103 protein-coding genes, 1 rRNA gene and 8 pseudogenes (2 of these 112 only partly in view) are annotated in these 112,672 nt (G+C 72.6%); 36 read left to right on the top strand and 76 right to left on the bottom strand.

What is annotated here, in order from left to right:
* Positions 1–197, bottom strand: partial view of an alpha-ketoglutarate-dependent dioxygenase AlkB gene (locus DRB89_RS35200; RefSeq protein ID WP_112452770.1) — the 5' end (the start) only. It extends 430 nt beyond the left edge of the window; the window shows 197 of its 627 coding nt (coding positions 1–197); it begins with the start codon at positions 195–197; its stop codon lies off the left edge, out of view.
* 171 nt (positions 198–368) lie between these two features.
* On the opposite strand from DRB89_RS35200, the gene DRB89_RS35195 reads away from it, so the two are divergent.
* Positions 369–1,181 (top strand): Cof-type HAD-IIB family hydrolase, encoded by an 813-nt coding sequence (locus DRB89_RS35195; protein WP_112452810.1) that lies wholly within the window; start codon positions 369–371, stop codon positions 1,179–1,181.
* Between the two features lie 7 nt (positions 1,182–1,188).
* On the opposite strand, the pseudogene DRB89_RS35190 reads toward DRB89_RS35195, so the two are convergent.
* Positions 1,189–4,116: pseudogene (locus tag DRB89_RS35190) on the bottom strand (carbohydrate binding domain-containing protein); the annotation flags it as partial.
* Positions 4,117–4,564: 448 nt separating this feature from the next.
* Positions 4,565–5,431, bottom strand: a pseudogene (locus tag DRB89_RS43930) (lytic transglycosylase domain-containing protein); the annotation flags it as partial.
* 185 nt (positions 5,432–5,616) lie between these two features.
* Between DRB89_RS43930 and DRB89_RS35180 the strand changes: the two are divergent.
* Entirely contained in the window at positions 5,617–6,507 is an 891-nt protein-coding gene (locus DRB89_RS35180; RefSeq protein ID WP_112449754.1) for a DUF4184 family protein, read from the top strand.
* A 38-nt stretch (positions 6,508–6,545) separates the two neighbouring features.
* Here DRB89_RS35180 and polA read toward each other — a convergent pair whose 3' ends face one another.
* Positions 6,546–9,269, bottom strand: a complete 2,724-nt coding sequence (gene polA, locus DRB89_RS35175) for a DNA polymerase I (RefSeq protein WP_112449755.1) — start codon at positions 9,267–9,269, stop codon at positions 6,546–6,548.
* A gap of 141 nt (positions 9,270–9,410) precedes the next feature.
* Between polA and DRB89_RS35170 the strand changes: the two genes are divergently transcribed.
* Both DRB89_RS35170 and DRB89_RS35165 read left to right on the top strand, forming a co-directional pair.
* Complete coding sequence (locus tag DRB89_RS35170; protein WP_112453591.1) at positions 9,411–11,699, top strand: FdhF/YdeP family oxidoreductase; 2,289 nt, start codon at positions 9,411–9,413, stop codon at positions 11,697–11,699.
* A gap of 63 nt (positions 11,700–11,762) precedes the next feature.
* Positions 11,763–12,251, top strand: a complete 489-nt coding sequence (locus DRB89_RS35165; protein WP_112449756.1) for a hotdog fold thioesterase — start codon at positions 11,763–11,765, stop codon at positions 12,249–12,251.
* 398 nt (positions 12,252–12,649) lie between these two features.
* On the opposite strand, the gene DRB89_RS35155 is transcribed toward DRB89_RS35165, so the two are convergent.
* The 8 genes and pseudogenes from DRB89_RS35155 to DRB89_RS35120 all read right to left on the bottom strand — a co-directional run.
* Positions 12,650–13,636: a lysophospholipid acyltransferase family protein gene (locus tag DRB89_RS35155; RefSeq protein WP_112449466.1), complete on the bottom strand. Its 987-nt coding sequence runs from the start codon at positions 13,634–13,636 to the stop codon at positions 12,650–12,652.
* Complete coding sequence (locus tag DRB89_RS35150; RefSeq protein WP_112453534.1) at positions 13,636–14,727, bottom strand: NAD-dependent epimerase/dehydratase family protein; 1,092 nt, start codon at positions 14,725–14,727, stop codon at positions 13,636–13,638. The genes DRB89_RS35155 and DRB89_RS35150 overlap by 1 nt, the downstream gene beginning before the upstream one ends.
* Before the next feature lie 95 nt (positions 14,728–14,822).
* A complete protein-coding gene (locus tag DRB89_RS35145) occupies positions 14,823–14,921 on the bottom strand; it encodes an AURKAIP1/COX24 domain-containing protein (protein ID WP_003948845.1) in 99 nt (32 codons plus the stop codon).
* Positions 14,922–15,083: 162 nt separating this feature from the next.
* A complete protein-coding gene (locus tag DRB89_RS35140) occupies positions 15,084–15,293 on the bottom strand; it encodes a helix-turn-helix domain-containing protein (protein ID WP_162688852.1) in 210 nt (69 codons plus the stop codon).
* A gap of 114 nt (positions 15,294–15,407) precedes the next feature.
* Positions 15,408–16,238 (bottom strand): phosphatase, encoded by an 831-nt coding sequence (locus tag DRB89_RS35135; RefSeq protein ID WP_112453533.1) that lies wholly within the window; start codon positions 16,236–16,238, stop codon positions 15,408–15,410.
* 104 nt (positions 16,239–16,342) lie between these two features.
* Positions 16,343–17,512 carry an acetoin utilization protein AcuC gene (locus tag DRB89_RS35130; RefSeq protein ID WP_112449464.1) on the bottom strand — a complete coding sequence of 390 codons (1,170 nt, stop codon included), beginning with the start codon at positions 17,510–17,512 and terminating at the stop codon, positions 16,343–16,345.
* The gene (locus DRB89_RS35125) at positions 17,463–18,683 is read right to left on the bottom strand and encodes an MFS transporter (RefSeq protein WP_112449463.1); all 1,221 of its coding nucleotides are present in this window, start codon (positions 18,681–18,683) and stop codon (positions 17,463–17,465) included. The genes DRB89_RS35130 and DRB89_RS35125 overlap by 50 nt, the downstream gene beginning before the upstream one ends.
* A 149-nt stretch (positions 18,684–18,832) precedes the next feature.
* A pseudogene (locus DRB89_RS35120) lies at positions 18,833–19,471 on the bottom strand (HAD family hydrolase); the annotation flags it as partial.
* Positions 19,472–19,748: 277 nt separating this feature from the next.
* Between DRB89_RS35120 and DRB89_RS35115 the strand changes: the two are divergent.
* Together DRB89_RS35115 and DRB89_RS35110 are read left to right on the top strand one after the other, a co-directional pair.
* Complete coding sequence (locus tag DRB89_RS35115; protein WP_112453532.1) at positions 19,749–20,075, top strand: GYD domain-containing protein; 327 nt, start codon at positions 19,749–19,751, stop codon at positions 20,073–20,075.
* A gap of 55 nt (positions 20,076–20,130) precedes the next feature.
* Positions 20,131–20,466 carry a hypothetical protein gene (locus DRB89_RS35110; protein ID WP_112449461.1) on the top strand — a complete coding sequence of 112 codons (336 nt, stop codon included), beginning with the start codon at positions 20,131–20,133 and terminating at the stop codon, positions 20,464–20,466.
* Between the two features lie 117 nt (positions 20,467–20,583).
* On the opposite strand, the gene rrf is transcribed toward DRB89_RS35110, so the two are convergent.
* The 7 genes from rrf to DRB89_RS43355 form a co-directional block, all read right to left on the bottom strand.
* Positions 20,584–20,701 (bottom strand): 5S ribosomal RNA (gene rrf, locus DRB89_RS35105).
* 174 nt (positions 20,702–20,875) lie between these two features.
* On the bottom strand, positions 20,876–22,588 hold the full coding sequence (locus tag DRB89_RS35100; protein ID WP_112452072.1) for a PQQ-binding-like beta-propeller repeat protein: 1,713 nt from the start codon (positions 22,586–22,588) through the stop codon (positions 20,876–20,878).
* Between the two features lie 153 nt (positions 22,589–22,741).
* Positions 22,742–24,541, bottom strand: a complete 1,800-nt coding sequence (locus tag DRB89_RS35095; RefSeq protein WP_112452071.1) for an ABC-F family ATP-binding cassette domain-containing protein — start codon at positions 24,539–24,541, stop codon at positions 22,742–22,744.
* 28 nt (positions 24,542–24,569) lie between these two features.
* Positions 24,570–25,925 (bottom strand): acyltransferase family protein, encoded by a 1,356-nt coding sequence (locus tag DRB89_RS35090; protein WP_112452070.1) that lies wholly within the window; start codon positions 25,923–25,925, stop codon positions 24,570–24,572.
* A gap of 47 nt (positions 25,926–25,972) precedes the next feature.
* Positions 25,973–26,872, bottom strand: a complete 900-nt coding sequence (locus DRB89_RS35085) for a 4-(cytidine 5'-diphospho)-2-C-methyl-D-erythritol kinase (RefSeq protein WP_112452069.1) — start codon at positions 26,870–26,872, stop codon at positions 25,973–25,975.
* The gene (gene rsmA / locus DRB89_RS35080; RefSeq protein WP_112454120.1) at positions 26,869–27,708 is read right to left on the bottom strand and encodes a 16S rRNA (adenine(1518)-N(6)/adenine(1519)-N(6))-dimethyltransferase RsmA; all 840 of its coding nucleotides are present in this window, start codon (positions 27,706–27,708) and stop codon (positions 26,869–26,871) included. Before rsmA ends, DRB89_RS35085 begins: the two co-directional genes overlap by 4 nt.
* A 107-nt stretch (positions 27,709–27,815) precedes the next feature.
* Entirely contained in the window at positions 27,816–28,805 is a 990-nt protein-coding gene (locus DRB89_RS43355; RefSeq protein ID WP_239516907.1) for a resuscitation-promoting factor, read from the bottom strand.
* Here DRB89_RS43355 and DRB89_RS45265 point away from each other — a divergent pair.
* Entirely contained in the window at positions 28,719–30,722 is a 2,004-nt protein-coding gene (locus tag DRB89_RS45265; protein WP_343234852.1) for a tRNA dimethylallyltransferase, read from the top strand. The genes DRB89_RS43355 and DRB89_RS45265 overlap by 87 nt on opposite strands.
* Here DRB89_RS45265 and DRB89_RS45260 read toward each other — a convergent pair.
* The 8 genes and pseudogenes from DRB89_RS45260 to DRB89_RS35020 all read right to left on the bottom strand — a co-directional run.
* Positions 30,696–31,061, bottom strand: a pseudogene (locus DRB89_RS45260) (primosome assembly protein PriA); the annotation flags it as partial. The gene DRB89_RS45265 and the pseudogene DRB89_RS45260 sit on opposite strands and share 27 nt — an antisense overlap.
* Before the next feature lie 205 nt (positions 31,062–31,266).
* Positions 31,267–32,475 carry a methionine adenosyltransferase gene (gene metK, locus DRB89_RS35050; protein WP_112452488.1) on the bottom strand — a complete coding sequence of 403 codons (1,209 nt, stop codon included), beginning with the start codon at positions 32,473–32,475 and terminating at the stop codon, positions 31,267–31,269.
* Positions 32,476–32,670: 195 nt separating this feature from the next.
* Positions 32,671–33,900, bottom strand: a complete 1,230-nt coding sequence (coaBC, locus tag DRB89_RS35045; protein ID WP_112452487.1) for a bifunctional phosphopantothenoylcysteine decarboxylase/phosphopantothenate--cysteine ligase CoaBC — start codon at positions 33,898–33,900, stop codon at positions 32,671–32,673.
* A gap of 134 nt (positions 33,901–34,034) precedes the next feature.
* The gene (gene rpoZ, locus DRB89_RS35040) at positions 34,035–34,307 is read right to left on the bottom strand and encodes a DNA-directed RNA polymerase subunit omega (RefSeq protein WP_004948662.1); all 273 of its coding nucleotides are present in this window, start codon (positions 34,305–34,307) and stop codon (positions 34,035–34,037) included.
* Positions 34,308–34,376: 69 nt separating this feature from the next.
* Positions 34,377–34,940, bottom strand: a complete 564-nt coding sequence (gene gmk, locus DRB89_RS35035; RefSeq protein WP_112452486.1) for a guanylate kinase — start codon at positions 34,938–34,940, stop codon at positions 34,377–34,379.
* 61 nt (positions 34,941–35,001) lie between these two features.
* Positions 35,002–35,325: an integration host factor gene (locus DRB89_RS35030; protein ID WP_112452485.1), complete on the bottom strand. Its 324-nt coding sequence runs from the start codon at positions 35,323–35,325 to the stop codon at positions 35,002–35,004.
* Positions 35,326–35,570: 245 nt separating this feature from the next.
* The gene (locus tag DRB89_RS35025) at positions 35,571–36,527 is read right to left on the bottom strand and encodes a dihydroorotate dehydrogenase (protein WP_239516499.1); all 957 of its coding nucleotides are present in this window, start codon (positions 36,525–36,527) and stop codon (positions 35,571–35,573) included.
* Entirely contained in the window at positions 36,524–37,288 is a 765-nt protein-coding gene (locus DRB89_RS35020) for a dihydroorotate dehydrogenase electron transfer subunit (RefSeq protein WP_239516497.1), read from the bottom strand. Before DRB89_RS35020 ends, DRB89_RS35025 begins: the two co-directional genes overlap by 4 nt.
* Positions 37,289–37,371: 83 nt before the next feature.
* On the opposite strand from DRB89_RS35020, the gene DRB89_RS46120 reads away from it, so the two are divergent.
* Positions 37,372–37,560 carry an LAETG motif-containing sortase-dependent surface protein gene (locus DRB89_RS46120; RefSeq protein WP_275435600.1) on the top strand — a complete coding sequence of 63 codons (189 nt, stop codon included), beginning with the start codon at positions 37,372–37,374 and terminating at the stop codon, positions 37,558–37,560.
* 63 nt (positions 37,561–37,623) lie between these two features.
* On the opposite strand, the gene DRB89_RS35015 is transcribed toward DRB89_RS46120, so the two are convergent.
* Both DRB89_RS35015 and cobC read right to left on the bottom strand, forming a co-directional pair.
* A complete protein-coding gene (locus tag DRB89_RS35015) occupies positions 37,624–38,910 on the bottom strand; it encodes a CapA family protein (RefSeq protein ID WP_239516495.1) in 1,287 nt (428 codons plus the stop codon).
* A 163-nt stretch (positions 38,911–39,073) separates the two neighbouring features.
* Positions 39,074–40,498, bottom strand: a complete 1,425-nt coding sequence (gene cobC, locus DRB89_RS35010; RefSeq protein ID WP_239516494.1) for an Rv2231c family pyridoxal phosphate-dependent protein CobC — start codon at positions 40,496–40,498, stop codon at positions 39,074–39,076.
* A gap of 165 nt (positions 40,499–40,663) precedes the next feature.
* On the opposite strand from cobC, the gene DRB89_RS35005 reads away from it, so the two are divergent.
* Entirely contained in the window at positions 40,664–41,461 is a 798-nt protein-coding gene (locus DRB89_RS35005) for a ZIP family metal transporter (protein ID WP_112453496.1), read from the top strand.
* Between the two features lie 59 nt (positions 41,462–41,520).
* Here the strand turns inward: DRB89_RS35005 and DRB89_RS35000 are convergent, their stop codons facing one another.
* The 13 genes from DRB89_RS35000 to DRB89_RS34940 all read right to left on the bottom strand — a co-directional run bounded on the left by DRB89_RS35000 (position 41,521) and on the right by DRB89_RS34940 (position 54,135).
* Entirely contained in the window at positions 41,521–43,023 is a 1,503-nt protein-coding gene (locus DRB89_RS35000) for a cobyrinate a,c-diamide synthase (protein WP_112449282.1), read from the bottom strand.
* Positions 43,017–43,616 carry a cob(I)yrinic acid a,c-diamide adenosyltransferase gene (gene cobO / locus DRB89_RS34995; RefSeq protein WP_112449281.1) on the bottom strand — a complete coding sequence of 200 codons (600 nt, stop codon included), beginning with the start codon at positions 43,614–43,616 and terminating at the stop codon, positions 43,017–43,019. The genes DRB89_RS35000 and cobO overlap by 7 nt, the downstream gene beginning before the upstream one ends.
* Positions 43,616–45,784, bottom strand: coding sequence for a putative cobaltochelatase (locus tag DRB89_RS34990; protein ID WP_112449280.1), 2,169 nt, complete (start codon positions 45,782–45,784; stop codon positions 43,616–43,618). Before DRB89_RS34990 ends, cobO begins: the two co-directional genes overlap by 1 nt.
* A 150-nt stretch (positions 45,785–45,934) precedes the next feature.
* Positions 45,935–46,678, bottom strand: coding sequence for a DUF317 domain-containing protein (locus DRB89_RS43350; RefSeq protein ID WP_162688851.1), 744 nt, complete (start codon positions 46,676–46,678; stop codon positions 45,935–45,937).
* Entirely contained in the window at positions 46,675–47,316 is a 642-nt protein-coding gene (locus DRB89_RS34980; RefSeq protein WP_112452154.1) for a hypothetical protein, read from the bottom strand. The genes DRB89_RS43350 and DRB89_RS34980 overlap by 4 nt, the downstream gene beginning before the upstream one ends.
* A gap of 107 nt (positions 47,317–47,423) precedes the next feature.
* A complete protein-coding gene (locus tag DRB89_RS34975; RefSeq protein WP_112452153.1) occupies positions 47,424–48,320 on the bottom strand; it encodes a hypothetical protein in 897 nt (298 codons plus the stop codon).
* Between the two features lie 119 nt (positions 48,321–48,439).
* Positions 48,440–50,233, bottom strand: coding sequence for a type IV secretory system conjugative DNA transfer family protein (locus tag DRB89_RS34970; protein ID WP_112452152.1), 1,794 nt, complete (start codon positions 50,231–50,233; stop codon positions 48,440–48,442).
* 34 nt (positions 50,234–50,267) lie between these two features.
* Positions 50,268–50,852, bottom strand: coding sequence for a hypothetical protein (locus tag DRB89_RS43925; protein ID WP_204357901.1), 585 nt, complete (start codon positions 50,850–50,852; stop codon positions 50,268–50,270).
* Positions 50,853–50,887: 35 nt separating this feature from the next.
* Positions 50,888–51,544: a DUF317 domain-containing protein gene (locus DRB89_RS34960; RefSeq protein ID WP_112452151.1), complete on the bottom strand. Its 657-nt coding sequence runs from the start codon at positions 51,542–51,544 to the stop codon at positions 50,888–50,890.
* Positions 51,545–51,753: 209 nt separating this feature from the next.
* A complete protein-coding gene (locus DRB89_RS34955) occupies positions 51,754–52,413 on the bottom strand; it encodes a DUF317 domain-containing protein (protein ID WP_239516493.1) in 660 nt (219 codons plus the stop codon).
* Between the two features lie 161 nt (positions 52,414–52,574).
* The gene (locus DRB89_RS34950) at positions 52,575–52,922 is read right to left on the bottom strand and encodes a hypothetical protein (RefSeq protein ID WP_112452150.1); all 348 of its coding nucleotides are present in this window, start codon (positions 52,920–52,922) and stop codon (positions 52,575–52,577) included.
* A 35-nt stretch (positions 52,923–52,957) separates the two neighbouring features.
* Positions 52,958–53,764: a DUF317 domain-containing protein gene (locus tag DRB89_RS34945; RefSeq protein ID WP_112452149.1), complete on the bottom strand. Its 807-nt coding sequence runs from the start codon at positions 53,762–53,764 to the stop codon at positions 52,958–52,960.
* Positions 53,761–54,135: a hypothetical protein gene (locus tag DRB89_RS34940; RefSeq protein WP_112452148.1), complete on the bottom strand. Its 375-nt coding sequence runs from the start codon at positions 54,133–54,135 to the stop codon at positions 53,761–53,763. Before DRB89_RS34940 ends, DRB89_RS34945 begins: the two co-directional genes overlap by 4 nt.
* A 209-nt stretch (positions 54,136–54,344) precedes the next feature.
* Between DRB89_RS34940 and DRB89_RS34935 the strand changes: the two genes are divergently transcribed.
* Complete coding sequence (locus DRB89_RS34935) at positions 54,345–55,166, top strand: pentapeptide repeat-containing protein (RefSeq protein WP_112463574.1); 822 nt, start codon at positions 54,345–54,347, stop codon at positions 55,164–55,166.
* Between the two features lie 195 nt (positions 55,167–55,361).
* Positions 55,362–55,670, top strand: coding sequence for a hypothetical protein (locus tag DRB89_RS34930; RefSeq protein WP_112452161.1), 309 nt, complete (start codon positions 55,362–55,364; stop codon positions 55,668–55,670).
* Between the two features lie 182 nt (positions 55,671–55,852).
* Here the strand turns inward: DRB89_RS34930 and DRB89_RS34925 are convergent, their stop codons facing one another.
* Positions 55,853–56,431 (bottom strand): hypothetical protein, encoded by a 579-nt coding sequence (locus DRB89_RS34925; protein ID WP_112452162.1) that lies wholly within the window; start codon positions 56,429–56,431, stop codon positions 55,853–55,855.
* Positions 56,432–56,840: 409 nt separating this feature from the next.
* On the opposite strand from DRB89_RS34925, the gene DRB89_RS34920 reads away from it, so the two are divergent.
* The 6 genes and pseudogenes from DRB89_RS34920 to DRB89_RS45255 form a co-directional block, all read left to right on the top strand.
* Entirely contained in the window at positions 56,841–57,149 is a 309-nt protein-coding gene (locus tag DRB89_RS34920; RefSeq protein WP_112452163.1) for a hypothetical protein, read from the top strand.
* An 84-nt stretch (positions 57,150–57,233) separates the two neighbouring features.
* Complete coding sequence (locus DRB89_RS34915) at positions 57,234–58,073, top strand: hypothetical protein (RefSeq protein WP_112452164.1); 840 nt, start codon at positions 57,234–57,236, stop codon at positions 58,071–58,073.
* On the top strand, positions 58,063–59,376 hold the full coding sequence (locus DRB89_RS34910) for a hypothetical protein (RefSeq protein WP_112452165.1): 1,314 nt from the start codon (positions 58,063–58,065) through the stop codon (positions 59,374–59,376). The genes DRB89_RS34915 and DRB89_RS34910 overlap by 11 nt, the downstream gene beginning before the upstream one ends.
* Entirely contained in the window at positions 59,373–60,935 is a 1,563-nt protein-coding gene (locus DRB89_RS34905) for an SCO6880 family protein (RefSeq protein ID WP_112452166.1), read from the top strand. Before DRB89_RS34910 ends, DRB89_RS34905 begins: the two co-directional genes overlap by 4 nt.
* Before the next feature lie 19 nt (positions 60,936–60,954).
* Positions 60,955–62,370, top strand: a complete 1,416-nt coding sequence (locus DRB89_RS34900) for an ATP-binding protein (RefSeq protein ID WP_112452167.1) — start codon at positions 60,955–60,957, stop codon at positions 62,368–62,370.
* Position 62,371: 1 nt separating this feature from the next.
* Positions 62,372–62,722, top strand: a pseudogene (locus DRB89_RS45255) (type VI secretion protein); the annotation flags it as partial.
* A gap of 235 nt (positions 62,723–62,957) precedes the next feature.
* On the opposite strand, the gene DRB89_RS34890 reads toward DRB89_RS45255, so the two are convergent.
* The 7 genes and pseudogenes from DRB89_RS34890 to DRB89_RS34860 all read right to left on the bottom strand — a co-directional run.
* Positions 62,958–63,542: a rhodanese-like domain-containing protein gene (locus DRB89_RS34890; RefSeq protein WP_112452396.1), complete on the bottom strand. Its 585-nt coding sequence runs from the start codon at positions 63,540–63,542 to the stop codon at positions 62,958–62,960.
* 207 nt (positions 63,543–63,749) lie between these two features.
* A pseudogene (locus DRB89_RS34885) lies at positions 63,750–64,581 on the bottom strand (LLM class flavin-dependent oxidoreductase).
* Complete coding sequence (locus DRB89_RS34880; RefSeq protein WP_112452395.1) at positions 64,578–65,303, bottom strand: GNAT family N-acetyltransferase; 726 nt, start codon at positions 65,301–65,303, stop codon at positions 64,578–64,580. Before DRB89_RS34880 ends, DRB89_RS34885 begins: the two are co-directional and overlap by 4 nt.
* A gap of 54 nt (positions 65,304–65,357) precedes the next feature.
* A complete protein-coding gene (locus DRB89_RS34875) occupies positions 65,358–66,377 on the bottom strand; it encodes a transporter substrate-binding domain-containing protein (protein ID WP_112452394.1) in 1,020 nt (339 codons plus the stop codon).
* Between the two features lie 73 nt (positions 66,378–66,450).
* A complete protein-coding gene (locus tag DRB89_RS34870; protein WP_112452393.1) occupies positions 66,451–67,251 on the bottom strand; it encodes an amino acid ABC transporter ATP-binding protein in 801 nt (266 codons plus the stop codon).
* On the bottom strand, positions 67,248–68,210 hold the full coding sequence (locus DRB89_RS34865) for an amino acid ABC transporter permease (protein ID WP_239516492.1): 963 nt from the start codon (positions 68,208–68,210) through the stop codon (positions 67,248–67,250). The genes DRB89_RS34870 and DRB89_RS34865 overlap by 4 nt, the downstream gene beginning before the upstream one ends.
* 206 nt (positions 68,211–68,416) lie before the next feature.
* Positions 68,417–69,325, bottom strand: a pseudogene (locus tag DRB89_RS34860) (amino acid ABC transporter permease); the annotation flags it as partial.
* 782 nt (positions 69,326–70,107) lie between these two features.
* On the opposite strand from DRB89_RS34860, the gene DRB89_RS34855 reads away from it, so the two are divergent.
* On the top strand, positions 70,108–71,265 hold the full coding sequence (locus DRB89_RS34855; protein WP_112453041.1) for an LLM class flavin-dependent oxidoreductase: 1,158 nt from the start codon (positions 70,108–70,110) through the stop codon (positions 71,263–71,265).
* A 58-nt stretch (positions 71,266–71,323) separates the two neighbouring features.
* Here the strand turns inward: DRB89_RS34855 and DRB89_RS34850 are convergent, their stop codons facing one another.
* The 3 genes from DRB89_RS34850 to DRB89_RS43345 form a co-directional block, all read right to left on the bottom strand.
* The gene (locus DRB89_RS34850; protein WP_112448987.1) at positions 71,324–71,863 is read right to left on the bottom strand and encodes an EF-hand domain-containing protein; all 540 of its coding nucleotides are present in this window, start codon (positions 71,861–71,863) and stop codon (positions 71,324–71,326) included.
* 222 nt (positions 71,864–72,085) lie between these two features.
* The gene (locus DRB89_RS34845) at positions 72,086–72,610 is read right to left on the bottom strand and encodes a GNAT family N-acetyltransferase (RefSeq protein WP_112453438.1); all 525 of its coding nucleotides are present in this window, start codon (positions 72,608–72,610) and stop codon (positions 72,086–72,088) included.
* Positions 72,611–72,719: 109 nt separating this feature from the next.
* The gene (locus tag DRB89_RS43345; protein ID WP_162688850.1) at positions 72,720–72,875 is read right to left on the bottom strand and encodes a hypothetical protein; all 156 of its coding nucleotides are present in this window, start codon (positions 72,873–72,875) and stop codon (positions 72,720–72,722) included.
* 401 nt (positions 72,876–73,276) lie between these two features.
* On the opposite strand from DRB89_RS43345, the gene DRB89_RS34835 reads away from it, so the two are divergent.
* On the top strand, positions 73,277–73,753 hold the full coding sequence (locus DRB89_RS34835) for a hypothetical protein (protein WP_239516490.1): 477 nt from the start codon (positions 73,277–73,279) through the stop codon (positions 73,751–73,753).
* Here DRB89_RS34835 and DRB89_RS34830 read toward each other — a convergent pair.
* Together DRB89_RS34830 and DRB89_RS34825 are read right to left on the bottom strand one after the other, a co-directional pair.
* Entirely contained in the window at positions 73,717–75,030 is a 1,314-nt protein-coding gene (locus tag DRB89_RS34830) for a HAMP domain-containing sensor histidine kinase (protein ID WP_112448985.1), read from the bottom strand. The two genes, DRB89_RS34835 and DRB89_RS34830, sit on opposite strands and share 37 nt — an antisense overlap.
* Positions 75,027–75,689, bottom strand: coding sequence for a response regulator transcription factor (locus DRB89_RS34825; protein WP_112448984.1), 663 nt, complete (start codon positions 75,687–75,689; stop codon positions 75,027–75,029). Before DRB89_RS34825 ends, DRB89_RS34830 begins: the two co-directional genes overlap by 4 nt.
* A gap of 178 nt (positions 75,690–75,867) precedes the next feature.
* On the opposite strand from DRB89_RS34825, the gene DRB89_RS34820 reads away from it, so the two are divergent.
* Both DRB89_RS34820 and DRB89_RS34815 read left to right on the top strand, forming a co-directional pair.
* On the top strand, positions 75,868–77,307 hold the full coding sequence (locus tag DRB89_RS34820; protein ID WP_112448983.1) for an ABC transporter permease: 1,440 nt from the start codon (positions 75,868–75,870) through the stop codon (positions 77,305–77,307).
* A gap of 1 nt (position 77,308) precedes the next feature.
* Positions 77,309–77,983 (top strand): ABC transporter ATP-binding protein, encoded by a 675-nt coding sequence (locus tag DRB89_RS34815; protein ID WP_112448982.1) that lies wholly within the window; start codon positions 77,309–77,311, stop codon positions 77,981–77,983.
* A 35-nt stretch (positions 77,984–78,018) separates the two neighbouring features.
* On the opposite strand, the gene DRB89_RS34810 is transcribed toward DRB89_RS34815, so the two are convergent.
* Entirely contained in the window at positions 78,019–78,477 is a 459-nt protein-coding gene (locus DRB89_RS34810) for a GNAT family N-acetyltransferase (RefSeq protein ID WP_112448981.1), read from the bottom strand.
* A gap of 152 nt (positions 78,478–78,629) precedes the next feature.
* Between DRB89_RS34810 and DRB89_RS34805 the strand changes: the two genes are divergently transcribed.
* Positions 78,630–79,148 (top strand): MarR family transcriptional regulator, encoded by a 519-nt coding sequence (locus tag DRB89_RS34805; protein WP_112448980.1) that lies wholly within the window; start codon positions 78,630–78,632, stop codon positions 79,146–79,148.
* Positions 79,149–79,221: 73 nt separating this feature from the next.
* Here the strand turns inward: DRB89_RS34805 and DRB89_RS34800 are convergent, their stop codons facing one another.
* Positions 79,222–81,966: a glycosyl hydrolase family 28-related protein gene (locus tag DRB89_RS34800; RefSeq protein ID WP_112463572.1), complete on the bottom strand. Its 2,745-nt coding sequence runs from the start codon at positions 81,964–81,966 to the stop codon at positions 79,222–79,224.
* A gap of 234 nt (positions 81,967–82,200) precedes the next feature.
* Between DRB89_RS34800 and DRB89_RS34795 the strand changes: the two genes are divergently transcribed.
* Entirely contained in the window at positions 82,201–83,205 is a 1,005-nt protein-coding gene (locus tag DRB89_RS34795) for a hypothetical protein (protein ID WP_112451267.1), read from the top strand.
* A 116-nt stretch (positions 83,206–83,321) separates the two neighbouring features.
* On the opposite strand, the gene DRB89_RS34790 is transcribed toward DRB89_RS34795, so the two are convergent.
* A complete protein-coding gene (locus tag DRB89_RS34790; protein WP_112451266.1) occupies positions 83,322–84,170 on the bottom strand; it encodes a polysaccharide deacetylase family protein in 849 nt (282 codons plus the stop codon).
* A gap of 321 nt (positions 84,171–84,491) precedes the next feature.
* Between DRB89_RS34790 and DRB89_RS34785 the strand changes: the two genes are divergently transcribed.
* Positions 84,492–84,977, top strand: a complete 486-nt coding sequence (locus DRB89_RS34785) for a DUF2975 domain-containing protein (protein WP_112453842.1) — start codon at positions 84,492–84,494, stop codon at positions 84,975–84,977.
* Positions 84,977–85,198, top strand: a complete 222-nt coding sequence (locus tag DRB89_RS34780; RefSeq protein WP_112451265.1) for a helix-turn-helix transcriptional regulator — start codon at positions 84,977–84,979, stop codon at positions 85,196–85,198. Before DRB89_RS34785 ends, DRB89_RS34780 begins: the two co-directional genes overlap by 1 nt.
* A gap of 33 nt (positions 85,199–85,231) precedes the next feature.
* On the opposite strand, the gene DRB89_RS34775 is transcribed toward DRB89_RS34780, so the two are convergent.
* The 7 genes and pseudogenes from DRB89_RS34775 to DRB89_RS34745 form a co-directional block, all read right to left on the bottom strand.
* A complete protein-coding gene (locus tag DRB89_RS34775) occupies positions 85,232–85,702 on the bottom strand; it encodes a protein kilB (protein WP_112451264.1) in 471 nt (156 codons plus the stop codon).
* A 240-nt stretch (positions 85,703–85,942) separates the two neighbouring features.
* Positions 85,943–86,695 (bottom strand): CAP domain-containing protein, encoded by a 753-nt coding sequence (locus DRB89_RS34770; protein ID WP_112451263.1) that lies wholly within the window; start codon positions 86,693–86,695, stop codon positions 85,943–85,945.
* A 570-nt stretch (positions 86,696–87,265) separates the two neighbouring features.
* Positions 87,266–87,820: an NB-ARC domain-containing protein gene (locus DRB89_RS34765; RefSeq protein ID WP_239516488.1), complete on the bottom strand. Its 555-nt coding sequence runs from the start codon at positions 87,818–87,820 to the stop codon at positions 87,266–87,268.
* A gap of 173 nt (positions 87,821–87,993) precedes the next feature.
* Complete coding sequence (locus DRB89_RS34760; protein ID WP_343234832.1) at positions 87,994–88,203, bottom strand: hypothetical protein; 210 nt, start codon at positions 88,201–88,203, stop codon at positions 87,994–87,996.
* A gap of 166 nt (positions 88,204–88,369) precedes the next feature.
* A pseudogene (locus tag DRB89_RS34755) lies at positions 88,370–89,224 on the bottom strand (glycoside hydrolase family 3 N-terminal domain-containing protein); the annotation flags it as partial.
* 985 nt (positions 89,225–90,209) lie between these two features.
* Complete coding sequence (locus DRB89_RS34750) at positions 90,210–90,665, bottom strand: hypothetical protein (protein ID WP_112452134.1); 456 nt, start codon at positions 90,663–90,665, stop codon at positions 90,210–90,212.
* A gap of 911 nt (positions 90,666–91,576) precedes the next feature.
* Positions 91,577–92,656 carry an RNA ligase (ATP) gene (locus DRB89_RS34745; protein WP_112452135.1) on the bottom strand — a complete coding sequence of 360 codons (1,080 nt, stop codon included), beginning with the start codon at positions 92,654–92,656 and terminating at the stop codon, positions 91,577–91,579.
* A gap of 163 nt (positions 92,657–92,819) precedes the next feature.
* On the opposite strand from DRB89_RS34745, the gene DRB89_RS34740 reads away from it, so the two are divergent.
* Entirely contained in the window at positions 92,820–93,563 is a 744-nt protein-coding gene (locus DRB89_RS34740) for a glucose 1-dehydrogenase (protein ID WP_112452136.1), read from the top strand.
* Between the two features lie 102 nt (positions 93,564–93,665).
* On the top strand, positions 93,666–94,019 hold the full coding sequence (locus DRB89_RS34735; RefSeq protein ID WP_112452137.1) for a VOC family protein: 354 nt from the start codon (positions 93,666–93,668) through the stop codon (positions 94,017–94,019).
* A gap of 42 nt (positions 94,020–94,061) precedes the next feature.
* Here DRB89_RS34735 and DRB89_RS34730 read toward each other — a convergent pair whose 3' ends face one another.
* The 3 genes from DRB89_RS34730 to DRB89_RS34720 form a co-directional block, all read right to left on the bottom strand.
* Positions 94,062–94,796 carry a peptidoglycan-binding domain-containing protein gene (locus DRB89_RS34730; RefSeq protein ID WP_112452138.1) on the bottom strand — a complete coding sequence of 245 codons (735 nt, stop codon included), beginning with the start codon at positions 94,794–94,796 and terminating at the stop codon, positions 94,062–94,064.
* 95 nt (positions 94,797–94,891) lie between these two features.
* Positions 94,892–95,344, bottom strand: coding sequence for a hypothetical protein (locus DRB89_RS34725; protein ID WP_112452139.1), 453 nt, complete (start codon positions 95,342–95,344; stop codon positions 94,892–94,894).
* A 238-nt stretch (positions 95,345–95,582) separates the two neighbouring features.
* Positions 95,583–96,788: an MFS transporter gene (locus DRB89_RS34720; RefSeq protein ID WP_239516487.1), complete on the bottom strand. Its 1,206-nt coding sequence runs from the start codon at positions 96,786–96,788 to the stop codon at positions 95,583–95,585.
* 141 nt (positions 96,789–96,929) lie between these two features.
* Between DRB89_RS34720 and DRB89_RS34715 the strand changes: the two genes are divergently transcribed.
* Positions 96,930–97,766: a hypothetical protein gene (locus DRB89_RS34715; protein WP_112463570.1), complete on the top strand. Its 837-nt coding sequence runs from the start codon at positions 96,930–96,932 to the stop codon at positions 97,764–97,766.
* 32 nt (positions 97,767–97,798) lie between these two features.
* Here the strand turns inward: DRB89_RS34715 and DRB89_RS34710 are convergent, their stop codons facing one another.
* Positions 97,799–98,035, bottom strand: coding sequence for a hypothetical protein (locus DRB89_RS34710; RefSeq protein ID WP_112451634.1), 237 nt, complete (start codon positions 98,033–98,035; stop codon positions 97,799–97,801).
* Between the two features lie 152 nt (positions 98,036–98,187).
* On the opposite strand from DRB89_RS34710, the gene DRB89_RS34705 reads away from it, so the two are divergent.
* Complete coding sequence (locus DRB89_RS34705) at positions 98,188–98,874, top strand: DUF4230 domain-containing protein (RefSeq protein WP_112451635.1); 687 nt, start codon at positions 98,188–98,190, stop codon at positions 98,872–98,874.
* Between the two features lie 48 nt (positions 98,875–98,922).
* Here DRB89_RS34705 and DRB89_RS34700 read toward each other — a convergent pair whose 3' ends face one another.
* Both DRB89_RS34700 and DRB89_RS34695 read right to left on the bottom strand, forming a co-directional pair.
* Positions 98,923–100,035: an ABC transporter substrate-binding protein gene (locus DRB89_RS34700; RefSeq protein WP_112453962.1), complete on the bottom strand. Its 1,113-nt coding sequence runs from the start codon at positions 100,033–100,035 to the stop codon at positions 98,923–98,925.
* A gap of 178 nt (positions 100,036–100,213) precedes the next feature.
* Positions 100,214–100,627, bottom strand: coding sequence for a rodlin (locus DRB89_RS34695; RefSeq protein ID WP_112451636.1), 414 nt, complete (start codon positions 100,625–100,627; stop codon positions 100,214–100,216).
* Positions 100,628–100,931: 304 nt separating this feature from the next.
* Here DRB89_RS34695 and puuE point away from each other — a divergent pair, with 304 nt between their 5' ends.
* Both puuE and DRB89_RS34685 read left to right on the top strand, forming a co-directional pair.
* Complete coding sequence (gene puuE / locus DRB89_RS34690) at positions 100,932–101,843, top strand: allantoinase PuuE (RefSeq protein ID WP_112451637.1); 912 nt, start codon at positions 100,932–100,934, stop codon at positions 101,841–101,843.
* A 291-nt stretch (positions 101,844–102,134) separates the two neighbouring features.
* Entirely contained in the window at positions 102,135–102,644 is a 510-nt protein-coding gene (locus tag DRB89_RS34685) for a hypothetical protein (RefSeq protein WP_112463569.1), read from the top strand.
* Between the two features lie 15 nt (positions 102,645–102,659).
* Here the strand turns inward: DRB89_RS34685 and DRB89_RS34680 are convergent, their stop codons facing one another.
* Positions 102,660–103,349 (bottom strand): DUF4232 domain-containing protein, encoded by a 690-nt coding sequence (locus tag DRB89_RS34680; protein ID WP_112451639.1) that lies wholly within the window; start codon positions 103,347–103,349, stop codon positions 102,660–102,662.
* A 305-nt stretch (positions 103,350–103,654) separates the two neighbouring features.
* On the bottom strand, positions 103,655–104,110 hold the full coding sequence (locus DRB89_RS34675; RefSeq protein ID WP_112463568.1) for a hypothetical protein: 456 nt from the start codon (positions 104,108–104,110) through the stop codon (positions 103,655–103,657).
* A 204-nt stretch (positions 104,111–104,314) separates the two neighbouring features.
* Between DRB89_RS34675 and DRB89_RS43340 the strand changes: the two genes are divergently transcribed.
* Positions 104,315–104,458, top strand: coding sequence for a hypothetical protein (locus DRB89_RS43340; protein WP_162688849.1), 144 nt, complete (start codon positions 104,315–104,317; stop codon positions 104,456–104,458).
* Positions 104,459–104,620: 162 nt separating this feature from the next.
* Here the strand turns inward: DRB89_RS43340 and DRB89_RS34670 are convergent, their stop codons facing one another.
* Together DRB89_RS34670 and DRB89_RS34665 are read right to left on the bottom strand one after the other, a co-directional pair.
* Positions 104,621–105,139: an intradiol ring-cleavage dioxygenase gene (locus DRB89_RS34670; RefSeq protein ID WP_112463915.1), complete on the bottom strand. Its 519-nt coding sequence runs from the start codon at positions 105,137–105,139 to the stop codon at positions 104,621–104,623.
* A 320-nt stretch (positions 105,140–105,459) separates the two neighbouring features.
* Positions 105,460–110,052 (bottom strand): ATP-dependent helicase, encoded by a 4,593-nt coding sequence (locus DRB89_RS34665; protein ID WP_112463567.1) that lies wholly within the window; start codon positions 110,050–110,052, stop codon positions 105,460–105,462.
* Between the two features lie 80 nt (positions 110,053–110,132).
* Between DRB89_RS34665 and DRB89_RS34660 the strand changes: the two genes are divergently transcribed.
* Positions 110,133–110,981, top strand: coding sequence for an AraC family transcriptional regulator (locus DRB89_RS34660; protein WP_112451152.1), 849 nt, complete (start codon positions 110,133–110,135; stop codon positions 110,979–110,981).
* 131 nt (positions 110,982–111,112) lie between these two features.
* Here DRB89_RS34660 and DRB89_RS45250 read toward each other — a convergent pair whose 3' ends face one another.
* Positions 111,113–111,373: a hypothetical protein gene (locus tag DRB89_RS45250; protein WP_112451153.1), complete on the bottom strand. Its 261-nt coding sequence runs from the start codon at positions 111,371–111,373 to the stop codon at positions 111,113–111,115.
* A gap of 38 nt (positions 111,374–111,411) precedes the next feature.
* Between DRB89_RS45250 and DRB89_RS43335 the strand changes: the two genes are divergently transcribed.
* From DRB89_RS43335 to DRB89_RS34640, 3 genes are all read left to right on the top strand, one after another.
* Positions 111,412–111,765: a DUF2716 domain-containing protein gene (locus tag DRB89_RS43335; protein WP_239516486.1), complete on the top strand. Its 354-nt coding sequence runs from the start codon at positions 111,412–111,414 to the stop codon at positions 111,763–111,765.
* Positions 111,766–111,911: 146 nt separating this feature from the next.
* The gene (locus DRB89_RS34645) at positions 111,912–112,616 is read left to right on the top strand and encodes an AzlC family ABC transporter permease (protein ID WP_112451155.1); all 705 of its coding nucleotides are present in this window, start codon (positions 111,912–111,914) and stop codon (positions 112,614–112,616) included.
* On the top strand, positions 112,613–112,672 hold the start of the coding sequence (locus tag DRB89_RS34640) for an AzlD domain-containing protein (protein ID WP_112451156.1). 249 nt of this gene lie beyond the right edge of the window; the window shows 60 of its 309 coding nt (coding positions 1–60); it begins with the start codon at positions 112,613–112,615; its stop codon lies off the right edge, out of view. The genes DRB89_RS34645 and DRB89_RS34640 overlap by 4 nt, the downstream gene beginning before the upstream one ends.

Here is a 112,672-nt window from a genome sequence, read left to right as displayed (position 1 = left end):
TCGTACATCTGCCGCCGCTCGGCGTGCCACGGCACGTCGGCCGCGAGCCGTTCGAACAGCGCGTCGGCGCCCGACAGCCAGCCCGGCCGGTGGTCCACCCAGGCCCCGGCGCCCAGTTCCGTACGCCGCAGGCCCGCCGTCGGGCCGAGCCGGATCTCGTCGCCCTGGTCGAAGAGGGAGCCCTGGAGTGCGTGCATGGGTCCAGCTTAGCGCGCTATTCGAACACACGCTCGATGCCGGTTCGGGGTCGGGGTTCGGGATTCGGGGTGAAGGTCCAAAGATCCCCCCTCCCGGGACTTTGGGCCCGTGGCCGCGGCCCCGGCGTCTGCGAGGTTGGAGGTACCTCGAAGGCCCCCGATCGGAGTTCCGTGACCGCCTGCCTGCCCTACGACCTCATCGCCACCGACCTCGACGGCACCCTCGCCCGCTCCGACCACTCGGTCTCGGACCGCACCATGGCCGCCATCGGCTCGGCGGTCGCGGCGGGCGCCCGACACGTCGTCGTCACCGGCCGGGCCGCCCAGTGGGCGCGGCCCGTGCTGGACGAGATCGGCTACACCGGGCTCGCGGTGTGCGGAAACGGCGGCCAGCTCTACGACGTCGGCGAGCACACGCTGCTCACCTCGGTCTCCCTGGACCGGGACACGGCCGCCCTCGCGCTGGCCCGCGCCGAGGCCCTCGTCGGGCCCCTGGCGCTGGCGGTGACCCCGGACCGGCTGGACGCGCAGGTGCTCGTGGGGCCCGGCTACCGCATGTACGAGGCCACCGAGCCGATGTCGAAGCGGGTCGGGGACCCCGACGAGCTCTGGGCGGACCCGATCAGCCGGGTCTTCGTACAGCACCCGACCCTCGGGGACGACGAGCTGACGGCCGCCGTCCAGGAGGCGGCCGGGGACCTGGTCACGGTCGTACTGGCGGGCAGGGAGTGCATCGAGATCCTGCCGCGCGGACTGTCCAAGGCCACCGGTCTGGCGAGGGCGGCGCAGGCCCTCGGAGCCACGGCGGAGCGGACCATAGCCTTCGGCGACATGCCCAACGACATCCCGATGTTCGGCTGGGCGGGCCACGCGGTGGCGATGGACAACGCCCACGCCGAGCTCAAGGCGGTCGCGGACGAGGTCACCTCGAGCAACGACGAGGACGGCATCGCGGCAGTCCTGGAGCAGTGGCTGCCGCGATGACCGGCGGCTACTTCAGGTAGGGGCCGGCGGCGCCCACCTTGCCGGGTGCGGCGCCCGCACCCGGGAGGTCCAGCACGTAGACGCGCAGGTTGCCCTTGCCGGGAGCGGCGACGGACAGGCTGCCGTCGGTGACGGTCCGCACGTCGCCGGTGACCGTGTCCTTGTACGTGCCGTTGGGGATGCCGGTGTACGAGGCGCCGCCGGTGACGGTGACGACGGCGAAGCTGTCCGTACCGGTGGACGCGTCCGTGTAGCGGCGCTTGAAGGCCATGCCCCCCGAGACTCCCTCGGTGGAGTACTGGCCGCTCTGGAGCGCCGGGACGGCGCGGCGGATCTCGTTCAGCCGCTGGAGGTGTTTGACGAGCGGCGATTCCAGGGTGGCCGCGACGGCTCCGGTGGCGGAGGCGACCTTGGAGAATCCGGAGGCCGTGACCGAGCCCGCGATCTTGTCCCCGTAGTAGGCCCGGCCGGTGGTGGCGAGCGGGCACGTCGGGCCGCAGTCGATCTGCCGGCCGGACTGGAACTCGGTCTCGGAGCCGTAGTACAGGGTCGGGATGCCGCGGAAGGTCCACATCAGGGCCATGTTCTCGGCCCAGGCGTCGGTGCCGCCGGCGTAGCGGGTGGACGATTTGCCGGGGCCGAAGTCGTGGCTGTCGACGTAGACCACGTTGTAGGTCGCGTCGTTGTAGCTGTCGTCGGAGTCCTTGCCGTTCTGGAAGGCGTTGTTCGCGTCCCCGAAGTTCATGTGCATGCGCATGTCGATGACGTTCATGCCGGAGGACATGGCGTGGTCGGGTGCGTGGTAGAGGTTCCCGCTGAGGAAGGCATTGTTGCTGGTGGGCTGTTTGGCCGGGTCGTTGTCGGTGCTGTACTGCTGGACGGCGGCGGTGGCGTCGTCCGCGCTGTACGCCGCGGACTCCTTCCAGGTGTAGTACTGGGCCGACTGGTTGGCCGAGCCGCGGTTCCACTTGTCGTTCACGAAGGAGCCGACCTCGCCGAAGACGAAGAAGTCCTTCGCCTTCTGGGCGCCGAACTGCTGGGCCACCCGGCTCTGGATGGCGGGCAGGAAGCGCCGGTTCCAGGTGACGCGGGGGATGTGCACGGCCGTGTCGACGCGGAAGCCGTCCACGCCCATGTCGATGTACTTGTCGTAGGCCCCGATCAGGTAGTTCTGCACCGCCGGGTTCTCGGTGTTGAAGTCCGCGAGGTCCTCGTGGATCCAGCAGGAACGGGCGTCCTCACCCTCCCAGTTGCCGATCCAGCACGGGTGGAAGAGGGCCTTGGGGAACATGCCCGAAGTGGGGTTCGGCCACTGGCAGTTGTAGATGGTGTAGCCCGCGGCGCTCTTGTACTGGGTGGCCGCGCCCCAGTTGACACAGGTGTTGCCGACGGGCTCGGCGGTCGACCACAGGTCGCCGTTGTAGTACGACTTGCCGCTCTTGGGGTCGACGGTGAGGCCGTCGTACTCGAAGCCGGTCTGCTTCTCGTCGTAGAACCAGGACCACTGCGCGTCGCGCACGCCGTAGACGGTCGGGGTGAACAGGCCCTTGGCACCCCAGCGGGAGCTGTGGTTGTAGACCACGTCCTGGTAGATCTTGACGCCCTTGGCGTGGGCGGCGTTGATGAGGTCCTGGTAGGAGGCTCCGGCCGATTCCAGGCGGGGGTCGACCTTGTAGAAGTCGTAGCCGTGATAGCCGTGGTAGTCGTAGTCGGAGCGGTTGAGGACGACCGGGGTGATCCAGATCGCGGAGAAGCCGAGGGCCTTGACGTAGTCCAGCTTCTCGACGAGCCCCTTGAAGTCCCCCCGGAACATGGGGTCGCCGTTGGCCGCGTTCCCGGACTTCACGTGCTGGCTGCCGCCGCGGTTGTTGGCGGCGTCGCCGTCGTTGAAGCGGGCGGTGAGCACGAAGTAGATCGGGTCCTTGCGGGGGTCGCCTCCCAGCGGCGCCGACCCGGCCGGGGCCGGGGGCCGGGTGCCCGTGGTGGCGGCCGCCCCGGCGGAGGCGGGCGAGAGGTTCCCGGCGGCGTCCACGGCCCTGACCGCGTACGTGTAGGCGGTCCGCTCCTCCAGGCCGGATTCGGTGAGGACGGTGGAGGTGGTGTGGGTGACGGCGGTGCCCTTGGTGCCGCCGGTACGGGTGACCTGGTAGCCGGTCACGCCCCGGTCGTCGGTGGCGGCTTCCCAGGTCACGACCACGGACACGTCGGCGGCGGAGGCCAGGACCCTGGTGGGCGCGGTGGGCGCGGTGGTGTCGGGGACCACCGAGGCGCAGGGATCGGCGGCGTTCGCGGTGACCTTGGTGTCCTTCACGGTGGACAGGCCCGTGCCGAGGGCGTAGTTCCTGCCGTTGTTGTTGTCCCAGGTGCCGTTGCCGTTGTTGAAGGTCGCGGCGAGGCCGGCGGCCGAGCCGAGCGCGACCGTCTTCTTCACCCAGCCCGTGCAGGCCGGGTCCATGCCGGCGCCGGGGGCGGTGGTCCAGGATCCGCCGGTCGGCGCCCAGTGCAGGTTGACGGTCGGCCAGCCGACCGTGGTGGTCGAGTAGTAGACGGTGGCGCTCGCGCCGGTGCCGGTGCCGGTGCCCGGGTCGGGGTCGGGGTCCGTGGTGCAGGGGTCGCTGTGGGCCACGACGCCGTCCTTGACGGTGATCAGGCCGGTGCCCAGGGCGTAGTTCTTGCCCCCGTTGTTGTCCCACGTGCCCTGGCCGTTGTTGAAGGTCGCCTGGAGGCCGGCGGCCGAGCCGAGGCTCACGGTCCGCTTCACCCAGTCGGTGCAGGCGGCTTCCATGCCGGTGCCGGGCACGGCCGTCCAGCTTCCGCCGTCCGGCGCCCAATGCAGGTTGTAGGCGGTCCAGTTGCGGGTCTTGGTGTAGTAGAAGACCGTCGCGGTGCCGTCGGCTGCCGCCGCCTGAGCGGCGGGGGCGGCGGCGGGAGTGGCGCGGGACGGACCTGCGCGGTGCCGGTGCGTCGAACGCGGCGGGGGGCTTGCCGCCGCCCTCCACGGCCCGTACGGCGGCCAGCAGTGCGGCGGCCGTGCCGCTGAGCTTGGCGCCGGCCTCCACGGGGGTCTCGCGCTCGGCCTTGCGGCGGGCGATGCGCTCCCGCTCGATCTTCTGCGCGGCCAGTTCGGCCGCCGCTTCGCTGAGCTGAGGCGTGGCCCCGGCGGCCTCGGCGGACGCCTCCGAGCCCGCGTCCCCGCCGGCCGCCTCCGCCTCAGGGTCGGCCTCCGCCTCAGGGTCGGCCTCCGCCTCAGGGTCGGCCTCGGCCTCAAGGGCCGCCTCCGCCTCAGGGTCGGCCTCCGCCCCCGGCCCCCCGTCGGTTCCGGCTTCGCCCGAGGTGTTCGCCTGGTCCGTCGGCTCGGGCTCCGCCGCCGGGCCCGCGGCTTCGCCGGCTCCGTCCGGGACCTCGTGCGTCCCCTTCAGGTAGTACGTGAACCACGACCGGACCGTCCGCAGGTACGCCGAGGACTGGTTGTACGACAGCACCGCCCGGTCCAGGTCCGCGTCCACCCGCAGGTCCCGCGTGCCGGCGCACAGGTAGCGGCCCGCGGCGAGCGCGGCGTCGTACACGTTGTTGGGGTCGCGCTTTCCGTCGCCGTTGCCGTCCTGGCCCCACGCGGCCCACGTGGACGGGATGAACTGCATCGGCCCGACCGCCCGGTCGTGGCGGGCGTCCCCGTCGTACGCGCCGCCGTCCGTGTCCGAGATGTTCGCGAAGCCGTTGCCGTCGAGCACGGGACCCAGGATCGGCCGCAGCGTCGTACCGGCGGCGTCGACCCGCCCCCCGCGCGCCTGTCCGGACTCGACCTTGCCGATCGCCGCGAGGAGCTGCCAGCGCAGGCCGCATCCGGGGTCGCGTTCGCCGACCGCCTGCTCCGCGCGCCGGTACGCGGCGAGCACGCTCGCCGGTATCCCCTGCGCCCCCTCCGCCCCGCCCATGGCCACGGGTTCGTTGGCGTTGGACCGCGCGTCCGCCGCCGCGCCCTGCGCGGGCGGCGGCGCCGATCCGTCCTCGGAGAGCAGCACGGCCGGCGGCTCGGGGCTCACGAGCGGCGGGAGGGCGGTGAAGTAGGAGGTGTCCCCGGCGGATCCGTCCGCGGCGGGATCCGGTGCGGCGCCCTCGTCCGCCGCGGCCACCGCCGTACGGTGGCCGGCGGCCGGCCCCTGCGAGGCGGTCAACGCGGCGGCCGCCAGGGCGGAGACCAGCACGGCGGCCCCGCCCTTGCGCAGCACCCGCCCGAACCGGCCCGGTATCCGCGCCGTCATCCGAAACCGAGCCGCCATGAGCCGGCCCCCTCCCCCTCGACGTCCGCGTGACCCTACGTCAACTCGCTGCGCGGGGCACGCATCGCGGGTGGGAATTCACGACATCCCCACGCCTCGCGCAGGTCACTCATACTGGACGAACTGATCAAACAGTCCAGTCGAGTCGAGGTGTCATGCCGTTCACTCTCAGCCACGCGGCCGCCGTGCTTCCGGGCCTCCGCAGGACCGGGCGTGCGCGCGGCCCCCTCGTCGCCTCCGCCCTGGTCCTCGGGTCGTTCGCCCCGGACACCTTCTACTTCGCGGACACGATCGTCTCGGGGCTCAGGCCGTACGGCACCTTCACGCACTCCCTGGCAGGCGTCGTGACGGCCGACGCGGTGCTGACGGCCGTCCTCGCGGCGTGCTGGCTGCTGCTGCGCGAACCCCTGATCGCGCTCCTGCCGCGCGGCCGGCGGGGCCGGGTGCACGCCTTCGTCCGGGGCGAGGAGTGGCGCGGGCGCCGACTGCCCGCGCTGGCCCTGTGGTTCTACCTCTCGGCGGTCGCCGGATCCCTCACGCACGTGGTGTGGGACAGTTTCACGCACATCGACCGCTTCGGGACGCGCACGCTCCCGGAGCTGGGCGAACCGCTCGCCTTCGGCCTGCCGCTCTACTCGTACCTGCAGTACGGAACTTCGGCGCTCGCGGCGTGCGCGCTGCTGTGGTTCACGGCGACCGCGCTGCGCCGGCTGCCGGACTCGCCGGCCCCCGCGTCCGTCCCGGTCCTCGGCCGGGCCGAGGTGTGGGGGGCGCTCGCCCTGGTCCTGGTGTGCGTGGCGGTCGGGGTCACGATGCGCGTGCTGCGCTTCTTCACCTTCTTCGACCGGATCCGCACGCCGCTCGACATCATCCCGACCGTCTGCTTCGGCGCGGGCGGCGGCCTCGCCGTGGCCCTGCTGCTGTACGGGGTCCTCGTGCGCCTGCGCCACCGGCGGGGCCCCGGCCTCCCGGACGAGGCCGGGAACACGGCCGGGAACACGGCCGAGGACAAGGACGAGGAGACGCGAACGCCCGTCCCCGCTTAGGCGGGGACGGGCGCTGCCCGGACCGAACGGCGCGGGGATCAGTGCGCGGCGGACTCCCAGTCGGGGCCGACGCCCACGGACACGTCCAGCGGGGCCCGCAGGTCGACGGCGGCGGCCATCTCGCGGCGCACCAGCTCCTCCACCTTCTCGCGCTCGCCGGGGGCGATCTCCAGCACGATTTCGTCGTGGACCTGGAGCAGCATCCGCGACTTCAGGCCGGCCCCGGCGACCGCCTTGTCCACCCGCAGCATCGCGACCTTGACGATGTCGGCGGCGGTGCCCTGGATCGGCGCGTTCAGCGCCATCCGCTCGGCGGCCTCGCGGCGCTGACGGTTGTCGCTGTTGAGGTCCGGCAGGTAGCGGCGGCGACCGAGGATCGTCGCCGTGTAGCCGGTGGCGCGGGCTTCCTCGACGACGCGGCCCAGATAGTCCCGGACCCCGCCGAACCGCTCGAAGAACGTCTCCATCAGGCCGCGGGCCTCGCCGGGCTCGATGTTCAGCTGCTGGGCGAGGCCGAAGGCGGAGAGCCCGTACGCCAGGCCGTAGGACATGGCCTTGATCTTGCGCCGCATCTCGGCATCGACCGCGGACCGCTCGACCCCGAACACCTGGGAGGCGACCGTGGTGTGCAGGTCCTCGCCGGACAGGAACGCTTCGAGCAGGCCCTCGTCCTCGGAGAGGTGCGCCATGACGCGCAGCTCGATCTGGCTGTAGTCGGCGGTCATGAGGGACTCGAAGCCCTCGCCGACGACGAAGCCGCGGCGGATGGCCCGGCCCTCGTCGGTGCGCACCGGCACGTTCTGCAGATTGGGGTCGGTGGAGGACAGCCGGCCGGTCGCGGCGACGGTCTGGCTGAAGCTGGTGTGCACCCGGCCGTCGGCGGCGACCGTCTTGACCAGGCCCTCGACGGTCACGCGCAGTTTGGCCTGCTCCCGGTGACGGAGCATGATCACGGGCAGTTCGTGGTCGGTCTGCGTGGCCAGCCAGGCCAGCGCGTCGGCGTCCGTGGTGTAGCCGGTCTTGGTCTTCTTCGTCTTCGGCAGGTCCAGCTCGCCGAAGAACACCTCCTGGAGCTGCTTGGGCGAGCCGAGGTTGAACTCGTGGCCCACCGCCGCGTGCGCCTCCTTGACCGCCTGCTGCACGGCCGCGGCGAACTGCTGCTCCATCGCCTCGAGGTGGCCCTGGTCGGCGGCGATGCCCGCCCGCTCCATCCGCGCCAGCAGCTCGGAGGTGGGCAGCTCCATGTCGTGGAGCAGCTCGGTTGCGCCCACCTCGGGCAGCTTGACCGCGAAGGCGTCGCCGAGGTCCAGGACGGCGCGGGCCTGCGCCATCAGGGCCTCCGCCTCGGCGGTGTCGTCGGCGCCGAAGGCGAGCTGCCCGTCGGCGGCGGCGGGCGCCAGCTCCCGGTGCAGGTACTCCTGGGACAGCACGTCCAGCGCGAAGGAGCGCCGGCCCGGCTTGACCAGGTAGGCGGCGAGCGCGGTGTCCATGGCGACCCCGGCCAGGGTCCAGCCGTGCTCGGGGAAGACGCGCATCAGGCCCTTGGCGTTGTGCACGACCTTGGGCTTGGAGGCGTCGGCGGCCCACGCGGCGAAGGCCCGGTCGTCGGCCTCGTCCAGCGCGGACGGCTCGAACCAGGCGGCGGCTCCCCCGGCCGAGGCCAGCGCGATCTCGGAGACGTTGCCGCTGCCCAGCGCCCAGCTGTCGACGGTGGAGATGCCGAGCGGGGCGCCCGCGTGGGCCTCCAGCCACGGCGCGAGCTCGCCGGCGCCGAGCACGGAACCGTCCAGCTCGACGGCGGCCGCCGCCGGGGCCGGGGCCTGCTCCTCGGCCGCGCCCGGGTCGACGGCGAGCAGTCGCTCGCGCAGCGAGGCGTTGCGGATCTCCAGTACGTCCAGGACGCCGAGCATCGCCGAGCGGTCGTAGGCGACGCGGGCCAGGTCGGCCGGGGTCTTGGGCAGGGCCACGTCCTTGACCATCTCGGTCAGGACCCGGTTGAGCTTCACGGCGTCCAGGTGGTCGCGGAAGTTCTGCCCGGCCTTGCCCTTGACCTCCTCGGCGCGCTCCACGAGCTCCGCGAACGACCCGAACTGGGTGATCCACTTGGCGGCGGTCTTCTCGCCGACGCCCGGGATGCCGGGGAGGTTGTCGGACGGGTCCCCGCGCAGCGCCGCGAAGTCCGGGTACTGCTGGGGGGTGAGCCCGTACTTCTCCTCGACCTTCTCCGGGGTGAAGCGGGTCAGCTCGGAGACGCCCTTGGTCGGGTAGAGCACGGTGGTGTGCTCGGAGACCAGCTGGAAGGAGTCCCGGTCGCCGGTGACGATCAGCACGTCGAACCCGAGGGCCTCGGCCTGCGTGGCCAGCGTCGCGATCACGTCATCGGCCTCGAAGCCGTCGACCGCGAACCGCGGCACGTTCATCGTGTCGAGGAGCTCGCCGATCAGTTCGACCTGCCCCTTGAACTCGTCGGGGGTCTTGGAGCGGTTCGCCTTGTACTCCGGGAACTCCGCCGAGCGCCACGTCTTGCGGGAGACGTCGAACGCCACCGCGAAGTGCGTGGGCGCCTCGTCGCGCAGCGTGTTCGCCAGCATCGACGCGAACCCGTAGATGGCGTTGGTCGGCTGCCCCGTCGCGGTCGTGAAATTCTCCGCGGGTAGCGCGAAGAACGCCCGGTACGCCAGGGAGTGCCCGTCCATGAGCATCAGGCGGGGGCGGTCCGCTGCGGTCGGCTGGTCGGTCTTCTTCGATGCTGAATCTGCCACGCCCCCGATCCTAGGCGGCCGCGGTGACAATTCCGGCGACGGCGATGTCCGGGGGCCGTGACAGGATCGAGGTGTATCCGCGTTTTCGTGCAGCACTGCCGCTGCGACGCGGGACTGCTCGACTGCTCGAAGGGGAGCGACATGGCGACCAAGCCGCCCGTAGGGGATCCCGTACAGGACGCACCCCAGGTGACGCCCCCCCAGCACGCGGCCGCGGGCCTGCCCGCCATCGTCCACACCATGAAGGTCGCGCAGCAGCAGATGGGCCTGGCCCGCACGGCCCGCACCCTCCTCAAGGTCAACCAGAAGGACGGCTTCGACTGCCCCGGCTGCGCCTGGCCCGAGGGCGACAAGCGGCACACCGCCGAATTCTGCGAGAACGGCGCCAAGGCCGTCGCGGAGGAGGCCACGCTGCGCCGGGTCACCCCCGCGTTCTTCGCCGCGCACCCGCTCGCCGATCTCGCCGCCCGCTCCGGCTACTGGCTGGGCCAGCAGGGCCGGATCACCGAGCCGATGTACCTGCCGCCGGGCGGCGACCGGTACGAGGCCGTGAGCTGGGAGCGGGCCTTCGAGATCATCGCGCAGGAGCTGGGGGCGCTCGGCTCCCCGGACGAGGCCCTCTTCTACACCTCGGGCCGCACCAGCAACGAGGCGGCCTTCCTCTTCCAGCTCTTCGTCCGCGAGTTCGGCACCAACAACCTCCCCGACTGCTCGAACATGTGCCACGAGTCCTCGGGCTCCGCGCTGAACGAGACGATCGGCATCGGCAAGGGCAGCGTCTCCCTCGAAGACCTCCACCAGGCCGACCTGATCATCGTCGCCGGCCAGAACCCGGGCACCAACCACCCGCGCATGCTGACCGCGCTGGAACAGGCCAAATCCGCCGGCGCGAAGATCATCTCGGTGAATCCGCTGCCCGAGGCCGGCATGGAGCGGTTCAAGAACCCGCAGAACCCCTTCGGCATGCTCAAGGGCACCCCCCTCAACGACCTCTTCCTCCAGATCCGCATCGGCGGCGACCAGGCCCTCTTCCGCCTCCTGAACAAGCTCGTCCTGGAGGCCGACGGCGCCACCGACGAGGAGTTCATCCGCGAGCACACCCACGGGTACGAGGAATTCGCGGCCGCCGCCAAGGAAGCCGACTGGGCCGAGACCCTCACCGCCACCGGCCTGACCCGCCCCGAGATCGAGCGCGCCCTGGCCATGGTCCTGGCCTCGAAGCGCACCATCGTCTGCTGGGCCATGGGCCTGACCCAGCACAAGCACTCCGTCGCCACCATCCGCGAAGTGGTCAACCTGCTGCTCCTGCGCGGCGACATCGGCCGCCCCGGCGCCGGCGTCTGCCCCGTGCGCGGCCACTCCAACGTCCAGGGCGACCGCACCATGGGCATCTTCGAACGCCCCGCGCCCGCCTTCCTCGACGCCCTCGACAAGGAATTCGGCATCACCTCGCCCCGCGCGCACGGCTTCGACGTCGTCCGCTCCATCGAGGCCCTGCGCGACGGCGAGGCCAAGGTGCTCTTCGCCATGGGCGGCAACTTCGTCGGCGCCACCCCCGACACCGAGGTCACCGAGGCCGCGATCCGCCGCGCCTCCCTGACCGTGCACGTCTCCACCAAGCTCAACCGCTCCCACGCGGTCACCGGCCGGCGCGCCCTGATCCTGCCCACCCTCGGCCGCACCGACAAGGACCTCCAGGCCGCCGCCCCCGGCAAAAAGGGCACAGCGCGGTTCGTCACCGTCGAGGACTCCATGGGCATGGTCCACGCCTCCCGCGGCAACCTCGCCCCCGCCTCCCCCCACCTGCTCTCCGAACCCGCGATCGTGGCCCGCATGGCCCGCGCCGTCCTCGGCGAGGCCTCCACGACCCCCTGGGAGGAGTTCGAGCGGGACTACGCCGCCATCCGCGACCGGATCTCCCGCGTCGTCCCCGGCTTCGAGGACTTCAACACCCGCATCGCCCACCCGGGCGGCTTCCGGCTGCCACACGCCCCGCGCGACGAACGCCGCTTCCCCACCAAGACCGGCAAGGCCAACTTCACCGCCGCCCCCGTGGAGTACCCGCGCGTCCCCGCGGGCCGCCTCCTGCTGCAGACCCTGCGCAGCCACGACCAGTACAACACCACCATCTACGGCCTCGACGACCGCTACCGCGGCATCACCGGCGGCCGCCGCATCGTCATGGTCAACCCCCAGGACGCCGCCGAGCTCGGCCTCGCCGACGGCTCCTACACCGACCTCGTCGGCGAATGGCACGACGGCGTAGAGCGGCGCGCCCCCGGCTTCCGCGTCGTGCACTACCCGACCGCCCGCGGCTGCGCCGCCGCCTACTACCCCGAGACCAACGTCCTCGTACCGCTCGACTCCACCGCCGACACCAGCAATACCCCGGCGAGCAAGTCCGTCGTCGTGCGCTTCGAGCCGGCCTGATAGAACGCCCCTAGTACAAGCAGGACAAGATGGTTAACGAACGTTGACGAACGGAGTCGGCCCATGGGCGAGCAGCAGGGCGAGCAGCACGCGGTGAAGTTCCCGCAGGAGGTCCTCGACGAGTACACGGCCCTGGGCATCGACCTGCCCTCGCTCTTCTCGGCGGGCGACCTCGGCAAGCGGATGGACATCCGGATCCTCGAAGCGTCCGCCGAGCGCGTCGTCGCCACCATGCCCGTCGAGGGCAACACCCAGCCGTACGGACTCCTGCACGGCGGAGCCTCCGCCGTCCTCGCCGAGACCATCGGCTCGGTCGGCGCGATGATGCACGGCGGCAGCACCAAGATCGCCGTCGGCGTCGACCTGAACTGCACCCACCACCGCGGCGCACGGTCCGGCCTGGTCACCGGCGTCGCCTCCCCCGTACACCGGGGCCGCACCACCGCCACCTACGAGGTCGTCATCACCGACGAGCAGGACCGCCGGGTCTGCACCGCCCGCCTCACCTGCCTCCTGCGCGACCTGAACCCGCAACAGGACGGCAACAACTAGCCGTTGCCCTCACAGCGACGCCGGTCTAGCGTTCCCGCATGGGATCCGGACCGGCGCCGCGGCGCGCCTTGGCCGCGGCGGCGACGGCGGCGCTGCTGGCCGCCGCACCGCTCGGCTGCGCCCCCGGCGACCCGCAATCTGCTAAACCCGCCCGCGGGCCAGCCGACCCCGGCGGCGTCCGGATCTCCGGAGCACCCGCACCCGGACATCACCCTCCCGCCCCTGCTCCCCGGCCTCCTGCCGGGCCTGGGCCTCAAGGCGGAAGACGTGGAGTGACGCACAGGGAGTGACGCGAGAGAGCAGCCGAGAAGCGCCGGCGGGACGATCCAGCCCCGTCGGTGCTTCTCGGCTGCTCTCTCGCGTCCGCTACTGCGCGCCGACTCCGCGCCAACTGCGCGTCAGAAGAAGACGGAGCGCCGCTGCACCAGCAGCTTGTACAGCGTGTGCTGGATCTGCTCCCGGACCTGGTCGGTCAGGTTGAACATCAGCATCGGGTCCTCCGCCGCCTCCGGCGCGTAGCCCGCGGTGTGGATCGGCTCCCCGAACTGGATCGTCCACTTCGTCGGCAGCGGCACCGCCCCGAGCGGACCCAGCAGCGGGAACGTCGGCGTGATCGGGAAGTACGGGATCCCCAGCAGCCGCGCGAGCGTCTTCGCGTTGCCGATCATCGGGTAGATCTCCTCCGCCCCCACGATCGAGCAGGGCACGATCGGCGTCCCGGCCCTCAGCGCGGTCGACACGAAGCCGCCCCGCCCGAAGCGCTGGAGCTTGTACCGCTCGCCGAACGGCTTCCCTATCCCCTTGAAGCCCTCGGGCATCACGCCCACCAGCTCCCCGGCCTCCAGCAGCCGCTGCGCGTCCTCCGCGCAGGCCAGCGTGTGGCCGGCCTTGCGCGCGAGCTCGTTGACGACGGGCAGCATGAACACCAGGTCCGCCGCCAGCAGACGCAGGTGCCGCTCGGCGGGGTGGTGGTCGTGCACGGCCACCTGGAGCATGAGCCCGTCCAGGGGCAGCGTCCCGGAGTGGTTCGCCACGATCAGCGCGCCGCCCTCCTTCGGGATGTTCTCGATGCCCTTGACCTCGACCCGGAAGTACTTGTCGTACAGCGGCCGCATCAAGGACATCAGGACCTGGTCCGTCAGCTCCTTGTCGTAGCCGAAGTCGTCGACCTCGTACTCCCCGGTGATCCGGCGCCGCAGGAACGCCAGGCCGCCCGCGATCCGCCGGTCCCAGCCCTCGCCGCCCGCGCGCGCGGGCTCCGGCTCGGGCGCCGCGGCGACCGCCGGCTCCATCGCGGGCTCCGCCTCCGGGGCGACGCGGACCCGCCGGGGCGGCCGCCGCCGCGGCCGGTCCTCGTCGAACGGGATGACCTTGGCGTCCGCCACTATCGCTTCGCTCCCTCAGCCACGGCCTCTGTCCCGGCCTCTACGTTCAACAGCCCGGCCACCCGGTCCACGGCCCGGCCCACCCGCTCGGGGGGCAGCAGCCCGCTCCCCCGGCTCCGCGTGAAATCGGCGAAGGTCTCGGCGGTGGTGTACATCGGCTCGAATCCCAGCACCTCCCGCATCTGCGAGGTCTGCACGACCCGCCCGTGCGTGAGGAGCCTTATCTGCTCGGGCGAGAAGTCGGTCGCCCCGACCGCGCGCAGCGCCGAGCCCACCCAGGTCACGGCGGGCAGCAGCAGCGGCACCGCCGGCCTGCCCAGGCGGCGTGCGCACTGCGAGAGCAGCAGCACCCCGTCCCCGGCGATGTTGAAGGTCCCGCTCGTCCCGCTGTTCAACGTCCCGCCACCGCGCTGGGGTTCCTGCGCGGCGAGCTTGAGCACTTCCAGCACGTCGTCCTCGTGGACGAACTGCAGGCGCGGGTCGTAGCCCAGCACGGTCGGGATCAGCGGCATGGAGAAGTACTCGGCGAGCGCGGAGTCGGCGAAGGGGCCGAGGATGTTCGCGAACCGCAGGACGCACACGGCGACGTCCGGGCGCCTGCGCGCGAAGCCCCGTACGTACCCCTCGACCTCCACGGCGTCCTTGGCGAATCCGGCCGCGGGCAGGGATTTGGGCTGCGTGGTCTCGGTGAAGACGGCCGGATCCCGCGAGGTGCCCCCGTACACACTGGTACTGGACTTCACCACGAGCCTGCGTACCGTCGGGGACTTCTGGCAGGCTCCGAGGAGCTGCATCGTCCCGATGACGTTGGTTTCCTTGACGGTGGCGTAGGAGCCGGATCCGGCTCCCGTGGCGGCACCCCCGGTGACCGCCAGGTGGACCACCGTGTCCACCGCGTTCTCTGCCAGCACCCGGGCGATGCCCGACTGCCTGATGTCCGCGCGGACGAACTCGGCCGATCCCAGCCGGTGCGGCGGCGTCACCGCGTCGACCGCGATCACCCGCTCGACCTCCGGGTCGCGCTGGATGCGCCGTACGAAACGGCCTCCCAGCTGCCGGGCAGCCCCGGTAACGAGCACGACCTTCCCCACGAGCTCAGCGCCTCCCTCGAAGAAGTCCCCCGGCTGCACCGCAGCCCCTCCACCAGAATGGTGGAGGGGCTGCGGAGAACACGTACAGCTGCCGTTTACTTCTTGTTACGGCGCTGCACGCGGGTGCGCTTGAGCAGCTTGCGGTGCTTCTTCTTGGCCATCCGCTTACGCCGCTTCTTGATAACAGAGCCCACGACTACCCTCGCTCACTTCTCGGAACACCCCCGCGTCAGCGGGGATCTCGGTGCGGGGCGTCTGGGCCCACACGACCTACGTCGGCCTAGCCTACCCGCCCGAGCTCTGAGCTTGTAATCCGGTGCCTCCGAAGGGCTTCCACGGGCTCCCGACCCTTGTCCTCAGGCCGATTCCACCCCCACGAAGGACTCGCGGAGGTACTCGTGCACCGCGTTCTCGGGGACCCGGAAGGACCGGCCCACCCGGATCGCGGGCAGATGACCGTTGTGCACCAGTCGGTACACGGTCATCTTCGACACTCGCATCACCGAGGCGACCTCCGCCACGGTCAGGAACTGAACCTCACTGAGAGGCCTCTCGCCAGCAGCCATGACACACCTTGACCTTCCGCGCATGACGGGCACCGGCTTCCCCTCCGGTTACGCCCCGTCGTCGCACGCTCACTCCCCAGAGTAGGGGCGTGTGGTACGAGTGGGGAAGAGGAGCTACGGCCACTCCTGCGGGCCCGACAGACTCGCCCGATTGAGTACATAGCGAGTGAGGGGCCGGTAGTAGTCCGCGCGCACCGCGTCATCAAGCGGAACCACCACCGACACCCGCCCCTCGGCCTCCCCCACGAACAGCGCCGGATCATCCGTGTCGGCCAGCCCGATCGCCTCCACACCGAGCTGACCTGCCCCGCAGACCCACCCGTGGTCCCCCACCACCAGCGCCGGCAGCGGCCCGCCGGCCTCCGCCAGCGCCCCGAGCGCGATCCGAACCGGCAGCGGCGAATGGGTGTGCGCGCCGGTCGCACTCCCGGGCGGGTGCACGCCGTCTTCCCGCACCAGTGCGACCCCCCGTACGTAATCGATGCGGTGCGGGCGTAGACCGAACCGGGTCTGCATGTCGACGGCGGCCCCCCGCGCCGGAGTGAGGACATCACATCCGGCCGCCGACACCGCCTCGGCCAAAGCGGCGTAGAAGCCCAGGAGCCGGTGCGGGTGGCCCGTCGCGAACAGCACGGGTGCCCGCGCCGCCACGGCCGCGCGCAGCCGCTCCGCGAAGGCGTCGAGCCCCGCGACCGTGAGCTCCGGATCGATCACGTCCGGCCCGCTGACGTGCGCGGGATCCGCCGAGACCCCGCACTTGTCCGCCATCAGCCTCAGCAGGTCACCCTCGCCCCAGCCCCATTCCGGATCCAGACCGAGGAGCACCCGGGGGTCGCGCGCGGCGAACAGCCGGTAGCTGCGCAGGCTTTCCTCCCGGGAGGTCGCGACGGGCCCGGCCAGGCGGGCGGCCAGCAGATGCGCACGCAGGGCGCCGGTGCTCAACACGCTGTCGATGCTGCCCCAACCGAACTGGCGGATCATCAATTACCGGCAATCGCACCACCGTTGGCGTAACGGCAGACGTCGCCGCGGCAAGATCCGCGCACCCGTCAGGTGAGCATCCCGCGCAGCGGGAACACCGCCCGCCGCGTGGCCAGGACCGCCTGGTCGATCCGGTCCGCCGGATCGTAACCGGCATCCCAGTCCGGCCACTGCGGCACCCGCCCGTCCGTCATCCGTGCCGGAGCCAGCTGGCGGGTCCTCGCGTACACCTCGTCGCGCCACGAGGCCGGAACCGCCGTCTCCGGATCGATCGGCTTGTGCCCGGCGATCGCCACCAGGTGCGTCCACGAGCGCGGTACGACGTCCACGACCGCGTACCCGCCGCCGCCGAGCGCCAGCCAGCGGCCGTCCGCGTGGGCGTGCGCGAGCTCGTGGCAGGCCTCCTGGACCGCCCGTTGGGCGTCCAGCGACACGGCCAGGTGCGCGAGCGGGTCCTCGAAGTGGGTGTCGGCCCCGTGCTGGGTCACCAGCACCTGCGGCCGGAAGTCCGCCAGCAGCTCGGGCACGACCCCGTGGAAGGCCCGCAGCCAGCCCTCGTCCCCGGTCCCGGCCGGCAGCGCGATGTTCACCGCCGAGCCCTCGGCGGCCGGCCCGCCCGTCTCCTCCGGCCAGCCGGTCTGCGGGAACAGCGTCCGCGGGTGCTCGTGCAGGGACACGGTCAGCACGCGCGGGTCGTCCCAGAAGGCCGCCTGCACCCCGTCGCCGTGGTGGACGTCCACGTCCACGTACGCGACGCGCTCGGCCCCGAGCTCGAGGAGCCGCGCGACGGCCAGCGCCGCGTCGTTGTACACGCAGAACCCGGCCGCCCCGCCCGGCATCGCGTGGTGCAGCCCGCCGGCGAAGTTCACGGCGTGGTCGGCCTCGCCGCGCCAGATCGCCTCGGCGGCCGCCACCGACTGCCCGGCGATCAGCGCGGACGCCTCGTGCATCCCGTGGAAGGCCGGATCGTCGGTGGTCCCGAGCCCGTACGAGCCGTCGGCGGCCCCGGGGTCGGCGGACACCTCGCGCACGGCCGCCACGTAGTCCTCGCGGTGGACGAGCCGCAGCGTGGAGTCACCGGCCTGCCGCCCGGCCCGCACCTCCATCGCCCGGTCGAGCCCGAAGGCCCGTACCAGGCCCATGGTCAGTGCCAGGCGCACCGGGTCCATCGGATGGCTAGGCCCGAAGTCATACTTCGTTACCGCCTCGTCCCACATCAACAACCCGCGGCCGCTCATGCCCGACACCGTATCGGGCGGTCCCCGTACCGAACGAGCGGGCATGGAAAAGAGTGACGAGGACGAGCACCATCGGCACGAGCATCGCGGCCCGGTAGTTCCAGACGTCCCCGATCCCGCCGACGAGCGGCGCGCCGATCAGGAACCCCACGTAGTTGAAGATGTTGAGCCGCGCGATCGCGGTGTCGGAAGCGTGGGGGAAGAGCCTGCCCGCGGCGGCGAAGGTCTGCGGCACGATCACGCACAGCCCGATCCCCAGCAGGGTGAAGCCGAGCATCCCCGCCCACGCTCCGGGGGCCGCGGCGACCACCGCGAACCCGCCGGCGGCGACGACCGTCCCGATCCGTACGACGGCCACGGCCCCGAAGCGGCGCACTCCGAGGTCGCCGACGGCCCGGCCGAGCAGGGTGGTCACCATGTAGACGTTGTAGGGGACGGTCGCGAGCTGTTCGGAGGAGCCGAGGACGTCCTGGAGGTACTTGGCGCTCCAGTTCGAGACCGTCGAGTCCCCGATGTACGCGCACGCCATCACCAGGCACAGCGGCAGCAGCAGCTTGAACCCGCCGGGGCCCAGCCCCTTCTCCGCGCCGGCCGCCGCCGCCTTGGCGTCCTGGTCCACGTAGAAGCGGCTGGCGAGGAGCGCGAGCGGCAGCAGGATCACGACGGCCGGCAGGTAGGAGGTGAACAGGTCGAGGTGCCAGTGCGCCCCCGCCCACGCGGCGGAGGCGCCGAGGATGCCGCCCAGGCTGTAGGCCGCGTGGAACCCCAGCATGATGCTTCGCCCGTACGCGGCCTGCAGGCTCACGCCGAGCATGTTCATCGACGCGTCGAGCGCGCCCACGAACAGCCCGAACGCCCCGAGCGCCAGGGCCACGTGCCACATCTCGCTGCCGGCGCCGACCCCGAGCAGCGACAGCAGGACCAGCGGCTGCGCCCACCGCAGTACGGTGCTGGGCGCGACACGCTTGACCAGGTGCTCGGTGACGACGCTGGACACCCCGGCGAGGATCGGCACGGCGGCGAGGAAGACGGGCAGCAGCCCGTCGGATATCCCGTACCGGTCCTGGATGGCGGGGATCCGCGTCACGAGGAGCGCGAAGGCCACGCCCTGCACGAAGAAGCTGAACCCCAACGCCCCGCGCCCGCGGCCCAGCCGCGCGTCTGCTGTCATGGCGGCACAGCGTAGGCGCCGCTCCTACCGGTGGGTAGAGCGATCACGTATCGATCTGGTCAGTGACTGAAACCGCCCTGACCGCCGGCGTAGCCGCCCTGGTACCCGCCCCCCTGGCTCTCGTGGCCGCTCTCGTGGCCCTGCAGGCCGAGCAGCCCGAGCAGCTGTCCCATGTCGCCGAAGTACCCGGTGGCGCCGGGCAGCCGCTCGGCGGGGACCATCGCCGTGTACCCGAACACGGCCATGCCCGCGGCGAGGGCGGCCTGGACGCCCAGTGGGCTGTCCTCGACGACCACGCACCGGGCGGGGGCCACGCCCATCTGGTCGGCGGCGTGCAGGAACAGGTCCGGGGCCGGCTTGCCCTTGCCGACGTCGTCCGAGCTGAAGATCCACTCCTCCTCGAACCACTCGTCGAGCCCGGCCGCCCGGTGGCCGACCCGGATCCGCTCGTGGCTCCCGGAGGACGCGAGGCAGTACGCCGTGCCGGTCTCGACCAGCGCCGCCAGCACCCCCTCCACACCGGGCACGGGCTTGAGCTCCCGCTCGAAGGCCGCGAAGGTGCGGGCGTGCAGCGTCGTGTCGAAGTCCCCCGGCAGCGACTGCCCGGTCCGCTCCAGCACGAGGTCGTGCACCCGGTGCACGGCGGCCCCCATGTAGTCGCGGAGCGACTCCTCGTACGAGGTCGGGTGCCCCAGCTCGGTCAGGTACCCGGCGAGGATGCTGTTGGCGAGCGGCTCACTGTCCACCAGCACGCCGTCGTTGTCGAAGATGACGAGGTCGTAGCCCATGCGACAACCCTACGAGCCGTCAGTGCAAATCCGTCCGGACCCCATGCCGGGCATCCGCAGGACATCGAAAGATCCTGAGCTCCCCACCGCGCCCTGTTTCCCGAGGAGCCCGTCACCCATTGCGGTGCGGAACCGACATCACCCGGACCGCCTCGCCGAATCCCCGACCACGCCGCGCGAACCCCGGTCCAGCGGGCGTTCGGGGGATACACGGGCCGGATCCGGCGCGTTTTCCGCCCCGCCGGGGCATCCCTTGGTGGAACGAAAGGGAGACATGATGCCGCTCTATCTATCGAGCTTCAGCTACACACCGGAGACTTGGGCGAGGATGATCGCCCACCCCGAAGACCGTTCAAAGGCTGCTCAGTCGTACATCGAGTCCGTTGGCGGGAAGCTCCACGGCTTCTGGTACGCCTTCGGCACGCACGACGGCTACAACCTGTGGGAGGCTCCCGACAACGTGTCCATGGCCGCGGTCGCGCTGGCGATCGGCGGAGGCGGCGCGCTCAGCTCGTTCGAGACGACAGTCCTCCTGACCGTCGAAGAAACCATGGATGCCCTGTGCAAAGCCGAACGAGTCCAGTACCGGGCGCCGGGCACATAGCGATCCGGGGCGATGCTCTGACCGGCTTCCTGGTCGAGCGCACCGAGGTGGCGGCATGACCGAGCGCCTCAACCTCGGCAGTCACGTGGTCGAGGTGGAACTGCAGATCGATCAGGTCACCATCGTGAGCTCGGCCGAGGTCACCGCCACCGTACGCTGCATGCTCGGGCCGGTTCGCTGCGGTGCCCGCTTCGACCGGATCCGCGACTCGGCAGAAGCCATCGACCTGGAACTGATGCAGATCCTCGCCTACTTCGGACGCCCGGTCCGGGAACTCGACCCCGTCCACACCGCACTCGTGACCCTCCGGGGCACAGGGATCCAACTCCTGACGTCGGCCACCCCGCGCTTCGGCTGGCAGACCATCCGAGGGACCAACCCACCGCCATGACCAGGCGCTCGACGGGGTCACCCGCCGGCCGGTACGGGGGTGGCGATGTGGCCGTAAACGCAGAAAAGCCCCGCACCGAACCCCAAAGGGCTGGTGCGGGGCTTTCCCACAATGATTGTTCGGCGGCGTCCTACTCTCCCACAGGGTCCCCCCTGCAGTACCATCGGCGCTGAAAGGCTTAGCTTCCGGGTTCGGAATGTAAACCGGGCGTTTCCCTAACGCTATGACCACCGAAACACTATTCCCACGCAAGGAGATCCAGATGAGTACCCCGCCGCCCCCCAGCCAGCCGCCGCCCGGCGGGGGGTCCTGCGGCGCGCCGAAACCGCCGGACGGCGGCTGGCTGGGGGGCGGCGGGGTACTCATCTGGATCTCCTTGCGTGGGAAACGCGGCCTTCAGGGGGAGCGCTCACTTGCCGAAGACCATCAGGAACTTCTCGTTCTTGTTCTGTGCGAGCAGGTGGGAGGCCGAGAGGAAGAGCCGGCCGTCCGCGTAGTCGATGACCGGGGAGTAGAAGGAGCTCTCCACCGTGGACGCGGGGCCGGAGGGGTTGCGCAGGACGGCTGTGGGGGTGCCGCCGGCGGCCGGGACGGTGAGGACCTCGCCGCCCCTCTCGCCCTCCGCCTTGCGGTAGACGACCAGTTGGCCGCCCGCCGCCTTGAGCGGGGTGAGGGTGCGGCCCTCGCCGGCCGGGGTGCGCCACTTCTCCTTGCCGGTGCCCAGGTCGAAGGCGACGACCTCGTTCGCCTTGTTGTCGTCGACCGAGGTGGACAGGTAGAGGGTGTTGGCGTCGACCCGCGAGGAGCCGCAGCCCTGCAGGGACCGGTCGAAGGATCCGCCGCAGCCGACGGGGAAACTGCCCTCGCCCGAGACGGTGGTGCGCTGCTTGCCGTCGGGTCCCAGGACCACGATGGAGCGCTCCTTGCCCTCGGTCTTGCCGAGGTCGAGGACGATCGGGTCCAGCGAGTAGACGGCCTTGACCTGGAAGCCCTTGGGCAGCTTGTAGGTCCAGGTGTTCTTTCCGGTGGCCAGGTCGGCGTCCATGACCTCGACGGTCTTGTCCGCGTCCAGGCAGGTCGCGATGGCGATCATCTTGCCGTCGAGCGCGACGAAGTCACCGGGCTGGCAGCCCTCGGCCCGCTTGTTGTCGAAGAGCTTGTCCCCGGTGCTGACCTTGAAGGCGCTGCTCATGCCCACCCGGTTGACGACGAGGGTGTCCCCCGCGATCGCGAGCTCCGGGCCGCTGAAGCTGTCGAAGAGTCCTTCCTTCGGGACCTCCTTCGACCACCCCTCCTTGCCGTTCTTGAGGTCGATCATCCGCATCTGGTTGCAGGTGGCGGTGTCGGACTCGCCGTCCTTGTACAGGACGACGGTCTTGCCGTCCGCGGTCTGGTCGGTGACTGCGCAGATCAGGGTGGGGAGGGTGAGGGTCCACTTCTCCTTGCCGTCCGCGATGCCGTAGCCCGAGACCGACTTCCAGACCGTCTTGACGACGGTGTCGCCGACGATCCACTGCCCCTTGGAGTCGACGCCCGAGCCGGGACCGTCGATCTTGCTGGTCTTGAACCAGAGGACCTTGTCCTCGCCCTGCTTGCGGCCGGCGTTGAGGTCTTCCTCGTCGCCGCTGCCGTTGCCGCTGCCGTCGCCCTTGTCCACGGAGGGCGAGGGCGAGGCCTTGTCGTCGGCGGGCGCGGTGGAGTCCTGCGCCACGGGCTGGTCCTTGACCTTGCCGTCGTCCTTGACGAAGGCGAAGTAGCCGCCGACGCCGAGGACGAGCACGCCGGCGACGGCGGCCGCGATCACCACGGCGAGCTTCTTGTTCGGCTTGCCGGGCGGCGCCGGCGGCATGCCGGGGGCACCGGGGGCGCCGGGCGGCATGTTCGGGGGCGGCGGCGGGAAGCCGTAGCCGCCGGGCGGCTGCTGGCCGTACGGGCCCTGCGGCGCGCCCTGCTGCGGCGGCTGCTGCGGCTGCGGCTGCGGCTGCGGCTGCGGCTGCGGCTGCTGGGCGTACGGGTTCTCGCCTTGCTGCGGGTAGCCGTAGCCCGGTTGCGGCGGCCCGGGCAGGTGCCCGTAACCGGAAGGTGTCGGCGGCTGGTTCGGCGGCTGGGGCGGCTCGGTCATCAGCGCATACCTTCGGCGTCGGGTGGTCGGAGGATGCCCTTTCTATCACTGACGGGAAGAAGTGGCCGGGCCGGTCCCGCCCCTGTGCCCAAGGGAGGACCGGCCCGTGATGCCGCCGTTATCCGGCCAGTTGGGGCGGGGTGCCCCCGGAACTCACGCCTCCTCGGCGAGCTCCAGCCAGCGCATCTCCAACTCGTCCCGGTTCGAGATGAGTTCCCGCAGCTCGGCGTCGAGCTTGGCGACCTTGTCGAAGTCGGTGGAGTTCTCGGCGATCTGGGCGTGCAGGCTGGTCTCGCGGTCCGACATCTTGTTGAGCTGCCGCTCGATCTTCTGCAGCTCCTTCTTCGCGGCGCGCGCGTCCCCGGAGGCCGAGGACTTGCCCGCGGCGGCCGGCGCGGGCGCCGGGGCGGCCGCGTCGATCATCTTGCGGCGGCGCTCCAGGTACTCGTCCAGGCCGCGCGGCAGCATCCGCAGGCTCGCGTCGCCGAGCAGGGCCATCACCGTGTCGGTGGTGCGCTCGATGAAGAACCGGTCGTGCGAGATCACGATCATCGAGCCGGGCCAGCCGTCGAGGAGGTCCTCCAGCTGGGTCAGGGTCTCGATGTCGAGGTCGTTGGTGGGCTCGTCGAGGAACAGGACGTTGGGTTCGTCCATCAGCAGGCGCAGGATCTGCAGCCGGCGCCGCTCGCCGCCGGAGAGGTCGCCGACCGGCGTCCACTGCTTCTCCTTGGTGAAGCCGAACTGCTCGCACAGCTGGCCTGCCGTCATCTCGCGGCCCTGGCCGAGGTCGACCCGGTCGCGGACGCGCTGGACGGCCTCCAGGACGCGCAGGGACGGGTCGAGCTCGCCGACTTCTTGAGAGAGGTAGGCCAGCTTGACGGTCTTGCCCACGGTCACCGTGCCGGCGGCCGGCTGGACCTCGCCCTGGGTGCGGGCGGCCTCGCCGAGGGCCCGCAGCAGGGAGGTCTTGCCGGCGCCGTTGACGCCCACGAGGCCGACGCGGTCGCCGGGGCCCAGGTGCCAGGTGAGGTGCTTGAGGAGGGTCTTGGGCCCGGCCTGGACGGTCACGTCCTCCAGGTCGAACACGGTCTTGCCGAGGCGGGCGTTGGCGAACTTCATCAGCTCGGACTTGTCGCGCGGCGGCGGCACGTCGGCGATCAGCTCGTTGGCGGCCTCGATGCGGTAGCGGGGCTTGGAGGTCCGGGCCGGGGCGCCGCGGCGCAGCCAGGCGAGCTCCTTGCGCATCAGGTTCTGCCGCTTGGACTCCTCCGTCGCGGCGATGCGGTCGCGCTCGGCGCGGGAGAAGACGTAGTCGCTGTAGCCGCCCTCGTACTCGTGGACTTCGCCGCGCTGGACGTCCCACATGCGGGTGCAGACCTGGTCCAGGAACCACCGGTCGTGCGTGACGCAGACGAGCGCGGAGCGGCGCTCCTGGAGGTGCTTGGCCAGCCAGGAGATGCCCTCGACGTCGAGGTGGTTGGTGGGCTCGTCGAGTACGAGGAGGTCCTGGTCGGCGATGAGCAGCTGGGCGAGCGCGATGCGCCGGCGCTCGCCGCCGGAGAGCGGGCCGATGACGGTGTCGAGGCCCTGTCCGAAGCCGGGCAGGTCGAGGCCGCCGAAGAGTCCGGTCAGGACGTCGCGGATCTTGGAGTTGCCGGCCCACTCGTGGTCGGCCATGTCTCCGATGATCTCGTGCCGGACGGTGGCCTTGGGGTCCAGGGAGTCGTGCTGGGTGAGCACGCCCATCCGCAGGCCTCCCGACTGGGTGACCCGGCCGGTGTCGGGTTCCTCCAGTTTCGCGAGCATGCGGATGAGGGTGGTCTTGCCATCGCCGTTGCGGCCGACGACACCGATCCGGTCCCCCTCGGATACGCCGAGGGAGATGCCGTCGAGCAGGGTACGGGTGCCGTACACCTTGCTGACTGCCTCGACATTGACCAGGTTGACGGCCATCAGGAGCGCTCCAGGGAAGGGGTGTGGATCAGCCCCTCAGCCTAACCCTCCGCGAAGTGCCGGACCGTTCCACCAGGAGCCACCCGCCGAGGGCCATGGCGATCGCGGCGGGCGCGGTGACCGGGAGGGCGATCAGGGTGGCGCTGTGCCCGTCCAGGAGTCCGCCGAGACCGGTCACGGACAGGCCGAGGACGCCGAGCAGGCAGAGCACGGTGCCGGCGGCGGCGCGGGGTCCGGAACCCGCGGCGGGGGCCGGGGCCGGATCCTGGGACCGATCCGCGGCCGGGGCGCGCGGGCCGGGGGCCTCGAAGCGCCGGAACACCGCGACCAGTACGCAGGTCAGCACGGCGGCCGCGAGGAACCTGACGGGCACCTGGGCCCACCAGGCGGCTCCGGCGGGCTCGGGCAGGGGGATGCCCAGGCCGAGCTGGGCGGCGTAGACGGCGAGCATGGCGGTGAGGTGCCAGAGGAAGGCGGTCATGGCGACCCCGTTGGCGCTGACCACGGCGCGCCAGACGCGGGGCCGGGCCAGCCACGCGGCGGCGGGTGCCCTGAGCAGTTCGACGGCGCCCACGAGCCAGAGCGCGTGGGCGAGCAGGGCGAGGGTGGGCGGGGCCATGTTGGAGACCTTCTCGCCGGGCATCCCGACCATGGAGAGGGGGTACGGCCCGTACGCCACCAGCGCGAGCGCCCCGGCCAGTCCGGCGGCGGCCAGCGCGCCGGGGCGGCGGATGCGGCCGTCGGCGCGCAGGAAGCCGAGCTGGTGGACGGCCAGCCAGACGAAGGCGAAGTTGAGGAACTCCGCGTACGGGACGCCTCCGGCGAACCGCAGGACGTCGACGGCGGCGGCGGCCGCGGCCAGCGCGGCGAAGGCGGCCCAGCCGTGCCGCTCGTGCAGCGCGAGCAGGGGCGGGGTGAGGGCGACCATCGCGAGGTAGATCCCGATGAACCACAGGGGCTGCGTGACCAGCCTGAACGCGGCCCCGGACAGGTTCCCGCCGCCCGCTCCGAGCAGCTGCGCGGTGAGGGCGGCGGCGGTCCAGACGGCGACGAAGACGAGGGTCGGCCGCAGCAGCCGTCGGAGCCGGGCCCGCAGGAAGGCGGCGTAGACGGGGCCGTCGGCCGTGCGGGCGAGGGAGCGGTGGGAGAGCGCGTGGGAGAACCCGCCGACGAAGAAGAACACCGGCATGACCTGCAGCGCCCAGGTGAGGACCTGGAGCGGCGGCACGATCGCGAGCAGGTTTCCCATGCCGCCGGTGCTGACGGCGGCCATCAGCCAGTGTCCGGCGATGACGGTCCCGAGCGAGGCGACCCTGAGCAGGTCGACGTACCGGTCCCGCGTGGCGGGGGTGGCGGCGGCGATTTCGCTTGCGCTGGCTCCCATGCCCCTACGCTCCCGCGCGGGCCGGGGCCGCGACAGGGCGCGGCTACTCAGCCCGGGCTGAGTACCGTCGCACCCGGGGCCGGGCTCGTGGCCACGTGGGTGCTGCGGCAGGTCGGCGAGGCGTCGAGGGCCGCCGCCACCTTCGCCGCGGACTCGGCGTCGCGGACCAGGAAGGCCGTCGTCGGGCCCGAGCCGGAGACCAGGGCGGCCAGGGCTCCGGCGTCCGTGCCGGCGGCCAGGGTGTCGGCCAGCCGCGGGCGCAGCGACAGGGCGGCCGGCTGGAGGTCGTTGGCCAGGGTGGCGGCCAGCGCGTCCGGGTCGCCGGAGGCCAGGGCCGCGAGCAGCGCCGGGGAGGCCTGCGGGGCGGGGACCCCGGTGTCCGCGGTGAGGCGGTCGAACTCGCGGAACACCGCCGGGGTGGAGAGCCCGCCGTCGGCGACGGCGAACACCCAGTGGAAGGCTCCGGCGGCCACCGGGGTCAGGATCTCGCCGCGGCCGGTGCCGAGCGCCGCCCCGCCGACCAGGCTGAACGGCACGTCGCTGCCCAGCTCCGCGCAGAGGGCGAGGAGGTCCTCGCGCGGGGTGTCCAGGCCCCACAGCGCGTCACAGGCCAGGAGGGCGGCGGCGCCGTCCGCGCTGCCGCCGGCCATGCCGCCGGCCACCGGGATGCGCTTGTCGATGTGGAGGTGGACGGCGGGGGTCAGCCCGCTGCGGGCCGCGAGGATCTCGGCGGCCCGGGCGGCGAGGTTGGTGCGGTCCAGGGGGACCTTGTCCGCGTCGGGGCCGGTGCAGGTGACCTTCAGGGTGTCGGCGGGCGCCGCGGTGACCTCGTCGTACAGCGACACGGCCAGGAAGACGTTCGCCAGGTCGTGGAAGCCGTCGGGCCGCGCCGCGCCCACCGCGAGCTGGACGTTGACCTTCGCGGGGACCCGTACCGTCACGCTCACAGCGCGGGCCTCAGCGGCGCGGGCTTGTGCTCGGCGATCGCCGCGAACTCCTCGACGGTCAGGGATTCGCCGCGGGCCTGCGGGGAGATCCCGGCCGCGACGAGCGCGGCTTCGGCGCCCGGCGCCGATCCGGCCCAGCCGGACAGCGCCGCGCGCAGCGTCTTGCGGCGCTGGGCGAAGGCGGCGTCGACGACCGCGAAGACCTCGGCCTTGGACGCGGTGGTCTTGACGGGCTCCGCCCGGCGGACCAGGGAGACGAGCCCGGAGTCGACGTTCGGCGCGGGCCAGAAGACGTTGCGGCCGATGGAGCCGGCCCGCTTGACGTCCGCGTACCAGTTGGCCTTGACGGAGGGGACTCCGTACACCTTGTTGCCGGGCTTGGCGGCGAGCCGGTCGGCGACCTCCGCCTGCACCATGACCAGGGTCCGCTCGATGCTGGGGAAGCGGTCGAGCATGGTCAGCAGCACCGGCACGGCCACGTTGTACGGCAGGTTCGCGACGAGTGCGGTCGGCGCCGGGCCGGGCAGCTCGGTCACGAGCATCGCGTCGGAGTGGACCAGCGCGAAGCGGTCCTTGCGCCGCGGCATGCGGGCCTCGATGGTGGCGGGCAGCGCGGCGGCGAGGATGTCGTCGATCTCGACGGCGACGACCCGGTCCGCGGCTTCGAGCAGGGCGAGCGTCAGCGAGCCTAGGCCGGGTCCGACCTCGACGACCACGTCGTCCGGGCGGACCTCGGCGGTGCGCACGATGCGGCGCACCGTGTTGGCGTCGATGACGAAGTTCTGGCCCTTCTGCTTCGTCGGCTTCACGCCGAGTACGGCGGCCAGCTCCCGGATGTCGGCCGCGCCGAGGAGGGCGGAGGCCTCGGGCGCGGAGGTGGCCTCGGGCGAGGCCTCGGACGAGGTCTCGGGATGCTCGGACTCGGGCTGCTGCTCTGCTGTGCTCACCGATAAAGGGTACGGCCGCAGTGCGGCCACGGACTCGCCCCCCGCTGCACGTAGAGCTTCTTGGCGCGGTACGTCTGTTCCGGGCCCGGCGCGTCCTGCGGGCGGCCGCTGCCGCCGAGGGACTGCCAGGTCCGTACGTCGAACTGGTAGAGGCCCCCGTAGGTCCCCGAGGGGTCGGTGGCGGCGGGCCGCCCGCCGGATTCGCAGCGGGCCAGCGCGCCCCAGTCCAGGCCGTCGGCGCCGGCGACGGAGTTCGGCAGCGGCTTGGTGCCCACCTTGACGAGCTGGTCGACGGGTTCGCGGACGGTCTCCTCGGCGATGCGGCGGGGCTTTTGCCCGACCCCGTTGACGGTGCGCAGGCTGTAGGTGACCCGGCGGGCCCCCGGGCGCCCGGAGCGCTCCACGACCTCGGTGCCGGCGAAGAGGGAGGCGTCCTTGACCTTCTCGGTCTCGTACGGGATGCGCTCCTCGCGGATCTCGCGGGTGCCGGTGATGCGCAGGACGGTGACGGTCTGGCCGTCGCGCGGGAAGGCGCCGGGGGGCACGGAGGTGGTGTCCTGGCCGCGGAGCGTGATCCCGGCCTGGTCGAGGGCTTCGCGGACGGTGGCGGCGTTGGTGCGGACGAGGCTCTCGCGGCCGTCTGCCATGAAGGTGATGCTGCGTTCGGTGCGGACGGCGAGGGCGAGGCCGGTGCGCGGGACGGGGGCGGTGCGGGGGGCGGAGAGGTGGGCGCCCTCGGCGCGGATGCCGAACTGGCGCAGCGCGCCGTCCACGGTGCGGGCCGTGGTCCACACGTCGCGGTGCTCTCCGTCGAGGGTCAGGCGCAGCGGGCGGCCGTAGCGGACGACGATCTCGTCGCCGTCGTCGAGCGCCTCTCCCCTGGCCGGGGCGACGAGGTCGTGGGGGCCGACGCCGAGGCCTTCGGCGGCGAGCAGTGCGTCGACGTCGTCGGCGAAGGTGTGCAGGGTCTGCGGGACCCCGTCCACGGTGAGGCGTACGGCCTTGTCGGCGGCGACGAAGGCGGTGGTGCCGCCGGCGAGGAAGGCGACGACGAGGGCCTGGGGCACGATCCGGCGCCAGCTGTCGCGGGGCGCCCCGGCGGCGCCCCGGCGGCGCCGGGTGCGGGGGCCGCTGGCGGGCCCGGCCGGCGGGGGCACCGTGTCGAGCCGGCCCCTGCGGCGTCCGGTGCCGGTGCCGATGCCTGCGGGGGCGGGGACCGGGGCCTGGCCCGCGCCGAGATCGACGCGCTGCTCGCCCAGGGCCGTACGCCGGTCCTCGTCGGCGGGTCCGGCCTGTACGTGCGCGGCGCGCTCGACGCGATGGACTTCCCCGGGACCGACCCCGAGGTCCTGGCCCGGCTGGAGGCCGAGGCCCCCCTGCGCGGCCCCGGCGCCCTGCACGCCCGGCTCGCCGGCGCCGACCCGGCCGCCGCGCCGGCGATCCTGCCCCGCCACCGCCGCCATCCGCGAGACCGGCGGGAAGCCCAGCTGCGACCGCTCCGCGAGCTCCCGCACCGCGTGCCCGACGGGGTCCCACCGCACCAGCGCCTGGACCGGCCTCAGGGTCGGCTCCGCCACCACCACGACCTGCCCCTCGCCCCGCACCAGCGAGGCCGCCGCGATCCAGCGCCGCAGCGCGTCCTCGCCCGCCCGCAGATCGGGCCGGGTCAGCATGGCCCAGCCGTCCAGCAGCAGCGCCGCCGCGTACCCGGCGCCCGCCGCGACCGGCTCCGCGCCGGGCGTGCACACGACCAGCGCGGGCCGGTCCGGCACCTCGTCCAGGACGTGGTCGCGCCCGGAGGTCCGTACCGGCACCGCCGGAAACGCACGCCCCAGCTCCTCCGCGGTGCGCCGGGCGCCGACCACCTGGGCCCGCAGCCGGAACGACCCGCACTCCTCGCAGTGCCAGGCGCTCTCCTGGCGCCCGCACCAGCCGCAGTGCAGGTCCCGCTCGTCGGGGGCCTCCAGCGGCCCCGCGCAGACCGTGCAGCGGGCCGGCGTGCGGCACCGCTCGCACGCCAGGCGGGGCACGTAGCCCCGCCGGGGAACCTGGACGAGGACGGGCCCGGTCTTGAGACCCTCCCGCACGGTCTCCCACGCCAGGCTCGGCAGCCGCGCGGTCCGCGCCGCGCCGTCCCGGGCGAGCAGTTCGTCGCCGACGGTCCGGATCCGGGGCGCGTACGTCCGTACCGTCTCCCGGTCGGCGGCCAGCGGCCGGGCCCAGCCGGACTCGACGAGCTGCGCGGCCTCCACCGTGCAACTGGTGCTCCCGGCCAGGAAGGCGCAGCCGTCGGTGACCGCGCGCAGCTCCAGCACCTCCCGGACGTGCGGGAAGGGGGCGCGGTCGTCGCTGTGGCTGGAGTCGCCGTCGTCCCAGATCGCGACCAGTCCGAGGTCCCGTACGGGCGCGAACATCGCGGCCCGGGTGCCGACGACGGCCCGCACCGATCCCCGGCTGACGGCGAGCCACTGCCGGTAGCGCTTCTCGGGCCCCGACTCGGCGGTCAGCAGCGCGTGCCGGCCCTCGCCGAGCAGGGCGGTCAGGGCGGCGTCGACGCGGGCCGCGGTGCGCCCGTCGGGGACCACGGCGAGGGCCCCGCGGCCGGAGGCCAGGGTCGCGGCCATGGCGCGGGCCAGTTCGTCGGCCCAGCCGGGGCCGGGCAGCGCGGTCCACACGGCGCGCGGGACTCCGCCGGTGGCCAGGGCCCGCAGGAAGGCGGGGCCCGATCCGTACCGCTCCCAGCCCGCGGGCTCGGGCGCGGCGGGCGGGGGCAGCGGTTCGGGGGACGGCTTGGCCTCGGCGCGGGCGCTGCGCGCGGGCAGCGCGAGCTGGAGCACGTCGGCGAGGCTGCCGGCGTACCGGTCGGCCACGGCGCGGGCCAGGGCGAGCATGCGGGGGCCTAGGACGACCTCGGGCGAGACGACCTGGGCGAGGGCCGCGAGCGCGCCGTCGTAGTCGGATTCGGCGCGGCGCTCGACGACGAAGCCGTCGATGAGCCCGCCGCCCTCCCGGCGGCCGCCGTGGACGCGGTGGGATCCGGCGCCGAAGCGGACCCGGACGCGGACGCCCGGCCGGGCGGACTCGGAGAGCTCGGCGGGAACCGCGTAGTCGAAGAGCCGGTCGAGGTGGAGCACGCCCTTGTTCACGAGGACGCGGGCGACGGGCAGGTCCTCGGCGACGGCGGCTCCGCGCCAGGTCCGCGGTTTGGCCTTGGGCGCCTTGGCCTTCGCCTCGGCGACCATCTCCCGCATCAGCGCGAGCTGCTCCGGCGGGCCGCCGGGCCCGTCCCCGCCCCGCTGCCCGGTTTCGTTCGTGCTGCTCACACCCGCATTCTTACCAAACCCCACCGACAGCGGCCGGATCCGGCCGCGCCCGCCCGCTTTCCCACGGGCACGCGCGAGGCCCCGGACCGTGGGGTCCGGGGCCTCGCGTCACGGGCTCTGGTGCTTAGAGGCCGACGGCGGCGCGCAGCGCGTCGACGCGGTCGGTGCGCTCCCAGGTGAAGTCCGGCAGCTCGCGGCCGAAGTGGCCGTACGCGGCGGTCTGGGCGTAGATCGGGCGGAGCAGGTCGAGGTCGCGGATGATCGCGGCGGGACGCAGGTCGAAGACCTGGCCGATCGCGTCCTCGATCTTCTGCACGTCCACCTTGTGGGTGCCGAAGGTCTCGACGAACAGGCCGACGGGCTCGGCCTTGCCGATCGCGTACGCGACCTGGACCTCGCAGCGCGAGGCGAGGCCCGCGGCGACGACGTTCTTCGCGACCCAGCGCATGGCGTACGCGGCGGAGCGGTCGACCTTGGACGGGTCCTTGCCCGAGAAGGCGCCGCCGCCGTGGCGGGCCATGCCGCCGTACGTGTCGATGATGATCTTGCGGCCGGTCAGACCGGCGTCGCCCATCGGGCCGCCGATCTCGAAGCGCCCGGTCGGGTTGACCAGCAGCCGGTAGCCCTCGGTCTCCAGCTTGATGCCGTCCTCGACGAGCTGCGACAGCACGTACTCGACGACGAACTCGCGGATGTCCGGAGCCAGCAGCGAGTCCAGGTCGATGTCCGCGGCGTGCTGCGAGGACACGACGACGGTGTCGAGGCGGACGGCCTTGTCGCCGTCGTACTCGATGGTGACCTGGGTCTTGCCGTCGGGACGCAGGTACGGGATGGTCCCGTTCTTGCGGACCTCGGACAGCCGCTTGGAGAGCCGGTGCGCGATGTGGATCGGCAGCGGCATCAGCTCGGGGGTCTCGTCGCAGGCGTAGCCGAACATCAGGCCCTGGTCGCCGGCGCCCTGCTTGTCGAGCTCGTCCTCATCGCCCTCGACGCGCTTCTCGTAGGCGGTGTCGACGCCCTGCGCGATGTCCGGGGACTGCGCGCCGATGGACACCGACACGCCGCAGGAGGCGCCGTCGAAGCCCTTCTTCGAGGAGTCGTAGCCGATCTCCAGGATCTTGTCGCGGACGAGCTGCGCGATCGGCGCGTACGCCTTCGTCGTCACCTCTCCCGCGATGTGCACGAGACCGGTGGTGATGAGGGTCTCCACGGCCACGCGCGAGGTCGGGTCCTCGGTGAGGAGCGCGTCGAGGATGGTGTCGCTGATCTGGTCAGCGATCTTGTCGGGGTGACCCTCGGTCACGGACTCCGAGGTGAAAAGGCGACGGGACACAACGCTCCCTGGGGTTGCAGCGGCTGCTGGCTGAATCATTGGCGGAACCACATCGGAGGCTGCGCCCGATCACGTTCCGGATGCAGTTTATCGGTCGCCACCGTGCGCTGGACCACCCGTCTCGCCCTGTGGGAGGCGTGTGACCTGCGGCACTCCATTCTGACGCAAGGAATTGCCGGGGAGAAGAGGCACCGCTCAGGCGCGTCGCGTTCCGATGCGCGGTGCGACCTGGTCCCAAATCACGTCCGCGAGTGCTTCCTTCGGACCGTAAGGGACGGAGGTCTCGGTCCCGTCGGAGGCAAGGACGACCGCCTCGTTCTCCTCGGAACCGAAGGTCTTGGTCTCTCCCACTTCGTTCACCACGAGGAGGTCGCACCCCTTTCGGATGAGTTTGGCGCGCCCGTTGGCGAGTACGTCGTCGGTCTCGGCGGCGAATCCGACGACGACCTGCCCCTCCCGGGCCCGGTCGGCGGAGATCTCGGCGAGGACGTCGGGATTGCGCACGAGGGCGACCGGATCGGGCTCCTGCCCGTCCTTCTTCTTGATCTTCCCGTCCGCGTACCGCGCCGGCCGGAAATCGGCCACGGCGGCGGCCATCACCACGGCGTCGGCGTCCGCGGCCGCCTTGAGCACGGCCTCGCGCAGCTGCAGGGCCGTCCCGACCCGTACGACGTCCACCCCGGCCGGGTCGGCGAGCGCGGCGTTGGCGGAGACCAGGGTGACCCGGGCCCCGCGCGCGACGGCGGTGCGGGCCAGCGCGTAGCCCTGCTTGCCGGAGGAGCGGTTGCCGAGGAAGCGGACCGGGTCCAGCGGCTCCCGCGTGCCGCCCGCGCTGATCACCACGTGCCGGCCGGCGAGGTCGGGCCCGCCCGTGCCGCCCGGCAGGGCGCCCCTGCGCAGGACGCCGCGGCAGACCTCGAAGATCTCCTCGGGGTCGGGCAGCCGCCCCTTGCCGGTGTCCTTGCCGGTGAGCCGGCCGACGGCCGGCTCGATGACGACGGCGCCGCGCCGGCGCAGCGTGGCCACGTTCTCCTGGGTGGCCGGGTGCTCCCACATCTCGGTGTGCATCGCGGGTGCGAACACCACCGGGCAACGTGCGGTGAGCAGGGTGTTGGTGAGCAGGTCGTCCGCGAGCCCGTGGGCGGACTTGGCCAGCATGTCGGCGGTGGCCGGGGCGACGACGACGAGGTCGGCGGACTGCCCGATGCGCACGTGCGGCACCTCGTGGACGGTCTCCCAGACCTCGGTGGACGCCGGGTTGCCCGAGAGGGCGGCCCAGGTGGCCTCGCCGACGAAGTTCAGCGACGCCGCCGTGGGCACCACCCGCACGTCGTGTCCCGACTCGGTCAGCCGGCGCAGCAGCTCGCACGCCTTGTAGGCGGCGATCCCGCCGCTGACTCCGAGTACGACCTTCGGCTTACCCACCACACACGCCCCTTCGGATGGACCTGGACCTGGACCTGTACCGACCCCGTGACGCCCACACCTGTGACACCTATGACACACCACAGGCCCGGCAGATGTTCTGCCGGGCCTGTGGTGAAGGAAAAACTCGTGCCTTACTGAGCCGGGGCCTCGATGGCCTCGGAGGTCAGCAGACCCGCGTTGATCTCGCGCAGCGCGATCGAAAGCGGCTTCTCGTGGACGTGGGTGTCCACCAGCGGGCCGACGTACTCGAGCAGGCCCTCACCGAGCTGCGAGTAGTACGCATTGATCTGACGGGCACGCTTGGCCGCGTAGATCACGAGGCTGTACTTCGAGTCCGTGGCCTCGAGCAGCTCGTCGATCGGCGGGTTGATGATGCCCTCGGGCGCAGTAATGGAAGAGGACACGCTCTACCTTCCGAAGATGGGTTGAAAGATCAGTTGAGGAACACCGATCGACTGAACATCGATCAACGATCAAACAACATTCATCAAGGTTAGCAGCTCGCGCGCCACATCCTCGACCGAGGTGTTGACCAGGGTGGTATCGAACTCGGATTCGGCAGCCAGTTCGATCTTCGCGGTGCCGAGCCTCCGCTCGATGACCTCCGCCGATTCGGTGCCCCGACCGGTGAGCCGGCGAACCAGCTCGTCCCAACTCGGAGGCGCCAGGAAGACCAGCTGTGCCTCGGACATCGAATCCCGGACCAGCCGGGCGCCCTGGAGATCGATCTCCAGCAGGACCGGTTCGCCGTTCTCCAGGCGTTCCAGCACTGCGCCGCGGGGTGTGCCGTAGCGGTTGCCCGCGAACTCGGCCCACTCCAGCAGCTCGCCATTGGCGATCAGCTTGTCGAACTCGTCGTCGTTGACGAAGAAGTACTGGACTCCGTGTCGCTCACCGGGCCGCGGCTTGCGGGTGGTGGCCGAAACCGAGAGCCAGACCTCGGGGTGAACCTTGCGCATATGCGCGACGACCGTGCTCTTGCCGACCCCCGAAGGGCCGGAGAGCACGGTCAGCCGCGGACGAACCTCTGCTGCCATAGAGCGATTATCCAGCTTCTCGGGACTGCCTGAGAACGCCGGTCGCACTTCAGGCGGCGCGTCAGCCGGCAGGAGTGCCGAACTCACGCTCCAGAGAAGCGATCTGGTTGGAACCGAGACCTCGGACACGCCGGGACTCGGAGATGCCGAGGCGCTCCATGATCTGCTTGGCGCGCACCTTGCCGACGCCAGGCAGGGACTCCAGAAGTGCGGAGACCTTCATCTTGCCGATGACGTCATTCTCCTGGCCCGTCTTGATGACGTCTTGGAGGGAGGCGCCGGAGTGCTTGAGTCGATTCTTCACCTCGGCCCGCTCCCGGCGAGCCGCGGCGGCCTTTTCGAGCGCTGCTGCGCGCTGTTCAGGGGTAAGGGGCGGAAGAGCCACGCCTACGTCACCTCGGATGTCGAACTGTCGGATACGGACCGGTGGGGAGCTTGAGGGCACCACACCAGGGAAGCGCCCGAACAGCGGTGTTGCTCGATCACTGCTCGTTCACTCTGGTCGGAGACTAGCGGCCATGACCGCTCCCGTCAGCGAGAACGGACGAAAAGTCCTGGTCAGCCTCCACTGAACCGTACATCACGGACAAACTACCCCTGTTTTGTCCGGTGGAAGACGTTCGAATTTCGTCAGACAGTGCGATGAGCGAGCCCGACGGCGTCCTCGAACGCCCCGATTCCACGTGCGGCGAGCGCCGAACGCAGGTCGTCGCGGATCCTCAGCGGCGCGGACGGATCGTTGAACAGCGCGGTGCCGACCGCCACCCCGGAAGCCCCGGCGAGGACGAACTCCAGCGCGTCCCGGCCGGAGGCGATCCCGCCCATGCCGAGGATGGGGACCCGCCGGACGCCGCCCGCCAGCATCGCCGCGTGGACCTGGAAGACGCAGCGGACGGCGACGGGCCGGATCGCGGGCCCGGACAGCCCCCCGGTGACCCCGGCGAGGGCCGGGCGCATCGTGTCGGTGTCGATGGCCATGCCGAGCACGGTGTTGATCATCGAGAGCCCGTCGGCGCCCGCGTCCGCGCAGGCCGCCGCGACATCGGTGATCCGGGTCACATCGGGCGTCAGCTTGGCGTAGACGGGCAGCGCGGGATCGGCCGCCGCCTTGACGGCCTTGACCACCTCGTACGAGGCGTCGGCGTCACAGGCGAAGACGAGGCCGCGGCTCGCGACGTTGGGGCAGGAGATGTTGACCTCGATGCCGACCACGCCGGGCTGCCCGGTCAGCCTTGCCGCCGCCTCGGCGAACTCCTCCGCGCGCTCCCCCGCGACCGATACGAGCACCCGCGCCCCGCGCTCGGCCAGCCAGGGCAGCTCGTGCTCGACGAAGTGGTCGATGCCGGAGCCCTGGAGCCCGATCGAGTTCAGCATGCCGCTGGGGGTCTCGGCCATGCGCGGAGCGGGACGGCCCGAGCGCACGTACGGCATCACGGTCTTGGTGGTGATGGTGCCGAGCTCGCCGAGGGGGGTGAAGCGGTGCAGCTCGCGGCCGTAGCCGGCGCAGCCCGAGGCAGTGGAGACGGGGTTGGGGAGGGTGACGCGGGCACCCAGCGGTGCCGACATGTCGACGTCTTCGGGGTTCACCGCGTGCCCGCCTTCGGGGTCATGGCACCGGCGCCCTCGAGGTCTTCGGGCAAGGTCCCCACCTCGTCCCAGCGGACGGTGGTGCCGTCGAAAACGGGGCCGGATGTGCAGGAGCGAAGAAAACGGGCGACGCCGTCGGGGCCGGTCACGGGCAGGACGCAGCTCATGCAGATCCCGATGCCACAGGCCATGGCCTCCTCCACGGCGGTGTGACTGGCCGCGCCGGCGGCGGCGGCGATCTCCGTGACGGCCTTGAGCATGCCCATCGGCCCGCAGGAGTGGACCTCGGTGGCGCCGATCGCCGCGATGGCCTCGGGGAGCAGGTCCGTGACCCGGCCCGCGCGGCCGGCCGACCCGTCGTCGGTGACGACGTACACGTGCTCGGAGAGGGCCTCGGCACGGTCGGTTCCGAACAGGCGGTCGGCGGTGGAAGCGCCGAGCACGAAGGCGACGCGGCCGCCGCGGCGCCGTATCTCCTCGGCGAGGGCGAACATCGGGGCGCTGCCGTAGCCGCCGGCGACCAGGACCGCGCGGACCGGGCCGTCGGGGAGGGGGAAGGGGGTCCCGAGGGGGGCGATGAGGTCGACGGTGTCGCCGGGCCGGCGGCGGGCCAGCGCCCTGGTCCCCCGGCCGGCCTCGGCGAAGACGAACTCGACGGTGCCCTCGTCGGGGTCGGCGCGGTGGATGGAGAAGGCTCGGCGGAGCAGTGTGCTCGCATCCGGGCCGCCGATGGCGAGGGCGCCGAAGTGGCCGGGGCGCACCCCCGTGACGCCGGGGGCGTCCAGGACGAGGTGGTGGTAGGCCCCGACGGGCGTGATCCGCCGGATGGTGGCCGTGGTCTGTACTGGGGGCTGTCTCCACTACATATTTTCGAGCTCATGAGACAGGTGCCTCGTCCACCTCGGGCACCGAGGCCAACCTCGCCGAGACCGGAGGCGGGTCGCTCACCCCGTACGTGACGGGCGGAGCGCTGATCCTGCTCGGCTTCGGGGCGGCGGCCCTGGTGGTGACCCGGCGCGGCAGGGCTTCGTAGCGCCGCCCCGCCCCGCCGCGTCCGGTACCGGGCCGTCCCGCCCTGCCCCGTCGCCCCGTCGCGTCATCGGGTGGCGCGCGTCAGTCCCTGCTCGGCGGCTCCGCGCGACATCACGGCCTTCGTCACCTCGCGGTCGGCGGCGGCGTACGTGCTGTCCGAGGAATCGCACGAGGCGCAGACGACGCGGAACGGCGGCCGCATGTCCGAGTACTGCGTGAGGTATTCGGCCTTCACCACGTCCCACCGGCCCGGATGGGCGGCCGACGGGGCGAAGGTGAAGCGGGGGATCGAGGACATGTTGCCCCGGGCCTTGTCGGCCTCGTAGAAGCTGGCCATCTGGTCGCCCATGCCGTAGACCACCCACGTGCCGTTGATCTTCTCGTAGGGCTGCGGCACGTGGTTGTGGGTGCCGAGGATCAGGTCGATGTCGGGGAGGCCGTCCGCCCCGCGCGACGCGGTCAGCGCGCGGGCCAGGTCCAGTTGCCGGGTGTCGGGCGCCGTCTGCCACTCGGAGCCCCAGTGGACGCTGAGGACCACGACGTTCGCGCCGGCCGCGCGCGCGGCGCGGGCGTCGGAGACGATCCGGTCCTGGTCGATCAGGTTCACGGCCCAGGGCTTGTCGGCGGGGAGCGGGATGCCGTTCGTCCCGTACGTGTAGTCCAGCTGGGCGACCTTGGCGCCGCCGGCTTCGAGCAGCGCGGGGGCCTTCGCCTCCTCGGCGCTGCGGGCCGAGCCCACGTGGCGGACGCCGACGCGGTCCAGGTTGTCGAGGACGCGGACGAGGCCTTCGTACCCGGCGTCCAGGGTGTGGTTCGAGGCGGTGGAACAGCTGTCGTAGCCCGTGTCCTTGAGGGCGTCGGCCAGTTGGTGCGGGGCCTTGAACAGGGGATATCCGGTGTAGGGGCCGCCGGGTCGGCCGTACGGTATCTCGTGGTGGCACACGGCCAGGTCCGCGGCGGAGACGATGGGCCTGACCCCGGCGAGGATCTTCCGGAAGTCGTGTCCGCCCGTCTCCGCGGAATCGTCGGCGGCCCGCCGGACGATCGACGGGTAGGGGATGATGTCGCCGGTCCCGACGAGGGTGAACGGCCTCCCGCCGACGGCCGCGGTGGCGACGGCGCCGCCCGGGCTCTGCGTCGCGCCCGGGCTCTGCGTCGCGCTCGGGCTCTGCATCGGGCTAGCGCTCGGACTCGGGCTCACCGCGGGTCCCGGCTTCGCCCCCAGCCGCTGCTCGGCGGCCGCGCCGCCCTCCCCGCCGGTGAGGTGCGGTATGCCGTACGCCGCGCCCCCCACGAGGGCCAGCCCGGCCGCGACCGCGGCTGTCCTGCCCGTCCTGCCGAGCCGCTTCATCCCCGTACCCCCCGGGGTCACAAGCCGGCCAGTGCCTGCGACGATCCTGGCGCACCGCCGCCGCCCCCGCCATGCCCACCCGGGCGGAGCGGGCCGTTCGGGTGATGCGCCCGGGCGCCCCGGCCCGCCGGGCGGGCGGGCCCGGCGCGACGGGACCCGGAGGTCAGCGGGCCGCGAGGGCCAGGTCGAGCGCCTGCAGGAGGCGGCCCGTGGTCGCGCGGTCGCGGACCGCCAGGCGCAGCCAGGAGCGGTCCAGGCCCGGGAAGGTGTCGCCCCGGCGGACGGCGAAGCCCAGCGCGCGCAGGCGGGTGCGGACCTCCATGGCGCCCTCGATCCGGATCAGCACGAACGGCCCCGCCGCCGTGCCCGCCACCGAGACCTCCTCGAACTCCGCGAGCCCGGCGAGGAGGTGCTCCCGGTCCACCGCGATCTGCCGGGCCGCGGCCTCCGCCTCCGCCAGCGCCGCCGGGGCCACGCAGGCCTCGGCCGCCACCAGCGCCGGCGTGGACACCGGCCACAGCGGCTGGGCCGCCGACAGCTTCGCGATCACCTGCGGCTCGGCCAGCACGTAGCCGATGCGCAGCCCGGCCAGCCCCCAGGTCTTGGTCAGGCTCCGCAGCACGACGAGACCCGGTATGTCGGTCCGCCCGGCCAGTGCCTCCCGCTCGCCCGGGACCGCGTCCATGAACGCCTCGTCGACCACCAGGATCCGCCCGGGCCGGGCCAGCGCGGCCAGCGTGGCCGCCGGGTGCAGGACCGAGGTCGGGTTGGTCGGGTTCCCGACGACCACGAGGTCGGCGTCCTGCGGCACGGCCGCCGGGTCCAGGCGGAAGCCGTCCGCCGCGCGCAGCACCACCCGCTCCACCCGGTGGCCCGCGTCGCGCAGGGCCGCCTCCGGCTCGGTGAACTGCGGGTGCACCACCACGGGCCGGGTGGCTCCCAGGGCCCGCGCGATCAGTACGAACGCCTCCGCGGCCCCCGCCGTCAGCAGGACCCGCTCGACGGGCAGCCCGTGGCGCAGGGCCACCGCCGCGCGGGCCGAGCGGCCGTCGGGATACGCGGACAGGACGTCGAGCGAAGCCGCGATCCGGGCCTTCAGCCACTCCGGCGGCGTGTGCGCCCGTACGTTCACCGCGAGATCGACCAGCGCCGCGCCCGTGCCCGCCACCTCCGCGTCCCCGTGGTGGCGCAGGTCGTGCGTGTGGGCCGTCGCGACCGCGCAGGTGGCCGCCACCGACCGACGCTTGGGTACGAGGAGTTCCCCGCCCCCGGCGAGCGCGGCGGCCTCCGCCACCGACGGGGTCCCGGCGGCGCCCTGCACCGCGTCCGAGGGGTGCGGCACCGGGATCGAGGCCAGCAGGTCGGCGGAGTAGCTCAGCAGCGGCACGCCGAAACGTTCCGCCGCACCGGCGATCCCCGCCTCCACGGCCTTCGCCTCCACCGTGGCCAGGGCCGTCACCGCCTGCGTCGACAGCCCGGCGCCGCGCAGGGTCTCCTCCACCAGGGAGCAGACCTCCGCCACGGACACCCCCGCGCGGCCGCCGACCCCGACCACCAGCTGCGTCGCGTACTCGCCCACCAGGTTCACCCGTTCTCAGCCGCTCTCGGTTGTCGTCGGTCGTCGTCGTGCTCGTCGTGCTCGTCGTGCTTGTCGTCGTGGTTCTGCTCGGGTCGTCGTGTCCGTCAACCGGCCGTGGTCCGCCACCCGTGCGCGGAAGTGCGCGGGCGCCGCGGAATCGGTATGCAGGGGCACATGGCCGTGATCGTGGCGTTGGGCGCGTTCCTGATGACCCTGGCGGGCGGATGGACGGCGCAGCGCGTCACCGACCGCCGCCACCTCGTGCTGGGCCTGGCCGGCGGGCTGATGCTCGGCGTCGTGGGCCTCGACCTGCTCCCGGAGGCCATGCGCGCGGCCGGGGACGAGGTGTTCGGCGTCCCGCTCGCCCTGCTGCTCTTCGTCGGCGGGTTCCTCGTCGCGCACTGCGCGGAGCGCCTGCTGGCGGTCCGCCAGGCCGCGCACGGGGGCCGCAACGGCGATGGGGGCGGCGACGGCGGGGCCGCGGGCGACCACGCGTACGCGCACGGGCACGCCCACGAGGAGCACGGCGGCCGGGTCCCCCAGGTCGGCCTGACGGCGGCCGCCGCCATGGTCGGCCACAGCCTCGCCGACGGAGTGGCCCTCGGCGCCGCGTTCCAGGTCGGCGGCGGGATGGGCGTCGCCGTGGCGCTGGCCGTGATCACCCACGACTTCGCCGACGGGTTCAACACGTACACGCTCACCCGGCTGTACGGGAACGCCCGCCGCAAGGCGCTGCTGATGCTCTTCGCGGACGCCGTGGCCCCCGTCGTCGGCGCAGCGTCCACTTTGCTGTTCACCCTTCCGGAGGAACCCCTCGGCGCGTACCTGGGCTTCTTCGGAGGCGTCCTGCTGTATCTGGCCGCCGCCGAGATCCTGCCCGAGGCGCACCACAAGCACCCCGCGCTGTCCACGCTGATGTGCACCGTGGGCGGGGTGGCCGGGATCTGGCTGGTGGTCGGCCTCGCGGACTGACCGTACCGGCCGGGCCGTCCGCCCGGGCCGGCCCGGACGGACGGCGGCGTGCCCGCTCCTCACCGATGCGCCGCCGCGGCCTCGGCGAACCGCACGGCCACGGACGGCTCCGCCGCCCAGTGCGTGTGCAGGTAGCTGGCGTGCACCCCGCCCTGCACGAAGCCCTCGACCCGGCGCTCGGGATGCGTGAACCCCCAGGCGGGCGCCGCGCCGGCGCCGGGTTCGATCACCGTCCGGTGGAACTCGTGCCCGCGCAGCCGGGTTCCGGCCGGTGCGAGGACGCTGTCGGACACCGCGACCGCCTCGCGGTAGCCGAGCGTGAGCCGCTCCGACATGCGCGCGTCGGCGTCGAGCACCCCGCACATGGGCTTCCCGTCCAGCGAACGGGCCAGGTACAGCAGCCCCGCGCACTCGGCGGCCACCGGGCCGCCGGCCGCGGCGAAGCCGGCCACGGCCTTGCGCAGCGGCTCGTTCGCGGACAGCTCCGGTGCGTAGACCTCGGGAAACCCGCCGCCGATCACCAGGCCCGCGGTGCCGGGCGGGAGTTCCTCGTCGCGCAAGGGGTCGAAGGTGACGACCTCCGCCCCGGCGGCCGTGAGCAGCTCCGCGTGCTCGGCGTACGAGAACGTGAAGGCGGCCCCGCCGGCCACGGCGATGACAGGTGCGGCGCCGCCACCGGAGCTCCGCCCCGAACCCAGCGCCGCAGTCGCAGTCTCAGCCGCAGCCGCAGCCGCAGCCGGACCTGCATCCGCCGACGCAGCCGCAGCCGCAGACGCGGCCGGACCTGCATCCGCCGACGCAGCCGCAGCCGCAGACGCGGCCGGACTCTCCGGCGACCAGGCCTCGCAGGCCAGCGGCGGGGCCGTCCGGGCCAGGGCCATCAGGGCCTCCAGGTCGCAGCCCTGGCGGACCTGTTCCGCCAGCGCCGCCACCGAGGCGACCGCGTCGCGCCGCCGCTCGGCCACCGGCACCAGGCCGAGGTGCCGGGACGGCGCGGCCACCTGCGGAGCCCGGCGCAGGACGCCGAGCACCGGCATCCCCGCCTCCTCCAGCGCCTCGCGCAGCATCACCTCGTGCCGGTCGGAGCCGACCTTGTTCAAGATCACGCCGCCGAGCCGCACCTGCGGGTCGAACGAGGCGAAGCCGTGCACCAGCGCCGCCACCGAACGCGACTGCGAGGACGCGTCGACGACGAGGACCACCGGCGCCCGCAGCAACTTCGCGACCTGGGCCGTCGACGCCAGTTCACCCCGCCCCGCGGCCCCGTCGTAGAGCCCCATCACGCCTTCGATGACGGCCAGGTCCGCGCCGGCGGCCCCGTGCGCGAACAGCGGGGCCACCAGCTGCGGCCCGCACATGAAGGCGTCCAGATTGCGCCCCGGCCGGCCCGTGGCCAGCGCGTGGTAGCCGGGGTCTATGTAGTCGGGCCCGGCCTTGTGCGGGGACACGGCGAGGCCGCGCTCCGAGAAGGCCGCCATCAGGCCCGTCGCGACGGTGGTCTTGCCGCTGCCGGACGACGGCGCGGCGATGACCAGCCGCGGGACGTTGAACGAAGTCACCACTCGATGCCCTTCTGGCCCTTCTGGCCGGCGTCCATCGGGTGCTTGACCTTGGTCATCTCGGTGACGAGGTCCGCGAACTCCACCAGCTTCTCCGGCGCGTTGCGCCCGGTGATCACCACGTGCTGCGTACCGGGACGGTTGCGGAGCACCTCGATGACCTCGTCCACGTCGATCCAGCCCCAGTGCATCGGGTACGCGAACTCGTCCAGCACGTACAGCTTGTGCGTCTCGGCGGCCAGGTCGCGCTTGACCTGCTCCCAGCCCTCCTTGGCGGCCTGCTCGTTGTCGAGCTGCGCGTCGCGCTGGACCCAGGACCAGCCCTCGCCCATCTTGTGCCAGACGACGGAACCGCCCTCGCCCGAGGCGCCGAGCACCTTGAGCGCGTTCTCCTCGCCGACCTTCCACTTCGCCGACTTGACGAACTGGAACACCCCGATCGGCCAGCCCTGGTTCCAGGCGCGCAGCGCCAGCCCGAAGGCCGCCGTCGACTTGCCCTTGCCCGGGCCGGTGTGGACGAAGACGAGCGGGCGGTTGCGGCGCTGACGCGTCGTGAGTCCGTCTTCCGGAACGACGGACGGCTGTCCCTGCGGCATTACGCGGCCCTCCTGAGGGTCGGGGATGGGGTACGTACGCTCTTGATGAGTCCGGCCTTCACGAGTCCGGCCAGCGAGTCGGCGCGGAGCCCGTCGAGGGTGACGGCCGGGCCGCCCAGGTCGGCGGCCAGTTCACCGGCCAGCCCCAGCCGGACCGGCCCCGACTCGCAGTCCACGACCACGGAGGCGACCCCGCCGGCCGCCAGCAGCCGGGCGCTGCGCCCGGCGAGCTCCCGCGGCGTGCCTTCCGGCCGTCCGCCCGCGGCGCCGCCCGCCGTGCCGGCCGAGGTGGCCCGCCCGTCGGTGACGACGACGAGCAGCGGCCGCCGGCTCGGGTCCCGCAGCCGCTCGATCCGCAGCACCTCGTGGGCCTTGAGCAGCCCGGCGGCGAGCGGGGTGCGGCCGCCGGTCGGCAGCTTCTCCAGCCGGGCCGCGGCGGCGTCGACGGAGGAGGTGGGCGGCAGGGCCAGTTCGGCCGTCGCGCCGCGGAAGGTGATCAGGCCGACCTTGTCCCGGCGCTGGTAGGCGTCGAGCAGCAGGGACAGCACCGCGCCCTTGACCGCGCTCATGCGCTGCCGGGCGGCCATGGATCCGGAGGCGTCGACGACGAAGAGCACGAGGTTGCCCTCGCGGCCCTCGCGCGTGGCCTGGCGCAGGTCGTCCTTGCGGATGACGAGGCCGCGCCCGGTGCGCCCGCGCGCCTTCTGGTGCGGGGCCGCCGCGTGGATGGTCGCCGACAGGTGCAGCTTCGTCAGCTGCCCCCGGGGGCGCTGGGCGCCGGTGGTGCGGCCGTGGGCGGTGCGGGCGCGCGAGCGCCGCCCGGAGGCCCCCTCGCCGAGTCCCGGGACGCTGAGCATCTTGGTGCGGAAGGGCTCGGCGGCCCGTACGGGCGCCTGCTCGGCCGGGTCGCCCCCGCGGGCGGAGTCCGGGGACCGCGGATCGGGCTCGGCCTCGGCCTGGTCTTCGGGGTGTTCGTCCGTCGCGGGCGCGTCGGGTCCGGAGTCCCGTGGAGGTATGCCGCCGCCGTCGGGGCCCCCGTCGTCCGGCCCGTTGTCGTGCGGGCCCCCGCCGTCGGGGCCGTCGCCGTCCGGGCCGCCGTCGTCCGGGCCCTCGGGCTCGGTCTCCGGCTCCGGATCGGGCTCCCGGTCCGGCTCGTCGTCGGGGAACTGGTCCAGGATCCGGTCCAGCTTCTCCTCGTCGAGACCCGGCGCGTCGAAGGGGTTGCGGCGGCGCCGGTGGGGGAGCGCCAGCAGGGCGGCCTGGCGCACGTCCTCCTTGCGCACCCCGGTCCGCCCGGCCCAGGCGGCCAGCGCCGTCGCGGTGCGGGCCATCACGATGTCGGCGCGCATGCCGTCGACCTCGAAGCCGGCGCAGGTCGCGGCGATCTGCAGCAGCGAGTTGTCACCGAGAACCACCTGGGGGAGCAGCGCCCGGGCGGCCACCACCCGGGCGCGCACCTCTTCCTCGTCCCCGGCCCAGCGGCCGGCGAAGCCCGCGGGGTCGTCCTCGTAGGCGAGCCGGCGGCGGACGACCTCGACCCGCTGGACGGGCTCGCGGGAGGCGGCGACCTCGACGGTCAGCCCGAACCGGTCGAGCAGCTGCGGGCGCAGCTCGCCCTCCTCCGGGTTCATCGTGCCGACGAGGAGGAAGCGCGCGGCGTGCCGTACGGAGACGCCCTCGCGCTCCACGTAGGAGGCGCCCATCGCGGCGGCGTCGAGGAGGAGGTCGATGAGGTGGTCGTGGAGGAGGTTGACCTCGTCGACGTAGAGGATGCCCCGGTGCGCGTCGGCCAGCAGGCCCGGCTCGAAGGCCTTCACGCCGTCGGCGAGGGCGCGTTCGATGTCGAGGGCGCCGACGAGGCGGTCCTCGGAGGCGCCGACGGGCAGCTCCACCATGCGGGCCGGCCGCGCGGACCCGGCGCCGGGCTCGTGCGGGCCGTCGGGGCAGCCCGGGTCCGGGGCGGCGGGCGCGCAGCTGAACCGGCAGCCGGGGACGACGTCCACCTGCGGCAGCAGGGCGGACAGGGCGCGGACGGCCGTGGACTTGGCCGTCCCCTTCTCGCCGCGCACGAGAACACCGCCGACCGCGGGGCTCACCGCGTTGAGCAGCAGCGCGAGGCGCAGGTCGGTCTGGCCGACCAGTGCGGTGAACGGGTAGGGCGTGCTCATGCGGTGACCCCTTCTTGTGTGCGGGTACGGATGCGCGTGCGCGGGAGGGCGGGGAGCTCCAAGGGGGCGGATGGTTAGCGTCGTGCGGTGCTCTTCGGTGCGGTAGCGGGGGCAGTCGTCAATCAGGCGAGGCCGCTTCTGGCGGTCCGATCAGGGACGGCGGGGCGGTGCCGCAGGTGGGCGGGGCTGAGGGATCTGGGCGAGTGCGTGGTGTACGTGGGCGCCGAGGCCTGCGGAGTGGGCGGGCGTGATGATCGCGGCGCTCAGGTCGCGGGAGAGGAAGGGGATCTCGCGGTACTGGCGCTCCACGGGCGTGCTGGACGCCAGGTGGGAGAAGAACTGGGCGACCAGCGGCGCGGGCACGGCGTCGGTGAAGGTGGCGCTCCAGTGCGTGTCGAACCCGTCGTAGACCGAGTGCTCGAAGGACCAGCCGACGCCGGGGCGGGGGCGGTGGTGCACCGAGCAGTGGCTGTCCGGGGAGCTGTAGGCGCTGTTGTCGGGCGCGCGGACCCACCGGTTGGTGACGGCGATCTCGCGGAGCGAGAGCCTGGTGATGGAGATCTGTTCGGCGTGACGGTGGTCGCCGAGGAGCTGCGGCAGGCTCTGGGCGACGGCCGATACCGCCTCGATCGGGGCCTGGCGGCTGATCTGGATCTGCCAGTGGGGCTCGACGTTCTCTATCTTCCACCACAGGCCGTCGGGGCTCTCGGGGGTGAAGTCCAGCGCTGCTGTGCCCTGGGGATGGGTAAGCCTCACATGCTGCTGGTTCTGTTCTGCCCGCCAGTCGAAGAGGCGGACGAGCGGCCCGATGACGTCGGTGATCTTGTCGGTACCCGCGCCGGCCAGGTAGCGCGGGGAGACGAGGACGCGATCGGTGGGGGCGAGGCCGGTCACCTGCGCCCCGGGCTTCGCGGTGTGGGCGGCGAGGCTGCGGGTGCCGTGTCGGTGGGGTGAGGTGCCCCGACGACGCCTGCTGGCGGACCGAGGACTTCAGGCCGTGCCGCATGCGCCTTCGGCGTCGTGGTCACGCCGGGACTACCCGCTGCCCGGGCGATCAGCTGTTGGTCCTCGCGTCGCGCGGCGAACGAGGCCAGGCGATGGGACAGGCGCTGTGCCAGCCGGTGGTACGTCTTCGCCGCTCGATCCAGTTCCTCGGTGGCCTCACTCAGCCTGCTGCGGCTCGCCGCGGGGGTCTCATCAGCGTCGTCGTACAGCAGGACTTCGGTGCGGCGGTGGATGGCGAGCGTGCACAGGGTGGCGGCGAGAGATATCTGGGTTGTGGCTTCGACGAGTTCGGCGAGGTTCTCGTGGCCGTCCTTCATGGCGGCGTACTGGCTGGTCGACAGCGTGAGGGCCTGCTGGGTGCACTGCATCGCGAAGTCCTGTACGCGGACGGCGGTCGGCCCGATCTCGCGAAGGGGTTTGGCTATCTCTCCCGCCCTCACGCTCTCCACCTCCTCGCGCAGGGCCTTCAGAGTGGGGGCCACCTGGCCGAGGAAGCGGGTCTGTTCTGCAAGGTCGATGATCTGCAAGGCGAACTCTCATGGGGTATCGGGCACAGGTTGGGTTCCAGGGCGCGGGCACGAAGGTGTCGACGCTGGTGCCTACGGGCGGTCCGGGGCGTTGTCGCGCATCCCGGCTAGCGGGTGCGGGCCGCCGGTGGGCGGACCGGACGTACGGGAGCGGAAGCCGGAGCGGGCAGTGGGACCGGGCCGAGGCTGTCGAGGGCCTGGCGGCCAGTGGGAGTGAGGTGCAGTCGCTGGCCCGTCACGAGGGTGGTGGCGGAACTACGCTTCACCAGATCTTGCGCCTCCAAGGCCTCCACCGTGCGCATGGTGAACCGGTGAGGGCCGGGCTGGCCGGACAGGGCCAGCTTGTGCCTGCTCAGATACACGGTGATCTCGTGCTCGGCGATGACCTGGAGCGCGCGGTGCTGGGCGTCGTTCAACTTGGCCGGGACCCGGGGTGGGGATGGTTGCGGACCGCGGTCGGAGTTCGTGTCTGCCGGCGAAGGGTCGGGGCGCCCGGGTGCGTCGTCCATTGCGGGCGGCCGGGTTGGGGAGCTGGGCGCTGACGACGGCTGGGGGGCGGTCGCGTCCGGCCTTATGTGGTCGCGGGCCTCGGACAGTGCCCGGCGGATGACGGGCAGGTGCTCATCGGTGGCCTCGTAGAAGTCGAAGCGGTCCATGGCGTCGTCGACCGTGCCGTACGGGGTGGGCTCGCAGGCGATGGTTAGGGGGGCGAGGATCTTCGTATAGCCGGACAGCGCCTCGGCCAGCGAGACCGTCGTCATCGAAAGGATGTGGGTCGGCCGCCAGATGCTGGGCTCGGGGTGACGGCGGGCGTGGTCGCTGTGGGCGTGAGCCTCGTCGGCTACCCGTGCGAGGAGTGCACTGACTTGGCTGATGTGCCGTGTGACGGTGCTGACGGAGACGTGGTCGATGCCAATCGGGTGCCGGCGAAGATCCTCGATGATGTCGTCGATGAAGTCAGACAGGCCGGGGTATTCCAGGGGCGGCGGGTGCGAATCAGGCACAGGGCTCCTTCTGTTCGAGGGGGCAGGCTGTCGGGGGCCAGGGCGAGACCCCTCCCGGTGTCTTCGGGAAGGTCACTGCGACCGGCACGGAGCGTGCTTCGGCGAGCGGTCCGGGTTGTTCACGCCGCCTTCCCGAAGCCGTCCTTCTGTGGCGAGGCTTTGGCGACCGCTCGGTCGGTGATGCCCTTGGACGCGGCGGCGGAAGCGGCGGCGAGGGTGCCGGCGCCGGGCTCCAGGTACCAGGGGCGCAGGTCGAGCATGGCTGCGCGCATGCCGGTGGCGAAGCAGAGCGCGGTTCCCTTGGGGAGGGCGCGGATCGCGTCCGCGGGAAGGATCCGCTCCTGGCGCATGCTGATGCTGGTGGACTTCCCCGAGTCGGAGATGGAGGTGGACTTCGTCTCGACGTCGTGGTCACCGATCAGCCTGCTGAGCTTGTCGGCGAAGTCCGGGTCGTCGATGCCGGAGCCGATCACCTTCACGGTGGACGCGGACCACATGGCGTCCATGCCTGCGTCGCCCCAAACCTTCTGCCCCTGCCGGTAGGACTGCAGGATGGTGATCGGGATGATCCCGCGGGACCCGAGGTGGGAGTACAGGTCGGGGAGGTCACTGATCTTGCACACGTTGGCGGCCTCGTCGAGGATCGCAAGCATGGGCGGGTCCAGGCGTCCGCCGGCCCGTTCGGCCTGGGTGGTCGCGGCCCGCATCACGGAGTCCGCGCACGCGGCGATCAGCGCACTGGCTCCGCCGCCTCCGTCCTTCGACAGCAGGTACAAGGTGTCCTTGCTGGTCACGAAGTCGGCGGGCTTGAACTCGGCGACCCCCTTCTGAGGGGTGACCCACGCGGCGATCTCGCTGTTCAGGAGCGCCGAGGCGTACTGCCTCGCGGTCTCGTAGATGCCGTCGCGGGTCTCCGGCGGGCCTTCGACGGTGCCCTTGAGCTGTGCGGCGACGGCCGAGAACCCGTGGTCGCGGAGGATGTCCAGAGGCCTGCGGTCGGCGGGGAAGGCCAGCCACTGCATGACGTCGGTGATGGGGCGTTCGTCGAGAGCTGCGGCCAGGAACAGTTGGCTCAGGATGTTGGATCCGGCCTTGGACCAGAAGTCGCCCTGCTGGGAGGCATCCACGCTCGCGGCGAGGAAGTGCCCGGCCAACCTACCGGCCCCATCTAGGGACTTGGCGGTGGCGAGCGGGTTCCACCACATCTCACGGGCCGCGTGGGCGATCTGCTGCGGATCCATGCTCCAGGTCCGGCCGTCCTCCCCGCGGGCGTCGAGGGTGGCGGTGTAGGCGTCACCGGCTGCTTTGTTCGAGGTGAGCAGCACGGGGCCGGGGGCGGCGAGGATCGCGGGAATTGCCAGGCAGGTCGTCTTGCCGGATCGGGGGGCCATGATCGCGACCGCGACGTCCTCGAAGCCCATCCGGACCTCGGAGCGGCTGCCCTGCAGGTTGCCGAGCAGGACGCCGGTGTCGGAGGCGTCGATGGCCTTGACCTCCTTCAGGCTGGGCCGCAGGGAGCGGGCTTTGGCGGTGATGGCCTTGGCGAGCAGCGGCTCGATGTCCCTCTGCTTGGCCATCCCGGCGACACGCTTCCTCTTCCCGCTGGTGCCCCGGCGCCGGGACCACCACAGGTATCCGAAGACGGTGAGGGTGAGGAGAACCGCGGTGGGGAGAACGCGGGTTCCGATCAGCAGGGACGTTTCTCCTGCCGCGGGCCATAGGCGTTCGGGGTGGAGAAGTGCTTCCGCTGGCTGGTAGGGGACCCAGGGGCCGCTGCCGGTGACCCAGGCGGTCGCGTTGCCGCCCAGCCAGGCCAGGGTGGACAGAGGCAGGGCGACGGCGAAGGCGCCGAGGAGGGCCTTGGAGGCTATGTCGTAGCCGTCGGAGTTGGAGTTGGGGGAGGTGCTGGACAAGAGGGCGGTTCCAGGGGAAGGGGGCGGTGGGCGTCTACCGGCGGGGTGTTGCCGGGCTGGTGTCCCGGCCGGGGTGCGCGGGAACGGGAACGGCGGCCGGCCGGGACTGACTGCGCCGGAAGGCCGTGTGGATGTCGAGGACGGCCTGGCCGTGCAGGGCCCATTCGTCCAGGTAGTGCCAGGCCTCGGCGTTCCGCTCGGCGAGCGGAACGCCGTACTCCTCGACCCCGGGCCGTACAGACTCCGGCAGGGTGGCGCGCAACTTGAGCCACTCGCTCTGCAGGGCACTGATCCGTTCCTGGGCGGTGCGGAGGGCGCCGATCTGCCAGGCCCAGCGCTGGTGGAGGCTCCGCTTCGGAAGCTTCTGCAGCTGGACCTCGGCTGTGGCGACTAGGCCGCCGGCACCGGAGCGGATCCGATTGAAGGACCGCCACGTGTCGGCGTCGCGCTGGGCTTGGCGAAACCCGTAGGCCCTCTCGTCGTGCGGCCAGCCGTCGGGGTCGCTGTGCTTGTCGGAGTAGGTGTCCCAGGCAGCGAGGATCTGCTCCGCCTCGCGGAGGTAGAGGGCGAGCTGGCCCAGGAGGAGTTGGTGCCCGGCGTGGGGGTCGGGATTTGTCACGGGTCCTTCGGGGATGGGGAGTTCGTGGCCGGCGGCTACCGGGCGGGCCTGGGCGATGAGGCGGTGGGAAGTGCGGGCGCGGCCACGGCGGTGGTCGTGAGGCGCGGCTTGGGCCGGTGGCGGCGGGCCTCCGCCAGGCGCTTCTTGTGTGCGCCGACGACCTCGGAGCCGATCGCGAACTCCGGGCCCTGCGTCAGGTGGGCACTGTCGTTGATCTTGAATCGGGCGCGCAGTACCGGCGTGGGGTTGGAGATCGCCTCGGCGACGGCGGCCAGCAGGTGAGCGGGGGTCGCCGCGTCGAGGTGGGCCCGCCAGATGCGTTGCTCCGGGCCGTACTGACCGAAGTGGTGGGCGGCCTCGATCTCCCAGCCCATGACGCCCAGGGAGGGCGAGACGTACAGCTCCACCTGGACGATGGCGTCGGGCGAGGTCAGCCTCTGCGAGCCGGTCTCGGACGTGGTGTGTTCCCAGCCGCGGCCGGTGAGGACGTCGATCACGGAGGGGGCTGGTTCTTCGGGCTCGGGCCGGATGAGTGCGTCGGTCAGGCCGGCCACGATCTCCGCGGGGGTGTCGCCGTTGAACGTGGCGGACCAGAAGCCGGACCCGTAGTTGTTGTCGATGCGCCACCAGCGGTGAAAGCTGCTGGGCGTCGGCGTGAGGTCGAGCCGGAAGGCGTAGTCGGGGCTGGTCATCCGAATCGCCGGGTGCAGCGGGTCGGAGTCCAGACTCCATCCGCGGGCCCGCAGGGCGTGGGTGACGTGGCGGGGGTCTCCTGCGTCGGCGAGGTAGCGCGGGGTGATGGCCGAGCCGAGGTTCTCGTGGTCGTGGGCGAAGGCGGCGAGCTGCCGGTCGGTGATGGACAGAGGGGACGGCTCCTTGAAGACCGGTCGGGGTGGCGCTGTCAGCGCCGGGGCCCGGCGGCGATGGGCGCCGCCGGGGCCGAGCTGGGGATTGGCTGGGTCGTGAGGGCGGTACGCCGGTTGCGTACGGCGGCGGCACGGGCTTGGGCCAGGCGCGCGGCGTGCTGCTTCGCGAGGTCGTTGCCCTGGCGGCCACCGGGTTTCTGGGTGACGAGGTGGCTGTGCGGGACGTCGAACTCGGCCCGTGCGACCGGCGCGGGATCGACCAGTGCGGTGGCAAACGCGGCGGCAAGGTGTGGGGCGTTTCCGAGGTGGGCCTCCCACACCGTTTCCTGCCCGCCGAGGCTGTCGGGGAGCAGGGCGCAGGCGATGAAGCCGGTGTTCCAGCTGGTCGTCCTGTTCCACCGACGGAGTTGCATGATGCCGTCGGGGTGTTCGGCGAGCTCGTGGCCGCGCTCGTCCCTGGTGTAACTCCAGCCCGCCGCTGTGAGGGTGGACCACACGTCGGGGGCGGTCTGGGGTATGGGCGCGAGGAGGGCGTCGGTGAATCCGGCGAGGATCTCGACCGGGGTGTTCCCGCCGAACTGGGCATACCAGTTCTCGGTGTCGCTGGTGCAGCTGATCCGCCACCATTTGGAGTACGACTCGTTCTCCGGTTCCAGGGCCAGGGCGTAACGCTGGTCGGGGCTGGCCAGGATCACGTGCGGGTAGTCCGGGTCGGAGTGGTTGGACCACCCTGCTGCACGCAGAGCTTGGGTGATGTGGCGGGGGTCGCCGCGACCCGCGAGGTGGCGGGGGCTGGTCTCGAACCAGATCCGGCTGTGCGGTTCGTCGGCGCGGGTGTGGATGAAGGGCCGCTGGCTCAGGACGTCGCTCCCGGCGTGTCGTCGATGACAGTGTCCAGACGGCGGACCTCCCAGTGCAGCGAGTACCACTGCATGATCTCGGTGGCCGCTTCGCGGAGGGTGGCGACCACCGAGCTGACCTCCTCGCTGTACGGGTCGGCGTCGGTGGCGATGGCTCGGGCGGATGCGCGCAGGACGTCGGACAGGAGCATCGGGATGCCGAGGTCTTCGTCGACAAGCGGTATCAGCAGCGTCAGGACCTCGTCGGTGGGCGGCTCGGACCGCAGGTGGTCCCTGAGCTCCAGGAGGATGTCGACGGCCTGGTCGATCTTCTCCGGAAGGGGGGCATTGGAGAGTGCCGTCATGGGGTTCCTCGGTGGTCGTGGTGTGGGCCGGGCGGTCAGCGGCGGGACTTGCTTGCGCCGGCTGACGTGTAGGGGCTGGCGGGAGTGCGCTGGCGGGGGCGGGCGGCGCTCCAGGAGTTGCGGGCCCAGGTGGCGGCGCGGGCGGCGGTGATCCGGGCCTGCTGCCAGCCTCCGAGTTCGGAGGGGCGTACGGACACCGAAGTGGTGCGGATCCACTTCGTTGCGGGGACCTCGCCGCGTTGGCGCAGGACCGGAGTCGGGTCCGACAGAGCGGCCGAGAAGCCCTGGACGAGGTGCATCGGCGTCGTCGGGGTGAAGACCGCGTCCCAGGCCCGGCCGTGCTCGGTGCGGGCCCCGGCCCACCAGTGCGCCTGGCCGGGTTCGCTCTGGTGGAACTGCAGCCAGGCATTACGGTCCGGCGACACGGCGGTGAAGTGCTGCCCGCGTTCGGTCTCCCACCCGTTCTCCTCCAGCGGAGCCCACACGTTTGGGGCATGGGCCGAGCGGGACTTGGTCAGGGTGTCGGTGAAGCCCGCGACGATCTCGATCGGCACGGCCATGGTGAACGTGGCGTGCCAGGCCGGCTGCTGCCCCACAGCCTTTCCGGAGATGGTCCAGCCACCGGGCATCGCCGTCGGGTCGAAGCCGACCCGCACCGTGCGGTCGGGGCTGTCGAAGGCGATTGGGCCGCCGGTGCGGGAGATGTCCTTCCAGCCGGAGGCGCGCAGGTACTCGGCGACGAAGCGGAGATCGCCTCCGCCTCCGAGGTGGCGGGGCTCGACCAGGTAGTGCTGCTGCGGCTGGTCGGCGGTCGGCCCCCAGCCTGTCCAGGTCTTCTTCACCGGTGCCTCCTGGCGACGAGAGCCGAGGCTGTGGCCGGAATCGGGGTGCTTGCCGGGGCTTGAGCGAGTCGGCGGAGGTCTTCCGTGTGGTCGTCGAGGTCGAGGCCGATGTCGTGGAGCTCATTCGCGGCCCGGCCGAGGGCGAGCCATGCCTCGGGCGGCAGTACTCCGGCGGTCGCCCGGTCCTGGGCGAAACGCGATCCGGTGACCATCAAGGTGGTCAGCTGTCCGAGGATGCCGTCTTCGTGGTCAAGGACCTGGCTGAGGGTCCGGGCTGCCTGGCGGGGCGGAGCCGTGACCAGGTGTTCGTTGAGCAGTGCGATCTGCTGTGCGATGTGCCGGGTCAGGGCGTCTGGGTCGTGGATGGTCATGCTCCTCCTGGTCTCTCGGCGGTGGTGCCTGTACGCCGGGACTCGTCCAGCACTCCGAACGGGCCAGTGGCGAGCGGGTTGTGTCGGCCGACTGAGCCGGCGGTCACTGTGCGGAGGTAGCGGCGTAGCAGGAAGACGGCCAGGCGTGGGCCTGTCTCGTATTCACATCTCCGGGCCCGACCTCACCCACCCCGCCGCCGTCGGCCCCGCTGCTCCCCGTCCTGCGGGCGGAGTGCGCCGACTGCTTCGCCCTGTGCTGCGTCGCCCTGCCCTTCGCCAAGTCCACCGACTTCGCCGTGAACAAGCCCGCCGGCACCCCCTGCAAGAACCTCCGGCAGGACTTCCGCTGCGGCATCCACACCCGGCTGCGCGACTCCGGCTTCCCGGGCTGCACCGTCTTCGACTGCTTCGGCGCGGGCCAGCAGGTCTCACAGGTCACCTTCGAAGGCCGCGACTGGCGCGCCCACCCCGGCACGGCCGGCGCGATGTTCGAGGTCTTCCCGTTGATGCGGCAGCTGCACGAGCTCCTCTTCTACCTCTCCGAGGCCCTCGCCCTCACCGAGGCCCTGCCCCTCCCGGCGGCCCGCCCGGTCCACACGGACCTGCGCACCGCGCTGGCCACCACCGCCCGATGGACCGAAGCGGCCCCGCGGGCCCTCGCGGACTTCGACATCAACCCCCTGCGCCAGGAGGTCAACACCCTCCTGCTGAAGACCAGCGAACTCGTACGGGCCAAGGTGGCGGGCCGCAAGAAGAACCACCGCGGCGCCGACCTGATGGGCGCCCGCCTCTCCGGCGCGGACCTGCGCGGCGCCAACCTGCGCGGCGCCTACCTCATCGCCGCCGACCTCAGCGGCGCGGACCTGCGCACGGCCGACCTGATCGGCGCGGACCTCCGCGACACCGACCTGCGGGACGCCGACCTGCGCGAGGCCCTCTTCCTCACCCAGGCCCAACTGGGCGCGGCCCGGGGCAACCCCGCGACCCGCCTCCCGGACTCCCTCACGCACCCCGCGCACTGGCTCCCGTAACGCTCCGCCCGAGCAGGGCCAGTACACCCCCACACCCACAGGACGGCGCTCACAGAACGGCGCTCGCCGGAGAGATGTGCGCCCCTCGCGCATCCACCCGCCGCCCACCTGACGTGACGCTGGGCAACGCACCCCATACGGTGAGCCACGCAACCGGAAGATGATCGTCATCGGACGGCTCCCTGGAGGTTTCCCATGCGACGACGAGCGACCACGCCCCTCAGCACTCGCGGCACCCTCGGCACCCTCGCGGCCGCCGCCGCCCTCGTCCTCGGCGCCGGTGGCGCCGCGCACGCGTCCTCGGGCGATCTGGTCATCAACGGCCGCGCGATCCACGAGCCGTCCGGCTGCATCGCGCACAACGGCCCCGCCGCGGTCGCGAACCACACCGACAACCCGGTCTTCATCACCAGCGGCCGCTGGTGCAGCGGGGCGATCATCGGAGTCATCCACCCCGGCGACACCCGCTTCGCCCCGTTCACCTCGAACATCTACGTCCCGTAACCACACCCCGTCCGCCCGTCAGCCCGTCAGCCCGTCAGCCCGTCCGCCCGTCAGCCCGTCCGCCCGTCAGCCCGTCCGCCCGTCCGCCCGTCAGCCCACCCGGACACCCGGACACCCGGACACCCCGCTGGTGCCGCGCCCGGCTCGTGCCCCGGGCGCGGCACCGGCGGGGAGGCCGGCCGTCACGGCTTGACGACGGCCTGCCAGCCGAGCGGGCAGAGGACGCCCATGGCCGAGTAGTCGCAGAAGATCTCCGAGACGTCCCCGCCCGTCGTCAGCACCTTCACGTACGCCCGGTAGTTGGTGTACGTGATGGACACTCCGCACGCGTCCCTCGGGTAGCCGGGGTTGGCCCGCGTGGTCAGGTCCCTCCAGACGTACGCCCCGACCATCGCCCCGGCCACGGTCCGCCGGCCGATGTACACCCGCCCCCGGCTCAGCGCCGCACTGAGCTCCTGGTCACCCATCGCCTTGATCGAGTCCAGGTCGGCGCACGGCCCGGTCGGACCCCGCTCCCCCTTGAGCCCCCGGTCACCCTTCGGACCCCGGTCACCCTTGGGCCCCTTCGGCCCCGGACACCCACCGCCGGGCGCCGCCGCCTTCGACCTCAGGCCCTCGTCCCCGGAGGGCTTCGCACACGTACCACCGCCGGCAGCCGACGCCTCCGGGACCGAGGCACCCGTGAGCACGAGCGCCAGCGGCAGCGCGAGCCCGCCGGCCAGCCAGGCCGCCCGCCGCCCCGCCTTGGTGAAGTAACCCATCTGTCGCCCACTCCTCACGTCGTCGTACCGAACGACGTGGAGCATCCCCCGCAACCCCCCACCCGGGTGGAACGACTGACGGAATGTCGGACATATGTCAGCGGAACGGTCGAACGACACGCACTCCCGTTGCGCCGAACGGCGGCCCCTCGGCAGGCACCCCGTACGGCGAGACGACAATCATTGCCCGCGGTCACCCCTCGTGATACACAGAGTGACCATACGTTCTTTCCCCCACACGCCGCCCGAGCCCAGGTCAGGGCATACGAGCGGAACCCGGCGCGACAGATCGGGTAAAGAGAGCCGCGAAGTCGACATACGACGGCGGTTTCATCAGCGAAGATAGTGCGTGACCCCTGCCGTCCGGGCGAGGGCAACCGGAACTACCCATACAGGGGCGGTGAGTTACATGATCCTGGCAGCTGAAAAAGGCGACATCACCACCATCATCGGCGGAATCGCCCCGAACTGGGGGCCGTTCGGCAGTCTCGGCAATGAAGCGAAGATCATGGTCGAGGTGGTCATGGCCGTCGCGATCCTGCTCTGCCTGGGCATCGCCATCTGGGGCGCGGCCAAACAGCGCATCGGCGCGACCGCACTGCGCGACACCTTCAGCGCGGAACAGGGCAAGGGCCTCATCGTGGCCGGCCTGACGGGCGTCTTCATCATCGGCTCCCTGGGCACCCTCTTCACCATCGTGTACGGAATGGCCGTCTAGCCAGAGCCCTGATGAGGACCCAGCACGCCGCGCCTGCGCGGATACCAGCGCTACCGTCGTACGACGCGGAGGGGGCGACACCGAATGAGCAGCGACGACCAGTACGGTGGCAGCGGCGCGGGCCACGGCGAGGTCGGCGGCACGGGCCAGACCCGTACCCGCTTCCCGGAATCCGCCTCGGACCCGTACGGCACCCCCCGCCGCACCCCCCGCGCCTCGCGCGGCCTGATCACGGTCGTCGGCGTGGTGGTCCTCCTGATCGCGGCCATCGCCTTCGCGAACCAGTCCCACTCCCCCACGTCCCCTCCCACCACCTCGAACAAGGCCCCGTCGACCGACCCGACAGCCGTAACGGGCGTCCCTCCGGTGGGGAGCAAAGCGTCCGGGGTGCCCTCCGGCTTCCCTCAGGACCAGCAAGGCGCCCAGTCGGCGGCGACCAACTACGCCGTGGCGCTGGGCTCTGACGGCATGTTCAATACGCCGCGCAGACACGCCATCGTCGATGCCGTCGCAGACGAGAGCACCCGGGCGAAGCTCCAGAGCGGATTCGACGCCGACTACTCCGCCGGGCTCCTCTCCCAGATCGGTCTGACCAAGGACGGCTTGGCGCCTACGGGTTCCACGTTCGTCAACCGGACCGTGCCGGCCGGCGCCAAGGTCAAGGGCTTCTCCGGCGGGACCGCCGCGGTCGACGTCTGGTGCATCGGCATGTTCGGCCTGACCGGTGAAAAGTCCACGCGCCCCGTGACCAGCGGCTGGTTCACCATCTCCCTGACCCTCAAGTGGAACGGGTCCGACTGGAAGATCGTCGAGACCGCACAGGCCGACGGTCCCACCCCGGTCACCGGGGACAACCCCGTATCCACCTCCGACGAGATCGGCCGCGCCGTCACCGAATTCGGAGGCTTCACCTATGCCCGGTAGCCGCAGGCTCTCACTCCGCGGCATCGGTGCCACGGCAGCAGCCGTTCAGACCACGGTCATCCTCCTCGCCACCCGCGCGGTGGCCGCGCCGACACCAACGCCGTCACCCTCACCGAGTGCGAGCAAGGACCCCTGCGCGCTGATCGCCGGCCCGGCCCGGGAATACTGCGAACGAGGCGAAAGCACCACCCAACCCCCCCGCACGGGCCTCGCCCCCAGCGACCCCACGGACGCCCTCAACCCCCTCTCCTCCCTCGCCAAGGGCTGCGCCGACGCCGCGGCCTGGATCGTCGGCGAACTCAGCAAAGCGGTCAACGGCACCGCCAACGTCGACTTCACCAACGGCGCCTTCCTCAAGCAGTACGCCATCGTCTTCGCCGCCTCCACCATCCTCACCCTCGTCCTCTGGCTCTTCGCCGTCGCCAAACGAGCCATCCGCGGCGTCCCCTTCGCCACCGCCATGTCCGAAGCCATCGGCTTCCTCTGGCTCACCGTCATCGCCTCCGCCTTCACCCCCCTCGTCCTCTACACCGTCGTCTCCGCCACCGACGGCGTCACCGAGGTCATCGCCTCCGCCACCGGCGGCCAGACCGACGTCTTCTTCGGCTCCTTCGCCGAAGCCCTCAAAAAGGGCGACGACATCGGCGGCGGCCCGATCATGCTGATCGTCGTCGCCCTCGTCACCGTCCTCGCCGCCGGCATCCTCTGCCTCGAGCTCGTGATCCGCGCCGCGCTCCTGTACGTCGGCGCCCTGCTCGGCACCGTCGTCTACGCCGGCCTCGTCGACCGCAACCTCTGGGGCCACGTCCGCCGCTGGGCGGGCATCATGATCGCCGTCATCCTCGTGAAGCCGGTCATCGTCATCGTCCTCGGCCTCGCCGGAGCCCTCGCGGGCGACAAGGGCCCCAACGCCTTCTCCGCCGTCGTCTCCGGCCTCGCGATCATCCTGCTGGCGATCTTCGCCTCCGCGATGATCTACCGCTTCGTACCCGGCTTCGGCGACGAGATCGCCTCCGCCCGCACCAACCGCAGCAAGGCCACCGACGGCGCCCAGGCAGCCGCCGTCATCAGCTCCCCCGCCTCCCTCGTCTCCCAGGGCATCAAAACCCACAGCAGCCGCGGCGGCGGTGGCGGCGGCGCCCACCGCGCGAGCGGCGGCGGCGACGCCAACCAGATCTCCGGAGGCATGGCCGCGCACAGCAGCCGCGGCTCCGGCGGCGGAAACGGCGGCGCCGGCCCGGCCGCCGCACCCCCGCCCCGTACGGGCTCCAGCACGAGGAACACAGGAGGTGACGGGCGGTGACGACCCAGTCCCACCAGCTCCACCCGGTCGCGCCCCGCCGCACGTATCTCATCGGCCGGGCCCGGCCGAACGCGATCGTCGGCAAGAACCGCGAGACCGGCGAGATCGCCCTGATCATCGCCGGCGCGTTCCTCGGCATGATGAGCGGACTGCTCGTCCCCTCCCTCACCCTGCGCATCGTCTCCCTCGCCGGCTTCCCCATGCTCGCCCTCACCGCCGTCTACGTCCCCTACCGCGGCCGCACCTTCTACCGCTGGTTCGAGATCAACCGCAGCTTCAAGCGCACCCTGCGCCGCGGCACGACGTTCCGCTCGGGTGCCATGGAAGCCGGCATCCGCGCCGCCGACGGCCGCGAGGTCGAGGTCGGCCCGCCCCCCGGCATCGGCCGCATCAACTGGCTCGCCGCACCCTTCGGCCCCGACGAGATCGCCGTCCTGCTCCACGCCGACCGCAGAACCGTCACCGCCGCCATCGAGATCGAGGGCCCCGGCGTCGGCCTGCGCGACAGCGAGGACCAGGAAGCCCTCGTGGACCGCTTCGGCACGCTCCTCAAGCACGTGGCCAACGGCGACGGCTTCGTCACCCGCCTCCAGATGCTCGTACGCACCCTGCCCGCCGACCCGGAGGCCCACGACAAGGACGTCGCCGCCCGCGGCAACACCAACGCCCCCGTCTGGCTGCGCGATTCGTACGACCAGCTCCAGTCGATGGTGTCCACCTCCTCCGAGCAGCACCGCGCGTACCTCGTCGCCTGCATCCACTTCACGCGCGAACTCGCCGCCGAGGCCCACACGATCGCCCGCGCCGGCACCCCCCACAAGGGCCGCAAGCTCGACCGCGACGCCGGCCTCGCCATCGTCATGGCCCGCGAGCTCACCGACATCTGCGCCCGCCTCGCCGAAGCCGACATCCGCGTCCGCCAGCCGCTGGGCCAGGGCCGCCTCGCCTCCCTCGTGCACTCCATGTACGACCCCGACCACCCCATCGACCACATCCAGGCCATGACCAAGCGCAACGCCTGGCCCGCCGAACTGGACGCCGTCGAACCGACCTACCTCCAGGCCAAGACCCGCGAGTCCTCCACCCGCGCCCCCTGGTGCCACGCCACCGCCTGGGTGAAGGAATGGCCGATGACCCCGGTCGGCGTGAACTTCCTCGCCCCGCTCCTCGTCCACACCCCCGACGTGATCCGCACGGTCGCCGTCACCATGGACCTCGAGCCCACCGAGATCGCCATCGAGCGGATGCTCACGGAGAAGACCAACGACGAGGCCGACGCCAGCCGCGCCGCGAAGATGAACCGCACCGTCGACCCCCGCGACATCGCCGCCCACGGCCGGCTCGACCAGCGGGGCGAAGACCTCGCGAGCGGCGCGGCGGGAGTCAACCTGGTCGGCTACATCACGGTCTCCTCCCGCTCCCCCGAAGCCCTCGCCCGCGACAAGCGCACCATCCGTGCCTCGGCGGGCAAGTCGTACCTGAAGCTCGAATGGTGTGACCGCGAGCACCACCGCGCCTTCGTCAACACCTTGCCGTTCGCCACCGGCATCCGACGCTAGCTGGAGGGAATGGCCGCCCATGCGAGATCCCATGTCCGCCCTGACGGACGCCTTCACCAGCTTCCTGTTCGGCAAGGTCGAGACCACCAGACTCCCCGTCCGCACCTCCACGGGCCAGGCCCAGGCGGTCTACCTGCCCACCGCCGCCCCCGGACTCGGCGACTCCGGGGTGATCATCGGCCGTGAGGTCTACAGCGGCAAGGGCTACATCTACGACCCCTTCCAGCTGTACGGCCAGCAGCTGCCGGCCCCCCACTGGCTGGTCCTGGGCGAGTCGGGCAACGGCAAATCAGCCCTGGAAAAGACCTACGTCCTGCGCCAACTGCGCTTCAGGGACCGCCAGGTCGTCGTGCTCGACGCCCAGGGCGAGGACGGCGTCGGCGAATGGAACCTCATCGCCCAGCAGCTGGGAATAACCCCCATCCGCCTGGACCCCATCGCCGCCAACGACGACGGGATCCGCCTCAACCCCCTCGACCCGGCGATCACCGCGACCGGTCAGCTCGCGCTGCTCCGGACCATCATCGAAGTCGCCATGGGCCACGGCCTGGACGAACGCTCGGGTTTCGCCCTGAAGGTCGCCCACGCCTACGTCGTCGACACGATCCGCGACCGCCAGCCGGTCCTGATGGACATCGTCGAACAACTCCGCCACCCGGAAGCCGAATCGGCGCTCGCCATGAACGTGGCCATAGACGACGTCCGCGCCTGGGGCCTGGACGTCGCGCTCGTCATCGACCGCCTCGTCGACGGCGACCTGCGCGGCATGTTCGACGGCCCGACCACCGTCGGCATCGACCTCGACGCCCCGCTGATCGTCTTCGACCTCTCGCACATCGACCGCAACTCCATCGCCATGCCGATCCTGATGGCGATCGTCGGCGTCTGGCTGGAACACACCTGGATCCGCCCGGACCGCAAGAAGCGCATCTTCCTCGTCGAAGAGGCCTGGCACATCATCAACAGCCCCTTCGTGGCCCAGCTGTTCCAGCGCCTCCTCAAGTTCGGCCGCCGCCTCGGCCTGTCCTTCGTGGCCGTCGTCCACCACCTCTCGGACGTGGTCGACGGCGCGGCGGCCCGCGAAGCGGCAGCGATCCTCAAAATGGCCTCGACCCGCACGATCTACGCCCAGAAGGCGGACGAGGCCCGCGCCACGGGCCGGGTCCTCGGCCTCCCCCGCTGGGCGGTGGAAATCATCCCGACCCTGACCCCGGGCATCGCGGTCTGGGACGTGAACGGCAACGTCCAGGTCGTGAAACACCTGATCACCGAGGCCGAACGCCCGCTCGTCTACACGGACCGCGCGATGACCGAGTCCTCGGTCCAGCACCGCCTGCCCGACGACCTCCTCGCCGCCGAACTGGAAACCGAGGAACGTGCCCTCCTGATGGAACGCCACCGCAACGGCGGTGGCTCGGCGACAACGGTGGCCTGACATGCCCGACCACACGGACCGCCGTCCCCAGGGCGGCATCCCGGACGGCCTCCTGGTCGGCCTCCTGGCCTTCCTCCTCGGCCTGGCCGTCCTCATCTGGACGGCCACCGGCCTGGCGGCCCTCTTCACCAAGGGCGCCTGGCCGGACACGGTCACCTTCACGCGCACCCCGACCGCGGTCCGCTCGCTGATAGCCCAACCCCAGGACATCGCGGCGGCCTGGCCCGACACCGCCCCCTCGGCCCTCTCGAACTGGGGCCTGTTCTGGGGCCTCTTCATCAGCCAACTCCTGGTCCTGCTGGTCCTCACGATCTTCCTCTTGGGCGTGGTGGCCCGCACCAAATCCCGCCGCACCCACCCACCCACCCCAGCCCCGCCGGCGTTTGAGGCGCGGGGCCCAGAGCAGAGCCCCGACCCGGCGCCCGGCACGGCACCTCGCCGCGTTGTCGGACCACCGAAGTACGTCCAGTACAAGCGGCGGCCCTCCGCCCGGGGGCCCCTCCCAGCGGTAGCTGGGGGAGATGCACCGCACCGGACACCGCGACCCGGCAAACCTTCCCGGCCACAGCACTAGGCAGTCTCAGGCGTCAGGCTCCGGGCTCCGGGGCGACGGGCGGGAGCGGGTCGCCCGCGGGCGACTTTCCCCACCGGTTGAACGGGAGCCGGCCGAGGACGACCGCCATGCCGCAGGTGTTGCTGAGGGCGGAGAAGACCAGGCCGCCCGCGATCCCCGCGGACAGCAGCTGGAAGGCCGGGTGGACGAGGAGCCCGAGGAGCAGGCCCAGCAGCACGACGGCGCCCGCGGTGAACCTGACCTGGCGCTCCATGGCCCACACGCTCCGCGAGCGGCCCTCGGGGTAGACGAGCGGGTGCCCGGAGGCCACCCAGGCGGTGGTGCCGCCGGCGAGGGCCGAGGCGTCGATGCCGTGGGACGCCAGCGTGGCGACCGCGTTGTCCGCCCGCGCGCCGGAGGCGCAGACCACCAGCAGGGGTCCGCGCGCGGAGGCCTGCCGGAGCTCCGGCAGCGCCCCCGCGATCCGGTCGAGGGGGACGTTGGCGGAGTCCGGCAGGTGGCCGGACGCGAACTCGCCCGGAGTACGGACGTCGACGACGGTCAGCTCGGGGAGGCGGGGGAACGCCTCGCCCACGCTCAGGGCGGCGGAAACACTCATGGCGGATCGTGGTCCTTGGCAGAGGGGGGCCCGGGCGGAAGACCGGAGGCACGTGCCGGGGATCCTAGGCGCGGCGGCGCCCCCGCGGCGGCCGCCCGGCACGACTGCCACAAGGTTGCCACGTTGCGGCAACAACGGCCGCGGGCGACCGCGGGCGACCCCGGGCGGCTGCCGCCGGACGTCCCGCCCGCCGCCCGGCGGGGCCCCTCACGGGCCGACGGGGCCGGGGAACACCGGATCCGGGATCGAGCGGCGCAGCACCGGCGCGATCTCGGACTGGAACAGTTCCAGGGAGGCACGGTGCTCCGCCTCGGTGAGCCCGCCGGGCTCGGCCTGCAGGTGCAGCACCGTGTGGCCGAGCTCCTCGTGGTACCGGTGCACCTTCTCGATCACCTGCTGCGGGCTGCCGATCAGGGCCGAACTCCGCTCGACGAAGTCCTCCAGGGTCCTGAAGACCGGTTCCAGGCCCTGCGCCGCGTGGGCGGCGAGGTACCGCCTGAACGCCGGCCGGTACGCGGCCACCGCCTGCTGCGAGGTGGGCGCCGTGTGGAAGCCCGCGGTGCCCGCGCCCACCACCGCGTGCGCCGGATCGTGGCCGTGGTGCTCCCAGCGTTCGCGGTAGTGGCGGACCAGCTCGGCGTACGGACCGATCGGGTGGGTCACGTTCGCCGAGAAGAGCGGGTCGCCGTGGCGCGCCGCGAGCTCGACGGAGTCCCGGCTCGTGGCGCTGCCGTGCCAGACCCGCAGGCTCCGCTGGTACGGCCTGGGCAGCACCTCGGCGGCGGTCAGCGCGGGCCGGAAGCGCGGCCGGGCCGTCACCTTGTCCTCGTGCCAGATCCGCCGGAGCGGGGACCACGGGCGGCGAGGACGACAGGAACGGCCGCTCGTGGCGCTCGCCGACGCCGAAGCCGTCGAAGCCGAGCTCCTCCGCCAGCACCGCGGCCGAGACGACCTGCCGGAACCGCTCGCGGGTGGGCACCGGGGCCCCGGTCGCCGGGTCCGTGCCGTCGGTGATCAGGGTGATGGCCAGGAACTTCACGACCGGCCCCCGCCCTCGCCGCCGGGGGCCCGCAGGGCCGTGAAGGAGGGCCTGCGGCGCACGGCGAAGCCGATCGACTCGTAGAGCCGGATCGCGTCCGCATTGCTCGCGGCCGTGTGCAGGAACGGTACGTCTCCCCGCTCCCGGATGCCCGCGGCCACGGCCCGCACCAGGCGCGTGGCCAGGCCCCTGCCGCGGTGGCCGGGATGGGTGCACACCGCGCTGATCTCCGTCCAGCCGGGCGGGCGCAGCCGCTCGCCGGCCATCGCCACCAGCCGGCCCCGGTGGCGGATGCCGAGGTAGGTGCCCAGCTCGACGGTGCGGGGCAGGAACGGCCCCGGCTTCGTCAGCTCGATCAGCTCCAGCACCTCGGGCACGTCGTCCGGTCCGAGCCGCACGGCCTCGGGCGCCGGCTCGGCGCGCAGCGACACGTCGACCAGCTGGACGCCCCCGACCGAGCCGAGGACCTCCCAGCCGTCGGGCGGGGTCAGCACCCCGGCGAGCGAGACGACCCCGCCCGCACCGGTCAGGGAGCGCAGCGCGTCCCAGGACCTGGGGTCGTCGGGATCGGCGATGGCGGAGAACGGCGCGACGTCCGGGGCGTAGCGGGCCGCGTGGCCGCTGGCCCGCTCGGCGAAGGCCGCGTGCGGGCCGGACAGCGAGGCCCAGGCCGGGTTGTCGAGGACGTGCGGGGTCACCGACGCCGTCGTGGTGGTGCTCATGGGGGCGGAACCCTCCTTTCCGTTGGCGGCCCGGGCCGGATGCGGCCCGCGGGCTCAGGAGTTGGTGACGGGCAGCCCGGGCGGGTTGACCTCCGAGGTGGTCACGGCCTCGTTGGACAGGTTCCACGCGGTGAGGAGCTGCGCGTACCGGCCGTTCTTGGCCAGGTGGTTGATGGCCTCGGCCACCGGCTTGGCCAGCCCGCTGTCCTTCTTGGCCGTCGCGGCGATGAGCCCCTGGAGGGTTTCACCGGCACCGGAGAACGAACCGGCGTTGCGCGTGGGCGCGTTGCCGCCGGCGGTCTGGGTGACGTGGTACGCGATCGAGGGGTTGGGGCCGAAGTTCAGGTCGATCTTCTTGCCGCTCAGCGCCAGGTAGACGCTGTTGGCGTCCGGGAAGTACTTGACCGTGATGTCCTTGCCCTCGGCCTGGAGCTTCTTCTGCCACTCCAGGAGGATCTTCTCCTGGTTGGTGCCCTTGCTGACGGACACCGTCTTGCCCGCGAGGTTGCGGTGGTCGCCGGCGAAGTTCCAGGTGCTCTCCTTCAGCGCCTCGAAGGCCAGGTTGTCCTGCCGGTAGGAGGCGAAGTCGTACTTCTTCTTGCGCTCCTCGGTGACGGTGACGTTGGAGAAGGCCACGTCCACCTTGCCGCTGTCGATGCCGACGAAGAGGTTCTCCCAGGTGGAGTTCTTCACCACGGGCTTGAGGCCCAGGGTCGCGGCAACGAGGCGGCCGAGGTCGGGCTCCGCGCCCGTGAGGGTCTTCTGGTCGGTGCCGACGTAGGCGAGGGGCGGGAAGCCGGCGGGCAGGGCGCCGACCCCGATGACCAGCTCACCGCGTTCGCGCACGGCCTCGGGGAGCTGCGCGCGCAGGGACTCGACGACCGGGACGGACAGTTCGGCCTGCTGGGCGGCCCCGTTGGAGACGGCTCCGACGGTCACCTTGTCCGACGCGGTGCCGGAGGCCTTCGCGTCACCGCCGCACGCGGTGAGTCCGGCGGCGAGGGCCGCGGTGGCGGTCGCGGCGCCGAGGCCGCGGACGAGTCTGGTGCGCAGGGTGGTGGACTGGCTTCGCATGGCGTTCCTTCGAGGGTGTCCGCTGATGCGGGGGAGTGGTGGAATGGAATGTCGTGGAGGGTGGGTCGGGCGGTCAGAGCACCTTGCTGAGGAACTCCCGGGTCCGCGGGTGCGCGGGGTGGTCCAGCACCTGCGCGGGCGGCCCCTGTTCGACGATGCGGCCCTCGTGGAGGAAGACCACCTCGTCGGCCACCTCGCGGGCGAAGCCGATCTCGTGGGTCACGATCACCAGGGTGGTGCCCCCGGTGGCCAGGTCCTTGATCACCGACAGCACCTCGCCCACCAGCTCGGGGTCGAGGGCGGAGGTGGGCTCGTCGAAGAGGATGACTCCGGGCCGCAGCGCCAGGGCCCGGGCGATGGCCACCCGCTGCTGCTGCCCGCCGGACAACTGCCTCGGGTAGGCGCCGGCGCGGTCGCCGAGCCCGACGCGCCCCAGCAGCTCGCGCGCCAGGGCCTGTGCCCGAGGCCGGGTCAGCCTGCCGGTCGCCACGGGGGCGGCGGCGACGTTGTCCAGCACGGTCAGGTGCGGGAAGAGGTTGAAGTTCTGGAACACGAAGCCGATCCGACCGCGCTGGGCGAGGATCGCCCGTTCCCCCAGCTCCTTGAGCCGGCCCCCGTGCCGCTGCACGCCGATCAGCTCGCCGCCGATGCTGACGTGGCCGGCCTCGGGCTTCTCCAGGTGGTTGAGGACCCGCAGCAGGGTGGACTTGCCGGAGCCCGAGCGGCCCAGGACCACGGTGACCGTGCCGGGCGCGACGGTCAGGCTCACCCCGTCGAGGACCCGCCGGCCGCCGAACCACTTGTGCACGTCGTGCACTTCGATGGCGGCGGGCGGCGCGGCCGCGGTGTCGAGGGCACTGACGGTCCCCGTCATCGGGCCGTCTCCTTCCGGAAGCGGATCCGCAGGTCGAGCAGGCCCGCGCGGGCCCGCTGGAGGGGAGTGGGCGGCACGGTGCGCAGCGCCCCGCGGGCGTAGTGCCGCTCGACGTAGAACTGCACGACGGAGACCAGGCTGGTGAGGATCACGTACCAGACGGTCGCCACCAGCAGCAGCGGCACCACGTCGCCGGGGTAGGTGCTGCCCAGGCTCTGCACCGAGCCGAACAGGTCGAGCAGCGAGACGTAGAAGACCAGCGAGGTGGCCTTGAGCAGGCCGATCAGCTGGTTGACGTAGGAGGGCACGATCGAGCGCAGCGCCTGCGGGAACACGATCCGCGCGAACTGGTACCGCTTGGGCAGGCCCAGGGCCGCGGCCGCCTCGTGCTGGCCCTGGTCGACCGAGAGCACGCCGGCCCGGACGATCTCCGCCGCGTACGCCGCCTCGCTCAGGCTCAGCCCGACCACCGCGACGACGATGTCGGTGGCGAGCCGCGACTCGTCGAAGGTCAGGAAGGCGGGCCCGAACGGCACCCCGATGCTGAGGGTGGGGTAGAGGGCGCTGAGGTTGTAGAGGAAGAGCAGGACGACGATCAGCGGTACGGAGCGGAAGAGCCAGATGTAGGTCCAGCTCGCCGACCGCAGCACCGGGCTGCCCGAAAGCCTGCCGAGGGCGAGCAGGACGCCGCCGGCCAGGCCCAGGACCGCGCTGTACGCGGCCACCTGGAGCGTGATGAGCAGCCCGTCCAGGATGACCGGGCGCACGAACCAGTAGGCGAACCGGTCCCATTGGTAGAAGGGGTTGGTCGTCAGCCCGTGGGCGGCCTGGGCGGCCAGCACCAGGACGACGATGCCGGCGGCCCAGCGCCCGGGCCGGCGGAGCGGGAGGACCCGCTCCGCGGGCCCGGGCGGCCCGGAACGGGCGGCGGGCGCGGAGAGGAGCAGTGATTCGGTCAAGGGACACTCCAGCGGCTTCGACGAAAGCGCGGAATCGAAAAGCAGCCGTCATGCCGGACGGAGAGGCCGCAGATGTCTTTGTCTGCGGCGTAAGCTAGGCAGCCCGGAGAAGAGGTGTCAACGGCCTCGATATCGGCACGCGGGAAATCGTGTTCCGATTTCATCCGCCGTACACACAACGCCTCTTGGTGAAATGAAACGGGTGCTCAGCGGCCGCCGGACGCGGTCACCGCGTGCAGTCTGCCGCGCAGGCCGGCCAGTTGGACGCGCAGCCGCTGCAGCGGGGTGGGCGGCAGGCCGCGGGAGGTGCCGCGGGCGTAGTACCGCTCGACGTGGTACTGGGCCGCGCTCAGCACCGTGGTGACGGCGATGTACCAGAGGGTGGCCGCCATCAGCAGCGGGATGACCTGGTAGTTCTGGTTGTAGACCAACTGCACCGAGTACAGCAGGTCGTGCACGGCCAGCACGCTGACGATGCTCGTGCCCTTGAGCGTGCCGATCAGCATGTTGCCGGCGGTGGGCACGATGGAGCGCATCGCCTGGGGCACCACGATCCGGCGCAGCGTGCGCCGCCTGCTCAGGCCGAGCGCCTGCGCGGCCTCGGTCTGGCCGGGGTCCACGGAGAGGATGCCGCCGCGCACGACCTCGGCGGCGTAGGCGCTCTCGTGCAGGGTCAGGCCGATGACGGCGGTGAGGGTCGGCCCGAGCAGGTTCACCGTCTTGACGGTGAGGAACTCGGGGCCGTACGGGATGCCGAGGCCGAGCGTGGGGTACAGCGCGCCGATGTTGAACCAGAACAGCAGCTGGACCAGCAGCGGCGTGGACCGGAAGATCCACACGTAGCCCCAGCTCAGAGTGGACAGCACCGGGTTGGCCGACAGCCGCATCACCGCCAGCAGGGTGCCGAGCAGGAAGCCGAACACCATCACCACGCCGGTCAGCCACAGGGTCAGCAGCAGCCCGTCGAGCACGGCGGAGGTGGTGAAGTACCGGCCCACCACGCCCCATTGGAAGGCATCGTTGCGGACGACGGAGTCCACCGCCATCCCGAAGACCAGGAGCGCGGCGGCGGCGGACACGCGGCGGCCGAGCCGCCGCCGGGGCACGATCGGCGGCGCGATCGGCGGCGGGGTCGGAGACGTCGGAGACTTCGGAAGGGATGGCCATGGCGGGGCTTTCCGGGGAAGGGGCGCGGACGGGGGCGACTGCCCGGCGGTGCCACGCGCGGGGCGCGCGGCACGGGCACCGCGTCGGTGCGGTGCTGCCGGAAATCGGTACTCGTCCCGTCACGCCCGCCGCGTCCCTCAACGCGGCCGGAGAGGCCCCCGCGCACGGCGGAGCCGGTCCTGCGGCGATCGTACGCGCGGACGGCGCGGCCCTGTCAACCGTGCCCGGCCGGCCCGGCCGGGACGCGTCCGGCATCCGATCCGTTGCTTGACGAAGAGCGGCATGTGCTGTTCAAGTCGTCGCATGAACGCCCATCAGCGCCTGGTCTCGCGCGACTACATCGACTTCGGTCGGGTGTGGTCCGCGGCCTGTTGCGCCTGACGCGGCAGCGGGCTGTCTGACCGGCCCTCCCCTCCCTCGGTGACCCCGTAGCGGGCCGAGCCCCCTCCCTTCGCACCGCCGTCGCGCGGGCCGTGACCCGCTCCGGGACGCGCTGCCCCGGGCCCGGCCGTGCGCCGGCGCCGCACTGCACCTCACCGCGCCTCATGAAGCCCCGTCCCGCCCCGTCCCGCCTCGTCACGCCCTTTTTCGCGCCGCGCACCACTTCTTTCGCCGTGCCCGTACGCCGCCTCGCACGCATTCGCCTGATGAATTCCGGATTCCCGCCGTACGGGCGGCGGTTCACCCTGCCCGCATTCGATTCGCCGCACGTTCACGAAAGGCCACCGCCATGCCCGTGGAATTCCTCGGCATAGCCGCCACCAACGACGGCTCCGAAACCACCGCACGCTCCGGAGCCTCCTTCGACAAGGAGTACATGCTCCGGCTCGCCCGGGCGCACGAGGACCACGGCTGGGACCGGGTGCTGTTCGCCTACGGCTCCGGATCCCCGGACCCCGCGCCGGCGGCCGCGTACATCGCGAGCCGACTGGACCGCCTCCAGATCCTGCTGGCCCACCGGCCCAACGTCTCGTACCCCACCTTCGCCGCCAAGACCTTCGCGACCCTCGACCGGATCAGCGAGGGCCGGCTGGCCGTGCACTTCATCACCGGCGGCAACGACCACGAACAGGGACGCGAGGGCGACACCCTGACCAAGGACGAGCGCTACGCCCGCACCCGCGAGTACATCCGGATCGTCAAGAAGATCTGGACCACCCGCGAGCCCTTCGACCACGAGGGAGCGCACTACCGCTTCCACGATTTCGTCAGCGACGTCTTCCCCGTCCAACAGCCGCGCCCGAACGTGTCGTTCGGCGGTTCATCGCCCGCCGCGTACGCCGCCGGAGGAGCGGAGGCCGACATCTACTGCCTGTGGGGCGAGCCGCTGGAGAAGACGGCCCAGCAGATCGAGTCCGTGAAGGCCGCCGCGCGGGCCGCGGGCCGCACCGACGTGCCGCGCATCCAGGTCGCCTTCCGCCCGATCATCGCCCCGACCGAGGAGCTCGCCTGGGAGAAGGCCCACCGCACGGTGGGCGCGATCAAGGAGCGCCGGCGCACCGCCCCCGTACGGCGCCACCAGGGCGGGGTCCTGGAATCCCCGGCGCCGCAGAACACCGGTTCACAGCGGCTGATCGCCATCGCCGAGGCGGGGGAGCGCTACGACCGCGCGCTGTGGACCCCGACCGCCGCCGCCACCGGGGGCGCGGGCAACTCCAACGCGCTGGTCGGCACACCGGAGACCGTCGCCCAGGCGCTGCTGGACTACCACGACCTCGGCGTGGACATCCTCTCGGCCCGCGGCTACGACCTGCTGGGCGACGCCGTCGACTTCGGCCGCCACGTGATCCCGCTCGTCCGCGAGGAGGTCGCCAAGCGTGACGCCGCGCGTGACGCCGCGAGCGCGCCGGGCCCCGCCCGCCAGAGCCTCACGGCGGTACGCGGGTGACCTCCGCACCGGCGGTGTCAGGGGCAGGGGCGGCTCAGCGCGAAAGCGACGGCACTTCCTACCAGGGGAACCGGCCGCACAGCCAGTTGCCCGGTTCCGCCGGGTCGTCGCTCATCCAGAACTGCCGCCACAGCAGGGCGAACTCCTCACGGCTGAGGTGCCCGTCGCCGTTCAGGTCGAGCAGTTCGAAGACGCCCACCATGTCCGCGGGCTGTCCGTTCCAGGTCTCGACGAGCCGGAGGTGTTCCTCCGGGGAGATGCGGCCGTCGCCGTTGGAGTCCACGGCGGCGAACACGGTGTCGGCGGTCGCGGTGACCTCCGCGACCATCGCGGGCAGCCTGTCGACGAGGGAGAGCAGCTCGCCCATGTCGACGGCCCCGTCCCCGTTCGCGTCCCCCGCTTCGAGGAGTGCCGCCCACCAGCCCATCAGCAGCGCCTCCACCCGCACGCGCAGCTCGGTCCCGGGACCCACTCCCGGCAGCCGGCTCCAGCGGTCGACGAGTGCCGTGAAGTCCTCCTCGCGCAGGTAGCCGTCGCCGTCCGCGTCGAACGCGGCGAACATCCCCCTGAGCTTGCGCTCCTGAAACGCGCTGGCCATGACCGGCCTCCCTCGTGACGGAACCGAACCACCAACCACCAACCACCAACCACCAACCACCAACCACCAACCACGACCAGGCACAGCCGACTTGCCCGGCCAGTGGCGGACAGCGCGTAACTATAGGTCGGGGCGCGCCCCCGCCCCCACGGGCACATGTGGACGAACCGTCACCCCCGCCCGGCCGACCGGCGCACGAGGTTCAGAGGCCGCCTTCAGCCTTCAGCGCAGACCGAGCAGCATCACGTCGAGGACGTCCGCCCCCTCGCCCCGTGGCCGCGCCTCGCCGATCTTGAGGTAACCCCACGCCCGGTAGGCGGCGGACGCCACCTCGCTCGCCGGGTTGACGTTCAGCAGCACCCGCTCGGCTCCGATGCCGTCGAGCAGCGTCTCGTGCAGACGCCGCGCGACACCCTGTCCGCGCCACGGTCCGCGCACGGCGAGTTCCATGAGCCCGAAGGTGCGGTGCCCGTCCTCGCGCCGCACGTCGTCGGGCACGGGCCCGGTCAGCTCGTCCCACCACACCGTGTCGGGCGCGAGCGGAAAGCCGTACGCCATGCCGATCGGCTCGCCGCCCTCGGTCCGGGCCAAGGCCGCGCGAAAGGCGCGCTTGCGCGCCTGTACGGGGAAGCGGCGGAAGGCGGCGGCGACGTCGTCCGCGGTCTCGTCGTACGGAGGCTCCGCGAACGCTTCGGCGTAGATCAGCTCGAACGCGTCCCGGGCCTGCACGGCGGTCGCTCCGTCCATGCTCTCCATCGTGATGATCCCCCGCCGCGGGGCGTGGGGGTGGCTCGTGTGAACGCGCGGCTCTGGCATCTCCGCAGGCTGCCACAGCCCCCGGGGCGGAGTCGCACGATTATCCGCCGCAGCTGCAGCGGCAGTTCTCGCGAGGGTCGGATGCGGGGTCGGGCCGGCGCCGGAGTACGAGCAGGGCCACCGCGATCTTCACGCCGGTCGAGATCGTCAGGGCCTGGAGGAACGGCATGCCCATGAGCCACAGGGCCACCGTCATGACCGTGAGCACCAAGAACGCCGGTACCAGATGGGTCCGCCTGATCGCGGTCCGCAGGTGTCCGGCTCGGCTCGGATGGCGATCCACCGTACCGCCCGGGCGTGCGGTGACGCCTTCCTCCTCGGCTTGCGGCATTGGCTGCTGCCCTTCGCTCGCGCTCGTCCCCGACAGCGAGTCTCGGGTGCGCCCGGGCCGGCTGCCACTGCTGCCGCTCGTCCCCGCCGCCATCCGAGGTACAGGTTCACCTCACCGGGCCAGGCACGCGCCGTCCCCGGAGCCGGTCGGTTTCCTTCCGGTGGAGATTTCGTGAAACGTCGGGCGCCGGGTCCACAAGGGGCGGAGCGTACCGAGCACGGCCCGGACGAAACGGGTCAACGGCATCGGATCACCAGGAGATGCGGATGAAGCGATTCACGAAGCGGTTACGCAAGCCACAGGTGTGGGGCGTCGGTGTGATGGCGCTGCTCCTCGGTCTGATTGCTTCCCCCACCGCCCAGGCGGCGCCGGCCGCGGCCCCCGCCGCCGCGGAGTGCACGGGCAGCTGGGACGGCCGCACCTATTGGGCCAAGAGTCCGGCGGGGCGCAACGGGGGCGGCTACGCACGTACCTACTGGAACGGTTCGACCAAGCAGAACTGCGTGAAGTTCTGGTCCAGCCCCTACGACGGCCTCGCCTCGCGCATCACCCTGGTGCTCCTCGACGAGGGCGGCGACTACTCCATCGACCCGCCGAAGGAGCACCCGGCCAACTACCACTACTTCGCCGGGCCGCTGAACACCTGGTTCGACTCGACGGGCCAATGCATCAGGGTGAGCGGCTCGCTGGTCCGGGGCGGAGTGACCTACAGCCTCGACACCGGGCCGATCCGCTGCGGCTGATCCGCGGGCGGCAGCTCGATCCGGGCGGTGAGTCCGCCGCCCGGGTTCGCCGTGGCGGTGACCGTGCCGTGGTGGGCCGTGACGATCGACTGGACGATCGCGAGGCCGAGCCCGTGTCCCGTGCGGTCGCTGCTGACCCGGGACCGGGCCCGGTAGAAGGGCTCGAAGAGCCGGTCCACGATGTCCTCGTCCACCTGCGGGCCGGTGTTGTCGACCTCGACCACCACGCCCTCCTCCCGGTGGACGGCCAGCTGCACTGAGCCCCCGGCGACGTTGTGGGTGAGGGCGTTGTCGAGCAGGTTCAGCAGCAGCTGCCGCAGCAGCGTGGCGCTTCCGGTGACCTCGCAGCCCGCCTCGATCTCCGTGTCGAGACGGATGTCGTACGCGGCCGCCCGCTCGACCCGTTCGGCGACGACCCGGACCGCGAGCGCGGCGAGGTCCACCGGAGCGGGGTCGAAGGGTGCCGTCCGGTCCGCGGTGGCCAGGTCGAGCAAGGCCCGTACGACGTGGATGTTGCGCTCGTTGGTCTCCCACAGCATCGGGACCAGTTCCGCGAACTCCTCGCCCGTGGGGTCATCGCCCGCGACCTGGAGCAGGGTCCGGGTGGTGGCCAGCGGGGTGAGCAGCTCGTGCGAGGCGTTCGCGGCGAACCGCTGGTGCGCGGCGAAGGACTCCTCCAGGCGGGCCAGCATGCCGTCGAAGGTGTCGGCCAGCTGCTTGAGCTCGTCCGCGGGCCCCTCGGCGTTGATGCGGTCCCGCAGATTGCCGTTCGCGGCCCGTGCCGCGGCCTCGCTGATGGTGTGCAGCGGGGCGAGCAGGCGTTTGGAGAGGATCCAGCCGGCGCCGAGTCCGAGGGCCATCACCAGGAGCACCCCGCCGACGGAGAAGGTGAGGACGGTGGACCACACCTCCTCCTTCGTGGTGATGTCCGCCGGGGTGCCGGTTTTCAGGCCATCGGCTTTCAGGAGATCGGCTTTCTGGCCATCGGTCTGCCGGCCATCGGCTTTCTGGCCCTCGGTGGGCGTCGGGCAGGCGATGTCCCCCGGGCCGGTGAGGGGCGTGGCCCCGGGCGGGGTGCAGGCCCGCGGCGGCACGGAACCGGCGGGGACCTCCACCGTGCGGGTGAGGTCGTAGGTCGGGACGAAGCGCATGCCGACGTAGATGATCGTGACCATGAGCGCGCCGCACACGCCGAGCGCGCCCGCGAAACCGAGGAAGAGCCGGCCGTGGATGCTCAGCGACCGCCGTCCGGGCTCGCGCGCCGGCGGCCGCCTCACTCGGTGCCCAGGTAGTAGCCGGAGCTGATCGCGGTGTGCACCAGCTGCGGTTCGCCGAGCTTCTTGCGCAGGGTGTGCACGACGAGCCGGGCCGCGTTGGTGAGGGGGTCGGTGTGTGCGTCCCAGGCCTTGTCGAGGAGGTACTGGGCGCTGAGCACACCGCCCTCGGCGCGCATCAGCAGTTCCAGTACGGCCAGTTCCTTGCGGGTGAGCCGGATCTCGGTGCCCGCGCGCGTGACCCGCTGGCGGTGGGTGTCGAATTCGATGTCGGCGAAGGCGAGGACCGGCGCGTGCACCATCGGGCTGCGCCGGTACAGGGCCCTGAGCCGGGCGACCAGTTCGGGAAAGTCGAAAGGCTTGGCGAGGTAGTCGTCGGCGCCCAGCCCCAGGCCCTCGACCTTGTCGCCGAGGCGCCCGGCGGCGGTCAGCATCAGCACCCGGCACCCGAGCCGCATCGCGACGATCCGGCGGCACACCTCGTCCCCGTGGACCCCGGGCAGATCACGGTCGAGGACCACGGCGTCGTAGTCGTAGACGGCCACCCGCTCCAGGGCCGTCGCCCCGTCGTGCACCACGTCCACCGCGATGGCCTCCCGGCGCAGGCCCATCTCCAGGGCCCGTGCCATGTACTGCTCGTCCTCCACCACCAGCACGCGCACGCGCGACAACCTTTTCTTTTCATTAATTCACCGGGGCATTTCCCGTGCTCCGCCACCGGTATCGACCTCGTACCGGATCCGTCTTATCAAACGGCACATTTGATCCGTGTATGAAACACATGGCGCTGCCGGAAATCGCATACACCGCTCAAAACACGGCGTTCGTAGCGTGGCGTCCATGAATCTGTTCAAGCGAGCCTGGTGGCGGCTGTGGGGCCATCTGGGCAAGACGGTGATGCTGGTCGGCCTCTTCTTCGTCATCTGCACCCTGGTCCTGTCCGGGTTCCTGATCCAGTCGGCCGCGGCACGCGCCGCCGAGTCGGCGAAGAGCAGCGTGGGCGCGGTGGCCACGATGCAGCTGGACCTGAACGCCCTGATCAACTCGGGGAAGTCACAGAAACCGGAGGCGGGGCAGGGCGGCACGATCGGCGCCGAGGGTGACCTGAGCCGCGGGCTGGTGGACAAGATCTGCACGTCCTCGGTGGTGGCGCAGTGCAACTACTCCAAGGACGGTGTCGCGGCCCCCACGGGCCAGGTCAAGCTCCACCAGCCGGTTCCGGGGCCGGCCGGCCAGGACAGCGGGGGAGTGGACTTCTTCAAGGCGGACGGGGTCCGCGACCTGGACTCGGTCTCCGCGTTCCGCAACGGCGAATCGAAGATCATCGCCGGTTCCGGAATCGCGCCGGACACCAAGAACGACATCGTCGTCATCGAGGAGCGGGTGGCCAAGGACAACAACCTCAAGGTCGGCGACAAGGTCAAGCTCAACGCCAACATCCAGAATCCGGACGGCCGGCTGGGCACCAAGGAGATGGACTTCACCGTCGGCGGCATCTACACGAACGGCATCCCCGACCCCCGCGCGTACGTCCCGCCGATGGCGGCCCCCTCGAACCAGATCTACGTCAGCCCGGACGGCGCGACCCGCCTCGACGGCAAGGAACCGGGCGCTGACGGCGGCGTCCTCAAGCAGGCCACCTTCACCCTGCGCGACCCCGGCGACCTGGACAAGCTGAAGCAGGACGCGAAGGCGGCCGGAGCCGACCTCAAGATCTTCCCGCTGACCGTCAACGACAAGCAGTACAAGACCCTGGTCGGCCCCATCAACAAGACGGCCGACTTCGCCTCCATCACGGTCTGGCTGGTCGCCGTCGCCGGCACCATCATCCTCGCCCTGATCATCGCGTCCAACCTGCGCGAACGGCGCAAGGAACTGGGCATTCTGCTCTCGCTCGGCGAGAAGAAGCCCAAGCTGCTCGGCCAGCACCTGGTCGAGGTGGTGGCCTGCGCGGTCCTGGCGATCGGCTTCGCCGCCGCGGGCAGCCAGCTCCTCTCCCGGGCCATCGGCGACCAACTGCTGTCCGGCGAGGTCTCCTCCGCCAACGACCGGGCCGCGAACGAGGCCAACAAGCCCGACCCCTCCGACCCCACGGGCGGCGCGAACAAGAGCGACCAGCCGCAGGTCAAGCCCATCGACTCGATGGACATCCGGCTCGGCCCCGCCGACATAGGCAAGGTCGGCGCCACCGGGCTCGGCATCGCCGTCCTGGCCACGCTCGTCCCCGGCGCCCGCGTACTGCGCCTCAACCCGCGCGACATCCTGACGAAGGGCGACTGACGTGACCACCCCGATCCTCGAACTCAAAGACCTCAGCCGCGCCTACCAGAGCGGAAACCGCCGGCGCACGGTCCTCAAGGGCGTCAACTACGCCTTCGAGGCCGGCCGGATGTACGCCGTGATCGGCCCCTCCGGCAGCGGCAAGACCACCCTGCTCTCCCTGGCCAGCGGCCTCGACTCGCCCACCACGGGCAGCATCCGCTTCCAGGGCCAGGACGTCGCCCGGCTGGGCCTGGGCCGGTACCGCAACCGCCATGTGGCCACGGTCTTCCAGTCCCTGAACCTGCTCACCTACATGACCGCCGTGCAGAACATCACCTCCGCGATGGAGATCACCGGAGTGAAGGGCGTCAACAGGAAGCGGCGTGCCGTCGAACTCCTCGACCTCCTCGGCATCGAGAGGTCCGATCAGAACCGCCGAACGCTCCAGATCTCCGGCGGCCAGCAGCAGCGAGTCGCCATCGCCAGGGCCCTGGCCTGCGAGGTCGACGTCCTCTGCGCCGACGAACCGACCGGCAGCCTCGACCACGAGACGGCCGCCGGCATCATCGAGGTGTTCCGGAAGCTGGCCCACGACGAGGGCAAGTGCGTGATCGTGGTGACCCACTCGCGGGAGGTCGCGAACGCCTGCGACGAGGTCCTGCAGCTGAAGCGGGGCAAGCTCATGACCGTGTGAGCGGCGGGGCCACCGAGGCCCGCCCCCTCGCGAGGTCAGCCGACCGGTGCCATGTCGTACGTGACCCACATGGTGCGGGTGGCCACCTGGTCGTACTTGGCCCGGGCGCGGTGGTTGTCGTCGGCGGTGATCCAGCGGACCACGCTCCAGCCGCGGTCGGCCGCGATCTCGCGCAAGGCCGTGAGCAGGCGGTCCGCGGCGCCGGAGCCGCGGTGCGCAGGATCGACGAACAGGTCGTCCAGGTAGCAGCCGGTGGTGGCCGACAGGGGGCGGGCGAACGGGCGGTAGTGGGCGAGGCCGATCAGCCGGCCGTCACCGTCCTCGGCGACGAGGGCGCTCACCTCGTGCGCGGGGTCGTTCACCCACGCCCACACGCGTTCGGCGGCTTCCTCGGTCTGCTCGACCCGGTAGAAGTCCGCGTAGCCGCGGTACAGCGCGCGCCACTGCGGGAAGTCCCCGTCGCGGACTTCACGGACGGTGATGGTTGTCGACATGATGCGTACTTTCTTCGTCGGGAACGGCCCTTCCCAAAGGATCATGCCTGACGCGCCTCCGCGGAACGTACCCGTACCGCTCCCGGCGGCGGTAGGGATCCCGGCGGCCGGGTGCCTTGACAGTCGAAGTGATTAGCCGCCATATTACTTCCATGACGAGGGACGGCAGCGACAGTGAGGCGCCCACGCTGGACCAGGCCAGGCGGCAGGTCGAGCACTACGGCTTGGAGGTCGATCCGCAGGCGGTACTGGTCGCGGTGCGGCTGATCTCGGCAGGCGCGAGGGTCGGCCGGGCGACCGAGGCGCACTTCGCCAGGTTCGGCCTGTCGACGGGGCGCTACCGCGTGCTCGCCGACCTCGAAGACCACGGCGGGGAGAAGTCCCCCTCGCACCTCGCCGCCGACCTCGACGTCTCCAGGGCCACGGTCACCGGCCTGCTGGACGGCCTCGAACGCGAAGGCCTGGTCGCCCGCCGCCCGTCCACGGAGGACGGCCGCGGCACGGTGGCCGTCCTGACCGCGCGCGGGGCGCAGCGCCTGCGCGACATGGCACCCGAGCACTTCGGACGGCTCGAGGCGATGGTGGGCGGGCTCTCCGCCGAGGAGCGCGCGGTGTTCCTGGACCTGCTCGCCCGCGTCGTGCGGGGGAGTGCGGCCCTGACCGCCGACTGACCCGGCTCCCGATCAATGTTGGCCCCGCCCTCCGGGCAGGGCCTCCTTTTCGGGGTAATGGTTAGCCGCCTAATCAACCTGGTGGCCCTGGCTCCGCCACAACCCTTCGCACCTCACGCGATCGAGAAAGAGGCCCGGCATGACCGCAACGAAGGACAGAACGAAGGACAGAACGAAGGGCAGAGCGAACCGAGACCGAGCAGCCTCCCGGCCGGCGCGAAAGTCCCGGCCATCCCGGCCACCCCGGCCCTTCGCCCTGTGGCGCGAGGTACTGACCGCCTACGCCGCCCCCGCGCTGACGGCCGGGGCCGCCGGAGCCCTCACCGGGCAGCGGGACCTGGTCGTGGCCGCCTGCACCTCCATCGCCGGCACCTCCGCCGTGGTGGCGTTCCTCGTCGGAGCCTGGCTGCGGCACGGCGGGCAGCCCCGGCGGTGGACCGTCAGCACGCCGCGCATCGCCCTGACCGCCGTACTCGTCATCACCGTCGCCGGCGCGGCGGCCCTGCTGGGATGGTGCACCACCCAGTGGTTGCCCGCCCACACCCCGATGCCCGCCACCCCGTGGCTGGAGCGCCTGCGCGTCGACCTGCCCGTCTCCGCGGCCCTCGCCACCACCGTCGTCACCCGCCGGGCTGAAGGTCTCGCCCGACGGGGTGCGGATCGCGCTGCTGCTCGTGGAGCGGGAGAGCCGCAAGAACCTGTACATCGGTCGGATCGAGCGGCCCGACGGCAAGGCAGACGCCTCGGCCGTCCCGGTGCGGGAGCTGCGCCCGGCGGCCCCGCAGCTGGCGGACGGGACGGCGATGAGCGGGGCGCCGCGCGGCCGGGCGGGGGGGGTGGGCCGCGGGGGCGTGGTGGGAGGCGTCGTCGGATCGCTGGGCACACCGCCGTTCGTCCACACCGGCGCGGGCCACAGGCCGGAGCAGGTCTGTCCGGTGTTCCAGCCGGAGTTGCCGCCGCCGTCGGTGATCTGGAGGCCGGCGCCGATGCAGTTGTGGATCGGGGTCGCCGACTGGGCGATGTTCTTGGCGGTGACGCGGGTGAACTTGGCGGCGATGTTCGACTGCGCCTGGATGGCGTAGGTCCCGGCACCGTCGATGTTGACGTTGGTGAACTCCACCCCGCTGATGGGGCCCTCGATCGAGTGGATCGCCGCGTACGAGGAGTCCAGGATGTCCGTGTCGGAGATCTTGATGCTGGCGCCCTGCACGGCCTCGTTCAGGCCGGAGAACCAGATCGCGCCGACCCCGAAGTTCCAGTTGAAGTCGCTGTTCCCGGTGCGGATGAGGGTGTTGCGCGCGGCGGTGATGGTGCCGGCGACCGCGGTGCCCCTGCCCGAGTTGACGCCCGGGTAGCGGTTGGCGATGTGCAGGCCGCCGCCGTTGCTGATGGTGTCGGACATGACGTTGTCCGAGATGGTGAAGTCCTTGCCGCCGTACGTGACGATGTTGTTGGCCAGGATCGGCAGGACGACCGTGTTGTGGTCGAAGCTGATGTTGGTGTTCGGCTTGTCCTGGGGCCAGGAGGCCAGCCCGTCGTCACCCGCGTTGCGCACAAAAGTGTTGGTGACACGAGAATTCGTGACACCGGTGTGGAAGTTCACTCCGTCCGCTGTCATATCGAGGAAACGGCTGTTCTGGATGGTGAAGCGGTCCATCGGGCCGTCCATCCAGGCGGCGACCTTCACGTGCTGGATCCAGAGGTTGTCCAGCGTGGAGTGGGACATCGCCCCGCCCACGGCGTTGACCTGGTCGTCGTCGATCCGGTCCCGGATGTCGCCGATGATCGCGAAGTCCTTGAGGGTGACGTTCTTGCTCGGTCCGTTCGCCTCGTGCGGCCGGACCGGCCCCGTGTAGCCGCCGCCGGGGACGTACTTGCCGTAGAAGCCGGCGGCACGGTTGCGGTTCACCGGGTCGCGTCCGCCGAAGACGGTGTACCAGGGCCCGGCCCCCTGGACGGTGACGCCGTCCACGACGACGTGGTCGTAGAGGGTGTAGGTGCCCGGCGGGACGTAGACGGTCTTGCCCTGGGCCTGTCCCGCGTCGACCGCGGCCTGCATGCGGGCCGTGGAATCGGTGCCACCGGTCGGGTCCGCACCGAAGTCGGCGACGGCGTCGAGCGCCCCGGTCGGCTTGCCGGCGGCCGGGGCGACCTGCTCGAAGTCGGCGAGGTCGATGGTGAAGCCGGGCGACTGGGCGGTCGAGGTCACCTGTACGCGGATCTTGGTGCCGGCCGGGTAGGTGGAGCCCAGCAGCGTGCGGGACTCGTCGTAGAAGTGGTGCGGGTTGGTGTCGCCCGGGTTGTTGTTGAAGGGATAGCCGCCGTAGTACCAGCTGTACTTGGAGGTGACGGGGAGGGTCTTCACCGACTGGCCGTTCGCCCGGACGTCCAGCGTCGCGTCGCGCCCCTTCCCGTCGGCCGTGTCCGGGAGGCTGTAGCGCAGGGACATCGCGTTGGCGGGCTTGGCCAGGGTGAACTCGACGTACTGGCCGACGGCGTTCAGCGTCACCGCCTGGCGGCCGGACGCCTCCGAGGGGAGGCTCCCGTAGAGCCGGTCGGGGCCGATGAACGTGCCGTTGGTGGCCGCGTACTCCGCCTCCAGTTCGGTGAACGGCACGCTCGCACCCCGCCCGGCTATGCCGATCGGCGAGGGCGCGGGCACCCCGGCGGCGTGCGCCGCGGGGGCGGCGCCGAAGGTCAGGGCGGTCAGGGCGGCGGTCCCGGTGAGGGACAGGGCCAGGAAGACGGCGCAGGCCCGCCGTCTGAGGGAGCGGACTTGCTCGGGCGTGGGGGGATGGCTCTGTGGCGACTGGGGCACGGGCACGCACGTCCTTGCGGCTCGATCGGCGGGGAGCGGAAGTCACTCAACGCGGGACGCTACGACTCCACATGACTGAGAGTCTATGAGTTTGCGCAAAAAACCGATGCACCTCTGCAATAAACACAGGCTGTTGGGTCTTTTTCGCGTGCTCTCCGCTCACCCGCGGCGTGGAGAAACACGCACACCGGCCCGGGCTGCCGGTCGGGCTGGGCACGGCGTTAGCCTCGGCGGATGCTTCCCGCACGAGCTCCGAAGATCATCACGCGCCACCGCGACGGACAGATCCGCGCCTACGTGCTCGACACCGACTCCGGCACCGGCTCCGGCACTTCCGGTGCGCTGGAGCCCGCTGCGGTGTTCCGGCCACGGCCCGGTGACGAGGTCGTGCAGTCGGCCGTCCGGCCCGGTCTGGAGCACGTCGTGTACACGACGCTGAACGAGGTCGTCTGCCTCTCGCGCACCGGCGACCTGGTGTGGACGTCGGCCTTCGAGCCGCGCTCCGACGTGCTCCACGGCCACCGGCCCGGCTGTGAGCTGTCCTTGGACGGGCGGACCGTGTGGGTCTACCGGCCGGACGCGATGGCGGGACGCGGATCGGACCAGTGGGTCGTGTACGACGCCGAGACCGGAGCGATCCTCGGCCGACGGGAGCTGGAAACGGTCGGGCACGGCGCCGGCCACCACGTGCACCCCGTGGACGGCAGCATCTACCTCGACATCGGTGAGGGCCAGGACGGCGCCGTCATCCTCCGGGGCACGGTCGGGGCCGACGACGGGCCGGAGTTCGTGACGTACCCGTGGGGGGACCGCTGCCTGGTCGACCTGGCGCCGGACGGGGAGCAGTTCATGACCGTCGACCACGAGCAGGGGGACGTCGCCTTCCACCGCCACCCCAGTGGTGACGTGCTCTTCACGCTCCCCGTCGAGGCCTTCGGGTACGACCCGGAGGAGACCTTCGTGGAATGGAGCGGCGGCTACCTGACATCGGACACGGCCGTCGTCACCCTGGGCGGTGAGGACGAGGACGAGGAGGAGTGGTTCCGCCACCACCTGGTCGACGTGAACACGGGCACGGTCGGCGGGGAGATGTTCGTCGAGACGGCCCATCCGTACGAACTCGGGCTCCTGGGCGACGGCTCCTGGCTCACCGAGGGCCCGGACGGCAACCCCGTCCGCTGGTCCCGTGCTCCGCTGCCGCCCGATCGGGTGCCGGTCGTTCGGGCCGCGCGGGGCTGAGGGCGCAGGGCAGGCAGTCGGGCGCAGTCTTCGGATGAGGGTGAAGCAGTCCCCCGCGCTTCCGGCCCAGAGCCGCCGGACCACCGCGCGCGGCGAGCGGGCGGGCGCCACCCGGTCTACGGGGTGGTGAGCTCCGGAAAGGTGAAGGTGTAGCCCTGCGCCCTGAGCCACGGCAGGTACTCCTTGAGTGCCGCGACGGTCTCGCTGCGGTCGCCGCCCCCGTCATGGAAGAGGACCGTCGGCTGCGCGGGCAGCTTGCCCTCCACGGTGGCGACGATCGCCGGCAGGCCCGGCCTGCTCCAGTCCTTGGGGTCCACGCTCCAGCCCAGGGGCCGCATCCCGCTCGCGGCGGCTATCGCACGGCTGTCGGGAGTGAAGGCACCGCCCGGAGCGCGGTAGTAGTTGACGGCGACCCCCGGCACGGCCTTCTCGATCATGGCCTTGCCGTCGAGGATCTGCTGCTTCTGGTACGCGACGGGCTTGTGGTCCATGGTCACGTCGTGGTCGACGGAGTGGTCGCACAGCTGGTGCCCCTCGGCGGCGACCGAGCGCACCAGGTCCGGGTACTGCTGCGCGCGGGTTCCGATCATGCAGAAGGTGGCCTTGACGTGGTTCTGCCGCAGCACCTCGAGGACCTGGGGCGTCCAGCGCGGGTCCGGACCGTCGTCGACGGTGATGGCGATGTCGCGGCCCGAGCCCTGCGCCAGCCGGGAGATCCCCAGCGGAACCCGGGCTGAGCCGTAGGCGCTCGCGGCGGAGGACCGGTCTGCGGAGGACTGGCCCGCCGAGGCCCCGTCGGCCGACCGGGCGATCGGGTCCGCAGAGCCCGCAGAGAGCGCGGAGCCCCCCGGGCTCGTCGAGGCCGCGAGGGCCGGTGCGCCGGCGCACGCCAGCAGGCCGAGGGCTGCTGCCGCCACGGCGGATCCCGCCCGAAGACGGCGTACGGAACTGCGGGTGATGCCCATGGAGGCGCTCTTCCTTCGTGCTCGGCCCCCCGGTCTCACACTGCTGCCGGTCCAGGCTAGGTCGTCCGACCGGGCGCCGTCCTCCCCCGTTCGGCCCATGGCGAGGGCCGCGGGGGGCCCGGCGCGGGCGGGAGGGCCGCCCCCGCTGCGGCGCCGGGCCCCGGCGGACGAACAGGGTGATGTCCATCACGGCGACGGCGGTACGGGCCGTGGTGACGGCAGGGCTCGGGTGCGCGGCCGGGCAGCTTCCTCGGCGCCAGCCCTTGCCTCACCTATCGAGATTCGATAGATTCCCATCGTGAATCGATGGAGGGATGGGTCGTGGGAAAGCTGACAGTGTGGGCGCTGCGCGCCGTGCTCGTGGTGGTGCTGGCCGGCACCGTGTTCGTACAGGCGGGGATGGTGTGGGCGTTGTTCACCGACCCGGAGGAAGGGTCGCTCCCGCTGACCCCGCTGCGCCTGGTGACGATCCTGGGGATGGTGTCGGTCCAGGTCGCCCTGGTCTGCGTATGGCGGCTGGCGACGATGGTGCGCCGCGGAACCGTGTTCTCCCACGCCGCCTTCCGGTATGTGGACGTCGTGATCGGCGCGATCGTGGCGGCTGCCCTCGTGTGGTTCACGGTCACGGCCCTCAACGCGCCGTCCCAGCGGGAGGACCCGGGCGTCACCGTCATCATGGGCGGGGTCGGCGTGGCCATCCTGGGGGTCGCGCTCTTCGTACTCGTGCTGCGGACGCTGCTCGCCCAAGCCGTCGCGCGCGACGTCGAAGCGGCACAGATGCAGGCCGAGTTGGACGAGGTGATCTGATGCCGATCGCCGTCGACATCGACGTGATGCTGGCCAGGCGGAAGATGTCCGTGGGCGAGCTCGCCGACCGCGTGGGCATCACGCCCGCCAACCTGGCGGTACTCAAGAACGGCCGCGCCAAGGCGGTGCGCTTCGCGACCCTCGCCGCGCTCTGCGAGGTGCTCCAGTGCCAGCCGGGCGACCTGCTGCGCTGGGAGGACGAGGACACCGCGGGCGACTGACGCACTCCGGGGCAGGCGTGAAAGGGCCGTCAGTCAGCGGTTGTCGGGGCTCAGCAGCGCGGCGGCCGCGGCGATGAAGGCGACGGACGCCTCCTTGGCCGCGTGCCGCCGGGCGTCCAGCTCGGTCCGGTCGAGGGCCTTGCGCAGCGCGTACGTGGCATCCGCGGCCTGCTGGGCGGGGCCGGCCAGTCCGGGGATCAGGACCTGTAGGCGGATGTGGGGCGCGGTGATGGCCGCCCGGGTGTCGTGGGACCTCGTCTGGGCCTCCAGCTGGTGCTCGGCGCCCGCCTCGGCCAGGGCCAGGCGCTCCCGATGGAACATCGCCGAGCGGTGCGCGTCCAGGGCCGCCGCGAAGTCGGTGACGGCACCGAGCTGGTCCTGGCGGTGGCTGTCGGCGCGCTGCTCAGCGCGTGCGGCGCCCGCCGAGCGGTGCTGGAGGAGACCGGCGGTCAGGGCGCCGGCGAGGGTACCCAGTACGGCAACGATCGAAGTCCATAGGGCCATCGGGCATCGGGTCCTGTCGGGTGGTCGGTTTCGGCGGTGAGGCCGCCGGACAGCGAGGTGGTGCCCCCGATCACCGGTTACGGGCCGGGAGGCGCCGAGGCGCCGAGCCGCCAGCCTGCACGTCCACCCGCCTGTGGTTCAAGCCGATTGCCACACTGTCGAGGCCGCTTCGGGCCGGGTGAGGGCGGGCGGATGCCGGCCGCCCTCACCTGTCGCACGCCGGCGGCGGGAGCGGCCGGATCAGCGGGTGGCGCCGAAGTCCTGCGTCCAGTACTGGCCCGGCTGCGCGAGGCCGATGCCGATCTCCTTGACGTTGCAGTCGAGGATGTTCCGCTTGTGGCCCGGGCTGTTCATCCAGCCCTCCATGACCTTGGCGGCGGTGTCGTAGCCGTACGCGACGTTCTCGGCGTACGTGCTCCACTGGTACCCGGCGCGGGTGATCCGCTGACCCGGGTCGGAGCCGTCGGAGCCGGTGTGGGACATGTTGGAGTGGGCGGCCATGTCCTCACTGTGGTCCTGCGCGGCCTTCGTGAGCTTCTCGTTGACGGTGAGTGCGGGGCACCCGACCGTGGCGCGCTCCTGGTTGACGAGCGCGAGGACCTCGGCCACGGCGCCGGAGGGCGCGGCGGAGTCCGAGGGTGCGGGGGTCCCGGCCGGCTCGGCGGGCGGTTCCACGGGCTGCTGCGGCTCGGGCTGTACGGGGGGCGCGGTGTCGGCGACCGGCTCGGCGGGCGCCTCGGCGACGGGCTGCCCTGCGGGCTCGGCGGGGGCGTCCGCCTGGAAGGGGGCCTCCGCGGGCGGCTGCGCGCCCGGGTCGCCGAGGGGGCCGCCGTGCCAGGGGCGGCTGTCCTGCTGGGACGCGGCGGGCCGCACGGGGCCGGTCTCCTGCGGGTCGAGGCAGGCCATGGCCGTGGTGGGTACGGCCACGAGGGCCAGCGCCCCGACGGCGACGACTATTTTCCGGTGGTGCGTCTTCTTACGGTGCTTCTTCATGCGGGACCTCACTCGGTGATCGCGAAGCTCCCGGCGCCGGACCGCGAAGGCGCCGGAGGAGTCGCCATTCTTGGAAGCCCGGCGGCGGCCTGGCAAGCTGCCGCCGCCGAGCCGGTCAGGAGGCTCGGGACGCCGCTTGAATCGGCCGGAAGATCGTGCATTCCCCCGCCGCGGCCGCACCGGCACGCGCCTGGCCCACCGCCAGAACCGCTCCCCGTCAGCCATGTTGGAGCGAGAGAAACGGGAGTCGCAGATTCCGTTTCTGGCGGAGTGCGGCATGTCAACACCAAACAGGTACATATAGGGAAATGCCTCCAGGCAGAGGATCACCGTGGGGCCGACGGGCCACCGTGCGGTCCGTGACGCATGTCACGGCTCCGAGGTGGAACCGGACGTCAGCGCCGGGGAAGGTGTGCCGGGTCGCGGTGTCCGGTGCGGTGCATCTCCCCCAGCTACCGCTGGGAGGGGCCCCCCGGGCGGAGGGCCGCCGCTTGTACTGGACGTACTTCGGTGGTCCGACAACGCGGCGAGGTGCCGTGCCGGGCGCCGCGACCCGGTGGACCTTCCCGGTCACAGCACTAGGCACGATGCCACCTCGACGAGGCGGCGCCCGGCGCCGGTGAGGGCGGCGTCGCGGCGGCGGGTGGTGACCAGGGTCCGTCCCAGGTGGCCGTCCGGCGGCCACAGGCCGCGTACGTCGGCCGGGTCGTCCACGTCGTCCAGCACCACCAGCCACCGGCACGGTCTCTTGCCCGGCTTGGGTTCGAGCCAGGCAAGGAACGAGATGGCGGCGCGGTCGGGGTCATGGGGGTCGGCCCGGCACAGCTCGACGCCGGCCTGCGCGTACGCGTTCACCACGGCCGAACGCGTCGCGGCGCTGACCCACACCAGAACGTCCACCGTGCCGTCCCGCCGCGCGGTGTGGGCGTAGTCGGCCGCGAGCTGCGTCTTGCCGACCCCGCCCATCCCGGTCAGCACCTGGGACAGGACCGCGGTTCCGCCGCCGTGCACGGCCGTACGCAACCGGTCCGCTTCGGCGCGGTACTGGAAGCACTCCGCCAGTGGCGGGATCGGCCTGACCAGGTACGGCCAGCCGGCCGGTTCCTGCGGTCCGCGCTGGAGCACGGTCAGGCTCCCGCTGACCGCGGTCGCACCGGGTCCGATCGCCCGGTCTTGGTGACCGCCGGACCGCCCTCGGCCGGGCCCCAGTCCGCCGCGGGCTCGGGGCGGTCAGCTGTAGTCGACACCCGTGCTCGCCCTGCTGCCGGTGCCGTCCACGGTCGCGTCACCGGGTCGCGTCACCGGTCCGCGCCGCCGTTGCCGGGGCGCACCACCCCGGCGCCGGCGCCTCCGGGGGCCTCGGCCTCGCCCGTATCGGCGGCCGTGTCCGCCGGCCCCCGCGCCTGGCCGGTGGCCGGGTGCTGAAAGAGCGTCCGGAGCAGAGCGGCGATCGCCACGGCCGCCTGGACCGAGGCCCCGATCATCTGTCCGGTGTCCGGACTGTCCAACAGCCAGACCAAAGGCCGTCCCCTATACACATCTGACGCCGCCGACGCTCTCCCCTCGACACTCTACCGCCGCGGACCGGCCCACCGGGTCCCGGGGCTTGCCCACCGGACCCTGGGGCCCGCCCACCGGGGCCTCGGGCCGGGCCGCCGGGTCCGAGGGGCGGGCGTCGAGGGCGCCGACGCGGTCCGCGAGGCGCAGCAGCCTGCGGACCTTGTCCTGCACCGCCTCGGCCGGGACCCGGCCGGAGGCCAAGGCCTCCAGCAGCGGCTCGCCCCACGGGCCGTGGGGGCCGGGCATCGCCAGGTCCTGCGCGGCGAGGGCCGAGGCCTCGGTGGAACGAATGCCGCCCCAGTCGGAGACGACCACCCCGTCGAACCCCCACTCCCCCTTCAGGGGTTCGGCGAGCAGGGAACTCTCGCTCATGGTGGTGCCGTTGACCTTGTTGTACGCCGACATGACGAGCCAGACCCCGGCCCGGACGGCCGCCTCGAAGGGCGCGAGGTACAACTCGCGCAGCACGCGCTCCCCGAGCCGGACGTCGAGGGTCAGCCGCTGCGTCTCCGAGTCGTTGGCGACGTAGTGCTTCGCCGCCGCGGCCACTCCTCGCGACTGGATGCCGCGGATGAGGGCCGCGCCCGTACGGCCGGCGAGCAGCGGGTCTTCGGCGAAGCACTCGAAGTGGCGGCCGGCGAGCGGGCTGCGGTGCAGGTTGAGCGTGGGCGCGAGGAGGACGTGGACGCCCTTGCGGCGGGCCTCGTCACCGAGCAGCTCGCCGAGCCGGCGGACCCTCTCCTCGTCCCAGAGCGCCCCCAGCGCCGTGGGCGAGGGCAGCAGGGCCGAGGTGGACGCCTCGTCCCAACCGGGCCCGCGCACACCGCCCGGACCGTCCGAGAAGACCATCTCCCGCAGCCCGATGTCCGGTTCGGGATGGGTCCGCCAGACGTCGGCTCCGCTGAGCAGCCGCACCCGCTGGGCGGGATCCAGTTTGTCCGCCAGTCGTTCCACGTCACCGTCGTGCATGTCCACCCCTTGCACACCATCCATCCCCATCGCTCGGAGAGCGCTCTCCCGCATGCTCCCGGCGCACCGGATCGACTGTCAACGGCCGCGTGCGCCATCCGCCCGGCCGGAAGGCCCGCACCCCGGCAATGCGCCTCTCGCGCACCCGGAATCACGCCGCCGACACCCGGCTCCGACCGGGCGGCGCAGCCGGAAGGGCCGGGTGGGGTGCGCACCTGTCGTTGGCCTGCCCTCTGGCCAGGTGAGGAGGCCGAGGATGCGGCGTCGGTGCACGGGCGGCACACCGGCACCGCGGGCAGGGCGCCAGACCGCCAGGCCGGGGTGGCGGTCCGTGCGGCCCGCGACCACGCCTCGCCGCCCGCGAACCGGCGCCGTTCCCGCCCAAGGCCGAAACCCGGCCCCGGACCGGCCCGCTCCGGTCCAGTGCTGTAACCGGAAAGGTCCACCGGGTCGCGGCGCCCGGCACGGCACCTCGCCGCGTTGTCGGACCACACCGGTACGTCCAGTACGAGCCGCGGCCCTCCGCCCGGGGGCCCCTCCCAGCGGTAGCTGGGGGAAATGCACGGCACCGAACACCGCGACCCGGCAAACCTTCCCGGCCACAGCACCAGGCCGTCTCTTTTGGATCTTGTCGGCCGAGCCCGCGGCGTCTGGTGCCGTGCCTGGCAAGGCGGAGGGGCGCTGCGTGTACTGGACGTACTCGGGCGCCCCGACAACGCGACCAGGCGCGGTGCCAGGCGCCGCGGGCCCGGCAAGATCCGAAAGAGACGGCCCAGGCGGCCCGTCGTGAGCGCTGCGGCATCCCCACCACTCCCGGGCACGGGGCCGTCGCCGCGTTCCGTCCGGGCCCGACCGGCCCGGCCAGAGCCATGCGGCGGGCCGTTCCACCACGCCCACCACCCACGTGGCCGCGGCGGGCAGGTCACCCCGCCCTACGGCGACGCCGGTACCGACGCCGGCACCGGCAGGCGGCCGCGGTACGGCCTCACCGCTCCCACGGATGCAGGGCACTCCAGGTGCCACCGGTCGCCGCGAAGACCAGGTGCGAGCCCTCGAAGACTTCTTCGGCGTTCTCCGGGCACAGGCTCCCGAAGCGTTCGGCGCACAGGTCCACCTGCAACAGCCCGTCGAAGCGGGTGAATTGCGGTGGGTCGTAGAGCACCCAGGAGAACCCGTCGCTCTCGTCGATACGGAAGCGCCGCACGTCGAGCAGGTCCAGGGACACCGGTTCCCACCGAAGGCCCTCGCCGACGACCCGGGCGTCGATGACGAGCCTGGCGACCCGGCCCCTCGTCGCTCGCGGACCGTACTCCTGATCGAGGACGACGCGACGGAGGCAGGCGTCACCGAACTCGTAGCGGGCCAGCAGGGCCGCGATCCCTTCCCCGGTCAGCGCGTGAGGTCCGGACCTCCGGTCCGGAATCGGCGCTCTGGTGTCCACGGTGCTCCTTCGTCGGTGCCGCCATCGTAGGAGACGCCCAGATCCGCGCCGCTGCAACGCCCCGCCCCGGCCCCTACGGCCCGTTCCCATCAAGACGAGGGGGGGGTATCCATGCAGGTCAAGACGGCTGTGCGGGGGCTGCACGGGCTCCGAGGCGGCGCACGAAGCGGCCGACGGCGCCCACCCCCCGGGGGCCGGTGGTGGAAGAACTCCTGCCGACCCCGGCCGGACCCGTGCGGCGCCGAGGGCGGCCACCCTGCACCGGGGGCGGGGAGCCGTGACGACGCACACCGCGCCCGAGGACCGGCCGACGTTCGGGCGCTCGCCGAGCTGTGCCGGGTCGCGGCGGCGCAGCGGAGAGGAGCCGGCGGACCGGGTGGCGGGCCGGGCGACCGCGGTCGTCCTGGAACCCACGCGGTCCGCAACTCCGCCCGCTCGCCGGCCCGGGGGCGCACCGCGCCGTGTCGTGCCCGTCGACGTCACCGGCGGGCGCACGCCCGTACTGCCGGGATGTGCGCAGCCGTCACGCCGCGGTGACGGGCTCGGCGAGCGGATCGGCGCCGCGACGCGCGCCTGCTGACCGTCCCGGCCTGGGGGCCCGTCCTGGTGCCGGGAGCACCACGGCCGGAGCGACCACGCCTACGGCGCCTGCCCGCCCCTGCTGTTCGCGCCACGCCTCGCCGGCTGCCCGGGCCCCGCGGTGGTGGTTGGCCGCATGCCACGCGGATGCGGGAACCGCCCGGACCGCCCGGGAGCCGAACACCGCGCGCGGCTCGCCGTCGACTCCGGCCGTGCACCGACCCGCATCGGCCTCGCAGCCGTTCACCCGGACCCGGGCACCGGCGGAGCGGCCTGCCGCCACCACGGTCCCGGCCCCGTGCGGGGAGCGCGGGAGCGCGGGGCCCGCGCGCTCACTCGTACTCCGTGCCGCCCTTGCGCGTCAGGTACGCGGGGCTGACCGCCTTCGCGATGGCCCGTCCGCCGACCACCGGGCTGTGGCGCTCGGCCGCGGGCCGGATGACGACGCCCTCGCGCAGGTGCAGGCCCCGACCGGACACGGTCTCCCGCCCGCTCGCCCACTCCAGAACCGTGTCCAGGCCATAAGGTCCTTCGAACAGCCTTGGAACCAGAGGCAGTTCACCGTCCGCGAAGACCTGCGCCGGGTCCAGCCAGCGCACTTGTCCGTCGATCTCGGCCGAGACGTCGAAGACGGCGTACCCCGGGGGCGCCTCGGCCGTCCGTACGTCCGTCCCGTACGGCAGGTCCTGGACCCCCCTCCCGAACACCTCGGCGAAGATCCCGACCCGGCTCGCCCCGAGCCGCTCCGCCAGCCGGGCGGCGGCCGCGGGCACGTCGTGGCCCCGTACCGCCCGCCAGTACAGGTTGCGTCCGTCCTCCCGGAGCGCCAGCCCCTTGGAACCGAACCCCTTGGAGGAGACCAGGACCCGCCCGTCGCCCTCGGCCACGTACGTCAACAGGCAGGCGGTGCCGTGCAGTTTCTCGGTGAGGACGACCGGCTCGCCGGGCTCGAAGATGCCCGGGTAGCGCTGGAGGTTCTCGATGTCCACCCACGGGAGCAGCTCGGTGGCGGCCTCCACCTCGCCATCCATGGTTGTCGGGACGGGCGGGGACCATTTGGTGATGCCGAGCGCCTCGGCGAAGTCCGTCCCCTCCTCGGCCGCCCGGACGAGGTCCGCGCCGGCGAGCGCGCGCGGCAGGCAGACCAGGCCCTGCGACAGTTCGCCGCGCAGCCGGACGGCCTTGACCCGGTTCGCCTCGCCTCCCGCGAGCCGGCCGGTGAGTCCGAGCTCCGCGATCAGACCGGCGGGTAGTACCGCCTGCTCGGGTATGTAGAGCGCGAAGTCACCGGTGCGGTAGGCGCCCTTGGCGACGACGGCCCGGTAGAGGCCCACTTGGGCGAGCTCCAAGGCGTCGGCGTTCGGGTGCGGATGGACGGCGAGCTCTTCGGCGGTGACCCGCAGGGTCGACATGGCGGTGCTCCTCGTATGTGACGGCGTCAGGTCTCGGCCGCCACTCTGCGACCTGCCATTTCCACTGGTCCAGCGCTTATCGCGGTGTTAGCCTGCGCCGGCCGTCCCCCTGTTCGACGGCCTCGTGGGCACGGCACGGGTACCGCTCACACAGGAGGTCCACATGTCACATCGTCCGGTCACCGTCGTCACCGGGGGCAGCCGCGGCATCGGAGCCGCCACCTGCGTCCGGCTCGCCGACGACGGGCACGACATCGTGCTCGGCTACCTCCGCGACGAAACCGCCGCCAAGGCCACGGCCGACCGCGTGCGCGCGGCCGGCGGCCGGTGCGTGACCGTGCGCGGCGACACCTCCGAGGACTGCGGGGTCGAGCGGCTCTTCGACATCGCCGGGGCCGAGTTCGGCGCGGTGACCGGCCTCGTCAACAACGCGGGCGTGACCGGCACCCCGGGCCGGCTGGCCGACACCAGCACCGAGGACCTGCGCCGCGTGCTGGACGTGAACCTCTTCGGGTACCTGCTCTGCTGCCGTCGGGCCGCCCGGGACATGGCCGGGTCCGGCGGCGGGGCCATCGTCAACGTCTCCTCCGCGGCCGCCACCCTGGGCAGCCCCGGCCGCTACGTCCACTACGCCGCGACCAAGGCCGCCACCGACACCCTGACCCTGGGGCTGGCCAAGGAACTCGGCCCGGACGGCATCCGGGTCAACGCCGTGGCTCCCGGCATCATCGAGACCGACATGCACGCCGCCATGGGCGACCCGGACCGACCGGCGCTCGCGGCCGCCGAGATCCCGCTCGGCCGGGCCGGCCGCCCCGCGGAGGTCGCCGCGGCCATCGCCTGGCTGCTCTCCCCGGACGCCGCGTACACGACCGGAACGATCCTGCGCGTCGCCGGCGGCCGCTAGTGCTGTGACCGGAAAGGTCCACCGGGTCGCGGGTCCGCGGGAGTGTGTCCGCGGGAGTGTGTCCGCGGGCCGCGCTCGGGGGCGGGCTGGCAGGATGGCCGCATGGAACGTGTGCTGGGAATCGGCGGACACTTCATGCGGGCCTCCGACCCGGTGGCCCTGAGCGCGTGGTACCGCGACTGCCTGGGCCTGGACGCCGACGAGCACGGGCTCTGGCGCCAGGAAGCCGGGCTGACGGTGTTCGCGGCGTTCGAGTCCGACACCGACTACTTCGGGTCCCGCGCCCAGCAGACCATGCTCAACTTCCGGGTCCGCGACCTCGACGCGATGCTCGCGCAGCTGCGCGCCAAGGGGGCGGACGTGGCCGAGGAGACGCAGGACATGGACGGTGTCGGCCGGTTCGGCTGGGTCACCGATCCCGAGGGCAACCGGATCGAGCTGTGGCAGTCCGCCTGAGCGCACCGGCCGACACCCGGGCCCCAGGGAGGTCGGGGCCGCTCAGCCGCCGGTCGGGAACACCGCACGCGTGGCCGGGCCGTAGACGCCCAGCGGGTCGCCCTTGATGCTCCGGTTCTGCTGGAGCTGGGTGACGCCGCGGCGGGTCTGGTCGTCGTAGACCCCGGTGAGCGAGACGTACGTGAACCCCTGCGCGTAGAGCCGTTCCTGCAGGGCGCGCACCTCGGCACCGCGGTCCCCCGGACTCAGGGTCCCGGCCCCCTCCGGCGGCTGCGCGCCCGTGGGACCCGGCGGCTTCGGGTCCGGGCTCTTGGCCGTCGGCGGGCCCGCGGCGGGCGGGGCCGTCGCGGAGGTGGCCGCGGGCAGGGCGGGCGGTGCGGACTCCGCGGGCGGCGAAGGCTCCTCCCCCGCCCCCGGGCTGCGCGCCGGGAGCACCGGCACGGACAGTCCGGGCGGGGCCACGGCGCGCGGCGGCTCCTCGTCGGGGCCGAGCAGGACGAGCGCGAGGACACCCGCCGCGCCGAGTGCGAGCAGGGCGAGTCCGACGAACGGGAGCCGGCTGCCGTGCCGGTCGGAGTCGGACGCCGCGCCCGGGAGCACGGACGCCGGCTCCGGCGCGGGCACGAGCGGCGGCTCGGGAACGGCGACGGACGGCCCGAAGCGGGTCGGTACGGAGATCCGGCCGGACTCATCGGGCCAGGCGGGGTACGCCGGCCCGGACGGCAGGTCCGAGCCGGGCACGTAGGGGCGTACGAGCAAGCGATCGTCGTCGGGCACGATCCCACTCTCATCGGGGTCAGGGGTCACGGTTGTCTCCCGGCGGGTACGGGGGCCGGCGCGGCGGTGCGGTGTCGGCCCCCGTACCCGGCCGGTCAGGCCCTGCGCCGCCGGGCGACCAGGACCATTCCGGCGCCGGCGCCGGCGGCCGGTACGGCTGCGCCGCCGATCGCCGGCGGCACCGCCGTGCCGGCGCCGGTCAGTGCGAGCCCGGCGCCCGATCCGCCCGTGCCGGAGGCGCCCGGGGTGCCGGGAAGGCAGCTGGTGGTCCCGGCCTTCGCCCAGCCGTACTCCGAGGCGAAGTCGATGGGCGAGGGGCCCTTGGCCGCCGTGCCGCGCCGGGCCTCGGAGGTCCCGGAGAGGGTGCCGCCGCGGCTGCCGTCGAACTCCCCGTGGCGGCCGGCCCCACCGAGCGCGCCGGTGCGGGTGGCGGCGTCCGCCGCCGGGGCGGCGGAGGTGGGGGGAGCTGCCGCGAGCACGCCCAGGGCGGCGGCGAGGGAACCGCCGAACGCGGCCGAGGCGGGCGAAGAGCGGACGGATTGGGGCATGGGGGATATCTCCGAAGTGCGGCTCGTACGGTGGCGCTTGCCGCTCGGGCGACGGGGACGCCGGTCCGGGCGGTGGTACTCGCCCGGCGCACTCTTTCCCCCGGGGATGCCCCAGGTCAAGCCTGATGTCCGATGCACCCCATCCGCCCTATGTGTACATGACGACTTCGGCCAAACCCTCCCACCGGGGCCGGTCGTCCTGCGACACTGACCGGCCGGTCGTCCGGATAGCGGACGGTCAACTCCTGGCCGACGGGCCACCGGTGGCACGTCGCGACGTGGAGGTGGCCCACACGGTGCCGGCCGCCAGGGCCATCAGCACCGCTCCGGTCAGCGGTGCGGCGGGCACGGAGATCCCGTCGACCGCGAGGCCGCCGGACAGCGCGCCGGCGGCGATGGCCAGGTTGAACATCGCGACCATCAGCGAGGACGCGGCCTCCGCGTCGTCCGGCGCGGCCTTGATCATCCAGCTCTGGCAGCTCACGGACACCCCTCCGTACACCAGCCCCCAGGCGAGCAGCAGCACCGAGCCCGCGACCGCTCCGGGCACGGTCGCGATCAGCGCGAGGATCACGGCGAGACAGACCCCGACCGCGAGCAGCGTGCGGTGGGCGTCGCGCGAGCCCGCCAGGAAGTTGCCGGCCACGCCCGCGAGCCCGTACCCCAGGAGGAGGGTGCTCACGTAGCCGGCGTCCACGCCCGACACGTCCTGCAGGATCGGCCGTACGAACGTGTACGCGGCGAACTGCCCGGTCACCACCAGGAAGGTGACGGCCACTCCGGCCCGGACCCCGCGGTTGCTCCGCAGCAGGGCGGGGAGTTGGGCGAAGGTGATCTGGCGGGTCGGCGGCAGCGGGGGCAGCAGCAGGAGCAGGGCGGCCAGCGTGAGGACTCCGAGTCCGCCGACCGCGGCGAAGGCGAAGCGCCAGCCGCCGAGTTCGCCGAGCAGGGTCCCGGCGGGGACGCCGAGCACCGAGGCGGTGGGCACTCCGCCGAAGACGAGCGCGGTGGCCCGGCCGACGTGGCGTTCGGGCACGAGGCGGACGGCGAGCCCGCCGGCTATGGCCCAGAAGCCGCCGACGCTGACCCCGACGAGCAGCCGGGCCGCCAGGAGCACCGCGAAGCCCGGGGCGAGGGCGGCGACCAGGTTCGCGACGGCCATCAGCGCGATCAGCCCGACCAGTACGAACCGCCGGTCGAGCCGGCCGGCGCCGACGGTGACGAGCGGCGCGCAGAACCCGGCGACCAGGCCGGGCACGGTGACCATCAGCCCGGCGACGCCGTCAGACACGCCGAGATCGGCGCCGACGGGCGTGAGCAGGCCCACCGGCAGCAGTTCGGAGGTGATCAGGCAGAAGATCCCGAGTGCGACGGCGCACACGGCGCCCCAGCCCTTCCATCCGGGGACGGCGCCCTCGGGGGCGGGGTCGGGGGCGCCCCGCACCGCCCCGGGAGCCCCACATGGCCGCGGCCGCCGTCCGCCCCGCATGGGGTTCGCTGCACCCCGACGTCCGCGCCCACGTCGAACGCCGGCTCGGCGCCCGGGTCACCCGGGCCCGATCGTGCGAGGACGGGTTCACCCCCGGTGTGGCGTCCAGACTCCTCCTGGACGACGGCCGCCGGGCCTTCCTCAAGGGAATCCACGCCGCACATCCCGCCGCCCCCCCAGTACGCGGACGAGATCGCCGTCACCACGGCCCTGCCCGCCGGCATCGGGCCGGGCGTGCGGTGGTCCGCCGCACCCGAGGAGTCGGGCGGCTGGTGGTGGCTGTGCCTGGAGGACGTAGCGGGCACCCATCCCGTCCTCGCGCCGGGGACCGCCGACACCCGGCTGGCGGTGGACGCCGTCGAGCGGGCCGCCCGGCGGCTCACCCCGTCACCCGCCGGGGGCACTCGGCCCGTCGCGCGGGTCGTCGGCCCCTGGATGACCGGCTGGTCAGCCCTGCGCACGGTCCCGTCCGCCGGCCTCGACCCCTGGGCCGGCCGCCATCTGGACCTGCTCGCGCGCATCGAGCGGGACTGGTGGCCGGCCTCCGCCGGCGACACCCTGCTCCACTGGGACCTGCACCCGGCCAACATGCTCCGCCGCCCTGCCGGCGGGCACCCCGAGCGCGCCGGCGAGGTCGTGATCATCGACTGGTCCTACCGCCTCCACGGCGCGGCCTGGATCGACACGGCGGTACTGGTCCCCCAGTTGATCCTCGGCGGACACACCCCCGATCAGGCCGAGCGGGCCCTCGCCCGGCTGCCGCGACCTGCCGACGACACGGCGTTCACCGCGTTCGCGGCGGGCCTGGCGGGACTCTGGGCAGCATCCTCGCGCCGGCCCCCGCCCGCCGGAGCCCCGTCCCTGCGCCACCACCAGGCCCGGTTGGCCGACGCATCGCTCACCTGGCTCCGCCACCGCACCGGCCTGCCCTGACCCCGAACGCCGCCCGACCCCTCACCCACCCGTCAGGCGACGGCCGGCCGCTGGGCGGCGAGCCGGGCGAGGTGCGCCTCGCGCAACTCCTCCCAGGGCGTGCCCTGCTCCGGGTCGGGCAGGCCGTTCGCGGCGATGTCCTCCAAGACGGCGGCGAACTGGTCCGCCCGCGCACGGGTCTTCGCCGCGTACGCGCGCACCGCGTCGGCGGCCGCGGGTTCGAGCTGCTGCCGGGGGGCGGTCCCGGCGGGGGCCGGCTGTTCGCTCATCGAGGGCTCCATGGGCCGAACGGGCTTGTCCGACCACGGTATCGCCGGACGGGCGGCCCGGGGACCACTCCGGGAGAAGCCGGCTCGGGTGGGAGCGCAGCACGGCGGAGGCCTTCGGGAGTGGAGCCGCGCGGGGCGGGCATCCGCAAGACATGGACAACTCAGCGCACGACGCGGAACGCGACCCCGCGCCGCGAAGAGAGCCGCGGCGGCTGCCGTGGTGGGGACGGGCCGTGGGCGGGCTGGCGGTGCTGGCCGTGGCCCTGCTGCTGGCGGGCCGTTTCAGCCTGTTGCCCGGCTTCGGAGATCTGTTCCGCGAGGACACCGTGGACCGCTCGGGGCCGGTCCTGCTCAAGTCCATCCAGGACATGCACCGTTACGAGGGCGCCGCCGGCAACTTCCAGGTCGTGGTCGACCTGGAGAAGGACGCGGCCTTCCTTCCGGACTCCCTTCGCGGAACCCGGACCCTCTACGTCGGAGCGGGCTCCGTCAGCGGCTACGTGGACCTGGGCGGGCTCGGCGAGCAGGCCGTCACCGTGAACGAGGAGCGCACCAAGGTCTCGCTCCGCCTGCCCCACGCCGTCCTCGGGACGGCGGCGCTCGATCTGGAACGCTCGTACGCCGTGTCCAAGCAGCGGGGACTGCTGGACCGGCTGGGCGATCTGTTCACCGACAACCCGGCCGGTGAACAGGCCGTACAGCGTCTGGCCGTATCGCACATCACGGACGCGGCCCGCGACAGCGGCCTCGTCGAGCGCACCGAGAAGAACACCGCCACGATGCTGGAGGGCCTGCTCCGCTCCTTGGGCTTCCAAGAGGTCACGGTCAGCTACGCGTGACGCCGCCGTACGGGAGGGCGGCCGGAATCGGTGCGCGGGTGCTCTCCCTCAGCCGGTGTGGAGGATCCGGAAGCGACCGGGTTCCGCGGGATCCCGGTCGACGACTTGGACCGGGGCCCACGCCCACTGCCAGACGCTGATGCCGGGCGTACGGGAGAACCTGATGGGCCCCCGGGTGCCCTCCGCTTCCACGCGCGGCCAGGCCGCGGCGACGGCCGCCCGGTCCGTGCCGTGGGAACGCAGCACAGCGGCGAGGACGGCGACGGTGTCCCAGCCCTCGAAGGCGACGAAGGACGGTGCTTCGCCCAGCCGCTCGCGGAGCTCGTTGCGCACGCGTTCGCCGAGCGGACCGAGGCGTTCGGGCAGGTAGCGCAGGAAGGGGATCGCGGCGCCGTCCTCACCGAGCGCGGCGGCCCATCCGGCGGATTCCGGTTGTCCGGCCGGAGCGCCGATCAGGATGTCCGTGAGCCGCCGGTCGCCCCGGACGGCCCTGACGATCTCCGCCGCCGGCTCCGGATGGCCGACCAGCAGGAGGAGGGCGGTCGCGCCGTGGCCGGCGAGCGCGTCGCACAGGGCCTCGGGGGTGAGCGCGGTCGCGTCGAGTTCGAGGACGGTGCCGCCGCGGGAAGCGAGGCGGTCCTCCAGGATGCGCTTCCCGGACGCCCAGTAGACGCTCGGCTGGGTGGCCACGGCGATCCGGCTCCGGCCCGCGCCGAACAGGAAGTCCGCGTAGGTCCGCCAGCCGTGGGACTGGGCCGGGGCCAGGCGCGCGACCCACTCCGTGGGTTCCTCGGTGAGCGCGTCGAGCACCGCGGACGAGCAGAGGAACGGTACGCCGAGGGCGTCGGCCCGGGCGGCGGCAGCGCGGGCGACGACGCTGTGGTACTCACCCGCCACCGCGGCCACGCCGAGGGCGGCCAGTTCGTCCACGGCCGCCGCGGCCCGCTCCGGATCGGCCGCGGTGTCCCGGACCACCAGCTCCAGTGGTCTGCCGTCGATCCCGCCGGCCTCGTTGGCCTCGCGGACGGCCAGTTCGAGCCCCGCGAGCAGGTGCCGGCCGGCCTCGACCCAGCCGGGCCGCGTCAGCGGGACGAGAGCGCCCACGAGGACGGGCGGTCCGTCGGTGTGCTGCGCTGCTGACGGCGATGGCGGTGTGATCATGCCGGTCATTCGACACACCCCGGCCGGGACCGGGCAACCGAATATCCGGCCGCGGACGCTCGTGCGGGCGTCCGCGGCCGGATACGGGGCCCACTGCTGTGGCCGGGAAGGTTTGCCGTGCCGGGCACCGCGACCGGGTGGACCTTTCCGGTCAGAGCACTAGGGGGCGGGGCAGGCGTCAGCTACCGGCGGACACGTTGCCCGAGAGGACCGGGATGTTGCTCGCGATGTGCGAGAGCGGCTCGTCGCCCTTGGCCTGGGTGGAGCCCTCGGCGCACTGCTGGTTCTGCGGGTTGGCCAGGACGTTGATGTCCTGGACGCCCACGTTGGCGATGATGGCCACGAGGGACTGGGCGTTGACCTTGGCCGGCAGGCCGACGCAGGCCTTGTTGAGCGAGCCCTGGACCAGGCTGAGCTGCGGGCTCTTCTCGCCGTGCGTCTTCTGGTTGCCGTAGACCTGCTGGGCACCGTTGCCGTTGACGGTGTTGATCCCGTTGTCGTTGCCGATGGCCATGGCCGGGGAGGCCACGGCGGCGCCCGCGCCGATCGCGGCGGCGGTGGCGGCAGCGGTGACCATCATCTTCTTCAGCATGCTCAGGCGATCCTTCGTTGGAACCGGGCGAGCACCCCTGTCTGGGAACTCGTCTGGGCAACGATCAAGGGGGCGCGGACGTGGCGCAGCGTCACCCGTTCGCGCGCGGGCGGGAGCGCTGCGCGACCTCGACGGGAGAGGCTGCGCGCTGCGGATCGCGCTCACGCGCTACGCACCGGTGCCGGTCCCGCGGACGCCCCGGTGACCGGGCGCGTGGCCGACGATCAGATCCGTGTCTCGTGACGCCGGGAGTGCGCGGCGTGGCCGCGGCGCCGGGTGCGCGCGCGGCGGTAGCGTGCCGCCCGTGTCCGAGCACCAGCGCGATCTCGTCGGGTACGGCGCCCGGCCGCCGCACGCCGCCTGGCCCGGTGGCGCCCGCGTCGCCGTCAGCCTCGTCCTCAACTACGAGGAGGGCGGCGAGCGGAACGTCCTCGACGGCGACGCGGAGTCCGAGGGCTTCCTCCACGAGATCGTCGGCGCACCGCCCGTCCCGGGGGGACGCGATCTGAACGTCGAATCCCTGTTCGCCTACGGTGCGCGCGCCGGCTTCTGGCGCATCCACCGCACGCTCGCGGCGCACGGCGCGCCGCTGACCGTCCACGCCGTCGCGCAGGCCCTCGAACGCAACCCGGAAGCGGCGCGGGCGATGGCCGTCGCCGGCTGGGAGGTGGCGAGCCACGGCTGGCGGTGGATCGACTACCGCGATGTGCCCGAGGAGGCCGAGCGCGCCGACGTCGCGCGCTCGGTCGCGGTGATCGAGCGGCTGGTCGGGCGCCGGCCCGTCGGCTGGTACACCGGCCGGACGAGCCCGCGTACGCGGCGGCTCGTCGCCGAGGAGGGCGGCTTCCTCTACGACAGCGACGACTACTCCGACGACCTGCCGTTCTACGTCGAAGCGGCCGGCCTGCAGCACCTCGTGGTGCCGTACAGCCTCGACGCGAACGACTTCAAGTTCCTCATCGTCCACGGCTTCACGACCGCCGACGACATGCTCTCCTACCTCGTCGACACCTTCGACGCGCTGTACGCCGAAGGCGCCGACCGGCCGCGCATGATGAGCGTGGGCCTGCACTGCCGGATCACCGGGCGGCCCGGCCGCATCCGCGCGCTCGACGGCTTCCTGCGGTACGTCGGGCAGCGCGGCGGGGCCTGGATCGCCACGCGCGAGCAGATCGCGCGGCACTGGCTCGCCGCGCACCCGCCAGAGGCGCGCTGAGCGACAACACCCCCGCCGACCCGACCCGGAGGACGAATCGTTACCGCTCGGGCCGTACGAGCGCGGTGGTGCGCGGCACGTCCGGCGCGGAGTCCGGGCGCTGGTACGCCGGAGCGGCCGTGAGCGTGCCGGCGTACGGCACCGCCGAGGCCGGCGTGCCCGTGTCCGAGCGGGGCGTTCCCCACCGGCGGCGGCGGGCGGGGCAGCGACGGAGTCTTCCTGATCGGATCGTCCCCCGACTCGGGCACCAGCCCCAACCGTTGGACCGTCCGCGGCCACAACCGCTACAGCGTGCCCGGGACCCTGTCCGCGTTCGTCGTCTGCACCTCGTCCGGCTCCCACATCGGGGGAACCATCGGCGGCAGCGTGCAGCCGGGCAGTGAAGGAGCCACCCGCGACAGGTGCGGTTCACCCACCGTGGCCACCGGGGTCGGCTGGCGCTCCGCCCCCGGGATGTACATCAGCGCGGCGGGCGTGTTCGGCAACCGGACCGCGGTCGAGGCCAACAACGAGGACACCGTCAGCCACGACCTGTTCCTCACCCAGATGTGCGCCGAGGGCGCGCACTCCCAGCACACGGGCTCCCGGGTGGTGCTCCAGCAGTACCAGACCGCCGCGGCCACGGTCTCCTGCCTGCCCGGCCGGCGAAGTGCCCACCGGCGGCGGGGCGTCACGGGGTACCGGAGCTACCTGGTCGCGTCGGCGGGGACCGCCGACGGCCGCGGCTGGGAAGTGCGCGCCACCAACACGACGGCCTACCCCCGCCCGGTGTTCGCCCAGGTCATCTGCACACGGCCGTGACGATCCCGCGGCGGTTCAGGACTTCATGACGAAGCGCAGGGCAAGGCCGGAAGCCGTCGTCCAATGCGTGACGCGGACGTAGTCGTTCCAGATCAGCTTGTCCACTCCGGGCAGGGGAACGTCGATCGGCTTGCCCACGTTGCTGCCGGCCTTGACGTCCTGGAGCGCGACTGTCATGGCCCTCGCCTCCGCCTCGTCCATCGGGCCGGTGAGGACCATCGCGGCGTACGCCTTCTCGCCCGGGGCGAGGGTGGTGAACGGCTCGTTCGGGTTGGCGCTGTCCTTGATCTCGGGGACCAGGGCTCTGGCATCGTCCAGCTGTACATGGGGGTAGCGGTAGACGTTGCACTTCTTGTCGCTCTTGTTGGTGGCGGTGAAGAGGATGTGCCGGACGAGCTTGCCCTTCCCGTCCTCGCTCGTGGCGGAGATCGAAAGATCGGCCTCGGTACAGGTGGCGGCGGCGTTGCCGTTGCCGCCGGTGCCGCTCGAACCCGGGCTGGGCTTCGCGGTGGGCGTCTGACCGGACTCCGGCGAACTCGTGGGCCCGGCCGTGTTCGTCGCGCTCGGCCGGTCCGAGGACTTGGGGTCGCCCGGGCCGTCTCCCGAAATCGGCGAGCACGCCGTGGACGCGAGCAGTGCGGCGAGCGTCGCGGCCCCGAAGACGCAGGCCTTCCAGTGGAGGCTCTTGCGGACGGCAGCATTCATGGTGTTCCCCCGTTTCGGCCGTACGCGGCCGCTGTCGACTCTCAGATGTCGGAACGTTGACGAGCCGTACACGGCGCGAACGAATCAGGCCAGGCTCGTGGTCGCAGATGTCGGCGCCCCGCTCAGTCTGCAATAGGAACCGTCCCCACCTCACCCCCCGTAGCCGTCTGTTACGGATTGAGTGCAGGGAGGTCACACGTCCGTCAGAAGCCACTGCGTGCCGCTGCCCACGTGGGCGGACGGGGCCGCCGGCCCCGAACGCGGACAGGTGGATTCCGGACAATTGCCCGCGCGGACAGTGACCTTCACCCGAGTGCGGCCGTGGGGCCGACGTTCACCATCCCCTCCTGGCCGTCCCGGCTCAACCCGCACGTCGAGGAGATGCGGCGGCGCAGTCTGCGGTGGGCGCGGGACGCCGGGATCGTCCGCGGCGAGGAGGAGGTCCGGCGCCTGGACGGGCCGAGGTTCGACCGGCTGGCGGGGTACGCCCATCCCGACGCCCGCGGGCCGGGCGCGCAGTTGGTGTCGGACTGGATGTTCTGGTTCTTCCCGTTCGACGACTGGTTCGACGGGCCCGTGGGCGAGGACCCGGGGCAGGTGCGGGCGGCCGTCGACCCGATGGTCCGCTTCGTGTACGGGGAGTCGGGTGCGCTGCCCCTGTCCGCGCCGCCGCCTGCGCGGGCCTTCGCGGACTCGTGCGGGCGCAGCCGGATGGGCATGACGGCGAGCTGGCAGGGCCGGTTCGCCGAGGACGTCGCCACGTACCTGTTCTCCTACGTCCTGGAGGCGCGGATGCGCCGCGACCCGGGGGAAGGGGGCATGGACCACGTGGTGGAGGTCCGCAGGAACGCGATCGGGGTCCGGCCCTCCCTGGCGTTCGGCGAGACCGCGCAGGGCCAGGAACTGGCGTTCCCGCTGGTGTTGAGCGAACCGTTCCATCGACTCCGCACGGTCTGCGCGGCATCGTGGTCGTCCAGGACGACGCCTATTCCCTGCACAAGGACCTCGCTCAGGGCGAGACCTGGAGCCGGGAGACCCGGCGCTACCACCCACACCACGACCCGTCGCCCGGGGACTCGGCGCAGACGCCGGCCGAAGCGCAGGCATAGGGCCGCCGCACCGTACTGGGGGGCGGGCCCGGCGAGCGACCTCGCGGCCTCGGCGGGCTCAGGCCGGCCGGTGAGGTGTCCGGCAGGACGAGCGGCTTCCGTGGCCCCCGGCGCGGTGCCGTACCTCGGGGCGGCGCACCGGGGGAGCCGCCTCGCAGGGGTTCAGGCGATGCCCACCGTGTACGCGGCACGGTGGCCGGCGCCGTCCGGTACTGGGGCCAGCGTCATCGCGGCGCCGGAGTCGCGGTAGCGGCTGTCGCGGGTGTTGGGGTGGGCCGGCGCGGGGCGGCGGGCATAGGGCTGGAGCGCGTACACCCTCAGCAGGAGCTCCTCCGGGAAGAAGAACTGCGAGGTCTTCTCGGTCCGCTCGTCGGGGCGCACCTTGAAGTGGATGTGCGGCGCCAGCCCCCGGTACCAGCCGGGCACGATCGTGCGGAAGGTGCACCGGCCGGCGGCGTCCGTGATCTGGGTGCCGCGGAGGAAGGTCTGCGCGCCGGTGGAGTAGGTGCCCGAGACGTCGGCGTGCCACACGTCGACGGCGGCGCCCGCGACCGGGCGGCAGCCGGCCGACGCCCGCACCACGGTCAGGTCCAGCCGGAACGCCGCGCCGTCCCGGCCTTCCGTGATGTCCGACCGGACCCGGTCCAGGTCGAGGTAGTACGGGCCCTCTCCCGACTCCATGGTGAGCACGCAGGCCGGGGTGCTCCCGCCGGACGGCGAGGGGGAGGGGGCGCAGCGCGGGCTGTCGCGCCAGGACTACCGAGGGACATCACGGGGTGGACGTCGTACATCACGCCGGGCTGCGCGCGCACGCTGAGCGCGGGGTTGAGGGAGGACAGGGCGTCCTGGAAGAGGGGGGGGGGGGGGGGGGGGGGGGGGGGGGGGCCGGGGGGGGGGGGGGGGGGGTGCGGGGGGGGGGTGGGGGGGGGGGGGGGGGGGGGAGGGGGGGGGGGGGGGGGGGGGGGGGGGCAGGGGGGGGGGGGCGGGGGAGGCGGGGGGCGTCAGCGGAGGCGGAGGCCGCGGGGGGTGGCGTGGAAGCCCGAGGATTCCAGGGCCGGGCCGTACGGGGAGGTCAGCGACGCCGTGGCGTTGACCCGCTCCACCGTGAGGGCGGGGAGGGTGCCCGTGCGGGAGGCCGCGGTGAGGGCCGCGACCGCCGCCGAGAGGCGGGGGTCGTCCGGCTCGGGCCAGGCGAGGAGGGTCTTGCCGCCGCGCTCCAGGTAGAGGGTGAGCTCGCCGTCGACCAGGACCACCAGGGAGCCCGCCTTGCGGCCCGGCTTGTGGGTGGCGCCGGCCGGGGGCTGCGGCCAGGGCAGGGCCGCGCCGTAGGCGTTCGCCGGGTCGGCGGCCGCGAGGACCACCGCGGCGAGGGGCGGCGGGGTCCGTTCCGCGGCACGGAGGCGGTCGACGGCGCCGTCCATCGCGAACTGGGCCGCGCCCAGGCCCTCGACCACATAGCCCCTGCGGGCCTGGCCGCTGTCCTCGAAGGCCGACAGGACCCGGTAGACCGCGCTGAAGCCGCCCTCCACGCCTTCGGCGGCCACCGCCCCCCGGGTCACCACCCCGCGGCGGTCCAGCAGGGTGCGGGCCAGGGCGTGCGCGCGGTGGGTCGGGTCCGGGGAGTGGGCCGGCAGCAGCGACCAGCGGCCCGACACCGTGGGCGGACCCGTACGGGAGGCGGTGGCGGTGAGCGTGCCGTAGCGGCCGCGGGGGACCGTGCGGCGCGCGCGGTGCGCGGTGGCGCCCGCCGTGCGGCCCGAGCCGAGGAGGGAGCGCAGGGGGGCCAGGGTGTCGTTGGTCAGGCGGCCCGACCACGCCAGGTCCCACAGGGCGGTGGAGAGGTCGGCGTCGGAGGCGTCGGGGTGCAGGGCGCGCACCATGTCCGTGAGCTGGCGGAAGAACAGGCCGTAGCCGCCCGAGAGGGCGTCCAGGAGGGCCTGGTGGAGCGGGGTGGGCTCCAGGGGGTGCTGCGGCGGCAGGAGGAGCGGGGCGGCCTCCGCGAGGTAGAGGGAGATCCAGCCGTCCTTGCCCGGCAGGGCCCCCGCACCCGCCCAGACCACCTCGCCCGTGGTGGTGAGCTCGTCGAGGAGCGTCGGGGAGTAGTCCGAGACCCGGGACGGCAGGATCAGCCGCTCCAGCGCGGAGGCCGGGACCGGGGCGCCCTGCAGTTGCTCGATGGCGCGGGCCAGCCCGTCGATGCCGCGCAGGGCCCCGCCCAGGTGCTGCCACTGGGGCAGGAAGACGGCGAGGGAGGCCGGCGGGACCGGCTCCAGCTCCTGGCGCAGCGCCGCCAGCGAGCGGCGGCGCAGCCGGCGCAGCACCATCGCGTCGCACCACTCCTGGCCGATGCCCGCCGGATGGAACTCGCCCTGCACCACCCGGCCGGCCGCGGCGAGCCGGTGCAGCGCGCCGTCCGTCACGGCCGGGCCCAGCCCGAAGCGGGCGGCCGCGGTGGCCGTGGTGAAGGGGCCGTGGGTGCGGGCGTACCGGGCGAGGAGGTCGCCGAGGGGGTCCTTCACCGGCTCGGTGAACGCCTCCGGGACGCCCACCGGGAGCGCCGTGCCCAGCGCGTCCCGCAGCCGGCCCGCGTCCTCGACGGCCGCCCAGTGGTCCGCGCCGCCGATCCGGACCCGGATCGCCCGGCGGGACGCGGAGAGGGACCGCGCCCACGCCGGATCCGCGCCGCGCGCGGCCAGCTCCTCCGGGGTGAGGGGGCCCAGCAGGCGCAGCAGGTCGGCCACGGACTCGGCGTCCTTGGCCCGCCGCTCCTCCGTCAGCCACTGGAGCTCCCGCTCCAGCTCCGCCAGTACGTCCGCGTCCAGCAGCTCGCGGAGCTCCGCCTGGCCCAGCAGCTCGGCCAGCAGGCGGGAGTCCAGCGACAGCGCGGCCGCCCTGCGCTCGGCGAGGGGCGAGTCGCCCTCGTAGAGGAACTGGGCGACGTAGCCGAAGAGCAGGGAGCGGGCGAAGGGGGAGGGCTCGGGCGTGGTGACCTCGACGAGGCGGATCCGGCGGGCCTCGATGTCGCCCATCAGCTCGGTCAGGCCCGGTACGTCGAAGACGTCCTGGAGGCATTCGCGTACGGCTTCGAGCACGATCGGGAAGGAGCCGAACTCCGAGGCCACCTGCAGGAGCTGCGAGGCGCGTTGGCGCTGCTGCCACAGCGGGGTGCGCTTGCCCGGATCGCGGCGCGGCAGCAGCAGGGCGCGCGCCGCGCACTCGCGGAACCTCGCGGCGAACAGCGCGGAGCCGCCCACCTGGTCGGTGACGATCTGGTTGACGTCCCCGTGGTCGAAGGCCACGTCCGCCGCGCCGAGCGGGGGCTTGTCGTCATCGAAGTCGAAGGAGCGGTCCCGCGCCGGATCGTGGTCGAGCAGGTCCACGTCCATGCTGAGCAGGTCCGCGTCCGGCAGGCGCAGCACGATGCCGTCATCGGCGTGCATGACCTGCGCGTCCATCCCGTACCGCTCGGAGAGGCGGGCGCCGAGCGCCAGCGCCCAAGGGGCGTGCACCTGGGCGCCGAAGGGGGAGTGGACGACGACCCGCCAGTCGCCGAGCTCGTCGCGGAACCGCTCCACCACGATGGTCCGGTCGTCCGGTACGTGGCCGCAGGCCTCGCGCTGTTCGGCGAGGTACGCCAGCACGTTCTCGGCGGCCCAGGCGTCCAGGCCGGCCGCCAGCAGGCGCAGTCGGGCGTCCTCGTCGGTGAGGCCGCCGAGCTCGCGCAGGAACGCGCCGACCGCGCGGCCCAGTTCGAGCGGGCGCCCCAGCTGGTCGCCCTTCCAGAACGGGAGCCGGCCCGGGACCCCGGGGGCGGGGGTGACCAGGACGCGGTCGCGGGTGATGTCCACGATCCGCCAGGAGGTGGTGCCGAGGGTGAAGACGTCGCCGACGCGGGACTCGTAGACCATCTCCTCATCGAGCTCCCCGACCCGGCCGCCGCCCTTCTTGGGGTCCGACCCGGCCAGGAAGACGCCGAAGAGGCCGCGGTCCGGGATGGTCCCGCCGGAGGTGACCGCGAGCCGCTGGGCGCCCGGCCGGCCGGTGATCGTCCCGGCCACCCGGTCCCACACGACCCGGGGCCTGAGCTCGGCGAACGCGTCCGACGGATAGCGGCCGGCCAGCATGTCCAGCACGGCGGTGAACGCCGATTCGGGCAGCGCCGCGAAGGGCGCCGCCCGCCGCACCAGGGCGATCAGGTCGTCCAGCTGCCAGGTGTCCATCGAGGTCATCGCGACCAGCTGCTGGGCGAGGACGTCCAGCGGGTTGGAGGGGATCCGCAGGGATTCGATGGAACCGGTGCGCATCCGCTCGGTGACCACGGCGGCCTGGACCAGATCGCCCCGGTACTTGGGGAAGACCACGCCCGTGGAGACCGCGCCCACCTGGTGCCCGGCCCGGCCGACCCGCTGGAGCCCCGAGGCCACCGACGGCGGGGACTCCACCTGGATGACGAGGTCGACGGCGCCCATGTCGATGCCGAGCTCCAGGCTGGAGGTGGCGACCACGGCGGGCAGCCGGCCCGCCTTCAGGTCCTCCTCGACCAGCGCCCGCTGCTCCTTGGAGACCGAACCGTGGTGGGCGCGGGCCAGCAGCGGCGGCGCGCCCAGGGCCGCGCCCGACTGCGCCATGATCTCGGCCGGGGGCGAGCCCTCGGGCAGCGGGCTGCCCATGGCGCGCTCGTACGCGATCTCGTTGAGCCGGTTGCACAGGCGCTCGGCGAGGCGGCGGGAGTTGACGAACACGATCGTGGAGCGGTGGGCCTGGACCAGATCGGCGATCCGTTCCTCCACGTGCGGCCAGATGGACGGCTTGTCGCCGCCCTCCTTGCCCTCGGTGGCGGGGGACCCGCCCAACTCGCCCATGTCCTGGACCGGGACGACCACCGACAGGTCGAACTCCTTCGTGGACGGCGGCTGGACGATCTCCACCTTGCCGCGCGGCGCGAGGTAGCGGGCCACCTCGTCCACCGGGCGGACCGTCGCCGACAGCCCGATCCGGCGCGCCGGGCGGGGCAGCAGCTCGTCCAACCGCTCCAGGGACAGGGCGAGATGGGCGCCGCGCTTGGTCCCGGCGACCGCGTGCACCTCATCGAGGATCACCGTCTCGATGCCGGCCAGGGCCTCGCGGGCGGCCGAGGTCAGCATCAGGAACAGCGACTCGGGAGTGGTGATCAGGATGTCCGGCGGCCGGGTCACCAGCGCCCGGCGCTCGGCGGGCGGAGTGTCTCCGGAGCGGATCCCGACCCGGATCTCCGGCTCGGGCAGGCCCAGGCGCACCGATTCCTGCCGGATCCCGGTCAGGGGGCTGCGCAGATTGCGCTCCACGTCGACCGCGAGGGCCTTCAGGGGCGATACGTACAGCACGCGGCAGCGCTTCTTCGCCTCGGCCGGGGGCGGGGTCGACGCGAGCTGGTCGAGGGCGGCGAGGAAGGCGGCGAGCGTCTTGCCGGAGCCGGTGGGCGCCACCACCAGCACGTCGGAGCCGGCCCCGATCGCCCGCCAGGCACCCTCCTGCGCGGCGGTGGGCGAGGCGAAGGCCCCCGTGAACCAGGAGCGGGTCGCGGGGGAGAACGAGTCGAGCGCGGTACCGGACATGCCCCCATCGTGCACCTGCCCACTGACAACCGTCCGGACCTGTGGAAACACCCCGGCCGGGCGGGGCGCAGAATGGGGGGATGGGCGCGGGGACCGGAGCGGACGAGGGCCGCCGGGAGTGGGCGCGGCACTGGCAGTACGCGGAACTGCCCGGGCTGGACCTCCTGCGCGCCCACTACGTGCGCCACACCTTCCCGCGCCACGCCCACGACGGGTACGTCATCGCGGCCGTCACCGGCGGCATCGAGGAGATCGGCCTGCCGGCCGGCACCGTCCGGGCCGGCCCCGGCAGCGTGGTCCTGATCAACCCCGAGGTCCCGCACACCGCCCGCGCCGGGGTCCCCGAGGGCTGGGCCTACGCCACCCTCTACCCCTCCCGGGCGCTGATCACCGAGGTGGCCGAGGAGATCGGGACGCTGCGCGGAACCCCCGGTTTCACCGCCGACATCGTCACCGACCCGCAGGCCTCGCGGATGATCACCGAGGTCCACCGGGCCGCCGAGGCCGGCAACGCGCTGGCCGCCGACACCCTGCTGCGCGGCGTGGTGGCCCGGATGCTGACCCGGCACGCCGGGCCGCTGCCGGCCCGTGCGGCGGGCCGCGCGGGCGCCGCCGACGCGGAGCGGGCCCGGGCCGTGCTGGAGGAGCGGATGGGCGAGCCGCCGTCGCTGGAGCAGCTCGCGGCGGAGCTGGGCACCAGCCCGTTCGCCCTGCTGCGGGCCTTCCGGGACCGGTACGGCATGCCGCCGCACACCTGGCTGACCGACGCCCGGGTCCGCCGCGCGCGCCGGCTGCTCGACGCGGGGACCCCGCCGGCGGAGGCGGCCGTCACCGTCGGCTTCACCGACCAGCCGCACCTGAACCGGCACTTCACCCGCATCGTGGGGGTCCCGCCGGGCGCCTACCGGCGGGAACGGGCGGCCGGTTAGGCTCCGCCGGTGGACGGGTCGGAGCAGGCAGGGGTGTGGGGTGCGTACGAGGCGCAGGTGCGCGGGCTCGCGCCCCGGTGGCCGCCGCCGGGCGCGGTGGTGGAGCGGGACGGGCCCCTCGTACGGACCCACTACGGCACGCACGGCGCGGTCGGCCACCGGCCGCTGACGGACACCGGGCGCGAGGAGCTCGCGGAGCTGGTGCGGCGCCGGCAGGAGGCCTTCGGGGCGCGGAGCGAGCCGGTCCGGTGGAAGGTGTACGGGGCCGATCCGCCGGGCCTGGCCGAGGAGCTGGCGACGGCCGGGTTCACGGCCGGCGCGGAGCGGTCGCTGCTGGTGGCGGAGTTCGCGGCGATGGCCCCGGCGAAGGGCGGCCGGGTGCGGTCCCTCAACGGCGGCGCGCAGGATCCCGGGTGGTGGCCCCGGGCCCGTGAACTGGCGGCTCACGGAGAAGCTGACCGACGGGCTGGACCGGATCCTGCGACCCGCGTTGCGGGCCCTCACGCCGCCCGGGGAGCGGCTGCACCGGCTCGACTGGCAGCACACCGGCCACGACTTCGACCCCCACCGGGTGGGCGGTCCCGGCGAGCCGGAATGGCCCGGCGAGGTCTACCCGAACGGCGATTACTACCTCTACCTCCAACCCGACCTGCTCTTCGGCACCTTCGGCCATCCCTGGGAGCAGACCCTGTGCGTTTGGGGCGCGGGGCTGCTCGCCGCCGTGGAGGCGGAGCTCACCGGGTTGCTCGGTGAGCCGCTGCGGCGCCGGGACGGGGACGGCTAGGACGCCCGCGCCGCGCGGGCTCGGACAGGGTGCGGGCCTCGGCCAGCGTCGGCGTCAGGGTCTGCGACCACCTCGTGCGTGGTGCAAGAACGTACAAGACCCGCGAGGCGCTCCCTCCGTATGTTCGGGGCGTGGGAGAACATCAGATGGCCATACAAGAGGTACCCGACGGGGTCGAGCCGGTGGACAAGCCGCGCGCCGCCGTCGTACGGGACGCGCTCGGCGTCGGAGTGGCGGTCGGACTGTCCGGCTTCGCCTTCGGGGTGACGGCAGCCGGATCCGGGGTGAGCACCCTGCAGGCGTGCGTGCTCAGCCTGCTGGTCTTCACCGGGGCCTCGCAGTTCGCGCTGGTCGGAGCCCTGGCCGCGGGAGGGAATCCGTTCACGGCCGCCGCCGGTGCCTTCTTCCTCGGGACCCGCAACGCCTTCTACGGGCTGCGGCTGTCCCAGCTGCTCGCGCTCCCCAAGGGCATACGGCCCTTCGCCGCGCACTGGGTGATCGACGAGACCACCGCGGTGGCCCTCGCCCAGCCCGACCGGAAGTCGGCGCGCCTCGGCTTCACCGTGACCGGGCTGAGCCTGTACGTCCTGTGGAACCTCACCACCCTGCTCGGCGCGCTCGGCGCCGAGGCCATCGGGGACACCAGGGCGTGGGGGCTGGACGCCGCCGGGCCCGCCGTCTTCCTCGCGCTGCTCGCGCCGATGCTGAAGACCGGCACCGAGCGGGCCGTCGCCGCCCTCGCCCTCGTCCTGGGGCTGGGCCTGCTGCCCGTGCTCCCCGCGGGGGTGCCCGTACTGATCGCGGCGCTGGCCGCGCCGATCGTGCTGTGGATGAAGGGACGCCGCCCGTGAACGTCTGGATCGCCATCGGACTCACCGTCGTCGGCTGCTACGGGGTCAAGCTCGCC

The sequence above is a fragment of the Streptomyces sp. ICC4 genome, assembly GCF_003287915.1.
In the GTDB taxonomy this organism is placed as follows: Bacteria; Actinomycetota; Actinomycetes; order Streptomycetales; family Streptomycetaceae; genus Streptomyces; species Streptomyces tritrimontium.
The sequence above is the reverse complement of the archived record's forward strand: the minus strand, read 5'-3'. Positions and strand labels throughout refer to the sequence as shown.

Excerpts from the sequence above, each read along its gene's own strand:
- DRB89_RS35180 (WP_112449754.1), top strand. The coding sequence starts at position 5,617 with ATGCCGTTCACTCTCAGCCACGCGGCCGCCGTGCTTCCGGGCCTCCGC.
- DRB89_RS35170 (WP_112453591.1), top strand. The coding sequence starts at position 9,411 with ATGGCGACCAAGCCGCCCGTAGGGGATCCCGTACAGGACGCACCCCAG.
- DRB89_RS35165 (WP_112449756.1), top strand. The coding sequence starts at position 11,763 with ATGGGCGAGCAGCAGGGCGAGCAGCACGCGGTGAAGTTCCCGCAGGAG.
- DRB89_RS35140 (WP_162688852.1), bottom strand. The coding sequence starts at position 15,293 with ATGGCTGCTGGCGAGAGGCCTCTCAGTGAGGTTCAGTTCCTGACCGTG.
- DRB89_RS35130 (WP_112449464.1), bottom strand. The coding sequence starts at position 17,512 with ATGAGCGGCCGCGGGTTGTTGATGTGGGACGAGGCGGTAACGAAGTAT.
- DRB89_RS35125 (WP_112449463.1), bottom strand. The coding sequence starts at position 18,683 with ATGACAGCAGACGCGCGGCTGGGCCGCGGGCGCGGGGCGTTGGGGTTC.
- DRB89_RS35115 (WP_112453532.1), top strand. The coding sequence starts at position 19,749 with ATGCCGCTCTATCTATCGAGCTTCAGCTACACACCGGAGACTTGGGCG.
- DRB89_RS35110 (WP_112449461.1), top strand. The coding sequence starts at position 20,131 with ATGACCGAGCGCCTCAACCTCGGCAGTCACGTGGTCGAGGTGGAACTG.
- DRB89_RS35100 (WP_112452072.1), bottom strand. The coding sequence starts at position 22,588 with ATGACCGAGCCGCCCCAGCCGCCGAACCAGCCGCCGACACCTTCCGGT.
- DRB89_RS35095 (WP_112452071.1), bottom strand. The coding sequence starts at position 24,541 with ATGGCCGTCAACCTGGTCAATGTCGAGGCAGTCAGCAAGGTGTACGGC.
- DRB89_RS35090 (WP_112452070.1), bottom strand. The coding sequence starts at position 25,925 with ATGGGAGCCAGCGCAAGCGAAATCGCCGCCGCCACCCCCGCCACGCGG.
- gmk (WP_112452486.1), bottom strand. The coding sequence starts at position 34,940 with ATGGCAGCAGAGGTTCGTCCGCGGCTGACCGTGCTCTCCGGCCCTTCG.
- DRB89_RS35015 (WP_239516495.1), bottom strand. The coding sequence starts at position 38,910 with ATGAAGCGGCTCGGCAGGACGGGCAGGACAGCCGCGGTCGCGGCCGGG.
- DRB89_RS35005 (WP_112453496.1), top strand. The coding sequence starts at position 40,664 with ATGGCCGTGATCGTGGCGTTGGGCGCGTTCCTGATGACCCTGGCGGGC.
- cobO (WP_112449281.1), bottom strand. The coding sequence starts at position 43,616 with ATGCCGCAGGGACAGCCGTCCGTCGTTCCGGAAGACGGACTCACGACG.
- DRB89_RS34990 (WP_112449280.1), bottom strand. The coding sequence starts at position 45,784 with ATGAGCACGCCCTACCCGTTCACCGCACTGGTCGGCCAGACCGACCTG.
- DRB89_RS34960 (WP_112452151.1), bottom strand. The coding sequence starts at position 51,544 with ATGACCAGCCCCGACTACGCCTTCCGGCTCGACCTCACGCCGACGCCC.
- DRB89_RS34950 (WP_112452150.1), bottom strand. The coding sequence starts at position 52,922 with ATGACGGCACTCTCCAATGCCCCCCTTCCGGAGAAGATCGACCAGGCC.
- DRB89_RS34940 (WP_112452148.1), bottom strand. The coding sequence starts at position 54,135 with ATGACCATCCACGACCCAGACGCCCTGACCCGGCACATCGCACAGCAG.
- DRB89_RS34930 (WP_112452161.1), top strand. The coding sequence starts at position 55,362 with ATGCGACGACGAGCGACCACGCCCCTCAGCACTCGCGGCACCCTCGGC.
- DRB89_RS34925 (WP_112452162.1), bottom strand. The coding sequence starts at position 56,431 with ATGGGTTACTTCACCAAGGCGGGGCGGCGGGCGGCCTGGCTGGCCGGC.
- DRB89_RS34920 (WP_112452163.1), top strand. The coding sequence starts at position 56,841 with ATGATCCTGGCAGCTGAAAAAGGCGACATCACCACCATCATCGGCGGA.
- DRB89_RS34915 (WP_112452164.1), top strand. The coding sequence starts at position 57,234 with ATGAGCAGCGACGACCAGTACGGTGGCAGCGGCGCGGGCCACGGCGAG.
- DRB89_RS34910 (WP_112452165.1), top strand. The coding sequence starts at position 58,063 with ATGCCCGGTAGCCGCAGGCTCTCACTCCGCGGCATCGGTGCCACGGCA.
- DRB89_RS34900 (WP_112452167.1), top strand. The coding sequence starts at position 60,955 with ATGCGAGATCCCATGTCCGCCCTGACGGACGCCTTCACCAGCTTCCTG.
- DRB89_RS34890 (WP_112452396.1), bottom strand. The coding sequence starts at position 63,542 with ATGAGTGTTTCCGCCGCCCTGAGCGTGGGCGAGGCGTTCCCCCGCCTC.
- DRB89_RS34880 (WP_112452395.1), bottom strand. The coding sequence starts at position 65,303 with ATGAGCACCACCACGACGGCGTCGGTGACCCCGCACGTCCTCGACAAC.
- DRB89_RS34875 (WP_112452394.1), bottom strand. The coding sequence starts at position 66,377 with ATGCGAAGCCAGTCCACCACCCTGCGCACCAGACTCGTCCGCGGCCTC.
- DRB89_RS34870 (WP_112452393.1), bottom strand. The coding sequence starts at position 67,251 with ATGACGGGGACCGTCAGTGCCCTCGACACCGCGGCCGCGCCGCCCGCC.
- DRB89_RS34855 (WP_112453041.1), top strand. The coding sequence starts at position 70,108 with ATGCCCGTGGAATTCCTCGGCATAGCCGCCACCAACGACGGCTCCGAA.
- DRB89_RS34850 (WP_112448987.1), bottom strand. The coding sequence starts at position 71,863 with ATGGCCAGCGCGTTTCAGGAGCGCAAGCTCAGGGGGATGTTCGCCGCG.
- DRB89_RS34845 (WP_112453438.1), bottom strand. The coding sequence starts at position 72,610 with ATGGACGGAGCGACCGCCGTGCAGGCCCGGGACGCGTTCGAGCTGATC.
- DRB89_RS43345 (WP_162688850.1), bottom strand. The coding sequence starts at position 72,875 with ATGACGGTGGCCCTGTGGCTCATGGGCATGCCGTTCCTCCAGGCCCTG.
- DRB89_RS34835 (WP_239516490.1), top strand. The coding sequence starts at position 73,277 with ATGAAGCGATTCACGAAGCGGTTACGCAAGCCACAGGTGTGGGGCGTC.
- DRB89_RS34820 (WP_112448983.1), top strand. The coding sequence starts at position 75,868 with ATGAATCTGTTCAAGCGAGCCTGGTGGCGGCTGTGGGGCCATCTGGGC.
- DRB89_RS34810 (WP_112448981.1), bottom strand. The coding sequence starts at position 78,477 with ATGTCGACAACCATCACCGTCCGTGAAGTCCGCGACGGGGACTTCCCG.
- DRB89_RS34805 (WP_112448980.1), top strand. The coding sequence starts at position 78,630 with ATGACGAGGGACGGCAGCGACAGTGAGGCGCCCACGCTGGACCAGGCC.
- DRB89_RS34795 (WP_112451267.1), top strand. The coding sequence starts at position 82,201 with ATGCTTCCCGCACGAGCTCCGAAGATCATCACGCGCCACCGCGACGGA.
- DRB89_RS34790 (WP_112451266.1), bottom strand. The coding sequence starts at position 84,170 with ATGGGCATCACCCGCAGTTCCGTACGCCGTCTTCGGGCGGGATCCGCC.
- DRB89_RS34780 (WP_112451265.1), top strand. The coding sequence starts at position 84,977 with ATGCCGATCGCCGTCGACATCGACGTGATGCTGGCCAGGCGGAAGATG.
- DRB89_RS34775 (WP_112451264.1), bottom strand. The coding sequence starts at position 85,702 with ATGGCCCTATGGACTTCGATCGTTGCCGTACTGGGTACCCTCGCCGGC.
- DRB89_RS34770 (WP_112451263.1), bottom strand. The coding sequence starts at position 86,695 with ATGAAGAAGCACCGTAAGAAGACGCACCACCGGAAAATAGTCGTCGCC.
- DRB89_RS34745 (WP_112452135.1), bottom strand. The coding sequence starts at position 92,656 with ATGTCGACCCTGCGGGTCACCGCCGAAGAGCTCGCCGTCCATCCGCAC.
- DRB89_RS34740 (WP_112452136.1), top strand. The coding sequence starts at position 92,820 with ATGTCACATCGTCCGGTCACCGTCGTCACCGGGGGCAGCCGCGGCATC.
- DRB89_RS34735 (WP_112452137.1), top strand. The coding sequence starts at position 93,666 with ATGGAACGTGTGCTGGGAATCGGCGGACACTTCATGCGGGCCTCCGAC.
- DRB89_RS34725 (WP_112452139.1), bottom strand. The coding sequence starts at position 95,344 with ATGCCCCAATCCGTCCGCTCTTCGCCCGCCTCGGCCGCGTTCGGCGGT.
- DRB89_RS34710 (WP_112451634.1), bottom strand. The coding sequence starts at position 98,035 with ATGAGCGAACAGCCGGCCCCCGCCGGGACCGCCCCCCGGCAGCAGCTC.
- DRB89_RS34705 (WP_112451635.1), top strand. The coding sequence starts at position 98,188 with ATGGACAACTCAGCGCACGACGCGGAACGCGACCCCGCGCCGCGAAGA.
- DRB89_RS34700 (WP_112453962.1), bottom strand. The coding sequence starts at position 100,035 with ATGATCACACCGCCATCGCCGTCAGCAGCGCAGCACACCGACGGACCG.
- DRB89_RS34695 (WP_112451636.1), bottom strand. The coding sequence starts at position 100,627 with ATGCTGAAGAAGATGATGGTCACCGCTGCCGCCACCGCCGCCGCGATC.
- DRB89_RS34680 (WP_112451639.1), bottom strand. The coding sequence starts at position 103,349 with ATGAATGCTGCCGTCCGCAAGAGCCTCCACTGGAAGGCCTGCGTCTTC.
- DRB89_RS34670 (WP_112463915.1), bottom strand. The coding sequence starts at position 105,139 with ATGGAGTCGGGAGAGGGCCCGTACTACCTCGACCTGGACCGGGTCCGG.
- DRB89_RS34665 (WP_112463567.1), bottom strand. The coding sequence starts at position 110,052 with ATGTCCGGTACCGCGCTCGACTCGTTCTCCCCCGCGACCCGCTCCTGG.
- DRB89_RS34660 (WP_112451152.1), top strand. The coding sequence starts at position 110,133 with ATGGGCGCGGGGACCGGAGCGGACGAGGGCCGCCGGGAGTGGGCGCGG.
- DRB89_RS34645 (WP_112451155.1), top strand. The coding sequence starts at position 111,912 with ATGGCCATACAAGAGGTACCCGACGGGGTCGAGCCGGTGGACAAGCCG.